The sequence below is a fragment of the Geothrix sp. SG200 genome (genome assembly GCF_022808935.1).
Lineage (GTDB): Bacteria > Acidobacteriota > Holophagae > Holophagales > Holophagaceae > Geothrix > Geothrix alkalitolerans.
In genome coordinates, this window is sequence record NZ_JAKZFR010000002.1 from 392,939 (window position 1) to 506,153 (window position 113,215).

At 68.0% G+C, this 113,215-nt stretch carries 97 protein-coding genes, 3 tRNA genes and 1 pseudogene (1 of these 101 only partly in view); 59 read left to right on the top strand and 42 right to left on the bottom strand.

Going from position 1 to position 113,215, the window contains the following annotated elements; genetic code table 11:
- Positions 1-33 precede the first annotated feature (33 nt).
- The 9 genes from ML539_RS07200 to ML539_RS07240 all read left to right on the top strand — a co-directional run bounded on the left by ML539_RS07200 (position 34) and on the right by ML539_RS07240 (position 11,559).
- Positions 34-978, top strand: a complete 945-nt coding sequence (locus ML539_RS07200) for an ABC transporter ATP-binding protein (protein ID WP_243322039.1) — start codon at positions 34-36, stop codon at positions 976-978.
- Positions 979-980: 2 nt separating this feature from the next.
- Positions 981-2,039 carry an ABC transporter permease gene (locus ML539_RS07205; protein ID WP_243322042.1) on the top strand — a complete coding sequence of 353 codons (1,059 nt, stop codon included), beginning with the start codon at positions 981-983 and terminating at the stop codon, positions 2,037-2,039.
- Positions 2,040-2,087: 48 nt separating this feature from the next.
- The gene (locus ML539_RS07210) at positions 2,088-4,529 is read left to right on the top strand and encodes a PAS domain S-box protein (RefSeq protein ID WP_243322045.1); all 2,442 of its coding nucleotides are present in this window, start codon (positions 2,088-2,090) and stop codon (positions 4,527-4,529) included.
- Between the two features lie 38 nt (positions 4,530-4,567).
- The gene (locus ML539_RS07215) at positions 4,568-5,830 is read left to right on the top strand and encodes an MFS transporter (RefSeq protein ID WP_243322046.1); all 1,263 of its coding nucleotides are present in this window, start codon (positions 4,568-4,570) and stop codon (positions 5,828-5,830) included.
- Positions 5,827-7,317, top strand: a complete 1,491-nt coding sequence (gene hutH / locus ML539_RS07220) for a histidine ammonia-lyase (protein ID WP_243322048.1) — start codon at positions 5,827-5,829, stop codon at positions 7,315-7,317. The genes ML539_RS07215 and hutH overlap by 4 nt, the downstream gene beginning before the upstream one ends.
- Entirely contained in the window at positions 7,314-7,988 is a 675-nt protein-coding gene (locus ML539_RS07225) for an HD domain-containing protein (RefSeq protein WP_243322051.1), read from the top strand. Before hutH ends, ML539_RS07225 begins: the two co-directional genes overlap by 4 nt.
- 7 nt (positions 7,989-7,995) lie before the next feature.
- Entirely contained in the window at positions 7,996-10,245 is a 2,250-nt protein-coding gene (locus ML539_RS15430; protein WP_279341538.1) for a HEAT repeat domain-containing protein, read from the top strand.
- Between the two features lie 74 nt (positions 10,246-10,319).
- The gene (locus ML539_RS07235) at positions 10,320-10,844 is read left to right on the top strand and encodes an inorganic diphosphatase (protein WP_243293292.1); all 525 of its coding nucleotides are present in this window, start codon (positions 10,320-10,322) and stop codon (positions 10,842-10,844) included.
- A 7-nt stretch (positions 10,845-10,851) separates the two neighbouring features.
- Positions 10,852-11,559, top strand: a complete 708-nt coding sequence (locus tag ML539_RS07240; protein WP_243322053.1) for an HAD hydrolase-like protein — start codon at positions 10,852-10,854, stop codon at positions 11,557-11,559.
- Here ML539_RS07240 and ML539_RS07245 read toward each other — a convergent pair.
- From ML539_RS07245 to ML539_RS07255, 3 genes and pseudogenes are all read right to left on the bottom strand, one after another.
- A complete protein-coding gene (locus ML539_RS07245) occupies positions 11,543-12,136 on the bottom strand; it encodes an outer membrane lipoprotein carrier protein LolA (protein WP_243322055.1) in 594 nt (197 codons plus the stop codon). The two genes, ML539_RS07240 and ML539_RS07245, sit on opposite strands and share 17 nt — an antisense overlap.
- Before the next feature lie 709 nt (positions 12,137-12,845).
- Positions 12,846-13,421, bottom strand: a pseudogene (locus tag ML539_RS15665) (GTPase domain-containing protein); the annotation flags it as partial.
- A gap of 75 nt (positions 13,422-13,496) precedes the next feature.
- A complete protein-coding gene (locus ML539_RS07255; protein WP_243322059.1) occupies positions 13,497-13,985 on the bottom strand; it encodes a peroxiredoxin in 489 nt (162 codons plus the stop codon).
- Between the two features lie 94 nt (positions 13,986-14,079).
- Between ML539_RS07255 and ML539_RS07260 the strand changes: the two genes are divergently transcribed.
- Positions 14,080-15,108, top strand: a complete 1,029-nt coding sequence (locus tag ML539_RS07260) for an isocitrate/isopropylmalate family dehydrogenase (protein ID WP_243322061.1) — start codon at positions 14,080-14,082, stop codon at positions 15,106-15,108.
- A 155-nt stretch (positions 15,109-15,263) separates the two neighbouring features.
- Here ML539_RS07260 and lexA read toward each other — a convergent pair whose 3' ends face one another.
- Positions 15,264-15,917, bottom strand: a complete 654-nt coding sequence (gene lexA / locus ML539_RS07265; protein ID WP_243322064.1) for a transcriptional repressor LexA — start codon at positions 15,915-15,917, stop codon at positions 15,264-15,266.
- Positions 15,918-16,109: 192 nt separating this feature from the next.
- On the opposite strand from lexA, the gene ML539_RS07270 reads away from it, so the two are divergent.
- The 3 genes from ML539_RS07270 (at position 16,110) to ML539_RS07280 (ending at position 19,176) form a co-directional block, all read left to right on the top strand.
- Positions 16,110-17,933 (top strand): 2-oxoacid:acceptor oxidoreductase subunit alpha, encoded by a 1,824-nt coding sequence (locus ML539_RS07270; protein WP_279341539.1) that lies wholly within the window; start codon positions 16,110-16,112, stop codon positions 17,931-17,933.
- Positions 17,934-17,947: 14 nt separating this feature from the next.
- Positions 17,948-19,000, top strand: coding sequence for a 2-oxoacid:ferredoxin oxidoreductase subunit beta (locus ML539_RS07275; protein WP_243322069.1), 1,053 nt, complete (start codon positions 17,948-17,950; stop codon positions 18,998-19,000).
- A gap of 100 nt (positions 19,001-19,100) precedes the next feature.
- Positions 19,101-19,176: transfer RNA gene (locus ML539_RS07280), tRNA-Ala, on the top strand.
- A gap of 214 nt (positions 19,177-19,390) precedes the next feature.
- Here the strand turns inward: ML539_RS07280 and ML539_RS07285 are convergent.
- Together ML539_RS07285 and ML539_RS07290 are read right to left on the bottom strand one after the other, a co-directional pair.
- Positions 19,391-21,226 carry an acyl-CoA dehydrogenase gene (locus ML539_RS07285; protein ID WP_243322071.1) on the bottom strand — a complete coding sequence of 612 codons (1,836 nt, stop codon included), beginning with the start codon at positions 21,224-21,226 and terminating at the stop codon, positions 19,391-19,393.
- Positions 21,227-21,361: 135 nt separating this feature from the next.
- Complete coding sequence (locus ML539_RS07290) at positions 21,362-23,038, bottom strand: AMP-binding protein (protein WP_243322074.1); 1,677 nt, start codon at positions 23,036-23,038, stop codon at positions 21,362-21,364.
- Positions 23,039-23,205: 167 nt separating this feature from the next.
- On the opposite strand from ML539_RS07290, the gene ML539_RS07295 reads away from it, so the two are divergent.
- The 6 genes from ML539_RS07295 to ML539_RS07320 are packed head-to-tail and all read left to right on the top strand — an operon-like array spanning position 23,206 to position 30,576.
- Positions 23,206-25,644, top strand: a complete 2,439-nt coding sequence (locus ML539_RS07295) for a GNAT family N-acetyltransferase (protein WP_243322076.1) — start codon at positions 23,206-23,208, stop codon at positions 25,642-25,644.
- 43 nt (positions 25,645-25,687) lie between these two features.
- On the top strand, positions 25,688-26,314 hold the full coding sequence (locus tag ML539_RS07300; RefSeq protein ID WP_243322078.1) for a CBS and ACT domain-containing protein: 627 nt from the start codon (positions 25,688-25,690) through the stop codon (positions 26,312-26,314).
- Positions 26,302-27,435 (top strand): acetoin utilization protein AcuC, encoded by a 1,134-nt coding sequence (locus ML539_RS07305; RefSeq protein WP_243322080.1) that lies wholly within the window; start codon positions 26,302-26,304, stop codon positions 27,433-27,435. The genes ML539_RS07300 and ML539_RS07305 overlap by 13 nt, the downstream gene beginning before the upstream one ends.
- A 51-nt stretch (positions 27,436-27,486) precedes the next feature.
- Entirely contained in the window at positions 27,487-28,074 is a 588-nt protein-coding gene (gene ruvA / locus ML539_RS07310; protein ID WP_243322082.1) for a Holliday junction branch migration protein RuvA, read from the top strand.
- The gene (locus tag ML539_RS07315) at positions 28,071-29,006 is read left to right on the top strand and encodes a D-glycerate dehydrogenase (protein ID WP_243322084.1); all 936 of its coding nucleotides are present in this window, start codon (positions 28,071-28,073) and stop codon (positions 29,004-29,006) included. Before ruvA ends, ML539_RS07315 begins: the two co-directional genes overlap by 4 nt.
- A gap of 28 nt (positions 29,007-29,034) precedes the next feature.
- Positions 29,035-30,576 (top strand): tetratricopeptide repeat protein, encoded by a 1,542-nt coding sequence (locus ML539_RS07320; protein ID WP_243322086.1) that lies wholly within the window; start codon positions 29,035-29,037, stop codon positions 30,574-30,576.
- Positions 30,577-30,901: 325 nt separating this feature from the next.
- Here the strand turns inward: ML539_RS07320 and smc are convergent, their stop codons facing one another.
- Positions 30,902-34,459, bottom strand: a complete 3,558-nt coding sequence (smc, locus tag ML539_RS07325) for a chromosome segregation protein SMC (RefSeq protein ID WP_347710742.1) — start codon at positions 34,457-34,459, stop codon at positions 30,902-30,904.
- A 186-nt stretch (positions 34,460-34,645) separates the two neighbouring features.
- Between smc and ML539_RS07330 the strand changes: the two genes are divergently transcribed.
- The 10 genes from ML539_RS07330 to ML539_RS07375 all read left to right on the top strand — a co-directional run bounded on the left by ML539_RS07330 (position 34,646) and on the right by ML539_RS07375 (position 42,263).
- Positions 34,646-35,377 carry a hypothetical protein gene (locus tag ML539_RS07330; protein WP_243322089.1) on the top strand — a complete coding sequence of 244 codons (732 nt, stop codon included), beginning with the start codon at positions 34,646-34,648 and terminating at the stop codon, positions 35,375-35,377.
- Entirely contained in the window at positions 35,377-36,213 is an 837-nt protein-coding gene (locus ML539_RS07335) for a hypothetical protein (RefSeq protein WP_243322091.1), read from the top strand. The genes ML539_RS07330 and ML539_RS07335 overlap by 1 nt, the downstream gene beginning before the upstream one ends.
- The gene (locus ML539_RS07340) at positions 36,210-36,788 is read left to right on the top strand and encodes a hypothetical protein (RefSeq protein WP_243322093.1); all 579 of its coding nucleotides are present in this window, start codon (positions 36,210-36,212) and stop codon (positions 36,786-36,788) included. Before ML539_RS07335 ends, ML539_RS07340 begins: the two co-directional genes overlap by 4 nt.
- Complete coding sequence (locus tag ML539_RS07345; RefSeq protein ID WP_243322094.1) at positions 36,785-37,432, top strand: hypothetical protein; 648 nt, start codon at positions 36,785-36,787, stop codon at positions 37,430-37,432. The genes ML539_RS07340 and ML539_RS07345 overlap by 4 nt, the downstream gene beginning before the upstream one ends.
- Before the next feature lie 17 nt (positions 37,433-37,449).
- Entirely contained in the window at positions 37,450-39,738 is a 2,289-nt protein-coding gene (locus tag ML539_RS07350; RefSeq protein ID WP_243322097.1) for a secretin N-terminal domain-containing protein, read from the top strand.
- Positions 39,735-40,193, top strand: coding sequence for a type II secretion system protein (locus ML539_RS07355; protein WP_243322100.1), 459 nt, complete (start codon positions 39,735-39,737; stop codon positions 40,191-40,193). Before ML539_RS07350 ends, ML539_RS07355 begins: the two co-directional genes overlap by 4 nt.
- A gap of 98 nt (positions 40,194-40,291) precedes the next feature.
- Positions 40,292-40,377 (top strand) — tRNA-Leu (locus ML539_RS07360).
- Positions 40,378-40,663: 286 nt separating this feature from the next.
- Positions 40,664-40,933: a 30S ribosomal protein S15 gene (gene rpsO, locus ML539_RS07365; protein WP_243285910.1), complete on the top strand. Its 270-nt coding sequence runs from the start codon at positions 40,664-40,666 to the stop codon at positions 40,931-40,933.
- 56 nt (positions 40,934-40,989) lie between these two features.
- The gene (locus ML539_RS07370) at positions 40,990-41,664 is read left to right on the top strand and encodes an NUDIX hydrolase (RefSeq protein ID WP_243322101.1); all 675 of its coding nucleotides are present in this window, start codon (positions 40,990-40,992) and stop codon (positions 41,662-41,664) included.
- Positions 41,661-42,263: an L-threonylcarbamoyladenylate synthase gene (locus ML539_RS07375; protein WP_243322103.1), complete on the top strand. Its 603-nt coding sequence runs from the start codon at positions 41,661-41,663 to the stop codon at positions 42,261-42,263. The genes ML539_RS07370 and ML539_RS07375 overlap by 4 nt, the downstream gene beginning before the upstream one ends.
- Here the strand turns inward: ML539_RS07375 and ML539_RS07380 are convergent.
- The 7 genes from ML539_RS07380 to ML539_RS07410 are packed head-to-tail and all read right to left on the bottom strand — an operon-like array spanning position 42,256 to position 49,046.
- Positions 42,256-43,047 (bottom strand): hypothetical protein, encoded by a 792-nt coding sequence (locus ML539_RS07380; protein ID WP_243322105.1) that lies wholly within the window; start codon positions 43,045-43,047, stop codon positions 42,256-42,258. The genes ML539_RS07375 and ML539_RS07380 overlap by 8 nt on opposite strands.
- On the bottom strand, positions 43,047-44,447 hold the full coding sequence (locus ML539_RS07385; protein WP_243322107.1) for an L-serine ammonia-lyase: 1,401 nt from the start codon (positions 44,445-44,447) through the stop codon (positions 43,047-43,049). The genes ML539_RS07380 and ML539_RS07385 overlap by 1 nt, the downstream gene beginning before the upstream one ends.
- Before the next feature lie 25 nt (positions 44,448-44,472).
- Positions 44,473-46,047 (bottom strand): L-aspartate oxidase, encoded by a 1,575-nt coding sequence (gene nadB / locus ML539_RS07390; RefSeq protein ID WP_243322109.1) that lies wholly within the window; start codon positions 46,045-46,047, stop codon positions 44,473-44,475.
- Entirely contained in the window at positions 46,044-46,820 is a 777-nt protein-coding gene (locus ML539_RS07395; RefSeq protein WP_243322110.1) for a DUF309 domain-containing protein, read from the bottom strand. Before ML539_RS07395 ends, nadB begins: the two co-directional genes overlap by 4 nt.
- Positions 46,817-47,539, bottom strand: a complete 723-nt coding sequence (yaaA, locus tag ML539_RS07400) for a peroxide stress protein YaaA (RefSeq protein ID WP_243322112.1) — start codon at positions 47,537-47,539, stop codon at positions 46,817-46,819. Before yaaA ends, ML539_RS07395 begins: the two co-directional genes overlap by 4 nt.
- Positions 47,536-48,354, bottom strand: a complete 819-nt coding sequence (locus ML539_RS07405; protein WP_347710748.1) for a DUF3473 domain-containing protein — start codon at positions 48,352-48,354, stop codon at positions 47,536-47,538. The genes yaaA and ML539_RS07405 overlap by 4 nt, the downstream gene beginning before the upstream one ends.
- Positions 48,351-49,046: a MotA/TolQ/ExbB proton channel family protein gene (locus tag ML539_RS07410; protein ID WP_243322114.1), complete on the bottom strand. Its 696-nt coding sequence runs from the start codon at positions 49,044-49,046 to the stop codon at positions 48,351-48,353. The genes ML539_RS07405 and ML539_RS07410 overlap by 4 nt, the downstream gene beginning before the upstream one ends.
- A 71-nt stretch (positions 49,047-49,117) precedes the next feature.
- Here ML539_RS07410 and ML539_RS07415 point away from each other — a divergent pair, with 71 nt between their 5' ends.
- The 4 genes from ML539_RS07415 (at position 49,118) to tatC (ending at position 51,887) form a co-directional block, all read left to right on the top strand.
- Positions 49,118-50,473, top strand: coding sequence for a UDP-glucose/GDP-mannose dehydrogenase family protein (locus ML539_RS07415; protein WP_243322116.1), 1,356 nt, complete (start codon positions 49,118-49,120; stop codon positions 50,471-50,473).
- Complete coding sequence (locus ML539_RS07420; RefSeq protein ID WP_243322119.1) at positions 50,470-50,817, top strand: hypothetical protein; 348 nt, start codon at positions 50,470-50,472, stop codon at positions 50,815-50,817. The genes ML539_RS07415 and ML539_RS07420 overlap by 4 nt, the downstream gene beginning before the upstream one ends.
- Positions 50,818-50,849: 32 nt before the next feature.
- Complete coding sequence (locus ML539_RS07425; RefSeq protein WP_243322120.1) at positions 50,850-51,056, top strand: twin-arginine translocase TatA/TatE family subunit; 207 nt, start codon at positions 50,850-50,852, stop codon at positions 51,054-51,056.
- Positions 51,057-51,119: 63 nt separating this feature from the next.
- Complete coding sequence (tatC, locus tag ML539_RS07430; protein WP_243322122.1) at positions 51,120-51,887, top strand: twin-arginine translocase subunit TatC; 768 nt, start codon at positions 51,120-51,122, stop codon at positions 51,885-51,887.
- Here tatC and ML539_RS07435 read toward each other — a convergent pair.
- Positions 51,836-52,957, bottom strand: coding sequence for a UDP-N-acetylglucosamine--N-acetylmuramyl-(pentapeptide) pyrophosphoryl-undecaprenol N-acetylglucosamine transferase (locus ML539_RS07435; protein ID WP_243322123.1), 1,122 nt, complete (start codon positions 52,955-52,957; stop codon positions 51,836-51,838). The two genes, tatC and ML539_RS07435, sit on opposite strands and share 52 nt — an antisense overlap.
- A 187-nt stretch (positions 52,958-53,144) precedes the next feature.
- Between ML539_RS07435 and ML539_RS07440 the strand changes: the two genes are divergently transcribed.
- A complete protein-coding gene (locus ML539_RS07440) occupies positions 53,145-53,894 on the top strand; it encodes an electron transfer flavoprotein subunit beta/FixA family protein (protein WP_243322125.1) in 750 nt (249 codons plus the stop codon).
- A 47-nt stretch (positions 53,895-53,941) separates the two neighbouring features.
- Complete coding sequence (locus ML539_RS07445) at positions 53,942-54,913, top strand: electron transfer flavoprotein subunit alpha/FixB family protein (protein WP_243322127.1); 972 nt, start codon at positions 53,942-53,944, stop codon at positions 54,911-54,913.
- Positions 54,914-55,055: 142 nt separating this feature from the next.
- Here ML539_RS07445 and ML539_RS07450 read toward each other — a convergent pair whose 3' ends face one another.
- The 4 genes from ML539_RS07450 to ML539_RS07465 all read right to left on the bottom strand — a co-directional run bounded on the left by ML539_RS07450 (position 55,056) and on the right by ML539_RS07465 (position 57,132).
- Entirely contained in the window at positions 55,056-55,505 is a 450-nt protein-coding gene (locus tag ML539_RS07450) for a DUF1569 domain-containing protein (protein WP_243322129.1), read from the bottom strand.
- Between the two features lie 84 nt (positions 55,506-55,589).
- Positions 55,590-55,817: a hypothetical protein gene (locus tag ML539_RS07455; RefSeq protein WP_243322130.1), complete on the bottom strand. Its 228-nt coding sequence runs from the start codon at positions 55,815-55,817 to the stop codon at positions 55,590-55,592.
- Between the two features lie 31 nt (positions 55,818-55,848).
- Entirely contained in the window at positions 55,849-56,571 is a 723-nt protein-coding gene (locus ML539_RS07460; protein ID WP_243285893.1) for a cyclic nucleotide-binding domain-containing protein, read from the bottom strand.
- 24 nt (positions 56,572-56,595) lie between these two features.
- Positions 56,596-57,132 (bottom strand): GAF domain-containing protein, encoded by a 537-nt coding sequence (locus ML539_RS07465; RefSeq protein WP_243322131.1) that lies wholly within the window; start codon positions 57,130-57,132, stop codon positions 56,596-56,598.
- Between the two features lie 24 nt (positions 57,133-57,156).
- Between ML539_RS07465 and lpxK the strand changes: the two genes are divergently transcribed.
- Positions 57,157-58,272, top strand: coding sequence for a tetraacyldisaccharide 4'-kinase (lpxK, locus tag ML539_RS07470; protein ID WP_243322133.1), 1,116 nt, complete (start codon positions 57,157-57,159; stop codon positions 58,270-58,272).
- Here the strand turns inward: lpxK and btsR are convergent.
- Positions 58,204-58,917, bottom strand: coding sequence for a two-component system response regulator BtsR (btsR, locus tag ML539_RS07475; RefSeq protein ID WP_243322135.1), 714 nt, complete (start codon positions 58,915-58,917; stop codon positions 58,204-58,206). The genes lpxK and btsR overlap by 69 nt on opposite strands.
- Positions 58,914-60,596 carry a sensor histidine kinase gene (locus ML539_RS07480; protein ID WP_243322137.1) on the bottom strand — a complete coding sequence of 561 codons (1,683 nt, stop codon included), beginning with the start codon at positions 60,594-60,596 and terminating at the stop codon, positions 58,914-58,916. The genes btsR and ML539_RS07480 overlap by 4 nt, the downstream gene beginning before the upstream one ends.
- A 333-nt stretch (positions 60,597-60,929) precedes the next feature.
- Here ML539_RS07480 and ML539_RS07485 point away from each other — a divergent pair, with 333 nt between their 5' ends.
- The 6 genes from ML539_RS07485 (at position 60,930) to ML539_RS07510 (ending at position 66,641) form a co-directional block, all read left to right on the top strand.
- Positions 60,930-62,210: an ABC transporter substrate-binding protein gene (locus tag ML539_RS07485; RefSeq protein WP_243322140.1), complete on the top strand. Its 1,281-nt coding sequence runs from the start codon at positions 60,930-60,932 to the stop codon at positions 62,208-62,210.
- 72 nt (positions 62,211-62,282) lie between these two features.
- Entirely contained in the window at positions 62,283-63,161 is an 879-nt protein-coding gene (locus ML539_RS07490) for a branched-chain amino acid ABC transporter permease (protein WP_243383785.1), read from the top strand.
- A 1-nt stretch (position 63,162) separates the two neighbouring features.
- Positions 63,163-65,118 (top strand): branched-chain amino acid ABC transporter ATP-binding protein/permease, encoded by a 1,956-nt coding sequence (locus ML539_RS07495; protein WP_243322144.1) that lies wholly within the window; start codon positions 63,163-63,165, stop codon positions 65,116-65,118.
- Between the two features lie 11 nt (positions 65,119-65,129).
- The gene (locus ML539_RS07500) at positions 65,130-65,846 is read left to right on the top strand and encodes an ABC transporter ATP-binding protein (protein WP_243322146.1); all 717 of its coding nucleotides are present in this window, start codon (positions 65,130-65,132) and stop codon (positions 65,844-65,846) included.
- A 47-nt stretch (positions 65,847-65,893) separates the two neighbouring features.
- Positions 65,894-65,968: transfer RNA gene (locus ML539_RS07505), tRNA-Gly, on the top strand.
- Between the two features lie 127 nt (positions 65,969-66,095).
- A complete protein-coding gene (locus ML539_RS07510; protein ID WP_243322147.1) occupies positions 66,096-66,641 on the top strand; it encodes a peroxiredoxin in 546 nt (181 codons plus the stop codon).
- 280 nt (positions 66,642-66,921) lie between these two features.
- Here the strand turns inward: ML539_RS07510 and ML539_RS07515 are convergent, their stop codons facing one another.
- Genes ML539_RS07515 through ML539_RS07535 form a run of 5 tightly spaced genes read right to left on the bottom strand, consistent with a single transcriptional unit; the run spans position 66,922 to position 72,481 of the window.
- Complete coding sequence (locus ML539_RS07515) at positions 66,922-68,031, bottom strand: hypothetical protein (protein WP_243322149.1); 1,110 nt, start codon at positions 68,029-68,031, stop codon at positions 66,922-66,924.
- A complete protein-coding gene (locus tag ML539_RS07520; protein ID WP_243322152.1) occupies positions 68,028-68,846 on the bottom strand; it encodes a helix-turn-helix domain-containing protein in 819 nt (272 codons plus the stop codon). Before ML539_RS07520 ends, ML539_RS07515 begins: the two co-directional genes overlap by 4 nt.
- Positions 68,843-69,826: an AAA family ATPase gene (locus ML539_RS07525; RefSeq protein ID WP_243322154.1), complete on the bottom strand. Its 984-nt coding sequence runs from the start codon at positions 69,824-69,826 to the stop codon at positions 68,843-68,845. The genes ML539_RS07520 and ML539_RS07525 overlap by 4 nt, the downstream gene beginning before the upstream one ends.
- Entirely contained in the window at positions 69,823-71,076 is a 1,254-nt protein-coding gene (locus tag ML539_RS07530) for a response regulator (protein ID WP_243322156.1), read from the bottom strand. Before ML539_RS07530 ends, ML539_RS07525 begins: the two co-directional genes overlap by 4 nt.
- A gap of 40 nt (positions 71,077-71,116) precedes the next feature.
- On the bottom strand, positions 71,117-72,481 hold the full coding sequence (locus tag ML539_RS07535; RefSeq protein ID WP_243322158.1) for a bifunctional type I 3-dehydroquinate dehydratase/shikimate dehydrogenase: 1,365 nt from the start codon (positions 72,479-72,481) through the stop codon (positions 71,117-71,119).
- A 197-nt stretch (positions 72,482-72,678) separates the two neighbouring features.
- Here ML539_RS07535 and ML539_RS07540 point away from each other — a divergent pair, with 197 nt between their 5' ends.
- The gene (locus tag ML539_RS07540; protein ID WP_243322161.1) at positions 72,679-74,016 is read left to right on the top strand and encodes an anaerobic C4-dicarboxylate transporter; all 1,338 of its coding nucleotides are present in this window, start codon (positions 72,679-72,681) and stop codon (positions 74,014-74,016) included.
- A 59-nt stretch (positions 74,017-74,075) separates the two neighbouring features.
- Here ML539_RS07540 and ML539_RS07545 read toward each other — a convergent pair whose 3' ends face one another.
- On the bottom strand, positions 74,076-75,851 hold the full coding sequence (locus tag ML539_RS07545) for an anion permease (protein ID WP_243322163.1): 1,776 nt from the start codon (positions 75,849-75,851) through the stop codon (positions 74,076-74,078).
- Positions 75,852-76,000: 149 nt separating this feature from the next.
- Between ML539_RS07545 and ML539_RS07550 the strand changes: the two genes are divergently transcribed.
- Together ML539_RS07550 and ML539_RS07555 are read left to right on the top strand one after the other, a co-directional pair.
- Positions 76,001-77,056, top strand: a complete 1,056-nt coding sequence (locus ML539_RS07550; protein ID WP_243322165.1) for a tartrate dehydrogenase — start codon at positions 76,001-76,003, stop codon at positions 77,054-77,056.
- Positions 77,057-77,506: 450 nt separating this feature from the next.
- Positions 77,507-80,551, top strand: a complete 3,045-nt coding sequence (locus tag ML539_RS07555; RefSeq protein ID WP_243322167.1) for a cytochrome c3 family protein — start codon at positions 77,507-77,509, stop codon at positions 80,549-80,551.
- 131 nt (positions 80,552-80,682) lie between these two features.
- Here the strand turns inward: ML539_RS07555 and ML539_RS07560 are convergent, their stop codons facing one another.
- The 5 genes from ML539_RS07560 to ML539_RS07580 all read right to left on the bottom strand — a co-directional run bounded on the left by ML539_RS07560 (position 80,683) and on the right by ML539_RS07580 (position 87,176).
- Positions 80,683-82,251, bottom strand: coding sequence for a peptidyl-prolyl cis-trans isomerase (locus ML539_RS07560; protein ID WP_243322169.1), 1,569 nt, complete (start codon positions 82,249-82,251; stop codon positions 80,683-80,685).
- A 43-nt stretch (positions 82,252-82,294) separates the two neighbouring features.
- Positions 82,295-83,452: a cytochrome c3 family protein gene (locus ML539_RS07565; protein WP_243322171.1), complete on the bottom strand. Its 1,158-nt coding sequence runs from the start codon at positions 83,450-83,452 to the stop codon at positions 82,295-82,297.
- Positions 83,453-83,514: 62 nt separating this feature from the next.
- Positions 83,515-85,296, bottom strand: a complete 1,782-nt coding sequence (locus tag ML539_RS07570; RefSeq protein ID WP_243322174.1) for a hypothetical protein — start codon at positions 85,294-85,296, stop codon at positions 83,515-83,517.
- Positions 85,297-85,388: 92 nt separating this feature from the next.
- A complete protein-coding gene (locus ML539_RS07575; RefSeq protein ID WP_243322176.1) occupies positions 85,389-86,054 on the bottom strand; it encodes a cytochrome c3 family protein in 666 nt (221 codons plus the stop codon).
- Positions 86,055-86,114: 60 nt separating this feature from the next.
- Positions 86,115-87,176, bottom strand: a complete 1,062-nt coding sequence (locus ML539_RS07580) for a hypothetical protein (protein WP_243322178.1) — start codon at positions 87,174-87,176, stop codon at positions 86,115-86,117.
- Between the two features lie 307 nt (positions 87,177-87,483).
- Between ML539_RS07580 and ML539_RS07585 the strand changes: the two genes are divergently transcribed.
- The 7 genes from ML539_RS07585 (at position 87,484) to ML539_RS07615 (ending at position 96,463) form a co-directional block, all read left to right on the top strand.
- A complete protein-coding gene (locus ML539_RS07585; RefSeq protein ID WP_243322180.1) occupies positions 87,484-88,845 on the top strand; it encodes an NHL repeat-containing protein in 1,362 nt (453 codons plus the stop codon).
- Complete coding sequence (locus ML539_RS07590; protein WP_243322182.1) at positions 88,842-91,436, top strand: cytochrome c3 family protein; 2,595 nt, start codon at positions 88,842-88,844, stop codon at positions 91,434-91,436. Before ML539_RS07585 ends, ML539_RS07590 begins: the two co-directional genes overlap by 4 nt.
- A 19-nt stretch (positions 91,437-91,455) precedes the next feature.
- Positions 91,456-92,733 (top strand): cytochrome c biogenesis protein ResB, encoded by a 1,278-nt coding sequence (locus tag ML539_RS15435; RefSeq protein WP_347710743.1) that lies wholly within the window; start codon positions 91,456-91,458, stop codon positions 92,731-92,733.
- A 2-nt stretch (positions 92,734-92,735) separates the two neighbouring features.
- Entirely contained in the window at positions 92,736-93,275 is a 540-nt protein-coding gene (locus tag ML539_RS07600; protein WP_243322184.1) for a hypothetical protein, read from the top strand.
- Positions 93,272-94,099 (top strand): cytochrome c biogenesis protein CcsA, encoded by an 828-nt coding sequence (gene ccsA / locus ML539_RS07605; RefSeq protein ID WP_243322186.1) that lies wholly within the window; start codon positions 93,272-93,274, stop codon positions 94,097-94,099. Before ML539_RS07600 ends, ccsA begins: the two co-directional genes overlap by 4 nt.
- A gap of 71 nt (positions 94,100-94,170) precedes the next feature.
- A complete protein-coding gene (locus tag ML539_RS15670; protein ID WP_243322187.1) occupies positions 94,171-95,631 on the top strand; it encodes a radical SAM protein in 1,461 nt (486 codons plus the stop codon).
- 82 nt (positions 95,632-95,713) lie between these two features.
- The gene (locus ML539_RS07615) at positions 95,714-96,463 is read left to right on the top strand and encodes a hypothetical protein (protein WP_243322189.1); all 750 of its coding nucleotides are present in this window, start codon (positions 95,714-95,716) and stop codon (positions 96,461-96,463) included.
- A 26-nt stretch (positions 96,464-96,489) separates the two neighbouring features.
- Here the strand turns inward: ML539_RS07615 and ML539_RS07620 are convergent, their stop codons facing one another.
- From ML539_RS07620 to ML539_RS07635, 4 genes are read right to left on the bottom strand one after another with little or no spacing between them, the layout of a single operon-like run.
- On the bottom strand, positions 96,490-97,017 hold the full coding sequence (locus ML539_RS07620) for a hypothetical protein (protein WP_243322192.1): 528 nt from the start codon (positions 97,015-97,017) through the stop codon (positions 96,490-96,492).
- Entirely contained in the window at positions 97,014-97,802 is a 789-nt protein-coding gene (gene mazG, locus ML539_RS07625) for a nucleoside triphosphate pyrophosphohydrolase (protein ID WP_243322193.1), read from the bottom strand. The genes ML539_RS07620 and mazG overlap by 4 nt, the downstream gene beginning before the upstream one ends.
- 26 nt (positions 97,803-97,828) lie before the next feature.
- Positions 97,829-99,763 (bottom strand): L,D-transpeptidase family protein, encoded by a 1,935-nt coding sequence (locus ML539_RS07630; protein WP_243322196.1) that lies wholly within the window; start codon positions 99,761-99,763, stop codon positions 97,829-97,831.
- Positions 99,760-101,712: an aconitase family protein gene (locus ML539_RS07635; RefSeq protein WP_243322198.1), complete on the bottom strand. Its 1,953-nt coding sequence runs from the start codon at positions 101,710-101,712 to the stop codon at positions 99,760-99,762. Before ML539_RS07635 ends, ML539_RS07630 begins: the two co-directional genes overlap by 4 nt.
- A 132-nt stretch (positions 101,713-101,844) precedes the next feature.
- On the opposite strand from ML539_RS07635, the gene ML539_RS07640 reads away from it, so the two are divergent.
- On the top strand, positions 101,845-102,114 hold the full coding sequence (locus ML539_RS07640) for a hypothetical protein (RefSeq protein ID WP_243322200.1): 270 nt from the start codon (positions 101,845-101,847) through the stop codon (positions 102,112-102,114).
- An 81-nt stretch (positions 102,115-102,195) separates the two neighbouring features.
- Here the strand turns inward: ML539_RS07640 and ML539_RS07645 are convergent, their stop codons facing one another.
- From ML539_RS07645 to ML539_RS07660, 4 genes are all read right to left on the bottom strand, one after another.
- On the bottom strand, positions 102,196-102,543 hold the full coding sequence (locus ML539_RS07645; protein WP_243285858.1) for a DUF1292 domain-containing protein: 348 nt from the start codon (positions 102,541-102,543) through the stop codon (positions 102,196-102,198).
- Positions 102,544-102,683: 140 nt separating this feature from the next.
- The gene (locus ML539_RS07650) at positions 102,684-102,887 is read right to left on the bottom strand and encodes a cold-shock protein (RefSeq protein ID WP_243285857.1); all 204 of its coding nucleotides are present in this window, start codon (positions 102,885-102,887) and stop codon (positions 102,684-102,686) included.
- Between the two features lie 182 nt (positions 102,888-103,069).
- On the bottom strand, positions 103,070-103,852 hold the full coding sequence (locus ML539_RS07655) for an NlpC/P60 family protein (protein WP_243322202.1): 783 nt from the start codon (positions 103,850-103,852) through the stop codon (positions 103,070-103,072).
- Between the two features lie 42 nt (positions 103,853-103,894).
- Positions 103,895-104,194 (bottom strand): PilZ domain-containing protein, encoded by a 300-nt coding sequence (locus ML539_RS07660; RefSeq protein ID WP_243322204.1) that lies wholly within the window; start codon positions 104,192-104,194, stop codon positions 103,895-103,897.
- 179 nt (positions 104,195-104,373) lie between these two features.
- On the opposite strand from ML539_RS07660, the gene ML539_RS07665 reads away from it, so the two are divergent.
- Positions 104,374-104,646, top strand: a complete 273-nt coding sequence (locus tag ML539_RS07665) for an Ada metal-binding domain-containing protein (protein ID WP_243322206.1) — start codon at positions 104,374-104,376, stop codon at positions 104,644-104,646.
- Positions 104,647-104,694: 48 nt separating this feature from the next.
- Here the strand turns inward: ML539_RS07665 and ML539_RS07670 are convergent, their stop codons facing one another.
- Complete coding sequence (locus ML539_RS07670) at positions 104,695-105,684, bottom strand: DUF2911 domain-containing protein (protein WP_243322208.1); 990 nt, start codon at positions 105,682-105,684, stop codon at positions 104,695-104,697.
- 859 nt (positions 105,685-106,543) lie between these two features.
- Between ML539_RS07670 and ML539_RS07675 the strand changes: the two genes are divergently transcribed.
- The 5 genes from ML539_RS07675 to ML539_RS07695 all read left to right on the top strand — a co-directional run bounded on the left by ML539_RS07675 (position 106,544) and on the right by ML539_RS07695 (position 110,886).
- A complete protein-coding gene (locus ML539_RS07675) occupies positions 106,544-107,617 on the top strand; it encodes a DUF4062 domain-containing protein (RefSeq protein WP_243322210.1) in 1,074 nt (357 codons plus the stop codon).
- A gap of 136 nt (positions 107,618-107,753) precedes the next feature.
- Positions 107,754-108,860, top strand: coding sequence for a hypothetical protein (locus ML539_RS07680; protein ID WP_243322213.1), 1,107 nt, complete (start codon positions 107,754-107,756; stop codon positions 108,858-108,860).
- Between the two features lie 152 nt (positions 108,861-109,012).
- Entirely contained in the window at positions 109,013-109,303 is a 291-nt protein-coding gene (locus tag ML539_RS07685) for a hypothetical protein (RefSeq protein WP_243322215.1), read from the top strand.
- Between the two features lie 578 nt (positions 109,304-109,881).
- Positions 109,882-110,241, top strand: coding sequence for a hypothetical protein (locus ML539_RS07690; protein WP_243322217.1), 360 nt, complete (start codon positions 109,882-109,884; stop codon positions 110,239-110,241).
- A gap of 168 nt (positions 110,242-110,409) precedes the next feature.
- A complete protein-coding gene (locus tag ML539_RS07695) occupies positions 110,410-110,886 on the top strand; it encodes an RDD family protein (protein WP_243322219.1) in 477 nt (158 codons plus the stop codon).
- 95 nt (positions 110,887-110,981) lie between these two features.
- Here the strand turns inward: ML539_RS07695 and ML539_RS07700 are convergent, their stop codons facing one another.
- Positions 110,982-113,215 carry the 3' portion of a hypothetical protein gene (locus ML539_RS07700; protein ID WP_243322220.1) on the bottom strand. The gene runs 826 nt beyond the window's last position, so 2,234 of the gene's 3,060 nt are visible here — the last part of the coding sequence; the start codon falls outside the window, past its right edge; it ends in the stop codon at positions 110,982-110,984.

Sequence of the window (113,215 nt, forward strand, 5' to 3'; positions counted from 1 at the left end):
CCTTCCTGTGCGCACATCGAATCGAACCCGGGCATGATGGTGGGTTCCGAGGTGTCCATGTCCGGCTCCGCATTGCGAATCCGCGGCCTCCGCAAGGCCTTTCCCAAGGTGGTGGCCGTGGACGGCGTCGACCTGGAGGTGGCCCGGGGCGAGGTCTTCGGCTTGCTTGGTCCCAACGGCGCGGGCAAGACCACCACGCTGGAGATCATCGAGGGCCTCACCAGCGCGGATGCCGGTGACATCGAGATCCTCGGCCTCACCTGGGCGAAGCAGGGACAGGAGATCCGCGCCCGAATCGGCGTCCAGCTCCAGAGCACCAGCCTCTTCAACAAGATCACGCCCCGGGAGGCCCTGGACCTCTACGGCAGCTACTACCCGAAGCGCCGGGGCACCGGCGAGCTGCTGGAGCTGGTGCAGCTCCAGGAGAAGGCCGACGCCTACCACATCACCCTCAGCGGCGGCCAGCAGCAGCGATTGGCCCTGGCCCTGGCCCTGGTGAACGACCCGGAGCTGGTCTTCCTGGACGAGCCCACCACGGGCCTCGATCCCCAGGCCCGGCGCAGCCTGTGGGACGTGGTGCGCCGCATGAAGGCCGAGGGTCGGACGGTGATGCTCACCACCCACTACATGGACGAGGCCGAGGCGCTCTGCGACCGGCTGGCCATCATGGATCACGGCAAGGTCATCGCCACGGGCACGCCGGCCTCGCTGATCTCGGACCTGGCCATTCCCAGCGTGGTGGAGCTGACCTTCGAGGGCGACGCGCCCGAGCCGGCGGCCTTCGCGGCGCGACTGGACCAGGCCGTGGAGCGGCGCGCGGACCTCTGGGAGATCCCCACGCCGGATCCCAAGGCCCTGCTGCCGCGCCTGCTGGAGGCTGCTGAGTCTGCCGCCGTTCCCTTCCAGCAGGTCCACATCCGGCGGGCCACGCTGGAGGACGTCTTCCTGCACCGCACCGGCCGCAGCCTGAGGGAGTAGTGATGATGCTCTGGCGCCAGTTCGCGATGGAATGGCGGCTCTACCGCCGGGACCGCGTGGCCATGTTCTGGACCTTCGCCTTCCCGGTGGTGTTGCTGCTGGGCTTCGGCGTCATCTTCCGGGACGGCGGCGGGCCGAAGCTCTCCGTGGTCCGCGTACAGGCCCCGGCTCCGGGCCCACAGGACTCGGCCCTGGACCAGGCCCTGGCCGATGTCCAGCTCAAGGTCCAGACCCTCCCGAAGGCCGAGGCCGAGGCCCGCTGGGCGCGGGGCGAGACCGCCGCCCAGCTCGAGACCGATGGCGCGGGCTACCGCCTGCGCCTGAACAGCTACCTCATGGCCCAGGCCGGCGCCACGGCGGGACTGGTGAACCAGGCCTGGCTCATGGCCCAGGCGCGATTGAGCGGGTCGCCCGAGCCCCAGCGGATCCCCGTCTCGGTGGAGAGCCCCGGCCACAAGCACTCCGCCAACTACGCCGCCTTCCTGCTGCCGGGCCTGCTGGGACTGAACCTCGTCAGCATGGGGCTCTTCAGCGTGGGCATGGTGAACGTGTCCTACCGGGAGAAGGGCAAGTTCCGCCGCCTGGCCGTCACGCCGCTGCCCAAGTGGATCTTCCTCCTGGGCCAGGTGCTGCACCGCCTGACGGTGACGGTGATCCAGGCCGCCATCCTGCTGCTGGTGGGCCGCCTGGTCTTCGGCATCGAGAACCAGGGCTCGTTCATCGACCTGTTCCTCATCATGACCCTGGGCACGGGCTGCTTCATGGCCTTCGGCTTCGCCCTCAGCGGCTTTGCGGACACCTCCGAGGGCTACGCGGCCATCTCGAACCTGGTGTTCTTCCCTCTCATGCTGCTGAGCGGCGTCTACTTCACGCTGGATTCCGCCCCGGCCTGGCTCCAGCACGCCGTGGCCATGGCGCCCCTGGCCCCCTTCCTGCGGGCCCTGCGGGCGGTGTTCAACGATGGGGGTTCCCTGGCCGGGCACGGGGCCGGCCTGGCCATCGTGGCCGTCTGGGGCCTGGCGGCCTTCGCCCTGGCGGTGCGGCGGTTCCGATGGGCCTGAACCCGTCCAGTTCTACAGCTGGGTGGCAGATGACCCGATAACGGCCCCATGCATCCGCCAGGGGAACCCCAGGATCCCGCCGAGGCCCTGGCCTTGGTACGCCGCTACCTGAACGCCACCTACCGCATCGCAGAGGCGGCGCTTCGCGCCACCGACCTCCAGGAGATCTACGCACGGGTCCACACCATCGTGCGGGACCTCATGCCGGCCGAGAACCTGTACTTCGCCCTGTGGGACAAGCCCTCCGACACCGTCTCCTTCCCCTATTTCGTGGACGCGCAGGACCCCAAACCCGAGCCGAGGCGGCTTCGGCGAGGGCTCACGGAGTACGTACTCCGCACGGAGCAGCCCCTGCTTCTGGACACGGAAGTCCTCCGGGGACTGGAGGCCTCCATGGCGGTGGAGCCGTTCGGGACAGATTTCCTGGATTGGCTGGGGGTGCCTCTGGTGGGCAGCGAGGGTGTGTTCGGCGTCCTGGCCATCCAGATCTACGAAGGCGACCGGAGGTACACCCCGGAAGAGCGGGATCTGCTGGTCTATGTGTCCGGCCAGGTGGCCATGGCCATCGAGCGGAGGTCCGCCGAGGACGCCCTCCGCGTCAGCGGCGAGAAATTCACCAAGGTCTTCCAGGCCAGCCCGGACGCCATCAACCTGACCAGCCTGGACGATGGCACTTACCTGGACATCAGCGACGGCTTCACGCGCCTCACGGGGTGGACGCGGGAGGAGACCCTGGGCCGGACCGCCCTGGACCTGATGGTCTGGGCCCAGCCCGAGGACCGGAAACGGGCCGTACGCCTCATCCGCGACCACGGGGAGTTCACGGGCCTCGAGGCCCCCTTCCGCCGCAAGGACGGCAGCCTCCTCACGGGCCTCATGTCCGGAAAGATCATGGAGGTGGATGGCACGCCCTGCCTGCTCTCCATCACCCGGGACATCTCGGATCGCAAGGCCGTCGAGCAGGCGCTCCAGGCGGAGCGCGGACTCTTCGTGGGCGGACCCGTGATGGTGGTGCGCTGGCGCGCCGCCGAGGGGTGGCCGGTGGACTACGTGTCCCCCAACGTCCAGGCCATCCTGGGGTACACCCCGGAGGACCTCGTCAGCGGCCGGGTTCCCTACAACAGCCTGGTGCATCCCGATGAGGTGGAGGCCATCCACCTGGCCGCGGCGGCCTTCAGGGCCCGGGGCCAGACCCACTACGAGCAGCAATACCAGCTGCGGACGGCTGCCGGGGAATACCGGTGGTTCTACGACTTCAGCACCTCGGTGGCCGGGCAGGGGTCGGACCCCGGCTACCACCTGGGTTACCTCCTCGACATCACGGACCGCCGGCGCGCCGAGGAGGCGCTGCGCCAGAGCCAGAAGCTGGAGAGCCTGGGCGTGCTGGCGGGAGGCATCGCGCATGACTTCAACAACCTGCTCACCGTGGTGTTGGGCAACCTGAACCTCGCCCAGCTCAAGCTCCCCGAAACCGCCCCGGCCCGGCCCTACCTCGCCAACATGGAGGCGGCCATTCTGCGCGCCACCGAACTCACGAAGCAGATGCTGGCCTACTCGGGACGGGGCCACTTCGAGGTCCGGCCCCACGACCTCAACGCCGTCGTCCAGGACCTCACCCACCTGCTCGAAGTATCCATCTCCAAGAAGGTCCGCCTCCACCTGGAGCTGGCCGCCGACCTCCCGGCCATCCAAGCCGACGCGGCCCAGTTCCAGCAGGTGATCATGAACCTGGTCACCAACGCCTCCGACGCCATAGGCGACCAGGAAGGCACCATCCACATCACCACCTCGGCCCGGGATCTCGACGCCTCGACCCTCCGGAACGAGTTCAGGCTCGAGGCTCCCCGACCAGGGCGCCACGTGCTTCTCGAAGTCGAGGACACGGGCTGCGGCATGACGCCCGAGGTGATGGACCGCATCTTCGATCCCTTCTTCACCACCAAGGCCGCGGGCCGGGGACTCGGTCTCTCCGCCATGCTCGGGATCCTCCGCGGCCACGGCGCCGGCCTGAACATCACCAGTCAGGTCGGCCGGGGCAGCCGGTTCAGGCTCTGTTTCCCCGCCGCGGACGAAGCCCCCGCTTCCAGGTCCAGGCAGGCCTCGCATCCCGAGCCGGCGCCCTTCCGGGGGCTCGTGCTCCTCGTGGACGACGAGGAGCAGATCCTCCGGAGCACGGGAACGGCCCTCGATTCACTCGGGTTCCAGGTGCTGGTCGCCCAGGATGGCCTCGAGGCCCTGGAGCGATTCCGTGAGCACGGGAAGAACCTTGATCTGGTGATCATGGACCTCACCATGCCCCGCCTGGATGGCCGGGAGGCCTTCCGGACCATGCGGAACCTGGATCCGACCATCCCCGTGGTCCTCAGCAGTGGGTATTCAGAGCAGGACTCCCTCCAGACGTTCCCCGAAGGCGGACCGACGGGTTTCCTCCAGAAGCCCTACCAGCTCAAGGACCTGAAGGCCGTCATCCAGAGAGCCCTGGGAAGCTGAGACGCATCCCAAGCTAAACTGGTCGGCTGGAGATCCTCATGCCGTCTTCCAAGCGCGCCAGGCTGGCCATCTTTCTCACCGTGTTCACCGACCTCCTGGGTTTCGGCATCGTCATCCCGATCCTGCCCCTCTATGCCAAGGAGATCGCGGACCACCCCAGCGCCTGGATGGAGGGCGTCAACCATTTCCTCGGCCTCGGCGGCACGGGCACGACACCGGGAGCCTTCTGGGCTGGTGTAGGCTTCCTCAGCTTCAGCCTCATGCAATTCATCGCTTCGCCCATCCTGGGCCGCACCTCGGACAAGGTGGGGCGAAAGCCCGTGCTGTGGATGAGCCTGGTGGGGTCGGCCATCGGCTACCTGATGCTGGCCCTCACCAGCCGCTTCGAGTGGATGCTGGCGGCGCGCATCCTGGATGGCATCACCGGCGGCAACATCTCAGTGGCCCAGGCGGCCATGGCGGACAGTTCGGCCCCGGAGGAGCGCTCCAAGGCCATGGGCATGATCGGCGCCGCGTTCGGCTTGGGCTTCGTGCTGGGCCCCGCCATGGCCGGCATCCTCAGCGGCAGCGCCTTCGGGCATCACCTGCTCGCGACCCGCGGCTGGCACCTGCCCTTCTTCGTGGCGGCGGGTCTGTCCCTGACCGCCTCTCTCCTGGTGGCCCTGTGGGTTCCCGAGACCCTCGACCATGCTGCGCGGGCACGCTCCCGCGAGACCCGCGGCCATGCCCTGGTGAAGGCCTTCAAGCGCCCGGGCATGCCCCAGCTGCTGATCGTGTCCCTGCTCGCGATGGCGGGTTTCTCCATGATGGAGGGGACCTTCGCCCTGCTCGTGCATGCCCGGTTCGACTTCCACCAGCGGGAGGTGGGCTTCCTCTTCGCCGGCATCGGCATCCTCATGGTGATCTACCAGGGCGGCCTCGTGCGAATGGTCTCCAAGCGCATCCCCGAGCGGATGGCCCTCATCGCCGGCCTGCTCATCCTGGGCATCACCCTGCCCCTCATGCCCAAGGCCGCCTGGATGTGGCCCTTCGTGCTGCTGTTCATCCCCCTCTCCTGGGGCAGCGGCATGAGCAACACCGCCGGTTCGGCCCTCGCCAGCCGGCTGACCCCGCCGGAGGACCAGGGCAGCCTCTTCGGCGTGCTGAACGCCATGACGGGCCTGGGCCGCATCATCGGCCCAGCCGTCGGCACCTTCGCCTTCGCCCGCTGGGGCGGCCAGGCCTCGTACACGGTGGCCGGCCTCACCATGGGCCTCGCCCTCCTCCTCGCCCTCACCCTCTCCCGCAAGGTGCCCGCATGATCCGCCTCGATGGACGCTCTCTCACCGCCACGCTGCTGACGCGCATCGCCGCCGGCGAGGGCGTCGCCCTCGACGAAGGCGCCTTGGCCCTCGTGACGGAGAACCGGGCCGTGGTGGACCGCATCGTGGCCGAGGGCCGCACGGTCTATGGCATCAACACGGGCTTCGGCCAGTTCGCCACGGTGGTGATTCCCCCGGACCAGCTCCAGCAGCTCCAGCTCAACCTCGTGCGCAGCCACGCCGCCGGCGTGGGCGAGCCCCTGCCCAAGGACCAGACCCGGGCCCTCATGGCCGCGCGCATCAACTGCCTGCTGAAGGCCCACAGCGGCATCCGTCCCGAGCCCATCCGGCTGCTGGCGGAATGCCTCAACCGCGACATCGTGCCCGTGGTGCCCAGCCAGGGCAGCGTGGGCGCCAGCGGCGACCTGGCCCCCCTGGCCCACATGGCCCTGCTCCTCGTGGGCGAAGGGCTGGCGTGGTCCGGAACAGGGCACATCCCCGGCGGCGAGGCCCTGGCGAAGGCAGGCCTGAAGCCCGTGACCCTCCAGGCCAAGGAGGGACTCGCCCTCATCAACGGCACCCAGCTCATCACGTCACTGGGCAACCTGGCCGCGGAGAAGTTCGCGCGCCTGGCGGACCTCGCCGACGAGATCGCGGGCCTCAGCCTGGAGGCCTTGCGCGGCACCCGTGCCGCCTTCGATCCCCGCATCCACGCCGCACGGCCCCACCCGGGCCAGATCGAGGTGGCCGAGCGCATGAGAGGCATCCTGGGCGCCTCCAGCGAGATCTCGGAAAGCCACAAGGATTGCCACCGCGTGCAGGACGCCTACAGCCTGCGCTGCATCCCCCAGGTTCACGGCGTGACGCGGGACGCCCTCCAGTTCGCCGGGGCCATCCTCGAGCGAGAACTCAACAGCGCCACGGACAATCCGATGATCTTTACAGACACTCAGGAGTCCCGCTCCGGTGGCAACTTCCACGGCCAGTATCCCGCCTTCGCCTGCGATGTCCTCGCCATCGCGGCGGCGGACCTCGCCAGCATCTCCGAGCGCCGGCAGGAGCGCCTCGTGAACCCGGCCTATTCGGACCTTCCGGCCTTCCTCACCCAGAACGGCGGCCTCGAATCCGGCTTCATGATGGCCCATGTCACCTCGGCCGCCCTGGTGAGCGAGATGAAGGGCCTGGCGCATCCGGCCTGCGTGGACACCATCCCCACCAGCGCCGGGAAGGAGGACCATGTCAGCATGGGCCCCATCGCCGCCCGCAAGCTGCTGCGCGCCGTGGACGCCCTCGAGCAGGTGCTGGCCATCGAGGCCCGCATGGCCCTCGAGGGGCTGCGCATCCTCGGGCTCGCCCCGGCCGCGGGCCTCCAGCCCCTGGTTGCCCGCCTGGCGGAGGCCTGCGCCCCCTGGACCGACCGGGTGATGTTCCAGGAGATCGACGCCACCCTCGGCGCCCTCCGCGCCCACCAGGACGTCTGCCCATGACCACCCCCTGGCGGCCTGCCTGCGAACTGGCGCTCCGGCGTTTCTCCGATGCCGACGCCATCCGGTTCTGGGGCATCGGCCACCAGGTGAACGGCGAATACCAGCCCATCTTCAACTACCGCTTCGAGCACACCTACGCGGCGGTGCTCCTGGCCCGGTGGCTGGCGCCCCTGGTGGGCGCGGACCTCGAAGTGGTGGAGTGCGCAGCCTGGCTGCATGACGTGGCCAAGCGGCTCAAGGATCCGCACGCCAAGGACACCCACGCCCAGGACGCCTCGACCCAAGTGGAGGAGATCCTTTCGGCCACGGACTTCCCGCCGGGGAAGATCCCCGCCGTGCGCCACGCCATCGAACACCACGTGGGTTTGAAGCTCACGAAGCGGCTGGAGCCCGTGGAGACCGCCTGCCTCTGGGACTGCGACAAGCTGAGCAAGATCGGCGCCGCGAGCCTCATCCACTTCGGCTGCATCAGCGGCGCCTTCCAGCCCATCACCACGGCGGAGATCCTCCGCCGCGGCGAGGCCTGGCTGGAGCTGGCCCGGGGCATCACTGCGAGCTTCAACACGGAGCCGGCCCGCGAAGAGGGCCGGCGCCGCCTGGCCTTCCTGGAGGCCCACTACGCCCAGTTGCGCCGGGAATGGTCCGATCCCATGGAGGCGACTCCCCCATGAGCCCGATATGAGCGATGTCCTCCAGCTGGCCCAGAGCCTGGCCGTGGCCTTCCGGTCCCTGCAGATGTACACCGCGGCCCACCCCCGTTCCAGGGACGCCGTGACCGCTGCCTATGCCACCCTGCAGCAGCAGCTGGAGGAACGCTCGCGGATCCAGTTCGTGGTCTCGGGAACGCGGCCCTTCTTCAATGGCGAGGCCCAGGACGACCGCAGCCCGCACCTCGCCGCCCTCGTCCGGCAGGTCACCGAGCGAGGCGTGAGCGGCTTCATCGTCGAGCGCGGGGTGACGCTGGACGAGTTCGGGGCCTTGGTGGAGGCCCTGGGGACCCGGCCTACCCGGGTCCAGGAGCTGGGCGGGCTCGAGAGCATGCTGCTGGCTGCGGGCGTGAAGCGCGTCCAGATCACCCAGGTCCGCTACCAGGTGGTGCTGGAGGGCGACGAGGGGGAGGAGCCCGACCGGGAGCTGAACCGCGCCCCCTCGGTCCAGGCCCCGCCCGTCGAGGATCCGCTGGTGAAGGCCATCCGGGAGGCCCTCCTGTTCTCCCTGCCGATGGGCGCAGGGCCCGGTGCCGCCGAGGCCGACGAGCTGGCCTTCCTCCAGGACTTCCAGCCCCTCCACCTGGGAGGCCTCGGCGCCCTGGGCACCGAGCTGGGCTTTGGACCGGACCACCCCTCCGCCGATCAGTTGGACACGCTGCGGGAGGTGCTCTCGGGCCTCGGCCCGGGAACCCTCCTCCGCCTGCTGGCCGGTCTGGGCACCCTCCCCCAGGACCCCGCCGGGCTCGCCGCCGGGGTTCAGGGCCTGGCAGGGGGCCTCCTGCAGCAGGCGGTGGCCGGGCTGCTCGGCCAGGGGGCCGAGTGGGGGCAGCTGGCGGGCCCGGTCCAGGGCATCCTGGCCCTGCTGCCGGACAAGGATCAGGTCCGGGGCGGCCTCGGGGACTTCCTTCGGGGCCAGAGGCACGACGCGAACAAGATCGGCCTCCTCCTGCGGCGCGTGAACTGGGAGGACCTCAGCCTCGAAGCGAGGCTCGTGAAGGTCCTCGAGGAGGGCTGCCTCTTCGACCTCACCCTGGAAGAGCGGCTGGCCTTCCTGCGGGAGCTGCTCGACCTCGGCCGGATCGACGACTTCGTCCGCGTGCAGGAGCTGCTCCTGGACGCCCTCCGCCAGGAGCGCCTGCTGCGCCTGCAGTCCGCCCAGACCCTGGCGGGGATCGCCCGGTGGGCCCACGCTCCGGGCCTGCCCCCGGACATCGAGGCTCCCCTGGCCGAGGGTCTCAAGGCCAACTTCCCCTGGGAGCCCGATCCTCCGGTCCACCGCTGGACCACCGAGGCCCTGGAGACCCTGCTCCGGGCCCACGTCACCCGGGGCGACCTCAACCGGGTCCTCTCCGACGTCCGGGAGCTCGAAGGGGCCTGCGCCTTCCTCGACCACCCCCAGCCCTGGCGCCAGGAGGCCTACGACCGGCTGCTGGAGGCCCTCCGCCGCCCGGGCGTCCTCGACGACGTGGTGGCCCACCTCCACGGCATGGACCGGGCCCACCTCGCCTCGGAGGTCTTCCCCTACCTCGAGTTCATCGGCGTCCCCATGGTCCACCACCTGATGACCTACCTGGGCCAGGAGGAGGACCGCGTGAAGCGGGGCCGGCTGGTGGAGGCCATCCGCCAGATGGGCCCGGCGGCCCTTCCTCCCATCCTCCAGGCGCTGGAATCGCCCACCTGGTACTTGGTGCGGAACGCCCTCACCCTCCTCACGGACGTCGGCGATGCCGGCCTCCTCCCCGCCATCGCGCCCCTGCTCCGACATCCGGAGCCGCGGGTCCGCCGGGTGGCCATCCGCTCCCTGTGGCGCCTCTGCGGCCCGGCCTCCGAACCGTATCTCATCTCCCGCGTGAAGGAGACCGATCCGGGCGCGCTCGAAGAGGTGCTCTTCGCCCTGGGCCAGCTCAAGTCCGTGGCCGGTCTGCCCGCCATCGCCGAGTTCGCCCAGGACCGCCGCGCCATGGAGAAGCTGCGGATCAAGGCCATCGAGACCCTCGGGGCCATCGGCTCGCCTGAGGCCCAGCCCTCCCTGGCGGAGCTGGTCCGGCGCCGGGGCTTCTTCACTGGCACGGAATCGGCTCCCGTCCGGCTGGCGGCCGCCCGGGCCCTCGCGGACCTGGGGACACCCGCCGCCGCAGCGCTCCTGAGAGGCGTCCTCGAATCGGAACCGCGGGGCGAGCTCCGCGAGGCCCTGATAGGGCTGACGGAACAGGTCTGAGGGGCGTTCTCGGGCCCCACGGGCGTGACGGACATCACAGGACATGCGAAAATCGAGGCCTTCGTGGAGCTTCCATGTCCCTGGTCCACCTTGATCCCGGCAAGCAGGCGCCTGAGATCGTCAACGCCATCATCGAGATCCCCACGGGCTCCCGGATCAAGTACGAGATCGATCACCACACGGGCCTGGTCCACGTGGACCGGGTGCTGTTCTCGCCCTTCCACTATCCGGCCGAGTACGGATTCATCCCCGGCACCTTGGCCGAAGACGGCGATCCCGCGGACATCCTCGTGCTCATCAACGGCGCCACCTATCCCGGCGTGGTGATGCGCGCCCGGCCCATCGGCCTGCTGCGCATGAGGGACGACAAGGGTCTGGATTCGAAGGTCCTGGCCGTGGCGACGGACGACCCCACTTATGCCCATGTGACGTCCCGCAGCGACCTGCCCCCGCATTTCCTGCTCGAGGTGGAGCACTTCTTCCTCACCTACAAGGATCTCGAGCGCAAGAGCGTCTCCAGCGACGGCTGGGGCGGCAAGGACGAGGCCCACGCCTTCGTGCGGGCCGCCATCGAGGCCTTCGACAAGAAGAAGAAGTAGGGCGCCGATGACCGCTTCGGAGGAGGCGCCCGGCCTCGTCTGCTTCGACCTGGACGGAACCCTGGTGGACCCCCTGCTGGGCGTCCGCAACTGCCTGCGGAAGACCTGCGACGCGTTCGGCCTGGTCCTTCCGGACGAGCCCACGGTCCGCGGCTGGATCGGCTTTGGCATGCGCGAGTCCCTGGCCACATTGGAGGGCCTGCAGGATCCGGAGCGGCTGGAGGAGGCCCTGGACTTCTACTGGGACCGCTACCGGGAGGATGGTGTCTTCGAGCACGAGCTCTACCCCGGCGTCTTCCACCTGCTGCACCGCCTGAAGCGCCAGGGCCACCGCATCTACATCGTGTCCGCCAAGCCGGCCCTCTTCGCCCGGCGCATCGCCTACCAGTTCGACCTGAACCTCATCTTCGACGACATCTTCGGCAGCACCCTGAAGGGGCGCTGGCAGCCCAAGACCGACGTGGTGGCGGGTCTGGTGCGCCAGGGCACCCTCTGGCCCGGTGGCGTATTCATCGGCGACCGGGGCGTGGACATGATCGCGGCCCGGGACCACGGCCTCGAGGCCATCGGGGTGGGCTGGGGCTACGGCAGCCGGCGGGAGCTGGAGGACGCGGGGGCCGAGCGCATCTTCGACACGGTGCCGGGACTCGACGCCTGGCTGCGGGAGCGGTTCCCGCAGGCGGAAGTCTTCGACGCCTTCAGCCGTTCGGAGTAGCCCAGCGGGTACCGGGGGGTACCTGGGCCTTGAAGGCGGCCGGACCCGGGGACGGCGGCGTCTTCGGGTCCAGCAGCTCCAGCCGCTGGCGGGCTCCCGTGGGATCGGTCCACTCGAGGGTGTGCAGCAGGCCCTTCCGGCCCGTGGCGGTCAGCGCGGGGATGTCCGGCGCCCGGGGAACCAGTTTGACGGCCTCCCCGCCGGCGGATTCGGCCCGGTAGAGGGTCCCGATCCGGGCGGGATCCAGCAGGATCCCCAGCAGGGGGAAGTCGCGCACGGCCCGGGCCAGTTCCACCCGCTGGGCTGTCCGCGTATCGGGATCGTACTGCACCAGATGGCGGCCGTCGGAGGTCACGGTCAGGCCCGTGTCGTAGGTCACCTTGAGCTTCCCGCCTCGGGCCAGCAGCAGGTTCCCCTCCCGGGCCATCTTCCCGAACACCGCACTGTCGCTCTCCTGGCGGAAGCGGCTGGCCAGGACCGGCACCTTCGGGAAGGCGGTCCACCATCCGGGCAGGGCCGCGGCCAGGGGCCCCGCGAGCAGGGTCGCGAGGCAGAAGGCATGCGGACGGAAGCTCATCTCAGCTCCGCTTCAGTTCGACGCTGAGCTTGGCCGTGCTGCCCTTGGCCGGGGCCGGCCGCTGGACCTGTCCCTCGGCCAGGACGGTCCCCTGATGGCGCAGCTGGACGACCACCTCGATCTCCTGGCCCTCCAGGTCCGAGGGAACCTCGATCCGCAGCACCGACGGGGCGCCTTGTCGGCCCACCTGGGTCAGTTCCTCGAGCAGCGAGGAGATGGCGTCCTTGGGATCCGGGTTCCTGGAGTGCGGGGCCGGCCGCCGGGCCTCGACTTTCAGAGAGGCCAGGGCCGCCAGCGGATCGGCCTTCACGACGGGCTTGGGCGCGGGCGGGAGGACTGTGGGCGCGGGTTCCCAAGGCGTCACGGCCTCCGGAGCCGGTTCCTGGGCCTCTGCGATCGGGGCTTCCTCCTGGAGGCCTGAGAAGGCCTCGGCATCGAGCCCGGGCTCGCCCTCCTCCATGAGGAAAGCCAGACCGTCGTCTCCCGCGGGAGGTTCCGGCAGATGGGGCGCCTCGATGAAGATGCCGGTATCGTCGTCCAGATCCGGCAGCGGGCCGACCCCGGACGGCTGGACGGGCCCATCCATGTCGAGGAGATCCGTGACGGAAGGCAGGTCCGACAAGGTGAGGGCCTCGATCTCGGACGATTCCGGAGGCACCTGGGAAGCCATGGGGGCGGGAGCCGCCTGGGGCTCTTCGAGCACGTGGGTCTTGATGTGGGACAGGGCCAGCTTGGTGATGCCGCGCAGGGTCTCGAAGACGCCCGTCCCGTCCGACGCCACGGACTGGAAGCTGGGCACGCCCCGGGGATTGAAGACCGCTTCCAGCTCATCCACGGAGACCACGTTCTTCAGGTCCCGCTTGTTCCACTGGAAGACCACGGGGATGTCCTGGAGGTTGAGCCCCAGCTCCCGCATGTTCTCCTCCAGGTTCATCCAGCTCTCGCGGCAGGCGTCCAGCATGGGCACCTGGCTGTCCACCACGAAGACGATGCCGTCCACACCCTTGAGCACGAGCTTGCGGGTGCTGTTGTAGAACACCTGGCCAGGCACGGTGTAGAGCTGGAGCTTGGTCCTGAAACCGGCCACCACGCCCACATCCATGGGCAGCAGGTCGAAGAAGAGGGTGCGGTCGGTCTCGGTGTTGAGGCTGACCATCTCGCCGCGGGCCCTCTGGCTCGTCTTACTGTAGATGGTGTTGAGGTTGGTAGTCTTTCCGCACAGGCCGGGCCCGTAGTAGACGATCTTCGCCGTCATCTGCCGGGTGGCGTGGTTGAAGAAGACCATTCCTGAACCTCTTGGGAGAAAGAAGTTTAGCCCGGAAAACCCGCCGGGCTCAACGCAAATGCGGGTTTTCCGCCTTCAGGACAGGTTCTTGAGGAGGGCCAGCACCTGCTGATCGTGGTCCTTCGTGCGGACCTCGGTGATGACCTTCCGGACGATGCCCTGCCGGTCGATGAGGACCGTGATTCGCTTGGCCATGCCGAGGAGGGGCATCTTCACCCCGTAGCTCTCGATGATCCGCCGGTCGGGATCAGCCAGGATGCTGAAGGGCAGGCGGAACTTCTCGGCAAAGGCCCTGTGGCTCTGCGTGGTGTCCGCGCTCACCCCGAGGATGACCGCCCCCGCGGCCTGGATGGCCGCGAACCCGTCTCTCAGGCTGCAGGCCTCGGCCGTGCAGCCGGGCGTGTCGTCCTTGGGATAGAAATAGAGCACCACGGCCGACTTGCCCTGGAAATCCGCCAGGCGGACGAGGGCTTCATGCTGGTCCAGGGCCTCGAAGGCCGGGGCCTTCATCCCCTCCTTGACCCCCCCTGCGCTGGCCGCGCCGAAGATCGCCAGAATTCCCATCGCCGTCCTCCATCCACGACCCATGGCCGCCTCCCGAGGGGTGGGAGTGTGGCACCATCGGCTTGGCACGGGAACAGAAAACGGAGCAGCCACCTTGGATGTCGCGATACGCATGGCCCTCATCCCCGGCGACGGAGCCGGTCTGGAGGTCATGGCCGAGGCCAGACCTCTGCTGGATTGGGCCAGATCGCGGGGACGCCATCTGGAAGCCATCCCGATGCCTTTCGGGGCGGAGCACTTCCTCGCGACCGGCGAGACCCTGCCCGAGGCCGCCTATGCCGATCTCCGCGATGGATTCGACGCCATCCTGTTCGGGGCCGTGGGCGATCCGCGGGTCCCGGACGGACGCCATGCCGAGGCGATCCTCCTGCGCCTCCGGCAGGGGCTGGAGCTCACCGTCAACTTCCGCCCATGCCGGCCCCTTCCCGGCACCGGACCCGAAGGGCTCCATCTCGAGGTCTTCCGGGAGAACACGGAGGGAGCCTACTGCCTGCAGGGATCCACGGAGCCTGGGCGGGCCGTGGATTTGGCCGTCCACACGGAGGCGGCTGTGGGCCGCCTGCTGGAGGCGGCCTTCGTCAGAGCCGCGCACCGCGGCTGCACCCTCACCCTGGCGCACAAGGCAAACGTGCTGAAGCATGGCCACGGACTCTGGGTGCGGCTGTTCCAGGTACTCCAGGCAAAGCATCCCGAGGTGTCCTCCCGCGCCATGCACGCGGATGCCCTGCTCTGCGCCCTGGTGCAGGATCCCGGCTCCTTCGGCGTCATCGCCGCTGACAACTACCTGGGGGACCTCATCAGCGACCTCACCGCAGCCTTCGCCGGCGGCATGGGCACGGCTCCCTCCTTGAGCTGGGCACCGCACCGCCCCTTCCGCTGCGCGGTCCTGGCGGAACCGGTGCATGGCTCCGCGCCGGACATTGCGGGCAAGAACCTGGCCAACCCCGTGGGCATGATCCTCAGCACCGCCCTGCTCTTCCGGCACCTGGGCTGGGAAGCCGAGGCCGAAGCGGTGGAAACCGCCGTGTCAGGCGCTCTGGCGGACGGCGCGAAGACACGGGATCTCGGCGGCACCCTCGGCACCTCCGCGATGGGCCGGGCCATCCGCGATCGGCTGTCCTGACCCTGCATTCCGCTGTTCGCGGAAAAGGCTCAGGTAAACGGAGGTCTGCAGGGAGCGGAGGGAAGCAGAGGACGAAACGAATTCTTTTCTCCGCTTTCCTCGGCCCCTCAGCGATCCTCCGCTTATCTCATCTTTCCCAAGAGGGCACTCGGCGCTCAGCAGCTGCGCATGACGCCGACGAGCACGCCCTGGATGTCGATGCTCTCGGGGGCGTAGCAGCGGGGCTGGAGCTCGGGATTGTGCGGGATGAGCCACACGCCCCGATTGTCCCGGCGAAACTCCTTGAGGGTGACCTCTTCCTGGTCGATGAGCGCCACCACGCGGTCGCCGTTGCGGTACTCGCCCTTGCGCTGCAACACCACCAGATCTCCGTCGAGGATGGCGTCGTCCACCATGGAGTCGCCCCGCACCCGAAGCACGAAGAGCTCCTCCTTCTGGCGGTGGATGCTGTTCGGTACTTCGATGGGGAGGGCCCTGCTCTCGGGCAGAATGGGGGAACCGGCGGCCACATCCCCACAGAACGGGAAGATCCGCACGGGGCTCAGGGGCTCGGCGCGCTCCGTCCGCGTGGACACCTCATCCATCGCCGGCCCTGCCGCCACCACCAGGTTGTTCCCCTTGCCGTGGCTGCGGACAAGGAACCCCTTGTCCATCAGGTGCTGGACGTGTTTGTGGATGGTGGACACGGCGCTCGACCCCACCCCTTTCGCGATTTCCGCCAGGGTCGGGCTTCGCCCCTCCTCCTGCACGAAGGTGCGGATGAACATCAGGACGGCCTGCTGGCGTTTGGTGAGATCGCTGGCTTTCATGCTCTTCAAAGTAAGAGTCGATCCCCGGGTCGTCAATCCCTTTTTTTTCGCTTTATTTAAGACCTCTGCCAGGACCCGTCCCGACACCTTGCCTGGATGCCCTCCGTGGCCTCTGCCATACTCGAGGATGCTTTGGTGAACCTAGTATTTACGCCCTCTTCGTCGCCATTGCCCCGCTGAGAAAGGAGTCCTATGACTGCCGCCCTTGCCGCCCCCTCGCCTGTCGGTGGAGCGAAAACCCGGATCAATGATTTTTCCATCCAGGTGGCCACGGTCAACGGATCGGGTTCCCAAACGGCGAACACGGTTCTCCTGCGCGCCATCTTCCAGATGGGCGTGTTCGTCAGCGGCAAGAATCTCTTCCCCTCGAACATCGCGGGCCTGCCCACCTGGTTCACCATCCGCGCCAGCGCCAAGGGCTACGTGGCGCGCAAGGCCAGCAACGAGATGCTGATCCTCATGAACCCCGAGACGGCGAAGGAGGACATCGCCAAGGCCGACCCCGGCGCGCTCGTGATCTACGACGAGCCGCTGCAGCTCGACAAGCTGCGCAGCGATCTGGCCTACACGCCCGTGCCCTTCCAGAAGCTCGTGACGGCCTCCTGCCCCGAGCCCAAGCTGCACAAGCTCGTGAAGAACATGATCTACGTGGGCGTGGCCGCCCGCCTGCTCGGCATCGACATGGAAGAGGTCAAGAAGGCCATCGCCAAGCAGCTCAAGGGCAAGACCAAGGCCATCGAGCTGAACCAGACCGCCTGCATGGCCGGATACGACTGGGCCATGGAGAACCTGGAAGACCAGGACCACATCAAGGTCGTGCGCGACAACAAGACCCAGGGCCTCATCATCATCGACGGCAACGAGGCCTGCGCCCTGGGCGCCCTCTTCGCCGGCGTCACCGTGGTGGGCTGGTACCCCATCACCCCGGCCTCCAGCCTGGTTGAGACGTTCATCGAGTACGCCGAGGAGTACCGCAAGGATCCCAAGACCGGCAAGTCCACCGTCGCCATCGTGCAGATGGAGGACGAGCTGGCCTCCGCGGGCGTGGTGCTGTCCGCCGGCTGGGCCGGTGCCCGCTCCATGACCTCCACCGCCGGCCCCGGCGTCTCGCTGATGAGCGAGTTCATCGGCCTGGGCTACTACGTGGAGGCGCCCGGTGTGTTCTTCAACGTCGCCCGCACCGGCCCCAGCACGGGCCTTCCCACCCGCACCCAGCAGTCCGACGTCGAGCTCTGCGCCAAGTGCAGCCACGGCGACACCCTGCACGTGAACCTCTATCCCGGCAACATGGAGGAGTGCTTCCAGTTCGCCTACGACGCCTTCGACCTGGCCGAGCGCTTCCAGACCCCGATCTTCGTGGTGACCGACCTCGACCTGGGCATGCAGAACTGGGCCTCCAAGCCCTTCGCCTATCCCGCCAAGGCCTACGATCGCGGCAAGGTGCTCAACCAGCAGCAGCTGGCGGAAGTGAAGGACTGGGGCCGCTACAAGGACGTGGATGGCGACGGCATCCCCTACCGCAGCCTGCCCGGCACCCCCGGCGGCAAGGGCGCCTATCTGACGCGCGGTTCGGGCCACAACGCCTACGCCCAGTACTCCGAAAAGCCCGAGGACTACATCGAGGTGATGGACCGCCTGAAGCGGAAGTACGAGACCGCCAAGGATCACGTGCCGGGCCCCGTGTTCCGCAACCAGGGCTCGGACAAGGGCGTGCTGGCCTTCGGTTCCAGCGATCCCGCCGTGATCGAAGCCCAGGACATCCTGGCCGAGGGTGGACTCAAGACCGACTACCTGCGCCTGCGCGCCCTGCCCTTCACCGCCGAAGTCGACGCCTACGTGAAGGAGAAGAAGGTGGTCTACGTGGTCGAGCAGAACCGCGACGGCCAGATGGCGAACCTCTTCCGCGAGACCTATCCGGAGCACGCCACCAAGTTCAAGAGCGTCCTGCACTACGACGGCCACGCCATCGACGCCAAGAGCATCGTGGACCAGATCACCGCCTTCGAGCAGAAGTAGCTGAGGAACCGACCATGACCACCACGACTTCTGCCACCCCCACGCCCGCCGCCCCCACCAACAAGCTCGGCTTCACCAAGCAGGACTACGTGGGCTCCAAGTCCACCCTCTGCGCCGGCTGCGGCCACGATTCCATCACGGCCCAGATCATCAACGCCGCCTTCGAGTCCAGCATCGAGGGTCACCGGGTCACCAAGTACTCCGGCATCGGCTGCTCGTCCAAGACGCCCGCCTACTTCATCAACCAGGGCTGGGGCTTCAACAGCGTCCACGGCCGCATGCCCTCCATCGCCACCGGCGCCTCCCTCGCCAACCGGACGCTGATCAATATCGGCGTCTCCGGCGACGGCGATTCCATGTCCATCGGCATGGGCCAGTTCGTCCACGCCGTGCGGCGCAACATCCCGATGATCTACATCATCGAGGACAACGGCGTCTATGGCCTCACCAAGGGCCAGTTCTCCGCCACCGCCGACAAGGGCTCCCACCTGAAGACCGGCGCGGTGAACGACTTCCCCTCCATCGATCCCTGCACCCTCGCCATCGAGCTGGGCTGCGGCTTCGTGGCCCGCAGCTTCTCAGGCAATCCCAAGCAGCTGAACGCCATCCTGAAGGCCGCCTTCGCCTACCAGGGAACGGTGGTGCTCGACGTCATCAGCCCCTGCGTCACCTTCAACAACCACGACGCCTCGACCCGCTCCTACAAGCACGTGAAGGACCACGACTTCCCCCTCCATGACCTGGGCTTCATCCAATATTCCGAAGTGGAGGAAGTGGACATCCCCGCGGGCGAGACCGAGATCGTCACCTTCCCGGACGGCTCCAAGGTCGCCATCAAGGCCCTCCACGAGGGCTACGAACCGACGGACCGCTTCGGCGCCATGAAGGCCATCCACGAGTCCATGGCCAAGGGCGAGTTCCTCACGGGCCTGCTCTACATCAACCCCACCCAGCCCCCCCTCCCGGAGGTGCTGAACCTGGTGGACGAGCCCCTGGCCACCCTCGGCGAGGATCTGCTCAAGCCCAGCCCCGCCGAGCTGGACAAGATCATGCAGAGCCTCATGTAAGGAGCCATCGCCCGATCAGGCGGCCGCCCTTGCGGGCGGCCGTAGGGGCGCGGGCCTGAGGATTGACGAGGATCCTTGGGCGGGTAGACTGGAGGTTCATGGGCCTGTAGCTCAGCTGGGAGAGCGCTGCGTTCGCAATGCAGAGGTCGTCAGTTCGATCCTGATCAGGTCCACCAGTCCCATGTGAACGGCGGTCTCCGGGCCGCCGTTCTCTTTCTTGAGACGACCTCGCCAGTTCTGAGTGCAGAGGTCGTCATCCCGCCGATCGCTGGCTCCCCCGGAGCCTGCTCCCACTCGCTGCGCTCGCGGAGGCGGGCCCCTTGGTCCTGATCAGGTCCACCAAAGAAAAAGCCCCCTGTCGCCAGGAGGCTTTTCGTCGGTGATCCGAGCCTAGAACACCGCCTCCATGGGCGCAGTCTCGCCGGCGCGCAGGGCCACGGCCTGGGCGGCCACCAGGGGCAGGCCGCGGTGGGCGAAGTGGATCGCGGCCTGGACCTTGTTCTGGTAGAAGGCGGCCTCGGAGCTGCCGGCCAGGAGATCCCGTACGGCCTTGGCGTCGGCGGCGTCCACACCCCGCTCCTGCATCAGGTTGGCCAGCTTGCCCTTGGCCAGGACCGCCTGCTGGAGCAGCAGGTGACCCGCCACCACGTGGCCGACCATATCCAGGATGGGCACGGCGTTCAGGCCCGTCAGCAGGGCGGCGTTCTCGTGGGCGGGGATCTCCTGGAGCACTGTCCCCAGCGCCTTCGCGGCCTCGCCCAGCTGGCGAGCGGAGGGGCCCAGGAGCGGGTCCGCGGCCAGAGCCTGGACCGCGGTCCCCACCTGACCCATCAGGGCCTTCACGGGCTTGCCCTCCTGCATGCGGAACTTCCGGCCCACCAGGTCCAGGGCCTGGATGCCGTTGGTGCCTTCGTAGATGGAGGCGATCTTGCAGTCGCGGAGGTACTGCTCCGCGGGGTATTCCATGGTGTAGCCGTAGCCGCCGAAGGTCTGGAGGGCCCATTCGGTCACGCGGAAGCCCCAGTCGGAGCACCAGGCCTTGCAGACGGGGGTGAACAGCTCCACCAGCCCTTGCCAGCGGTTCTTCTCTTCCCCCTCAGAGACGTGGGCCATGTCCATGCACCAGGCCGTGTAGGTCACGAGGGCGCGCATGGCCTGGACGTAGGCGGACTGCATGAGGAGCATCCGTCGCACATCGGGGTGCTCGACGATGAGCGACTGCCCGACGCCCTTGGCGGCCCCGGGAGCGCGGCCCTGCAGGCGCTCCTTGGCATAGGCCAGGGCCGCCTGGTGGGCGGCGGAGGCGTTGCCCAGGCCCTGGACGCCCACCTCGTACCGGGCGGCATTCATCATCACGAACATGTGGGCGAGGCCCTGCCCTTCCTGTCCCAGCAGGAAGCCCTGGGTGCCGCCGTTGGTGCCGAACACCAGGCTGCAGGTGGGCGAGCCGTGAATGCCCAGCTTGTGCTCGATGCCCGCGCAGGCCACATCGTTGGGGGCGCCGAGGCTTCCGTCGGCGTTCACACGGACTTTGGGCACCACGAAGAGGCTGATGCCCTTGGGGCCGGCCGGCGCGTCCGGCGTGCGGGCCAGCACAGCGTGGATGATGTTCGGCACGAGCTCGTGGTCGCCGCTGGTGATGAAGATCTTCTCGCCGGTGATGAGGTAGGAGCCGTCCGCCTGCTTCACGGCCTTCGTGGTGAGGGCGCCCAGGTCGCTGCCGGCGCCGGCCTCGGTGAGGCACATGGTGCCGGTCCACTCGCCGGTGTACATCTTTTCGCAGTAGGCCGCCTTCAGGTCGTCGCTCCCGAAGGTCTCGATGAGGTGGGCGGCGCCGCGGGTGAGGAGCACCTTGAGGCCCAGGGCCGTGTTCGCGCCCATGAGGTACTCGCTGATGCCGGTGCCCACCGCCTCAGGCAGGCCCATGCCGCCGAACTCGGGGTTCATGGTGGCGCTGATCCAGCCGCCGGAGGCGAGGTCCTGGAAGGCTTCGGCAAACCCGTCCGGCAGCCGCACCTTCCCGTTCTCCCACTGGGCGCCGACCCGGTCGCCGACCTCGTTGCAGTCGGCCACGCTGCCCTTGGCCACCTTGAGGGCCTCGTCCAGCACCATGGCCAGCTGGTCGCGGTCGACCTCCTGGTAGGGCTCGGCCTTCAGGACCGCATCCAGATCCAGCCATTCGAGGAGGTTGAACTTGATGTCGCGGGCGTCGTCCAGGTACTTCATGGGAACCTCCGGAAAGCATGGCTGAGTGAGTGGATGGATGGCGGGAACGGGGACGGATCTCCATTCTTCGATGGGGAGCCCGCCCTTCCAATACCTGTCCTCAGGTAAGTTGGGGCGGGCCTCCCAGGACGATGGCTACTTCAGTTCAGGGAACTGCTCCTCGCGGAACTCCAGGGCGGAAGGCGTGGGATCCGCGGCCCGCTTGCGCAGCTCCACGCGCCGGATCTTGCCGGAGATGGTCTTGGGAAGATCGCCGAACTCGATGATGCGGATGCGCTTGTAGGGGGAGATGCGCTCGCGGATGAAGCGGAAGAGCGCCAGAGCCGTGGCCCGGTCCGGCTCGTAGCCCGCCCGCAGGATGATGTAGGCCTTGGGCACGGAGAGCTTGAGGGGATCGGGACTCGGCACCACCGCCGCCTCGGCGACGGACTCGTGCTCGATGAGGAAGGACTCCAGCTCGAAGGGGCTGATCCGGTAGTCGGAGCTCTTGAAGACATCGTCGGCCCGGCCCACGAAGCAGAGGTAGCCATCCTCGTCGCGGGTAGCCACGTCGCCGGTGCGGTACCAGCCTTCGGCCTCGGCCTTGCGCATCTTCTCGGGATCGTCCTTGTAGCCGGCCATGAGACTCGTGGGCCGGGGGTTCAGCTTGACGGCGATCTCACCCTCCTCCGCTTCCTTCCCCTCCGAATCCAGCAGCGCCACCTCGAAGCCCGGCAGCGGCCGCCCCATGGACCCGGACTTCACCGCCTGCCCGGGCGAGTTGCCCACGATGGCCGTGGTCTCCGTCTGGCCGTAGCCGTCGCGGATGGTGAGGCCCCAGGCCCTTTCCACCTGGCTGATGACCTCGGGATTCAGGGGCTCGCCGGCGCCCACCAGGGCCCGGAGCTTCACCTGGTAGGCCGCCAGGTCCTCCTGGATGAAGAGGCGCCATACGGTTGGGGGGGCGCAGAGGGTGGTCACGCCCTTGTCGACAATGGTCTTGAGGGTGGCGGACGCGCTGAAGCGGGCCGCCCGGTAGACGAAGATGCAGGCCCCGGCGTTCCAGGGCGCGAAGAAGCTGCTCCAGGCGTGCTTGGCCCACCCCGGCGAGCTGATGTTGTAGTGGACGTCGCCTTCCCGCAGGCCCACCCAGTACATCGTGGACAGGTGGCCCACGGGATAGGACTGGTGGGTGTGGACCACCAGCTTGGGCTTGGCCGTGGTGCCGGAGGTGAAGTAGAGCAGCATGGAGTCCGCAGCGCGGGTGGGCGCATCCGGCGTGAAGACGGTCGAACCCGCGTAGAGCTCGGACACGTCGTGCCAGCCAGACACCGCCGCGCCCACGCAGATTCGGGTGAGGCTGGCGTCCAGGCCGTCGAACTTGGCCGTCTGGGCCGAGTCCACGACCAGGTGGCGAATCCCGCCGCGCTCGATGCGGTCCTGGAGGTCGGCCTGGGAGAGCAAGAGGGTGGAGGGGACCATCACCGCGCCGAGCTTGATGCAGGCCAGCATCACCTCCCAGAGGGGGAGGACGTTGTCCAGCATGATCAGCAGGCCGTCGCCGCGCTTCACGCCCATGGCCCGCAGGGTGTTGGCCACCTGGTTGCTGCGCCGGGAGAGCTCCTGGAAGCTCACCTTCGTCTCCGTCCCGTTCTCCTCGACGATCCACAGCGCGGGCCGGTCGTTACCCGCGGCGTAGGCGTCGAAGTAGTCCAGGGCCCAGTTGAAGGTGTCGAGGACGGGCCAGCGGAAGTCGCGGCGGGCACCCTCGTAGTCGTCCCGGTGCTGGACGAGGAAGTCCCTGGCCTGGAGAAACGCTTCGCGACCATTCATCTGGTCCTCCTGATTCGCTTGGGGGGTATAGAGCAATCTAGGATGGCCATGACCGGCCGTCCAGGATGAAAAACGACATGCAGGGGGAGAAAGGATCTCAAGTAGGGCCCGGCCCCGGGAGCGCATGATAGGGTGGTCGCATTGCACCCCGATCCGCGAGGCACCCTGTGTTCAGCATCATCCCTGACGGCGCAGGCTACCGGGAATTCGTCCTCCTGAAGGACGGCCAGGGCGTTCTCCTGCGGATCGCCTCTCCGGAGGATGCGGACCGCGTGGAGGCCTTCATCAGCGGCCTCTCCCGGGAGAGCATGGCCATGCGCTTCATGGGCGGCGTGTCGAGCGTATCCCGCAAGTTCGTGGAGGATCTCTGCGACGAGAACCCCCGACAGCGCGCCTGCCTCCTGGCCATCGAGGGCGAGGGGGCGGAGCAGCAGGTGCTCGGTCTGGGGAACTACGTGGGCGATGGCGGGGCCGTCGCGGAAGTCGCGTTCATGATCGCGGACGCCCACCAGGGCCGGGGCATCGGCACGCTGATCCTCGAGCGGCTCGCGGGCCTGGCGGCGGGCGCGGGCTACGTCGGCTTCGAAGCCGAGGTGCTCCACGAGAACCAGAAGATGGTCAACGTCTTCCGTGATTCCGGGTTCGAGACCACCCGGGCCATGGAGGGCGGCATCATCCATGTGCGCTTCCCCCTGAGCGCCCCCGAGGCCCAGCGCGAGCGGGCCGAGATCCGCGAGCGGGTGGCCACCGCCAACTCCCTGGTGCCGCTCCTTCGGCCGGGCAGTGTGGCCGTGGTGGGCGCCTCCCGGGATCCCGGCTCCGTGGGGAGCACCATCTTCCGCAACATCCTCCGGGGCGGCTTCCAGGGCGCGGTCTACCCGGTCAATCCCAGGGCCAAGGCCATCGAAGGCGTCCAGGCCTATCCCTCCCTGGCCTCCCTGCCGGAACCCCCGGATCTGGTGGTCCTGGCGGTGCCGGCGGCCAAGGTGTCCGCCCTTGCCCGGCGTGCCCTGGACAAGGGCGCGCGCGGCCTCCTGGTCCTCACGGCCGGATTCGCCGAGACCGGTCCGGAGGGCGCCCGGCGGCAGGAGCGGCTGGTGCGCCTCGCCCGCAGCCGGGGCGCGCGCCTGGTGGGGCCCAACTGCCTGGGGCTGCTGAACACCCATGCGGCGGTCCAGCTCAATGCCAGCCTGGCCACCGTGATGCCCCCCCGCGGGCGGGTCGGATTCTTCAGCCACTCCGCGGCCCTGGGCGTGGTGATCCTGCAGTACGCCGCGGAGCGCGGGCTGGGGTTCTCCTCCTTCGTCTCCGCCGGGAACCGCGCTGACGTCTCGGGCAACGACCTGCTCCAGTACTGGGAGGAGGATCCGGACACGGACCTGGCCCTTCTTTATCTGGAGACCTTCGGGAATCCGCGCCGCTTCGCCCGGCTGGCGCGCCGGATCTCCCACCGCAAGCCGGTGCTCTGCGTGAAGAGCGCCCGGAGCCATGCCGGGCGGCGTGTCGCCCAGGCCCACATCGCGGCGAGCCCCCAGAATGACGCGGAGGTGGAGGCCCTCTTCCACCAGGCCGGCGTGATCCGCGCCGACACCCTGGAAGACCTGTTCGACATCGCGCTGCTGCTGTCGCACCAGCCCCTGCCCCGGGGCGACCGGGTGGCCATCGTCAGCAACTCCGGCGGCGTGGCCACCATCTGCGCGGATGCCTGCGAATCCCACGGCATGCGGATCGCCGGCCCCGGGGTGGTGGACCTCCATGCCATGGCCACGGCGGAGCACTACGAGCGGGCCTGCCGGGAGGCCCTGGAGCATCCCGAAGTGGATGCCCTCATCGCCTCCTTCGCCTGCCTGGGGGACTGCGACCCGGCCCTGGTGGCCCGGGCCATCCGGCGGGCCGCCGTGCGGGCCGAGCAGACCACGGGCATCGCCAAGCCGACCTTGCTCTCCCTCATGGGCGTGAGCGGGGCCATCCCCGTGGGATCGGCCGCCCTGGGCGAGGGGGGCGCCATGCACCGCACCTTCCCCTCCTACCGCTTCCCGGAGTCGGCGGCCCTGGCCCTGTCCAAGGTGGTCCAGTACGCCCAATTCCGCCGGCAGCCCCCGGGCCGCTTCCAGGGCTTCGCGGACATCAACGCCGGCGAGGCCCGGCGGCGCGTGGAGCAGCTGGTGGAGAAGCTGCCCGATTCCGCCCAGGCGATCCTCTCCGTGACCCAGGCGCGGGAGCTCATGGGGCTCTTCGGCGTTCCCGTCACGAACCTCCCGGAACCCGCCGATCGGCGGGGCCCCAGGGTGGGGCTCAACCTCTCCACGGACCCCGACTTCGGGCCCATCTGGCGGTTCCACCGCCAGGGCATCGGCTCCATCCTGCGCATCACCCCGCTCACGGACCTGGACATCGCCGATGTCCTCGAGCGGATGCACCTGCCGCCCGGCAACGGCCTGGGCGAAACGCTGGGCCGTCTGACCCAGCTCGTGGAGGAACTGCCCTGGCTCCACACCCTGGAGGCCCAGGTCGCCGTCCACGGCGAGACCGGCGCCCTCAGCCCCCTGCCCCTGCAGCCGGACCTGCGCCTGACCTTCACCCAGGTCGGCTTCCGCAAGCCCTGAACCCCGAGCCTGAACCCACGACCGAACCCCGAGGAGGACCGCCATGCTCGTGAAGGAGATGATGCGCCGGCCGGTGACGGTGGTCTCCGCGGAGGCCACCATCGGAGAGGCCTACCAGCTGCTCCAGGACCGCGGCTTCCGGCACCTGCCCGTGGTGGACCGGGGACGCCTGGTGGGCGTCCTCACGGACCGCGACCTCCGCCTGGCCACCAGCAGCCTCTGCCAGAATCCCCGCCCCGCCGGGGATCCCGTCTCTGCCGTCATGAGCAGCCCGCCCCTGACAGCGGATCCCCTGGACCCCGTGGAGGACGCCGCGCGGATCATGCGGGAGCACAAGATCGGCTGCCTGCCCGTAGTGGACGGCGGAGAGCTGGTCGGCATCCTCACGGGCATGGACCTGCTGGACGCCCTGATGATCCTCACCGGAGTGACCAAGCCCTCCTCCCGGCTGGAAGTGGCCCTCGCGGACCGGCCCGGCGAGCTGGCGCGGCTCACGGCCTTCCTCGCGGAGCGCCACGTCAACATCCACTCCATCCTCACCTACCCCTCGCCCGAGGCTGTCCGCACGGTGCTTCGGGTGGATTCCAACCAGATCCGCCCCCTGGCGGACGAGCTCCGGCGGGCGCAGTTCGAGGTCCTGTGGCCCATCCAGAAGCCATGGCAGCACTGATCTACCGCCCGGAGTACGCCGGGTACGACTTCGGGCCGGAGCATCCCTTCACGCCGGCGCGGCTCGCCATGCTCCTGGACCTGATCCACACCCTGGGCCACGCCACCTCGCCCATCGCGGCGCCCGCGGCCACCCGGGAGGAGATCCTCGCGGTCCACGATGAGGCCTACGTGGCCATGGTCGAGGCCCTGGACCGCGGCGAGTCCAGGCCCGAGGCGGAGCAGTTCGGGCTGGGGACGCCGGACAACCCCATCTTCCCGGGCATGGACCTCGCGGCCCGCTGGCTGGTGGGGGGCACCCTCCACGGGGCGCGGCTCCTGATGGAGGGAGCCGAGACCCGGGTGCTCCAGCTGGGTGGAGGCTTGCACCACGCCCAGAAGAACCGGGCGGCGGGGTTCTGCATGTACAACGACCTGGCCGTGGCCATCCGGGCCATGGTGCGCCACGGCTGGCGCGTGGCCTACCTCGACATCGACCTCCACCACGGCGATGGGGTCCAGAGCCTCTTCTACGACAGCGACCAGGTGCTGACCATCAGCCTGCACGAGACGGGGCACTACCTCTATCCCGGCACCGGCCACATCCAGGAGCTGGGCGCCGGCACCGCGCGGGGGCTCAGCGTCAACATCCCCCTGGAGCCCTTCACGGAATCCGAGAGCTACCTCGAGGCCTTTGACGCCGTGGTACCCCGGGCCCTGGAGTGGTTCTCGCCCCACGTCCTGGTGGTGCAGGCCGGCGCGGATGCCCATTTCGCCGATCCCCTGGGGGACCTGGCCCTGACCACCCAGACCTTCCAGGCCCTCTACCGCCGGATTCTCGACCTGGCCGCCGAGCGCACCCAGGGACGGGCGCTCTTCACCCTGGGCGGCGGCTACGAGGCCCAGGTCGTGGCCCGCGTCTGGACGATCCTCTACCTCACCCTGATGGACCTTCCCATCCCGGAACAGCTTCCCGATGCGTGGCTGGACCGCTGGCGCGAGCTGCTGGGGCCGGAAGTCGGACGGACCCTGCACGATCCCGTGCCGGCCTATCCGGAGCTCCCCGGCCGCGAGGAACGCAACCGGCGCAACGGCGACGTGGTCGCGCGGCTGATGGACTCGCTCTTCCGCTACTGGATGTAGCGGCAGGAAACGCCGCGGGCCCCGGGGTTTTCCTTCCGGTATCCTCGAAGCATGATCGGACGCCTGCGCGGGGAACTCATCCAGAAGCTGCCGAACCTGGCCCTCGTCGAGTGCGGGGGCGTGGGCTACGCCGCGGCCATCAGCCTCTCCACCTACGGCCTGCTGCCGGAGGCGGGTACCCAGGTGGTGCTGCACACGGAGCTGCTGGTGCGCGAGAACGAGATCGCCCTGCTGGGCTTCTCCTCCACCCAGGAGCGCGAGCTCTACCGGCTGCTGGTGAAGGTGGACGGCGTGGGGCCCAAGCTGGCCCTGGCGGCCCTGGGCGCCCTCAGCCCCGAAGACCTGGTGCGGGCCATCCGGGGCCGCGACGTGAAGGCCCTCACGCGCATCCCCGGCGTGGGGAAGAAGACCGCCGAGAAGATGTGCTTCGAGCTGTCGGAGAAGCTGGGCGGCCTGTCGGGCCTGGACGGCCTGGCGGGCGGGCCCGCGGGCGACCCCTGGGAGGAGAACCTGCGCTCCGCCCTGACGAATCTTGGCTTCAAGGAGGACGTGGTGCTGCCGGTGGTGGCGGACCTCCGCGCCTCCAAGCCGCCCCTGGCGGAGGCCATCCGCCATGCTTTGAAGGCCCTGCAGCGATGAGCACGCGAATCCTCTCCACCTCCCCTCTCGTCGGTCCCGCTCTGGCCGAGCTCGGCGCCCGCTTCCCCGACCTCCGCCTGGCGGCCTTCCGCTCGCCGGAATGGAATGCCGCCCTGCCTGAGGTCGAGGCCCTGGTGGTGATGCTCTCCGAGCCCGTCACCGAGGCGGATCTCGACGCCGCGCCGAAGCTGAAGGCCATCGGAACCTACTCCGTGGGCGTGAACCACCTGCCCGTGAAGGCCTGCCAGGCCCGCGGCATCGCCGTGGTGAACACGCCTGGCGTTCTGACGGACGCCACCGCCGACATCGCCCTGGCCCTGCTCATGGCCGTGACCCGCCGCGTGGCGGAAGGCGAGACGCTCGTGCGGTCCGGCGCGTGGAAGGGCTGGGCCCCCGACCAGCTTCTGGGCCTGGGTCTCTCGGGCAAGGGCTGCGGCATCCTCGGCAGCGGCCCCATCGGCCAGGCCTTCGCCCGCCGTGCCCAGGCCCTGGGCATGACGCCCTTGTTCTGGGATCGCGAGGGCCGCGGCGGCGAAGTGGATTTCGGCGCCGGCAAGGCCGCCCGCCTGCCCCTGGCGGACCTGCTCCCGAGGAGCCTCGTGCTGTCCCTCCACTGCCCGCTGACGGACCAGACCCGCGGCATGCTTGACCGCGCCGCGTTGGAGAAGCTGCCCCAGGGCGCGGTGATCATCAACACCGCGCGCGGCGGCATCATGGATGAGAACGCCGTCATCGACCTGCTGGAATCGGGCCGCCTCGGCGGGGCGGGCCTGGACGTCTACGAAGGTGAACCGCGCCTCAATCCGCGTTGGCTGAAGGCGCCCCGCGCCGTGCTGCTGCCCCACCTCGGTTCCGCCACGGTCGAGACCCGCGGCGCCATGGCGCAGCTGCTTTGCGACGGACTCGCGGCGGCGCTGGCTCCATCGCGGTGATACCCTGGACTCCCTCACGAGGCATCCCATGGCACGCCCCTGGATCAAGCTGCTCGACCCGGACCTGACGGCCCTCAAGGCCGCGGCGGGAACCTCTTTTGCTGACCGCCTCAAGCTGGCTCGCGCCCTCAACGGCCGCGCCCGGCACTCGGAGGCCCAGGAGATCCTGGACCAGCTTCTGGTCGAGGACCGCTCCCACGCGGAGGCCTGGTTCGAACGCCTGCTCTGCTTCAGCGACACCGCCGAGGAGGAAGAGGGCCAGGAGCTGCTGGCCCAGCTCGAGTCCCTCCGGGATGAGCACCCCGAGTCCGGCGGGCACCTGCGCAACCTGGGGTACCTGCGCCTTCTCCTCCAGGACATCGACGGGGCTGAACTCGCCCTCCACCAGGCTCTCGCCCTCGACGGCCAGGATCCCAAGGCCCTCGAGCTCACGGGCCTCGTGCACCTGCATCGCGGCCAGGCGGCGGAGGCCAAAGCCTGGCTGCTGAAGTCCCTCAGCCTGCGGCCCACGGACCCACGCACCCTTCGCCTGCTCGCCATCGCCATGGACCAGCTCTCCGACTGGAGCGGCGCCGAGGCGCAACTGGTGGCCGCGCTCCAGACGGACGGGTCCTACTACTGGGGCTGGCACGCCCTCGGCGAGATGCTGCTGAAGCGCGGCGAGCTCGCGGAAGGCCTGCGCTGCATCCAGCGGGCCCGCAGCCTGCACGTGTGTGATCCCGCCAGCTACTTCATCCTCGCGGAGATCTTCAGCGAGCAGGGGCATCTGGAGCTCGCCCAGGGCCAGCTCCACACGCTGATGCTCCTCGCCCCCCCCGCGCCGGTGCTGGCGGAGGCCCAGGCCCTTCTGGGCGAGCTGAAGCGCGACATGGGGGACCGCGAAGGCGCCGTCTCCTACTTCAGCCTCGCCACGGAGACCGACCCGGAAGCCGCGAACCCCTGGGCCGCCCTGGGCGACATGGCCCGCGAGGAATCCCGCTGGGAGGACGCGCTCCGCTGCTACCGCGAGGCCATGATGCGGGAGCCCGATGCGGCGGATCTCCAGGTCCAGCTGGGCTACGCCCTCGTCGAGACCCGGCAGGGGCCTGCCGCCGAGCAGGCGTTCCTGAAGGCCCTGGAGACGGATCCCGGCGAGTACAGCGCCTACCTCGGCCTGTCCGAGGTCTACCGTTTCGCCAACCGCCCCGAAGACCAGATGGGCATGGTGGACCAGGCCATGGCCCTCGCCCCCGACGACTCGGATGTGTGGAACGCACGGGGCGTGGCCCTGGAGGTCGCGGGGCGCCTGACAGAGGCCACAGAGGCCTATGAGAAGGCCCTGACGCTGGAGCCCAGCCACCGCAAGGCGGCCAACAACCTCGGCTTCGTGCTGGAGAAGCGCATGGACCAGGGCGAGCCCGAGCTGCGGCTTCGCGCCCTCGAAGCCTGGAAGCAGCGGCTGCTCATCTGCCGGGACGCGGGCCAGAGCATGAAGATGGCCACCGAGCATCTCACCAAGCTGGGGGTGGGCGAAGAGACCCTCCGCGAGTGGCTGCGACCCGAGTTCCTCGCCGCCGAGCTGGAAAGCTGACACACCGAAGTCACCCCAGCATTACCAGATAGTTACAAACCGACGGGGCACGTCTGTGGAAAAGCCTGTGGATTGATCCTTTCCGGGAGGGCTAAACCCTGTTCCTGGATGGACTTCGAGGGTGTTTTAATGTCGATTCGCATCTATTCAAACCGAATTAAATCAATTCTTAAATTAAATACGCCTGAAGAATCTGCCGGACATTTCCGATCCGGGGTTTTCCACAATTTACGCTTTCTTTCGCATTGACAGGCCGATCGCCCTTGCAGGGCATGGACCGGAGGGCGAAAAGGGTGTTCACCACCCATTCCGTCACACCGGATGCTCAGACCAGGGCCTCGGCCTCCCGTAGCTGGACGCTCACCAGCCGCGAGCAGCCCGCCTCTTCCATGGTGACGCCGTAGAGCGTGTCCGCGGCCACCATGGTGGGCTTCTGGTGGGTGATGACGATGAACTGGGTGTCGACCTTCATCTTCTGGACCATGGCGGCGAAGCGGCCCACGTTCGCTTCGTCCAGCGGGGCGTCCACCTCGTCCAGCACGCAAAAGGGGCTGGGCTTGAAGTGGAAGATGGCGAAGAGGAGCGAGATGGCCGTCAGCGCCTTCTCGCCGCCGCTCAGCAGGGTGAGGGCCTTGGCGCTCTTGCCCGGGGGCTGGGCGGTGATCTCGATGCCGCACTCCAGCAGGTTCTTGGGGTCCTCCAGGCTCAGCTGAGCCTGGCCGCCGCCGAAGGCCTCCCGGAACACCTCCTGGAACCGCGTGTTCACGAAGTCGAAGGCTTCCCGGAAGCGCTCCTCGCTGGTGGCGTTGATCTCCTGGATGGTGGACTCCAGGTTCCCGATGGCCGCGGTGACGTCCGCCCGCTGCTCGTTCATGAAGGCCAGCCGAGTCTCCGCCTCCTCCAGTTCCTGGATGGCCAGGGGATTCACGCCACCCAGATCCATGCGCCGCCCCTGGAGCTCGTTGAGCCGGGTCTGGTGCACCAGCCCGCCCTCGGCCCACGCCTCCCGCTCGGCCTCGGTGATGCCGGCCAGGAAGGCGGGGATCTCCAGCCCCAGCGCCAGCTCGACCTCCTTGGCCAGCGCCTCCTGGCTGCCCTGCACCTGGGCCCCATGGATGAGCACTTCCTGGTGCTGGGCGCGGGCATTCTCCAGGGCCTCCTGAAGCTCGCGGGCCGCCCGCTCCTGCACCCGGAGGGTCTCCTGGTCCAGCTCGAGGTGGGGCTGCGCCTCCTGGGCCAGAGCCTGCACCTCCTCCCGGTCCCTCAGCAGACCCTGGGATTCCGCTTCCAGCTCAGTGAGCCGCTGGACGCAGGCTTCCATGCGGCTGCCCTGCTCGGAGGCCTCCACCTCCAGACGCTGCCGTTCAGCCTCCAGATCGAAGCGGCCCCGCTGGGCCAGCTGAAGGTGCCGCTCGTGGCCGTCCCGCTCCGCCCAGGCCGCGTCCCGGGCGCGCGCAACCTCGCCGCGCTGGTCCCGGCGTTCATCCAGCCGATGCCGCGCCTCGCGGACCAGATCCTCGGCCTGACGGATGGCCTCTTCCAGGGCCGTGTCGTTGGCCTCCTCCGGGTGGGCTTCCAGGTCCCGAAGCTGACCCTGAAGCCCTTTGATCTCGCTTTCGATCTGTTCCCACAGGGCGTCCGCGCGCTCGCTGGCCGCCCGGATCTCCGACAGCTGGTTCAGCAGCGAGGTCCGTTGCGCCTTCAGCGTGTCCGCTCGCCGCCGGAGGGCCCGCAGGTCCTCGTCGATCTCGACGGATCGCTCCCGGGCGGCTCGGCTGTCGTCGCCGCCCTTGCCCCGCCGGGTCTCCAGATCCTCGATGCGGTCCAACAGGGCCTCGCGGGTGGCCTTGGCCTCCTCCTGCTCCGCCCGCAGCTTCAGGGGAGAAGCGGCGGGGGCAGACACGCCGAGCTGCACGGGACCGAAGGGCAGGCGAACGAAGGCGGGCGAGACGAAGGCCAGGTCCGGATGGGCCACCGCCAGGGCGGGCAGGTCCGCGTCGGCGCATCGGAAGGCCCGGCCCAGCAAGGCGCCAAGCGGACGGTTCGCCCCCGTCCACCTGAGGTGGTCCCGCAGGGCCTCGCACCCCTCTGGGACAGGCGGCAGGTCCCCCTTGTCTTCCAGGGCCAGCAGCAGATGGCCCGGAGCCTCGGCGGCGCGGCCCGCCAGGGACGCCTCGACGGCCAGGACCTGGAGCCAGTTGCCCAGGAGCCGTTCCAGATCCGGCCGCAGGGCCTCGTCCACCGTGAGCAGATCCACCAGCGTCTGAGGGCGGACGCCCTGTTCCCGCAGCCAGGCGAGTCCCTTCTGCAACTCCGCCTCGCCGAAGCTCTTGGCCAGCAGGTCGGAGATCTGGCGCAGGCGCCGTTCGGCGGCGTCCAGCTCCGCCTCGGCCCTGTGGTGATCCTGGGCCAGGACGCGCTGGGCCTCCTCCAGCTGCTCGGCCCGGCGGCGCTGATCCAGCGAGGCTTCCTCGGCCTGCTCGAGCTGGGACAGGAGTCCTTCCAGCGCCCGTTCCACCTGGCCCGACTCGGCCTCGAGGCTTTCCAGGCGCGGCGCGCGAACGGATTCCTCGTGGTTGAGCGTGTCCAGGCGACCCTCCAGCTGGGCGATCTGTGTCTGGAGTCCCAGCCGCTCTTTCTGGCGGGCCAGGGCTTCCTTCTGGGAGTCGGCCTTCCGCTCACGGTGGGCATGAAGCTCCGCCTCCGCGTGGCGGAGGGCGCCCTGGGCGAGGGCCACGGCCTCCTCGGCCTTGGCCAGCTCTGCCTCCTGAAGGGCGAGGCGCTCGCCGGCCTCCTTCAGCTGGGCTTCCAGCGCGGTGAAGGAATCGCCGGATTCCGCCAGCCGCGCCACCAGCATCTGGATGTGCTCTTCCAGGCGGGCCCGCTGGTCCCGCGCCTCGGTCCTCCGGTCCTCCTGGAAGCTGCGCTCCTGGTCCGCCAGCTGGAGTCGCTGATCCAGGCCGAGGATGGCACTCGCCCGCTTGGCCTGGGCCTGCTGCCGCTCGTCCACGGACAAGCGCAGGGCCTCCACTTCGGAGGCCTTCTCGGAGACCTGCGCCGTGAGCTCGGCCACCCGCCGCTCGACTTCGTCCAGGTGGTCCAGGATCCGCTGCTTGGCCTCCTCCAGTTCCACAGCTTTCCCGGCCAGCAGCACCCGCTGCGTGGCCTTGATCTCCGCGTCCAGTTCCTTCGCCTTCCGGGCGCGGGCCGCCTGCCTGCGGAGCGAATCCATCTGCTTGGTCAGCTCGTAGAGGATGTCGTCCAGCCGCTGGAGGTTGCCGCGGGTCTCGTCCAGCCGCTTTTCCGCGTCGGCCCGGCGCAGCTTGTAGCGTGTGATGCCGGCGGCCTCCTCCAGCAGCAGGCGCCGGTCCTTGGGCTTGCTGCTGAGGATCAGGTCGATCTGGCCCTGCTGGATGAAGCTGTAGGCCCGGGTGCCCATGCCCGTGTCCAGCAGCAGATCCTGCACGTCCTTGAGCCGCGCCTCCCGGCCGTTGATGCGGTATTCGCTGCCGGTGTCCCGGTAGAGGCGGCGCGAGATGGTCACCTCCCGCGTGGAGCCCGGCAGGGCGGGGTCGGGCATCTCCAGGGCCAGCTTCACCTCCGCCAGGCCGGTGGGCCGGCGCTGGGCCGTGCCCGCGAAGATCACGTCGGCCATCTCCGCGCCGCGCAGCATCGAGGCCCGCTGTTCGCCCAGCACCCAGGCCAGGCTGTCGGAGATGTTCGATTTGCCGCAGCCGTTGGGCCCCACGACCGCGGTCATGCCTCCTGGGAAACTGAGCTTCTGGGCGTCTGCGAAGGACTTGAAGCCATGGAGTTCAAGGGAGATCAGGCGCACGCGGTCAGCGCTCCAGGGAAAAGGGTGGGGAACATCTGCCTCCATCATTCCATATCAGACGTGCTGTCCGTCCCTTGGGAATCCGGAGCAGGCCCGTTAGACTCGATTCCTTCCCCTGTCCTATCAGGAGCCGTCTGTGCATCCCCTCCGTTTTCTCCTGTGCGACTCGGCCACGGACGCCCGGTCGGGAGCGCCGTGCCCGAAACGCAGGGCCGGAAACGCGGGGGCAAGGCCATGAGGTTGCCCTTCCTCCAGGCCCCTGCGGCGACCCTGGTGTGGCTGGAAGCCCATCGGATCCACGCCGGCACCCACCGGCGCGCTCTTTCGGGCGCCCCCACGGAGGATCAGCTGGCCCAGGCCCTGTCCTCCCTGCCCCAGGGCCCCACCCGCTGGGTGCTGGACGACCTCTGGACCCCATCGGTCCTGATGAGGGACCTGGCCGAGCTCCCCAAGGGCGCCGAGGCCCAGGAGGCCTTCTTCCGGTGGCGGTTCAACCAGACCCTCGCCCTGGAAGAGCCCCACTTCGTCCAGGCCCTGGAGATCGAGCCGGGCATCTGGCTGGCCTCGGGGATCCGCGAGGAATTCCGGGAGACCCTCCTCCAGCTGGGCCTCCGCCTCGACCGGACCCTGCACGGGCTCACGCCTCGCTGGCTGCACCTCTACAACCTGCTGGCCCCGTCGCTGGAGCTCCCGGGCATGCTCCTCTCCCTGAGCCCCGCCGGCCAGGGCCGCTACGCCGGCACTCTGGTGGCCTGGGGACGCACCCTCTGCCTGCTCCGCCAGTGGACGGAACCCCTGGATCCCCAGGCCTGGAACGAGGAGCGCATCACCCCCAGCGCCGCCTTCCTCCAGCGGGAATCCCGGACACCGCAGAGCCTGGCGATCTGGGGCGCTCCGGCCTGGCCTGACACGGGCCTCCCCACGCGCATCCTGGATGACCGGTTCGCCTTGGTGGAGACGCCCTGATGGCCGTTCCCGTCCTCCACCTCAACCTGGCGCCCCGGCCAACCCTGTGGCGGCAGCACCATCGCGTCCTAGGCTGGGCCGCCCTCGGCCTCGGCGGCGCGTTCCTCCTCGGCTCACTGGGGCTCACCTGGCGGGTCTACCACCAGGCCAGCCGCGCGGGCCGCGACGCCGTGAGCCTGACCGAGGAGACCCGGCGGGCGGCGCGTTCCGAAGCCCAGATCCAGGCGGCCCTCCAGGGCATGGACGCCACCCGAGAGCAGGCCCGGTGGAAGCTGGCCGAGCGCATCCTCCAGGAGCGGAGCCTGCCCTGGTCACGCGTCACCGCGGAACTGGAGCAGTGCATGGCCCCGGGCATGCGGCTGAAGAGCCTTCAGCGGACCCGAGGCAACGGCCAGCAGGTGGTGATGAAGCTCAAGGCCGAGGCCCAGAGCCGCGTGGCGGAGGCCGCGTTCGTGGATGCGCTCAGGACGGCTCCCGTCTTCTCCGAAGTGATCCTGGAGCGTGAGTCCGAGCGGCAGGGCGGCGGCTGGGACTTCGAGCTGAGCGTCCCCGCCGCGGCCGTGCCCCCACCCTTCGAGCTTCGCCCCGTGAAGACCGGCCCTGCCGCCACCGCCCCGGCCGCCTCGCCCAAGCCGGCAGCCGCCCCGCCACACCCGGCGCCCGCGCCTGCGGCGCCGGGGGCCGCACGCCTCACGCCCCCGCCGATCGCGCCCGCCACCCCCCTGGCGCCCGGTGACAAGGCCGGAGCCCAGACTCGCCCCATGCCGGCGCCAACCGACGATGAGGAATCCCGTCCGCGCCGAGGCTCGCGCCTGTCGAGGAGGCCCCCCCGATGAACAGCCCCCTCCGCGCAAGCCGCCTTCGTATGGGGCTGGGCATCCTGGGGCTGGCCCTGGGCCTCGGTGTGGCGATCTTCCTGCTCCCGGACGCCTCCCAGCAGCGGTCCCAGAAGCTCAAGGCCAAGCAGGAGGCCGAGCGCAACCGGAACCAGCAGGTGCAGCAGCTCCAGGAACTCCAGCAACTGGCCGACCGGATCCGCCGGGGACAGGAGACCCTCGAGAACCTGGAGGCCCGCCTGCCGCGCGGTTCCGCTGGCGAGCTTCAGTGGAACCTCAGCAAGACCCTGCACGAACTGGCCAAGAAGCATGAGCTGCGCCTCCAGATGGTGAAGTACGGTCTGCCCAGCCGGGAGGGGGCTCGCGGATCGGACCTGGAGGCGGTGGATGTGGAATTCGTCGCCGTCGGCATCTACGCCAACCACAAAGCCTTCATGCTCGACCTCGAGGGGTCCGGGCTTCCCTTCGCCGTGAGGGACGGCCGCCTGGAGGAAAGCCCCGAAGGCGCCCGCATCGACATCGTGCTGCGGGCGTTCCGCAAGGCCGGCGCCTCGGATCGCGAGGAGGAGGCATGACCACCCCGGCCCGCGCCTTCGACTTCCAGGCCATGATCCAGGAGCTCCGGGCCAACCGCCGGACCCAGGCCGCCCTCGTGGCTTTCGCCCTGGTCCTCGCCTTCGCCCTCTACACCATCCTCGCCCCCGAGGCCCCGCGGACCCGGCGCGCGACGCCCGCGGGAACGGGCCCGAACCTGGACCCGCGCCAGCTGGCGGGGCTGAGGAAACTCCCGGACCTGGCCGCCCTCGACCGGGCGGGAGAACTTCCTCCCGGGGCCAAGGTGCAAAGGGATCTCTTCCTTTTCGAGGCCCCCCCGCCCCCGCCCAAGCCCGTCAAGCCGCCCCCGCCCCCGCCGCCTCCCACGCCCGAGGAGCTGGAGCGCCAGCGGCTGGCCCAGGAGAAGGCCGCGGAGTTCGCCGGCAGGCCTCAGAACCTCCGCTACCTCGGCTTCTTCAAGGGCAACCCCGCCGGCCTGGTGGGCGCCTTCATGAAGGGCGAGGAACCCGTGACCCTGGTCCAGGGAACCCTCGTCGGGGACCGCTGGAAGCTCGTCTCCATCCTCGAGACCCGGGCGGAATTCCAGAACACCAAGTATCCAGACCTGCGGATGGTCCTGGAGGCCCGCGACGCCTCCGGCGGCGCACCCGTCAATCAATTCTGATCCGAAGGATGCCACCGATGCCGCTCTCCTCCTTCGCACCCGCCCGCAAGATCATCGCCGCCGCGGCGATGCTGCTCCTGGTCCTCGGCTGCAGCCTCCACAAGGCCAACCAGGCCTATGACGAAGGCCGCTACGACGATGCCGTGGCCTCCTACCGCGAGGTGCTGCGCCGGGACCCCTCGAACACCAAGGCCCGAATCGGCATCAAGCGGGCCTCCCAGCGGGCGGCGGAAGGGCACATCGCGCTCGCCCGCCAGGCGGAGCAGAGGGGCCTGACCGATACCGTGCTGACGGAAGTCAAGAAGGCGCTGGTGCTGGACCCCGACAACCAGATCGCCCAGGACTGGCTCATCCGGCTGGAGCAGAAGGCCGCCCAGGACAGGGCCGAGGCTGATGCCGCCGATGACCTCGAGCTTCTGAAGGCCAAGGCCGACACCGTGAACGCCGTGCAGCTGAACCCGCGATCCCTGGAAGGCCTCGATCTCAACTTCAGCCGCCGGACCAGCCTGCGCGAAATCTTCGCCACCCTCAGCCGCGCCTCGGGCGTGAACATCATCGCCCACTCGTCCTTCCAGGATCAGAACATCTCCATCGACCTGCGGGGCCTGCCCTTCCAGCGCATCCTGGACACCCTGATGCTGCAGAACGACCTGTTCTACAAGGTGATCGACAAGAACACCATCATGGTCTTCAAGTCCACCCCGCAGAACCGCGACCTGTACGAGAACCAGCTCCTCAAGACCTACTACCTGTCCAACGCCGACCCCACGGAGCTGCGCTCGACCCTCACCACGCTCAACCCCCAGCTCCGGGTTTTCACCGACAAGCGCATCAACGCCATCATCGTGAAGGCCAAGCCGCTGGAGCTGGCCGTCGTGGACCAGGTGATCCGCAGCCTCGACAAGGCCAAGGCCGAGGTCATGGTCTACATGGAGCTGATGGAGGTCACGGAGAACAGCCTGGAGCAGGTGGGCCTGCTGCCGGTGATCAACGCCTCGGACACCTCCGGCACCTTCCGGATGGGCGCCACCACCGTGAACAACACGTCGGGCCTGAACACGAACTCGGGCTTCACCAAGATCCATACCGCCGACATCCGCGTGCTCTTCCCGAACCTGGCCCTGGACTTCCTGAAGGGCAACGGTGACGCCCGCCTGGTGGCGAGTCCGAACGTCCGGGTGCTCTCGGGCGAGACCGGCGAGGTGAACATCGGCGAGAAGATCTCCACCACCCAGAGCCAGCTGTCCCTGCCCACCACGGGCACCACCAGCACCGCCTCCGCCTCCTCGCTCCTGGGCGGCGTGGGCCAGACGTCGTTCTCCTACGAGGACGTGGGCGTGAAGATCAAGGTGGAGCCCCGCGTCCACCACAACGGTGAGATCACCCTCAAGATCAACAGCCTCGTCACCACGCTGAAATCCGGCTCCACGCCGGGCCGGCCGGACCTCGGGAAGCGGGAGATCATCACCTCCGCCCGACTGCGCGACGGCGAGACCGCCATCTTCGGGGGCCTGCTGAAGGACGAGGAGCAGAAGAGCCTCCAGGGCATCTGGGGCCTCGCCGACATCCCCCTCATCGGCCGCCTGACCGGGAACACCCGCAACAGCAAGGCGAAGACCGACGTGATCCTCACCATCCGGGCCGTGCTGGTGCGGAAGCCGGTGCTCACAGAGCAGGATCTCGCCGCGTTCAACCCCGATGACGCCGCGTCCAAGACGAGTCTGTTCGCCCCCAGACCCACCAAGCCCGCCCCGGCTGGAGCCGCGGCTCCTGCACCTGCCCAGCCTGCCCCCGCGCAGCCCGGTTCCACCGCCGCGCCCGCAGCGCCTGTGCCGGTCCCCCCCGCGCCTTCCACCGCGATCCAGGAGAAGAAGCCCGATACGCCTCCCGTCGACCAGGCCGCTCCCGCCGCCTCTGATCTGGTGATCTTCATGACGCCGGTGGCCTCCGAGATCAAGGTCGGGGAGCGCGTCCAGATCGGCCTCACGGTCAGCGGCGGCAAGGGCCTCAGCTCGGGCCAGGTGGAGCTCCGCCTGCCCGCGGGCCTGAAGCTCGGCTCGGTGTCCCCTGGTGATTTCATCACCACGGAAGGCGGCAGCCTGGAACAGGTTCCGGGGAAGGACGGCACGCTCAAGCTCGTCTTCAAGCGCAACAGCCCCGAGGTGGACAGCGGGCAGCTCGCCACCCTCGAGCTGACAGGCCTCACCCCCGGGAACGCACCCGTGCTCATCCAGAGCGGCCAGTTCCTGGCGGGCACCAACCCCATCTCCGGGCGCTGGTCCAACGCCCTCGTGACGGTGCAGTGAGCCGCCAGGGGGGATTCACCCTGCTGGAGCTGGTGGTCACGGCCACCGTGCTGCTGATCCTCGCCTCTGTGACTGTTCCGCTGGCCCGCAACGGCCTCAAGCGCGAGAAGGAACTGGAGTTGCACAGGGACCTCCGGGAGATGCGGCTGGCCATCGACGAGTACAAGAAGCAGGCGGACCAGCAGAAGATCAAGGCCCCGCCGGCGGAAGCCAACGGCTACCCGGAGAGCCTGGAAGTCCTGGTGGAAGGCGTCCCCGCGGCCGGCTCCCTCAGCCGCAAGGTGCGGTTCCTCCGCCGCATCCCCGTGGACCCCTTCACAGGGAAGGCGGAATGGGGCCTCCGGAACACCAACGACGACGCCAACAGCTCCAGCTGGGGCGGCGGTCACGTCTACGACGTCTACAGCCTCGCCCCGGGGACCGGCATGAATGGCATCCCGTATCGCGAGTGGTAGAGGCTCTGCCGAGAATCACTGTTGCCTCGAAGCGTGGACCGCGCTAGGCTTGGTGTTCGGCACATCCGGAACCCGCGGGCCCCGGATCGTTCTTTCAAGCGGATATGGCGGAATTGGTAGACGCGCTAGTTTCAGGTACTAGTGTTCACAAGACGTGGGGGTTCGAGTCCCTCTATCCGCACCACCATTCTCCACGCGCCCCGAAGGGGCGTGTGGAGAATAGGGCCGAACGCGACCGAAGGGCGCGTTGCGGTCCGCAGGCGGCGCGAAAGCGACGCCAAGGACGGCGGCCAGCGGCCGCCGCCACAATGAAGCCCAATCCACCTGGGCCTTCGTTTTGACAAAGGCATCTGGCCTCCTCCAGATTCGACCCACCTTCGGTACGGGACTGAAGGTTTCGCCGCAGGCGATATCGTCAACGCGCAGCGTTGACGCCAGGGTGACGGGCGATCCCCCGAAAAGGAGCCGACATGGCCCTGAACGTGGAACAGAAGAAGATCATCATCGACGACTACAAGCAGCACGAGTCGGACACCGGTTCACCCGAAGTGCAGGTGGCGATCCTGACCAAGCGGATCAACGACCTGACCGAGCACTTCAAGACCCACACCAAGGACTACCACAGCCGCCGCGGCCTCATGATCATGGTCGGCCAGCGCCGCCGCCTGCTCGACTACCTCAAGAAGAAGAGCAAGGAGCGCTACGCCACGCTGATCGACCGCCTCGGCCTCCGTCGGTAGGAAGCTGTCCTTTCCCAAAACGCCCGCGCAAGCGGGCGTTTTGCTATGTTCAGAGGATGGACCTGAAGCCCCTGCCCCGGCCCGAGCACCCGGACCCCTACACGGTCACCGGTCGCCGCTTCGTCTACGACTCGCCCTGGATCCGGATCCGCGAGGACCGCTTCCGCCACCGCCGGGGCGCCGAGGGGCGCTACGCCGTCTGCGGTTTCCATCGCACTGCCTGCGGCGTGCTGGCCCTGGACGATCAGGACCGCGTGGTGCTCGTAGGCCAGTGGCGCTATCCGCTGGAGGCCTATTCCTGGGAGATCCCCGAGGGCGGCGGCGACATCTCCGAGAGCCCCTTCGAGGCCATGCGACGCGAACTGGCGGAGGAGGCCGGGCTCGCGGCCCAGGTGTGGGAACCCCTGGCCTTCTTCCACACCAGCAATTCCTCCACGGAGGAGGAGGCCTTCCTCTTCCTGGCCACGGGTCTCAGTCCTGCGGAGGGTCACCACCCCGAGGACGACGAAGAGCTGATGCTCCACCGCGAGCCCTTCCAGGACTGCCTCCTGCGCGTGCTGGCCGGCGAGATCACGGACAGCCTCACGGTGGTGGCGCTGCTGGCCCTGCAGGGGCGGCGGACCGGCGTGGCCGCGACCTTGGATCCCGCGCTGGCGGACCGCTTCTTCCAGCGGCCCCAGGAGCATCCTTCGGCCGGTCGCGCCCGCTGGCGGGAGCTGGACACGCCATGATCCTCACCCTGCACCCCGAGACACCCCAGGTGCGCCATCTCGAGCGCCTCGCGGAGCTGCTGAGGAAGGACGGTGTCATCGCCTACCCCACGGACACGCTGTTCGGGCTGGGCTGCCTGGTATCCCACAAGAAGGCCGTGGACCGGATCCACCAGCTCAAGGGCCGCGACCCGAAGAAGCCCATGTCGATCATGTGCTCGGACATGGAGATGCTCTGCCGCTACGCCCGTCACCTGGACACGCCCACCTTCCGCATTCTCAAGCAGCTGCTGCCCGGGCCCTACACCGTGCTCCTGCCCGCCAGCCGCGAAGTGCCGCGCTACCTCCAGAACAAGCAGGTGGTGGGTCTCCGCATCCCGGACCAACCCTTCTGCCAGGCGCTGGTGGCGATGCTCGGCGAGCCCATCATCACCACCAGCGTCGCGCTGCCGGACCAGCCCATCCTGAACACGGCCTGGGAGATCGAGGAGGAGCTGGGTCACGCCCTGGACATGGTGGTGGACTGCGGCCAGCCCCTGGGCATCCCCAGCACCATCCTGGACCTCAGCGGCGAGGAGCCCGTCCTCCTGCGCGAAGGCGCGGGGGCCTGGCCTATCTAAGCGATCCGGCCTTCTCCTCCGCCTTCTTGCGCAGGGCCTGATATTCCTCGTCGCTGAGAAGGCCGTCGCGCCGGAGACCCTCGATGCGGCTGAGGGCGTCCTTCAGGTCGAAGGCGGGGTTTGCGGCTGGTACAGGCTTGGCGGTGGCGGGTGCGGGCAGGGCGGGAGGGGCGGGTGCGGGAGCGGGCCCCTGAACGCGTTTGGCCCCTTCCTTCGGTGCCGCGGGGACGGCGAGCAACCGGCCCAGATCCTCGCTCCAAAGCTCGAAGCGGCCCGGGATGTAATCGGGGGCTCCGCTTTCGAGCGTGTCGTGGAAGGCGCCCAGCAGCTCGCCTGTCTTTCCGTCCACGAGCTTGAGGTCGAAGGACAGGGCGACCCGGCCCGCGGCCATGTAGTCATCCGCCTGGCCGATGGCGTCCACGATCCGCCCCACCAGGTGGACGTCGCCGCTGGCGGTCGAGACGGGCACGCTTCCCTTCAGGCCCCGGCGGAGGCCGCGGTCCAGGGCTGCGGGAAAGGCTCCTTCGACGCGGGTCAGGAAGGTCTGGTCCTTGAGGTCCCGCTTGCCCAGAACCCATGCGGGCGCCTCCCAGGATCCCAGCTGGACCGCCCTGCCCCGCAAGTCGAGGCCGGGCTTCAGCCACTGGAAGCCCAGGGCTTTCGACGGCTGGAACGCGGCTCCAGGGCCGAACCAGGCGGGATCGAGCCGCCCCGCGTCCAGACCCCCGGCCTGGGCCGAGAGAAGGGCGGGGACCAGCAACAGCAGGGCGGCGGACGGTCGCATCAGCACTCCGGCAGGTTCACCGTGAAGTCTAGCGGCATTTCGAGCACGTTCACGGCGAGGCCGCCCCGGGCGGTCTCCTTGTACTTGCTCTTCATGTCGGCGCCGGTGTCGCGCATGGTCTTGATGACCTTGTCCAGGCTCACGAAGTGGTGGCCGTCGCCATGCAGGGACATGCGGGCGGCGTTGATGGCCTTCACGCTGGCCATGGCGTTGCGCTCGATGCAGGGCACCTGCACCAGGCCACCGATGGGATCGCAGGTGAGGCCCAGGTTGTGCTCCATGCCGATCTCCGCGGCGTTCTCCACCTGGTCCGGCGTGCCGCCCATCACCTCGGCCAGGGCCCCGGCGGCCATGGAGCAGGCCACGCCCACCTCGCCCTGGCAGCCCACCTCGGCGCCGCTGATGGAGGCGTTCTCCTTGTAGAGGGCACCGATGGCCCCGGCCGTCAGGAGGAACCGCGCCACCCCCTCGTCCGTGGCCCCGGGCACGAAGCGCCGGTAGTAGTGCAGGACGGCGGGGATGATGCCCGCGGCGCCGTTGGTCGGGGCCGTCACCACGCGGCCCCCGGCCGCGTTCTCCTCGTTCACCGCCAGGGCGTAGAGGCTCACGAAATCCAGGGCCGTGAGGGGATCCTTGAGGCCCGCCTCCGGGGATTCGGTCAGGCGGCGGTAAAGCGCCGGGGCGCGGCGGGGCACCTTCAATCCGCCGGGCAGCAATCCCTCGGTGGCGCAGCCCCGCCGCACGCAGGCCTGCATGACCGACCAGAGCTCCTGGAGGCCCGACCGGATGGCCGCCTCGGAGCGCCAGGTCCGCTCATTCGCCAGCATGATCTGGCTGACGGGCAGGCCCTGCGCCCGGCAGTGGCCCAGCAGGTCTTTGGCCGTGTGGAAGGGGAAAGCCGGCTCGGGGCCGGTGGCCACCTGCGCCGGGACGCCCTCCTCCACCACGAATCCTCCGCCCACGGAGTAGTAGACCTGGGCGCGGAGCAGCCCACCGGTGCTGTCCAGGGCCGTGAAGCGCATGCCGTTCGGATGGAAGGGCAGGCTCTTGTGGAGCAGGTGCAGATGTTCCGCCTCGCGGAACGGGACGTCGCGCTTCCCGAGGAGGGCCAGCCGCCCGGAATCGCGGACCCTCGCCACCAGGCCCTCTGCGGCCTCAACATCCACGCCTTCCGGCGTCTCTCCCAGCAGGCCGAGAATCACCGCCTTGTCACTGCCGTGGCCCCTCCCCGTGGCGCCCAGGCTGCCGAACAGCTCCACCTTCACCGCCCCCGTGGCTCCCAGCAGACCCGCGGCCTCCAGCCCGAGGATGAAGCCGCGGGCCGCCCGCATGGGCCCCACCGTGTGCGAGGAACTGGGCCCGATGCCGATGCGGAAGAGGTCGAAGACGGACAGCACCATGACCCCATTGTCCTGCAGAATGGGATCAATCCACTCGGTAATGGCAGCCGCGGCTTTCGGGGTTCTGGAGGGCGGCGTTGAGGATCAGTCTGGCGCAGAGGATGCCGCTGCGCAGCTCCAGCAGCTCCCGGCTGAGAAACGTCTGGTGGTAGAAGCGCTCGATGCGATGGGCCAGGTAGTGCAGATCCGACCGCGCCCGCTCCAGGCGGGCGCTGCTGCGGACGATGCCTGCGTAGTTCCAGAGGGTGCTGCGGATGAGGCGCCAGTCCTGGTCGATGAGGAGGGGGTCGGTCTCCTCAGGTTCCTCCGGCATGCGCCAGGCGGCCAGCTCACCGGGATCCGGATCCGCGGTCTCCCGCAGCTCCCGCACGGCGGTGTCGGCGCTGTGGAAGCCCCACACCAGACCCTCCAGCAGGCTGGTGGAGGCCAGGCGGTTGGCGCCGTGGAGCCCCGTGCAGGCCACCTCTCCGGCGGCGAAGAGGCCCGGCAGGCTGGTGCGGCCCTCCAGGTCCACCAGTACGCCGCCGCAGAAATAGTGGGCGGCAGGCACCACGGGAATGGGGTGGCGATGAGGGTTGATGTCCTCGGCCCGGCAGGCCGCCATGATCGTGGGGAAATGCTCGTCCAGGTCCAGCTTCGCCGCCACTGGGGCCAGATCGAGGTAGGCGCAGGGTTCCCCACTGACCGCCATCTCCTGGAAGATCGCCCGGCTCACCACATCGCGAGGCGCCAGTTCCATCTGATCCGGCGCGTACTTGGACATGAACCGCTCGCCCTTGCGGTTGAGCAGCTGCGCCCCCTCGCCCCGGAGGGCCTCGGTCAGCAGCGTCCGCGGCTTGCCGGGGACGTAGAGGGTGGTGGGATGGAACTGGAGGTACTCGCAGTTCACGATGCGCGCGCTGGCCCGATAGGCGGCCGCCAGGCCGTCTCCCGTGGCGCCCGGCGGGTTCGTGGTGTGCAGGTAGAGGTAGCCCAGACCGCCGGTGGCCAGGACCGTGCGGCGGGCCAGGAGGCCTTCGACCCCGCCCGTGGTGGGGTCGAAGAGGTAGGCGCCGTGGACGCGGATGGGCTCGTAGACCTGCACCGGACTGACGCAGTGGTGGGGGCTGGTGATGAGGTCCACCAGACAGAGCCCCTCCCGCAGGCGGATGTTCGGATGCTTCCGGACGGCCTCGCTGAGCGCCGTCTGGATGGCCAGCCCGGTGGCGTCCTTGGCGTGGTAGATGCGCCGGGCGCTGTGGGCCGCCTCGGCCGTGGGATCGGGAGTCCCGCCGGTCCCGAGGTCGAAGGGCACGCCCAGCCGCTCCCAGAGGAAGCTCCGGCAGAGTTTCGGACCCTCCTCGGCCAGCTGGCGCACAGCCTCGGGCCGGCAGAGGCCCGCGCCTGCGGCCTCGATATCCGCGGCCAGCAGGTCCGCGGAGTCGCCTTCCTCCGGCGGCGGCTGGCCGATGATGCCGCCCTGGGCCCAGGCGGTGTTGCTGCCGCCCAGCTCGTCCTTGGCCACCAGCACCACGGAGATGCCCTGATCCGCCGCGCGCAGGGCCGCGGAACAGCCCGCGATTCCCGCGCCCAGCACCAGCAGATCGACCCCATCCTTCATGCCAGCTCCCAGGTAGGGCGATCCAGGGCCCACAAGGCCGACAAGTCCCCGCCATCCTTCATGCGCCTCCCATGGTCCAGCCGCCGCATCGTCAGGTCCAGCGCAACCTCGGACCGCACCTCTCCCCAGGGTGTGGGAACGCGCCCCCCGCAGGCCTCCAGGCGCCCGACGGCCTCCTCCCACAGGGCCACCATGCCCGGCAGGTTGTGCTGCTGGAGGTGGTGGTACCCGCCCGTCAGCAGGATGAGCCCCTGGAGCTGGCCCTTCAGGTCGCCCTCCGCCGCGTCCCACAGCGGTTCCAGGGCGTCGTGGCACTCATGGTAGAGACCATGGTTGAAGAGGGACACGCCGCAGGCCAGCGGGTACCGGGCGCCCAGAGGCAATGGCGTCAGGGCGGCCAGCTGCCAGCCGCTGCGCAGGCTCACCAGCGGACCCCAGGCGCCCCAGGCGGCGGCCGGACGCCAGCCGGTGGGCCCGGCTTCCGCTGTGTCCGGCCAGGCTGCCAGGTGAGCCTGCCAGGCGGCCACTGGGTCGTGATGGCCCAGGGCGCTCAGCATGCGGGCGGCATGAGGCAGCAGCTCGGCCTCGGGGAGCCCGTCGGGATGAGCCTTCCGCAGGCCCGGCGCACCGAGGATCGTGGGCCAGACCAGCACCTGGCGGGCCTCCGGGTCGCCCAGGGCCGCCTCCATGCGGGCCTGGAAGAAGCGCTGGATCGCCAGGGGAAGCTGGGGCTGACGCTGCCAGAAGGGGGTGCGGTTGCAATCGTCGCTCATGGTTCCACCAGAAGCCGGAGGGCCAGCCCGCCCCGGTCGTTCTCATCCACTCCGGCCCACTGGCACCCGGGGATGCGTCCCCTCAGCACCTTCCGGGGATCGCCCTGCTGGTGCACCAGGAGCCACCGCGCCACCAGTCCCCGGTACTTCTTCGAGAAATGGCTGACGGCCTTTCCCCGGGCATCGAAAATCTCCACCGTATGCCGCGGGCGGGTCCAGCCCTTGAGCAGGTCGGCCGAATCGCCCGGGAGCAGCTCCCACACGGGGCCGTCGGGTAGCGCCTCCAACAGTGCCGGCAGCGTTTTCCGCCAGTGGGTCTTCAACCCGGGGATGCCCGCCATCTTGAGCTTGTAGGGCGGCACAGGTTCGTCACCACGCACCAGGCCCCGGAGGTTGGACAGGATGAACACCTGCCGCCAAGCCTCTGGCGGCAGCGAGCCCGCGTCCAGGGCCTGGAAGGCCACACCGGTGTACCGGGACAGGGCGGGCAGCAAGGGCACGGGCCGGGCCAGCGCCAGCGCTTCCGTCCGGGCCTTGTCCAAGGCAAGGTCCTTCACGTCGAAGGCCTTCTTGATGGCCTCCGGCGATCCGGTCCGGGCAAGGGTCACCAATCGCTCCCGCACCCAGCGCTGAGCGGACGTTTCCGGCAGCTTGCCGCGGACTCCGCCAGAAGCCTTGTCCTCGGAAGGCGCGAGGAGGATGAGCGGCGCAAGACTCATCGCTCCGCCACCCAGGCCTCGAGGGTTGTCAGGCGGAATCCCGCGAACAGATCGCGAAGGTGCGTCCCGTGCCCCTTCAGGCCCGCGCTATGGGCGAATCGGTGGCCGAAGGGAGCTCCCGGCAGCTCCGGCTGCCCCTCGTCCAGCTCCCATGGGTGCAGGGTCAGCGGGGTGCCGGCGTCCTCCGAGGCCAGGGCCTCGAGCTCCCGGCGGACCAGGCTGAAGGGCAGCACCCTGAGGCCCCAACCCCAGAGGGGCGAACGTGGCGGGCCGGACCAGAGGACAGGCGGCGGCAACTCCCAGAGACCCTCCGTCAGCAGATGGGGTCGCCGGGGCCAGCCGGGATCGCCGATGACGGCGAGGGGCGCACGGCTGGAGTCGTAGCGGAAGCCCAGCTCCGGCAGGTCCCGCCACCAGCCCGCGGCAGGGCCGCGGAGGCTCCATTCCGGGGCTCGATAGCCCACCACGGGCTGCCCGGTGAGATCCTCGAGCAGGGCCTTGCCGTCGCGCACCGAGGCGCGCCACTCCGCCCGATCCATCTCGAAAGCCCGGCGGTGCGCGAGCCCATGCAGGCCGACCGCGTGGCCTTCCGCCGCGATGCGCCGCAGCAGCGCCGGGTGCCGGCGGGCCTGGTCACCCAGGCAGAACCAGGTGGCCTTGGCGCCCAGATCCGCGCAGAGGACCAGCGACAGCTCCGTGGCCCGCGGCAGGCGGCACTCGAAGCGGTCCAGGGCCTCGGGCTGGTCGTAGGGCGGGCAGCAGAGCTGGAACCAGTCCTCCCAGTCGAGGGAGAGAGGAAGCCGGGGCTCGATCAGGTGAAGTTCCGCTCGGAAAGGCTGATGAACTCGAGGGAGAAGTCATCCAGTTCGGTCTGGAACTGCTTCAGCTGGCCCTGGAAGAAGTTGTAGGCCATGAGCGCCGGGATGGCAGCCACCAGACCGATGGCCGTGGCCACCAGGGCCTCGGAGATGCCGGGAGCCACGGTGGCCAGATTCGCGTTCCCCGTTGCGCCGATGCCGCGGAAGGCGTCGATGATGCCCCACACGGTGCCGAAGAGGCCGATGAAGGGGCTCACCGCGGCCACGGTGGCCAGGCCGCCCAGGGACCGCTCCAGCCGTCCCATCTCCACCACGCTGGCCCGCTGGAGGCTGCGCTCCACGGCCTCCATGCTGCGGAGCTGGGGACGTCCGTCCGGGCCCACTTGGCGGAGCTGGTAGGTGACTTCGCCGTAGCCCGCCACGAAGAGGCCCACGAGGGGGCTCATGGCGAACCGCTCCACTTGCTGTTTCAGGTCGCGCCAGTCCGTGGCCCGCTTGAAGGCGCCGCGGAATCGCTCGGACACCTCGCGGCTGCGGCGGTAGAGCAGCGCCTTCCGGATGATCACCACCCAGCTCAGGAGCGAGAAGGTGAAGAGGATCGCCAGCACCGACTTGGAGACGGGACCCGCATGGAGCATCACCTCCAGCAGGTTGACCTCATTGCCCGTGGGTGCCGCCAGGATCGCCATGCTGCTGCCTCCGTCCCGAAATGATAGCAAGCGGGGATGCGGCTACACTGGATGCTTTGCGCGGAGACGCCATGCAGGTGCTGGTCATTGGATCGGGGTACGTGGGATTGGTGGCTGCCGCCTGTTTCGCCGAGGCGGGACACCGCGTCCTCGGCGTGGATGTGGATGCCGCCAAGGTCGCCGCCCTCAGCCGAGGCGAATCCCCCATCTTCGAGCCGGGCCTGGATGACCTGCTGCGGAAGCATCTCGCCTCGGGCGCCCTGCAATTCACCACGGACCTCAAGGAGGGAATCGCGGAGGCAGCCGCGGCCTTCATCTGCGTGGGCACCCCCCAAAGCGAGGACGGCAGCGCGGACATGAAGTACGTGCTGGCCGTAGCGGGCCAGATCGGCGGGGCCATGGCCTTGCGCGCCAAGGATGCCGCTCCGCTCATCGTGGTGGACAAGAGCACGGTGCCGGTGGGAACGGCGGCGCGTGTTCACGCGGAAATCGCCTCCCACACGGATCGCGCCTTCGAAGTCGTGAGCAATCCCGAGTTCCTCCGCGAAGGCTCGGCCATCGGCGACTTCCTGGAGCCGGACCGCGTGGTGGTGGGTTGCCGCACGGACCACGCCGAGAAGGTGATGAAGGGGCTCTACCAGTCCTTCCTGGATCGCAGCGGCGGCAAGTGGTTCCGCATGGATCCTCCCAGCGCGGAGCTCACCAAGTACGCCGCCAACGCCATGCTGGCCCTGCGAATCAGCTTCATCAACGAGATCGCCAACCTGGCCGAGTGCGTGGGCGCGGACATCGACCACGTGAAGACCGCCATCGGCGCGGACCACCGCATCGGCCCCGCCTTCCTCAACCCGGGCCCCGGCTTCGGAGGTTCCTGCTTCCCCAAGGACCTGCAGGCGCTCCTGAAGGTGGGACGTGAGCACGGGCATCCCATGATGACTCTGGCCACCACGGTGGAGGCCAACCGGCATCAGAAGCAGGTCCTCCTCCGGAAGGTGAAGGACCACTTCGGCGTGAAGCCGGGGGTGCCCGCCCCCCTGAAGGGCCGGCGCTTCGCCCTGTGGGGCCTGGCCTTCAAGGCCAACACCGATGACATCCGGGAGAGCATGGCCCTGGAACTGATCGATGGCCTGGTGAACCTGGGCGCGGACGTGGTGGTGCACGACTTCGCCGCCATGGAGGTCGTGAAGGCGAAGGTCGGCGACAAGGTCCGCTACGCCGAGACCCCGTTGGCCGCCTGCGAGGGCGCGGACGCCCTGCTCATCGCCACCGAGTGGGCGGACTACAAGGCGGTCGACCTCGAGGCTGTGGCCAAGGCCCTCAAGACCCGCTGCATGTTCGATGGCCGCAACCTCTTCCGGCCGGAGGCCATGGAGGCCAAGGGCTGGACGTACCATTCCCTGGGACGCCGTTCCGTGGAGGTCAAATGACCCGCATCCGACTGGAGGACATCGCCCACGCCCGCAGCGGCGACAAGGGGGACGGATCCAACGTGGGTATCATCGCCTACACGGAGGCCGGCTATCGCCTGTTGCAACAGGAGCTTACGCCCGAGTGTGTCAAGCATCACTTTTCAACCATATGCAAAGGTAGTGTTGAACGGTTCGAGGTTCCTAACCTCAAGGCTCTCAACTTTATCCTGCACGACTCCCTGGGCGGGGGCGGCAGCGAAAGTGTGAAAACTGATGCCCAGGGCAAGACCCATGGGCAGGCCCTGCTTAGAATGGAACTTGACCTTCCGGCCGGCCTGAGGCTGGCGGATCTCAAACCCTGAAGAGCATTCCCACCCCGCCAAGGAGCACCAACATGGGCAATCTCGGAATGATGGAAATCCTGCTGATCGGCATCGCGCTGCTGATTTTCTTCGGGCCCTCCCGCCTGCCGGAACTGGGCAAGAGCCTCGGCAAGGGCATCCAGGAATTCAAGAAGGCCAGCCGCGAGCTGACGGATTCCGTGAAGGAAGACGTCACCACCCCGCCGGCCGCCTCTTCCTCCGACAAGGACAAGCAGTAGGCCCCAGGCCCTCCACCGGCCGGTCTCCGCAGGGGGGCCGGCCTTTTCTCCCCGTTGAGGACCATGGCGCTTCCGGCCACGCCGCCCGACAAGATGAGCTTCTGGGAGCACCTGCAGGAGCTGCGGGTGCGGATCGTCCGATCTCTCGGCATCGTGGCCGTGGGCTTCACCATCACCTATGCCTACCGCTTCAAGCTCTGGGCCTGGGCGCAGAAGCCCTTCCTCGAGGCCATGGCGCGCCAGACGGGCAAGCCTGTCGGAAGCCTGGACCCCTTCGCCTTCACGGACCTCACCGAGCCTTTCTTCAGCATGATGAGGCTCTCGCTGTGGGCCGCGGCCGTGTTCTGCGCCCCCTTCCTCTTCTACCAGCTCTGGGCCTTCATCCGGCCGGGCCTGCTGCCCAAGGAACGCCGCCTCGTCATCCCCTTCGTCTTCGTCACCTCGGCCTGCTTCCTGGCCGGCTCCGCCTTCGCCTACTTCCAGGCTTTCAAGTTCCTGGGTGACATCCTCTTCCAGGAGGCCTCCCAGGCGGGGCTGCGCGCCAACCTGCACGCCTCGGACTACCTCGACCTGTTCATCTCCACCACGCTCATCACCGGGGTGATGTTCGAGCTGCCGGTCCTGTTCTTCTTCCTGGCGAAGTTCCGCATCGTGACCGCGCGTCTCATGCTGAAGTACTGGCGCCACGCCACCATCGCCATCCTCATCTTCAGCGCGTTCTTCACCCCGGGCGACGTGGTGGTGACCACCGTCTTCTTCAGCGTGGTCCTGCTGGGCCTCTACTTCATCTCCGTGCTGGTGGCCTGGGCCGCGGAACCCCGCGCGAAATAGGCCCCCAGGTCATCCAGACTGAGCCTCACGGCTAGGTTGGGCTCAGGTGGGACGAACATCCGCGCGTCCACGCCGGTCATGTGGAGCGCGAGGGACGCGCCGAGCCGGGCCGGAAACTCCGGGCCCTGCTCGACCACGGCGGCGCGGCCCTCCGAGGCCAGGGCCAGGGCATTCATGCGCTGGTGGTCATTGGCACTGGTCGGCAGGGGCACCAGGATCGCTCCCCGCCCTGCGGCCTTCAGCTCGGCGCAGGTGCTGGCTCCGGACCGGCTCAGGACGAGGCTGGCCGCCTCCATGGCCTCATCCATGCGGTGGATGAAGGGGACCAGCTCATGGCGGGGGTGGCGCGGCCGGTCCTTCAGCCGCTCGAACTCCGCGGGGCCGGCCTGGTGGAGCAGTTCCCACTCCGGGGCCTCCTCCAGCAGCGAAGGCGCGAGCTCCAACAGCGCTTCGTTGAGGGCCCGCGCACCGCCGCTCCCCCCCAAGATCAGCAGGCGGAAAGGCGGCTCCAGCGCCGATGCCGCCCGAAAGTCCCGCAGGAAGGCCTCTCTCACCGGCGTGCCTACCACCAGGCAGTCCGCCCCGGGAAGCAGGGAGCGCACGCCTTCGAGGCCGCACCAGACCCGCCTGGCCTTCGGAGCGAGGAGCTTCACCAGGGCGCCCGGCGCGGCATTGCTCTCATGCAGGAAGTAGGGGATGTCCAGGGCGCGGGCGGCGAGCAGGGCCGGAGCCGCGCCGTAGCCGCCGGTGCCGATCACGGCCCAGGGCCGGGCGGAGCGCCACAGGGTCTTCAGGTGAGCCGTGGCGCGCCAGAGCTTCCAGGCGGATCTCGCGGCCCGCAGGGGCGACCGACCCAGGAAACCCTCCACATCGAGCAGCACGTGCGGCCAGGGGCTGGCCGGCAGCTCCCGGGCCTCGATGCCCCGGCGGGCCCCCACGAAGGCGACGGGCCGCTGCGGCCACCGGCGGTGCGCGCCTTCCGCCAAGGCCATGGCCGGGAAGAAATGCCCCCCGGTTCCACCACCGGTGAGGACGAGGGCTCCTTCGAAGCTCGGCGTGCGATCGCTCATGATCCGACCACCATACCGGAAGGCGCCCTCTTCCTACCCAAAGGCAAGTGCAACTTACCTGAAGACAGATACGTGATTCCAGGCACAAAGATCCTCAAAGGCCGGTAAAGTGGAAGGTCACGCCGCGCTAGAATCCATTTTTCCGCCGGTTCCCACCGGCCTGTCCATGACGCATCAGGGAGCGCCCATGAAGATCCTCGTCGCCCTCAAACAGGTCCCCGATACTGAGACCAAGATCAAAGTCGCTGCGGATGGCAAGTCCCTCGATCCCGCGGACGTCAAGTGGATCACCAGCCCCTACGACGAGTACGCGCTGGAGGAGGCCATTCGTCTCAAGGAGGGCAAGGGCGCCGAGGTGGTGGCGCTTTCCGTGGGCGGCGACACCGCCAAGGATGTGCTGAAGAACGCCCTGGCGCTCGGCGCCGACAGTGCCGTGCTGCTGAAGGGTGACGGCCAGGGCGATGCCTTCGCCGTGGCCCAGATGATCGCGGCCTACGCCAAGGACAAGGGCTTCGACCTGATCCTCTGCGGCAACAAGGGCCTGGGAGGCGACAACGCCGCCATGGGCCCCATGCTGGCGGAGCTGCTTGGCATCGCCCAGGCCAACGTCATCGTGAAGCTTGAGCTCGGCGAAGGCACCTTCAAGGCCGAGCGCGAGATCGAAGGCGGCTCGGAAATCGTGGAAGGCGCCCTGCCCGCCGTGATCACTGCCCAGAAGGGCCTCAACGAGCCCCGCTATGCCAGCCTCAAGGGCATCATGGCGGCCAAGAAGAAGACCATCGAGGAACTGGATGCCGCCGCCGTCACCGCCGGCGCGCAGGTGAGCGCCCTGGCCCTGCCCCCCGAGCGCCCCGCCGGCCGCCTGCTGCAGGGCGACGCCTCCCAGCAGGCCCAGGCTCTGCTCCAGGCCCTCAAGGATGAAGCCAAGGTCTTCTAGCCGGTCCTCCTCCGCTGACTGATCCGATATTCGAAAGGACGACATCCATGATTCTCGTGTTCTGTGAACTGAAGGACGGCCAGATCCGCAAGCCCAGCGCCGAGGCTCTCAGCGAAGGCCGCCGCCTGGCTGACGCCTCCGGCAAGAAGGTCGGCGCCCTGTTCGCCGGCGCCTCCTGCGCCGGCGCCGCGGAAGCCGCCAAGTTCGGCGCGGACGTGATCCTCACCGCCGAGGGCGCCACCCTGGCCTCCTATTCCAGCGATGCCTTCGCGCAGCTGCTGGCGGACGCCGTGAAGGCCAAGGGCGCCACGGTGCTGCTTGCCGCCGCCACCGCGGTGGGCAAGGACGTGCTGCCCCGCGCCGCCGCGCGCCTGGGCGCCGGCTATGCCTCCGACGTCACCGGCCTCTCCATGGCGGATGGCAAGCTCCAGGCCGTGCGCCCGGTCTACGCCGGCAAGGCCTTCGCCACCACCACCTTCGCCAGCGCCGTGCAGACGGCCACCACCCGTCCCAACGTGTTCCCCGCCGCCGAGAAGGCTGGCGCCGGGGCCGTGGAAACGCTGGCCGCCCCCGCCGGCGACTTCAAGTCCGTGGTGAAGGAGATCCTCGCCAAGGCCGGCGGCAAGGTGGACCTCAGCGAGGCCAACGTGATCGTCAGCGGCGGCCGCGGCATGAAGGACGGCGCCAACTTCAAGATCCTGGAAGAGCTGGCGGACGCCCTCGGGGGCGTGGTCGGCGCCTCCCGCGCGGCCGTGGACGCGGGCTGGGGCCTGCCCCACAGCATGCAGGTGGGCCAGACCGGCAAGGTCGTGAGCCCCACCCTCTACATCGCCTGCGGCATCAGCGGCGCCATCCAGCACATCGCCGGCATGAGCGGCTCGAAGTTCATCGTCGCCATCAACAAGGACCCCGAGGCGCCCATCTTCAAGCTGGCGAACTACGGCATTGTCGGGGACCTGTTCGAGGTGGTTCCCGAGCTCACCAAGGCCGCGAAGGCCATGGGAATCGGCTCCAATTGATTCTCCGCGGGGATCCTGCGCCTGCGCGCACACCCCCCACCCCCTCGCGAAGGCCGGGCCGAGCCCGGCCTTCGCTCTGCCTTCCCCCATCTGCAAAATCGCCCGGCGGATGCCGGGCGATTTTGCAGATCGAAGAAGGGATTCAGACCCCGAACTGCCTCAGATGGTGGTCGAAGTGCTTGTAGATGAGGCGGCCCCACTGGTCGCCGCTGAGCCGGCCGAAGAAGGGGTGGATCCTGCCTTCGGTCTTCGCGGCGCCGCGCTGGACGACGCGGTCGATGAGGGTGGCCAGCCGGGTGCGCTCGGTCTCGAAGTCCTGGGCGCTCGACACCACGTAGATGGGATCGGTGGGGGAGTTGCGGCGGAAGGGCTTCTCCCCGAAGACCTGGCTCCGGATGAAGGGCGTGATCAGCTTCCCGAGGAGGAGCTGCTTCACCTGACGGTCGCCGAGGGGATCGCCCAGGGCGAGGGCGCAGTGCTTCATCATCTGGGCGGGATCCATCTTCCCCCACTGGCGCGCGGCGCCCGGCTCCAGTTCCGCGAACCGCCGGGCCAGGGCATCCCGGTCGGCCGGGTTGAACAGGGAATTCATCGTCGTTTTCCTCCACCAGAGAGCCGTTCGCGGCTCCAGAATGCCGCCCGGTTGCGCCGGACGGCATTCTGGAGATAGGAAGAGCTAAACAGGCTCGAACCCCTCATCGCGCAGGAAGTCCCGCGCGTCCTCGGGATCCCCGAACCGGGCGACGACCATGTCCCCCTCGTTCACATCCCCATCCATGGCATCCAGGCTGTTCCGCTCCCGGATGACGCATGCGCCGCCGATCTCGTCCAGGCCGAACTGCACCAGCTCCCGGATGACGCCGTGCTCATCCCGCCACAATTCGACGTGCAGGTCCGTACCCATGTCCACCTCCCGCGCTCCGTCCGGTGGAAAGTTAGCTCTTTTCGAAGAAGAGCACCACCATGCCGAAGCCCACGCGGTCCCCGTGCTTGAGCTCCCGGGGCTCGCCGGGCTGGATGCGCTCGCCCCGGACGAAGGTGCCGTTCGCCACGCCCGGCTCTTCCAGCAGGAAGTAGCGGCCATGTTCGCAGAGGATGCGGGCATGGCGCCGCGACACGCTGAGGTTGTGGTCCTCCTCGGTCAGGTCGATGTCGGGATGCACGCCCGTGGTCGGGTCGAAACGGCCGATGAGCGAGCCGTGGGCCAGGATGGGATGGGGCTTGCCGCTGAGCACGGACACCAGGTTCGCCACAGGCGTGCCCGCGGCCTTGGCCGGACGGCTGGCATCCAGCTCTTCCACCCGCTCGCCTAGCTCGCGATGCCGCTGCGCGAGGCGCTGCATCATCTTCACGGACACTTCGGGGTTCTGACGGATCATGCGCATGAAGGTGCCGCGGTTGATGGCGATGAGATCGGAATCCTCAAGCGCCAGGGCCGTGTGCTGGCGCGGCAGGGCCTCCAGCAGGCTTCCCTCTCCGAAGAAGTCTCCCTTGGACAGCTCTTCGGTCCACTCCCCCTTCGGCTCCTCTGAGACGTAGAGCCGGACGCGGCCCGCGAGGATGATGTACATCTGCTGGGCCATCTCCCCCTTGCGGAAGATGACTTCGCCTTCGCGGAAGCGCAGCTTGCTTTGATCGATGAAGCTGGGTTCAGCCATGCAGATCCCGGGGAGTGCCTTAGGTTAACCCAGCCCAGGCGATGGGTGAACCGCATCCGAGAAGACCCGGGCCATCAGATCTTCGAGAATCCTGGCTTCGTCCTCCGAAAACCCCCCGATGTGGGGTGAATCCAGGTCCAGAACCGCCCGGAGGCGGCCGCTGACCGTGATGGGTATCACGAGCTCGGAGCGGGTCGCATCGTCGCAGGCGATGTGGCCCGGGAATGCGTGGACGTCAGGCACGAGCTGGGTGGTGCCGGTCCGCGCGCAGGCCCCGCACACACCCCGCTCAAATGAAATGCGGAGGCAACCCATGCCGCCCTGGTAGGGACCGACCGCCAGCATCCGGTCGGCCACGCGGCGGTAGAACCCGCACCAGTTGGCCTGGGGCATCGTCTCCCAGAGGAGGCAGGCCAGGGTCGCCTGGAGGGCCACCTCGTCCGTCTCGCCCTCCAGGGCCGCCAGGATCTGCGGTACGGCCGTCCGGAGGCGCTCCACCCGCGCCGATTCAGGCAGCAGCGTGCCCCGCACCACCGGCTCCAGCAGGATCCCCTCGCTCATCACCACCTCCGCTACCCTGATGCCATGTCCATTCTGCGCTACATGGCCGCTCCGCTGTCCCCCTTGTACGGGATGGTCGTGCGCGCCCGTAACCGCAGCTTCGATGCTCATCCCGAGCGGATCTCCCGTGTCTCCGTTCCGGTGGTGTCCATCGGCAACCTCAGCGCCGGGGGTACCGGGAAGACGCCCCTCACCCTGCTCCTGGCCGAAGGGCTGGAGGCCGCCGGGTGGACCAATGCCGTGCTGTCCCGGGGCTACGGCGGGCGGCGGGACGTCGATCCCATGAGCGTGGAGGCGGATTCCGATCCCCGCCAGACCGGCGACGAGCCTCTGCTCATGGCCCGGCGCCTGGGCCCGGAACGGATGGTGGTGGGGCGGAAGCGGCACGCGGCCGCCCTCCGCGCCCTGGCCCAGCGCCCGAACTTGAGCTGCCTGCTGCTGGACGACGGTTTCCAGCACCGCGCCCTCCACCGGGACCTGGACCTGCTGGTGCTCGATGGCGTGAGGCTCTGGGGAAACGGACGGATGCTGCCCCTGGGCGACCTGCGCGAACCTGCGGACAGCGCCCGCCGGGCCCATGCGCTGGTGATCACGAGGGCCGCCCGGGTGAAGGATCGCGCGAGGGTCGAAGCCTGGTGGGCCCGCCATGGCAGCGGCGGACCTCTCTTCTGGGTGGATTTCAGCCTGGGGGCGCTGCGCCGGTGGGGCACGGGCGACCACAGCCCCCTGCCCCTTCCCGGGATGGGATCTGCCTTCGCCTGGTGCGGCCTCGGCCACCCGGAAGCGTTCTACGCCGACCTGCTGGTGGCCGGCCAGGCGTGGGCCGGCACCCACAGCTACCCGGACCACCAGGGCCCCTCGCCCGCCGGCCTGGCCTGGCTCCAGGCCAAGGCGCGGGATGCGGGCGCGGCCTGGCTCGTCTGCACCGAGAAGGACGCGGTCAAGCTGGGTCCGGGGCACCTCTCCGCGCTGGAGCTTCCCCTGTACGTGGCGGAGCAGCACGTGGTCGGTGGAGAGCCCCTGCTGGCCTGGGTGCTGACTGGCCTGGCCCGCCTGGCCGCCCGATCAGCCTCAGCGGATCAGCAGCCGCTCCTTGAGCTGGGGCAGGAACCGGCGGCTGACGGGCACAAGCTTCCCTGACCGGGTCCGGATGAGGGACGACGCGTCCTGGCGGAGGATCTCGTCGATCTGGCGGAGGTTCACCAGCACCTGCTTGTGGCACCGGGCCAGGGACGGCACCTTGGCCTCCAGGACCGTCAGGGTGAGTTCCGTGAGGAATTCGCCCTTCTCGGTCACCAGGTGGACGCCGCTTTCGCTGGACCGCACGAACTCGATCTCCGCCACATCCACGAGCTTGATGCCGTGCCCTGAAATACACGGGATCCGCTCGATGGACGGGCTGTCGTAGGTCGGCTTGCTCCCCTCCCGGAGGAACCGCTTCAGCTTCTCGGTGGTGCGGGCGAGCCGGTCCGCCTGGACGGGCTTGAGCAGGTAGTCCAGGGCGCTCTCCTCGAAGGCCTTGAGGGCGTACTCGTCGTAGGCCGTCACGAACACGACCAGGGGCATCACGTCCGGGTCGAGCATTCCCAGGAACTGGAAGCCGTCGATCTTGGGCATGTGGATGTCCAGGAACATCACCTCGGGCCGCATGGACTTCACCGCGCGCAGGGCCTGGATCGCGTTGGAGCAGGTGCCCAGCACCAGGTATTCCCCGGTCTCGGAGAGCAGCGTCTCCAGCTCCTCCCGCACGTGCATCTCGTCATCGACGATCAGGGTCCGCATCATGATGCCCTGGCCTCCTCCGCGGGGATGCGGATCGACACGCAGGTCCGCACATGGGGTTCGCAGGTCACGGTCAGGCCGGATCCCCCTTTCAGGAGGTTCCGGATGCGCTTCTCCACGATTCCGAGCCCGAGCCCATCCTTCCCGCGCTCCTTGCGCTCGAAGTAGGTTCCCGCGTCGTCCTCCACGTCGATCCGCGCGGCACCGTCCTCCCAGAACGCGTGGATGCGCGCCGATCCGGGCTCCAGCTTGTCGGCGATGCCGTGCTTGATGGCGTTCTCCAGGAGGGGCTGGAGGGTGAAGGTGGGCAGCTTCACCTGGAGGAGGGTGGGATCCACGTCGATCTCCACCGTCAGCCGCTCCTGGAAACGGGCCTTCTCGATCTCCAGGTAGGCGTTCACGTGCGTGAGCTCCTCCTCCAGGGTGGAGAACTCGGGGCTGCGCTTGAGGTTCATCCGGAAGAAGGTGGAGAGGTGGTTCAGCAGCTCCCGGGCCCGGTTCGCGTCGCGGCGCATGATGGCCTGGATGGTGGTGAGCGAGTTGAACAGGAAGTGGGGATTGATCTGGGCGTGGGCCAGCTTCAGCTCCGCCAGCACCAGCAGGTTCTTCTGCTCCTCGTAGCGCGCCCGGAGCAGCTGCGTAGCCAGGAGCTGCGCGAGCCCTTCGCCCAGGGTGCGGTTGATGCTCAGGAAGCGCTTGCTGGCGGGCTCGAAGAGCTTGATGGTCCCGATCACCTCGCCGTCCACCTGCAGCGGGATCACCAGCACCGAACCCAGCGGGCACTGGTCCGAGTACCCGCAGTGATAGGCCTCGTGCGCGCCGTCCATGAACTGGACATCCCGATGGAGGATGGCGCGGTGGCACTCGGGCGCGAGGGTCATGCCCGGCTTGTGGTGGTCCGATCCGAGGCCGACAAAGGCCAGCACCATCCGGGTGTCCGTGATGGCCACGGCCCCGACTCCCGTCTCCTCCAGGATGATCTTCGCGAGCTCCGGGGCCACGTCGGGCGTGAAGCCCTTGGCCAGGGGGCCCAGGGTCCGTCCGGCGATGCGGAGGGCCCGGGCCGTCGACGCGGCCCCCACCTGGTCATAGAGATCCCGACGGTCCCGCAGGATGCTCATGAAGATCGCGGCCCCCAGAGAATTGGCCGCGATCATGGGAAAGGCAATGGCCTGCACGAGCTGGAGGGCATCCGGGAAGGGCCGGGCCACCAGCAGGATGATGATCATCTGCAGGGCCTCCGCCACCATCATCGTGACCAGGGCCGTGAGGGGGCTGAGAGGACGTTCGGCCCCGTACCGCCGAGCCAGATAGAGGTGGACGACGCCGCCCAGCGCACCCTCCACCGTGGTGGACAGGCCGCAGGCGAGGGCCGTGAACCCCCCATAGAAGTACCGGTGCAGCCCTCCGGTGAGCCCCACCGCCAGCCCCAGGTACGGCCCCCCCACGAGCCCGGCCAGGACAGGCCCGATGGCGCGGGTGTTGGCCAGGGCCCCATGCACCGGGAGGCCGAGGTAGGTCCCCCCGATGGAGATCACCGAGAAGAAGAGGTACATGACGGCCTGGTCCCGGCGGGAGGTGGCCTCCAGGCGACGCATCCGGAACATGGGGGAGTTGCAGTAGGCGTAGGCCACGAACAAGAAAAAAGACGCCACCTGGATGAGGGAGAACAGCAGCTTCATGGTCCCTCCTTTCCTGTGGGTGCCCCCTACGATACCGGGTTCCCACCTCCCCCGAGCCAGGCGCGAACCACGGTCGGCAGGCCATTCCGACCGCTCCCGGCCGGATTCCGGCCGGACGGGAAGTCCCAGGAGCCGGTGGGCCACCTTTCCATCCCTCGCCCCCTCGGGCCCGTACGAACATGGGTGGCAGATCACCCCCTCCATCCCCACCTGACCGGCGCCCGGCCCTGTGGAAACCAAGGCGCCACCGCAGGCCGTCCGAGGTCCCACCCCCTGGCGCAACCTGCCATAATCCGTCCCAATTCCCCACAACCTGCTTCCAAGGAGACTCCCATGCTCAGGCAGACCCTCTATGGATCCCTACTCTTGGCCGCCTTCGGCCTCCACGCCGGGGACACCGTCAAGCTCGCCATCACGGGCCCCTTCACCGGCGGCTCCGCGCCCATGGGCGCCTCCACGCGGGATGGTGCCAAGCTGGCCATCGCGGAGATCAACGCCGCCGGCGGCATCCAGGTCGGCGGCAGGAAGATGAAGATCGAGATCATCGAGCGCGATGACGAAGCCAAGAACGAGCGTGGCGCCCTCATCGCCCAGGAGCTGGCCGCCATGGGCGACCTCTCCGGCGTCATCGGCACCGTGAACACCGGCGTATGCATGGCCGGCGACAAGCACCTCCAGGAGAAGGGCGTCACCAAGATCATCTGCCCCGCCGCGGGTTCCGCCTCCATGACCCAGTGGAGCAAGGCCGGCGTGAAGGACAACTCGATCTTCCGCTTCGCCGCCCATGACGGCATCCAGGCCGCCATGGTGGTCGAGGAGGCCATCAACCGCCACTTCACCAAGGTGGCCGTGATCTTCGACTCCACCAACTACGGCGTGTCCGGCCGCGACGACATGCTGAACCAGATCAAGCTCCAGGGGAACAAGCTCCAGGTCGTGGCCCAGGAGAAGTTCAACATCGGCGACAAGGACATGACCGCCCAGCTGCTCCGCGCCAAGGCCGCCGGGGCCCAGGCCGTCCTCATCTGGGCCATCGGCCCCGAGCTGGCCGCCGTGTCCAACGGCATGGCCAAGATCGGCATGAAGGCGCCGCTCATCGGCGGGTGGACGCTCTCCATGTCCAACTACATCGACAACGCCGGCAAGAACGGCAACGGCACCCTGATGCCCCAGACCTTCATCGAAGAGCCCATCACGCCCAAGGCGAAGGCCTTCATCGACGGCTACCACAAAGCCTACAAGGTGGACCGCATCCCCTCTGCCGTGGCCGCCGCCCAGGGCTACGACGCCGTGCTCATCTTCGCCGCCGCGGTGAAGCAGGCGGGCAGCACGGACACCCACAAGATCAAGGAGGCCCTGGAGGACCTGAAAGAGCCCGTGAAGGGCGTCATCGCCACCTGGAACCACCCCTACACCAAGTGGAATCCCGCGGACGTCACCACCCACGAGGCCTTCCGCCGCGAGCAGGTCGTGATGGGCATGGTGCAGGACGGCCGCGTGGTCTTCGGCAATGCCGCGGACAAGGCCCGCCTCATCAAGGAGGCCGCCGGCACCCCGGCCAAGGCCCCCGCCAAGCCGGCCCCCAAGGCCAAGGTCAAGGGCAAGACCAAGTAGACCAGCCATCACCGCACATCCCGGGGGGCTTCGGCCCCCCGCCTTTTCCGCCCCGCCCCGAGGGCCCCCGACATGAATCCTTCGATCATTGGACAGATGGCCGTCAGCGGTGCCCTCATGGGCCTCGTCTACGCTCTCATCGCCTACGGCTTCCAGCTCACCTACGCCACCAGCAAGAGCATCAACTTCGGCCAGGGCGAGCTGGTGATGGTGTCCGCCTTCTTCAGCCTCACCCTCACCAACCTGGGCCTGCCCTACTGGCTGATGGTGCCGGGGGGCCTGCTCTTCGGCGCCCTGCTGGGCCTGGTCGTGGAACGGGCCGGCGTGCGGCTGGCCCTGGAGCAGAAGAGCGAGGGCTGGATCCTGCTCTCCATCATCCTGGGCCTCTTCTTCTTCTCCGCCGCCGAGAACATCTGGGGACGCGACGACCGCCCCTTCCCCACCCCCATCTCCGCCGATCCCATCCATGTGTTCGGGGTGGATGTCACGCGGCTGGAGCTCTCCGTGGCCGTGGGCGTGCTCGCCATCATGGGCCTCATCGAGCTGTTCAAGCGCCGCACCCTGCTGGGAAAGGCCTTCGAGGCCGTGTCCGCGGACCGGGATGCGGCCGAGCTCATGGGCATCAGCGCCACGCGGACGGTGATGCTGTCCTACGCCTTGTCTGGCGTCGTCGCGGCCCTGGCGGGCATCCTCGTCTCCCCCATCACCACCGTGGGTCCCACCATGGCCTCCGCCCTCATCCTCAAGGCCTTCTCCGTGGCCGTGGTGGCGGGCCTGGACTCGGGCTTCGGCGTGGTTCTCATCGGCATGGCCCTGGGCGCGCTGGAGAGCCTGGCCAGCTTCTACCTCGGCAGCGGCTGGCGCGAGGCGCCCGGCCTCACGCTGCTGATCCTCGCGCTGGCCGTGCGCCCCACCGGCGTCTTCGGCAAGGCCGTCATCCGGAAGGTATGAGATGAAGCGCATCCTCTTCCTCCGCGGCGCGGAGCTCCTCGTCTTCGCCTTCCTCGCCACCATCCCCCTGATGGTGGTCAACCCCTACGCCCTGGGCCTGCTGACGCTGTTGGCCATCTACGGCATCCTGCTCATCGGCCTCGATGTCACCGTCGGCTACCTGGGCCAGGTGAACCTCGCACACGTGGCCTTCCTGGGCCTGGGCGCCTACACCGCCGGCCTGGTCGTCACCAAGCTGGGCCTTGGCCTGGTGCCGGCCCTTGGCGCAGCCACAGCCGTGGGCCTGGCCCTGGGCGGCATCCTCGCGCTGCCCGCCCTGCGCCTCGAAGGCCCCCAGTTCGCCCTGGCCACCCTCAGCTTCGCGGCCCTCAGCACCACGGCCCTCAACGAGCTGGAGAGTCTCACAGGCGGCGCCCAGGGCCTGAGCCTCACGCGCCCGGCCCTCTTTGGATTCGCGCTCACGCCGCCCATCTTCTTCTGGCTCTGCCTGATCCTGCTGGCCATGGTCTGGATGGTGATGCGGAACCTGCTGGCCTCCCAGTGGGGCCGGGCCTTCGAGGCGCTGCGCGACAGCCCCATCGCCACGGACGCCATGGGCGTGGGCACCTACTACCACAAGGTCGCCGCGTTCTCGCTGGGCTCCGGCCTCGGCGGGCTCGCGGGCGGGCTGTACGCCTTCAACTTCCAGTACCTCCAGCCCCAGAGCTTCGTCTACGAGCTGATGATCATCCTCCTGCTGGGCGTGGTGCTGGGCGGCCGCAAGAGCCTCTGGGGCGCCTTCGTGGGAGCCACCGTGGTGGTCCTGCTGCCGAACCTGCTCTCCAATGCCCTGCTGTTCCACATCTTCAGCGGAGCCGGGTTCGCCCTGGCCCTGGCGGCGGGTCTGCGGGGCCTCCTCAAGAAGACCACGCGGCCCTTCCAGGCGCTCGCGCCCGTGGTCGCCATGGGCCTCCTGGCCATCGGCGGCTTCTTCGTGGAGAACACGGAAGATTGGCGCAAGGGCATCTTCGCCCTGATGCTCTTCTCCGTGGTCGTGGGCCTGCCCGAGGGCCTGATGGGCTTCCTGGCCATCTTCCTCGCCAAGCTGTTCCGCGTGCCCCCCTCGCCCCTGCCGGAGCCTTCGGACCTGGAGACGGTCCTCCCGCAGCGCACCCAGGGCGACGGCTCCCTGCTCGTCCTGGAGGACCTCAAGCGACACTTCGGCGGAGTGAAGGCCGTGGACGGGCTGTCCATGCAGGTGCGCGCCGGCACGATCCACGGCCTCATCGGGCCGAACGGCTCGGGCAAGAGCACCGTGGTGAACGTGATCTCGGGCCTCTACACGCCCTCCTCGGGCAGCGTGGCCCTCCGCGGCGTCCCGCTGCCCCAGGGGAGCCTCACCCGGGTGGCCCGGGCAGGCGTGGCCCGCACCTTCCAGAACCTCCAGCTCTTCAGCGAGCTGACGGCGGTCGAGAATGTGATGGTCGCGCTGAAGGACGTTTACAAGATGCCCCTCCCCCTTGTGCTGCTGGGCTTCGCCCGCGCGCAGGAGCGGCGTGCGCAGGCCGACGCCCTCGCCCTGCTGGACCTCATCGGCCTCAAGGACCAGGCGCGCACCCGGGCGAAGGATCTCACCTACGGCGCCCAGCGGTTCCTGGAGATCGCCCGGGCCCTGGCCCGAAAGCCCGACCTGCTGATCCTCGACGAGCCCGCGGCGGGGCTCTCCCATCCGGACGTCCTCCAGCAGATCGAGATCATCAAGCGGGTCCACGCCCGGGGCGTCACCATCATCCTCATCGAGCACCACATGGATGTCGTGAGCGAGCTCTGCGACCAGGTGACGGTGCTGGACGGCGGCAAGGTCATCGCCGAAGGAGCCCCGGAGGACGTCAAGCGCCATCCCAAAGTCATCGAGGCCTACCTGGGCCAGGCCAGCGATTCCGCGCCTTCCGGCGGCGCCGAACCCCTGCCCGCGTGAAGGAGACCGGCATGCTCATCGTGGATGACCTTCATGCAGGCTACGGCGCCAGCGAGGTGCTCGTGGGCACCGCCCTCACCGTGAAGCCCGGCGCCGTGGTGGCGCTCATCGGCGCCAACGGCGCGGGCAAGACCACGACCATGCGCGCCGTCTCCGGCATGCTCCGCCCCTCCCGCGGGCGCGTCGTGCTGGACGGCAAGGACGTGCAGGGACTCGACGCCTCCCGCATCGCTCGGCTGGGCCTCGCCCACTCCCCGGAAGGCCGCAAGGTCTTCGGCCCCCTCTCGGTGGAGGACAACCTGCTGCTGGGCGCCTACGGCCGGCTGCCCAAGTTCCTTGGGTTCAAGTCGGGCGCCCAGGCCGATCTGGACCGTGTCTATGGGCTCTTCCCCCGCCTGAAGGACCGGGCCCGCCAGGCCGCCGGCACCCTCTCGGGCGGCGAGCAGCAGATGCTCGCCATCGGCCGCGCCCTCATGGCCCGGCCCAAGGTGATGCTGCTGGACGAGCCCTCCATGGGCCTCGCCCCGGTCATCGTGCAGGAGGTCTTCCGCACCATCCGCCGCCTGAAGGAGGAGGGCATCACGCTCCTCCTCGTCGAGCAGTTCGCGAAGAGCGCCCTCGAGGTGGCCGACTACGCCTACGTCATGGAGCGCGGCCGCATCGCCGTCGAAGGCACGCCCGAGGAGCTGGGGCGGAACGAGCGCGTCATCGCGGCCTACCTGGGCTGAGCAGGGCTGGCCTCCGGCCCGTCACTAGGCTAGGATGAATCCCTGCCGCGGGCGTAGTTCAGTGGTAGAACGTCAGCTTCCCAAGCTGAATGTCGTCGGTTCAATCCCGATCGCCCGCTCCAAAACAGAAGGCCCGCCGGATGGCGGGCCTTCTGGTTTGGAGATGGAGAAAGGCGGGAATTGATTTCCTGTCACGACATGTGAATCAGGGAATCCAAGGGACCGCAAGTTTCCACATGGGAGGTTTCGATGGCCGGTAGGAAACTGTCCACCCTGGCCCTGGTCTCGCTGGTCTCAGCCATCCCGGCCTTCGCGGCCCTGAAGGTCGGGGACAAGGCGCCCGATTTCCAGGCCCAGGCCTCGCTCGGAGGCCAGGTGTCCTCGTTCTCACTGGCCGCGGCCCTCCAGAAGGGGCCCGTGGTCCTCTATTTCTATCCGGCGGCCTTCACCCCCGGCTGCACCACCGAGGCCCACCTGTTCGCCGAAGCGGTGGGCACGTTCCACCAGCTCGGCGCCACCGTCGTCGGCGTGTCCCACGATGACATCGACAAGCTCAACAAGTTCTCCGTGAGCGAGTGCCGGGGCAAGTTCGCGGTGCTGTCGGATTCCGACCAGGCCATCATGAAGGCCTACGACGCGGTCCTGGCCGCCAAGCCGCAGCTCGCCAACCGCACCTCCTACGTCATCGCCCCGGATGGCCGGATCCTCCACGCCTTCACGGACCTCAAGCCCGACCAGCACGTGGCCAAGGCCCTGGCCGCCCTGCGACAGTGGAAGGGCCAGGCCGGCAGGTAGCCCGCGCCCTAGGGCCTGTTTTCAAAGTGGGGCGTGGCCGCGCAAGGGGCGCCGCCCAAGCGAGGCAAGGAAAGCGACGAAGGCGATGGTGGACCCATCGTCGAGGAGCTTGACGCAGCATCGCGCCGGGCGCCGCCCCTTGCCCTCCGGGACGCTGCCCAGCCGCACCCCTGGCTGCGTTGCCGGCCTCGAACGATGTCCCGCATCGCCCTTCGGTCGCCGCCTTGCCATGAGCGCGGCTGGGCAGCGTCGCGGCGGCGTCCCACTTTGAAAACAGTCCCTAGCCCTTCCCCTGCGACTTCATCTCCAGGAACCGCTTGGCTTCGCGGCGGAGGAGCTCGGCCACGTTGCGGTCCTTCATGAGCAGCTTCATGTCGCTCTCGAGCAGGCGCTTGAAGTGGGTCATGGCCAGGGGGAGCGGCGTGCGCGGGTTCAGGACCAGGGCCTTGGTGATGGTGTACTTCTTCATCCACTCACGGTTGCCCGCGATGATCCGGAGCACCTCGTCGTTCACGGTGCGCATCTGGGCGATGTAGGCCACCTCTCCTTCCGTGATGCGGCCGTTCCGCATGACGTTCACCTGGATGAGGCGGTTGGCCTCGCGGATGAGGATGGTGCGCTCCTCCTTGCCACCCTTGATGGCGAGCATGATCTTCTGGTTGGTCCGGAGCCTCGCCACCCGCTGGGAGAGGGTGAGGACGATCTCCTGGCCCTGGTCGTCCACCAGGGGCTTCTGCGCCAGCAGGCGCCGCTCGGCGGCCATCTCCTCGGATTCGAGCTCTGCCTCTGCCTCCTCCTTGGAGGTCTCCTTCGGCAGGGGCAGCTCCGCCCAGGCCTTGTCCAGGTGCCCGGCCTCCACCTCGTCGAGGATCTCCAGGCGCTCCTTCTTGACCTCCTCCGGAACCAGGCGCAGCACGTCGAAGCGGTACTCGTTCACGCGGCGCTTGATGACGTACTCGCCCTCGGGGTGCTCCTCCAGCAGGTCGAGGATCCCCGGCCGCTCCATCCACAGCACCTGGTTGTTCAGCACGATCTCCAATACCGAGCCCGGCAGGCTGGGCACCGAAGCTTCCACGATGGCCGCGGTCAGAGAGGGGTTCAGCAGGGCCTCTTCCAGAAGGGTCGGCTCTTTCCGGTGGCAGAGCACCAGCTGCAGGGGCCCAGGCGGCTCGACAGGCCCCAGCAGGACGCCCGCGAGCATGGATTCCGGCATGGAGGCGAGGCATTCGAGGGCCTTGGCCGTGTAGGGGGATTCCTGAAGCGCGGCATGGGCCAGGGCCTGGAGGAGGTCCTTCGTGGGCACAGGCAGGCTTCCGCCCACCAGGGTCATGGCCATGGGCTCGGGCAGGGTGCCCTGGAGGAAGCGTTCAACGATGGGATTCAGGCTCATGGCTCGGTTCCGTCTTCTTCGTCATCGGCCGGCTGGGGTTCCACCGGCGGGGGGGCGGGCGCTGCAGGCGGGCGCAGCCAGCGGCCCTGGGCATCGAACCGGCCGGACCAGGCCTCGCCCACATTCTGGCCGTGGGCGATCCGCACCCCGGCCACCTCCACGTTCACCACGCCCGCATTGTCGAGGCTGAGGGTGAAGGGGCCCTTCGCCCGCAGCCGCCAGGGTTCGGAGACCCGCAGCGTGTGGATCTGGACCTGCCCGCCGGTCTCCGGCGCGGGTTCCAGGCGCACCTCGCAGGTGTCCATGGCGCGCAGGCTGATCAGGATCCCCTGATCGTTGAGGGGGGCCTCCGGCAGGAGTTCGCCCAGCACCGGATAGGGGGAGTTGGACGGGGGCGGCGGCGGCGGCAGGGTGGCCTTGGGCAGGGTGGTCAGGTAGCTGGGGGCCAGCTTCCGGCCGAGGCTGGGACCGGGCACCACCAGCCAGGCCGCCACCAGGATCGAGGCGACGGTGAGGAGGCCCATGACGACGCGCTCCAGCCGCTCCTGCCGGGGGTCCGGCGCCGGCAGTTCCTGGGCCCCCGGTACGATCTGGAAGGCGCTCGTATGGAACTCCAGATCCACCCCCAGGCGCTCGGCCAGCTGGCGGGCCAGAGGCCGGGGACGTCCCGGCGGCAGGGAGGCCCAGTCGTCGGATTCGATGGCCTCAATGTGGCGCAGGGGCAGCTTCAGCTCCACCGCCAGGATCTCGCGGGACAGCCCCTTGGCCACACGTGCGTCCCGCAGGATCTGGCCTACGGTCTCGTCCTCTCTCATCCCGCCCATCCCACGGGCAGTTCCTTCAGCAGGCGGCCCAACTGCTCCCGGCGCTCGGCGCGATTGAGGCGCCGGTCGTCCAGGCTGCCCCGATGGGCCATGGTGTCCGCCAGGGTGGCCTGCAGGTCATCCGGCGTGATGAAATCGCGCCCCTCAAGCCAGGCTTCGGCCTGGGCCAGGCCAATCCAGTGCTTGACCGCACGGGTCGAGCAGAAGCCGCCGCCCGTCCGGATGCGCTCCACCATGCGCTCCGCGTAGTCCATCACTGCGTCGGACACCCGCACGGTCCGCACGGCGGCGCGGGCCTGGCGCCAGCCGTCCAGGTCCAGGGCCGGGCGCAGGGCGTCCAGGCGATCCGAGCCCGCCTCGCCCTTGAGGATCCGGCGTTCGGCCTCCCGGTCGGGGTAGCCCAGGTGAAGGGAGCAGGAGAATCGGTCCAGCTGGCTTTCCGGCAGGGGGAAGGTGCCGGCGTGATCCATGGGGTTCTGCGTGGCGATGACGAAGAAGGGGTCCGGCAGGCGATGGGTGCTGCGGTCCAGCGTCACCTGCCCTTCCACCATGGCCTCGAGCATGGCGCTCTGGGTCTTGGGTCCGATGCGGTTCAGCTCGTCCAGGAGCAGCACCTGGCAGAAGATCGGGCCGGGCTGGAACCGGAAGGTCTGGTCCTTGGCATCCCACAGGTGCACGCCCAGCAGGTCCGAGGGCAGCAGATCATTGGTTCCCTGCACCCGCTGGAAGCTGCCGCCCAGGATGCGCGAGAGACCCTTGGCCAGCGTGGTCTTCCCCACTCCCGGCAGGTCCTCCAGCAGCACGTGGCCGCCCGCCAGCAGGGCCGCGAAGGCGCGCCGGACCTGGGCATCCTTCCCCACCACCACGGCCTGGAGCGCGGCCAAGCCGGCCCTCACCGCCGGACGGACAGCCTCCGGCGACCGCGCGGGAGGGGCGACGACGGGAGGGGCCTGGGCTGGATCCTGGATCATGGGGCCTTCCGGGGCACAGAGCTGTCTCTATCTTCCAGAGGGATGCCATGGTCCCGCAAGCGCTGAGCCAGGCCGCGTAGGGTGAGTCCGAGTCCCTCCGCCGCCCGCGGCAGGTCGCCGTGGGCCTCGGCCAGGGCGCGCCGCAGCAGCTGGCCCTCGGCGGCGCGCGAGGCGGCCCGCAGCATGGACTCGAGCGGCCCCGGCTCGGGCCAGGGCAGGCTGAGGATGTTCGAGCAGCCCAGTTCCAGGTCCGGAAAGGCCCGGATGGCAGGTCCGTCCGAGAGGCCCAGGGCCCGGGCCAGCAGCGCCTCCAGCTCTCGCACGTTCCCCGGCCAGGCATGTCCGAGCAGCTGGCGCTCCGCCGTCCGCTCGAGCCAGGGCGCCGTCCGCCCTTCCAGGCGGGCGGTCCGCTCGAGCAGCGCCCGGGCCAGGGCCAGGAGGTCCTCGCGGCGCTCCCTCAGCGGGGGCACCCGGAGCTCGAGGGAGCCCAGGCGCTGGGCCAGCTCCGGTGGGAGCCGCGCGCCCTCATCCAGCCCGGCCATCCAGCGGAACCCCGCGCCGCCGGCATCGATGGCCCGGACCAGGGGCGCCACGGCCTCCGGCGCCAGATGCTCCAGCCCCGCCAGGTAGAGGCTCCCGCCCCGGACCAGCTCGAGAAGGCTGGGATCCGGGCCCTCCGATCCGAGGGTGGCGGCGGACAGGCTCAGGTAGGGGGCTCCGGGATGGCGGAGGGCGTGCAGGCGGCGGGCGCAGCGACCCTTCCCCGCCCCGTGCTCCCCCACGAAGAGCACTGGCAACGCCGTGCCAGCGGTCCGTCGCAGGGCCTGGTCCAGGGCCTGCATGGCCGCGCTGTGGGCGACCCAGGGTTCCGCGGGGTCTGGCGGGGGCGCACCCACCAGGGCCCGGAGGCGGTCCAGAAGAGCCAGGAAGGCATCCAGGTCGAAGGGCTTGGGCAGGAAGTCCTCCGCCCCCAGGCGCATGGCCTCCACGATGTCCCGGGGTTCCCCGAAAGCGGACATCAGCACCACCCGCAGGGCGGGATGCAGCTGCCGGGCACGCCGGATCAGCTCCAGTCCACTCATGCCCGGCAGCCGCAGGTCCGTCACCAGGACATGGGACGGCGCGGTCTCCAGGGCCCGCAGGGCCTCCTGCGGATCCGCCACCGCCCGCACCGACCAGGCCGAGCCCTCCAGGGCCTGGATGAGCAGGCGCCGGAAGCTGTCCTTGTCCTCGACCAGCAGAAGGTCCATGGGTAGAAGCTATCAGCTGTCGGCTATCAGCTGTCAGCTATCAGTCAGCTCGGCCGCAGTCCGCGATGAAGCGGCGGCTCTGGGCCTCGGCTTGGGCCTCGAAGAGGGAGGCGCCGGGCACCAGTGCCAGGCCGGCGTTCCGGGCCCAGGCCACGAACGCGGTGTCCTCCTTGTAGATCCACTCCACTGCCCAGCGTGCCGACGGCAGCGCGGCCTCCAGCAGATCGGGGAACGGCACGGGATCCTCGGCCTTCATGCCCAGGCTCGTGGCCTGCACCACGCCCACGGGCGCGAAAGCGGCCACCGCAGCGGGGCTGGCCGGCGCCTGGCGGGAGGCCTGCAGCACGGGCCGGCCCGCGGCCTCCAGCACCTGGCGGCTCGATCGCCCCACTCCGCCTCCGCCGAGCAGGAGCACAGGCCCGGAGGGGAGGTGCGACAGCGCCTGTCCAATCGCCTCCGCGTCCGTGTTGGCCCCGTTCCAGGGGTCGTCCGGTCCTCGCCGCCACAGCGTGTTCAGCGGGCCCTCCAGGCCGAGGGCCTCGGGCAGGGACAGCTTGAGGGGAGCGGTGATGCTGAGGCCGAGGACGCCGAGAGCCTCCAGGGCCTCCACGGCCTCGGCGGCCTCCCCGCACAGGAGCGGGACATACAGCAGGTTCCGGCCCGCCGCCTGGAACCGGGGATTGTGGAAGGCCGGGCCCCGGGAGTGGAGCACTGGATCCCCGATGACGCCGCAGATGCCGCAGTTGCGGGGCAGGTCCGCGCAGCGCCAGGCGCGGAGGGTGGCGAGTGGGAGCTGGCCCGGGGCCGCCGCGGGGCCGTCGTCCGGGGCCGCATACGTGAAGGCGCCGCCCCAGGCGGCCTGCAGGGTCCGGGTGGCGAGGCCCTTGGGGCCCATGAGGAAGGCCGAGAGGACGATGCCGAGCTCCCGGGCCCTGGCGAGGGCAGGCCTGAGCCGGCCGCCATCCCCGAGGCACCCCGCCCAGCCCACCCACTTGAAGGCATCGCCTTCGGGGAGGGCCGCCAGCCGCTGGTCCAGGTCGAAGACGCCGGGCGCCACATGCACCGAGCGCAGCAGGCCCACCCCAGGCCGCGCGGCCTGGAGCTCCGCGGGAACCGGCAGGTCCCACTCCAGGTCCACCCAGGCCGGTCCGGCCGCCACAGCCTCCAGCAGGCGGGCCATCCGTCCCGCCTCGTCCTCGTCCGCCCAGCGGCCGCCCTCGGATCGCCGTCGGCAGGTCGCGAGGCAGCGGCCCCCGAGCGCCCGGACCAGCTCTCCAGGATCAGCCTCGGGAAAGAGGTCCAGCCTCAGCTCTGGCAGGGCATTCGGACCCAGGCTGCGGGCGCAGGCAAGGGCCTGGTCCCAGGTGGCGTGGGTCAAAGTCACCAGATGGAAGGGGAGGGGCATCACCGGGAGGCGCTCACAGCTCATCGTAGCCTGCCCCGGAGCCGGCGCGGGACGGGCCTGGCGCCCTGCTTCCAGCCCGGGGGAAGGTTTACCAACTAAAGAAAGTGATGACAGCGACCATTCATTACCGATCGGTCTGCTACGCTCGCCGGGCGAGGGGTTGAAAAACCCAACCCCCTCGATCTCAAGGAGAATGCATGTTGTCCCCCGCGTTGATGTTCTGGATCCAATTCATCCTGGTCCTGGGCGCCATCCTGATCGGCATCCGCAAGGGCGGCGTCGCCCTGGGCCTCATCGGCGGCCTGGGCGTGGCCGTGCTGGTGCTGCTGTTCCGCGTGGCCCCCGGCACCCCGCCCGTCGACGTGATGCTCATCATCCTGGCGGTGGTGACGGCCTCGGCCACCCTCCAGGTGGCCGGCGGCCTCGACTACCTGGTGCAGCTGACGGAACGGCTGCTCAGGGCCCACCCCAAGTACGTGACCATCCTGGCTCCGCTCTCCACCTTCTTCCTCACGGTCTGCGTGGGCACGGGCCACGCGGTCTACGCGCTGCTGCCGGTCATCTCCGACGTGGCCCTGAAGACCCGCATCCGGCCCGAGCGTCCCATGGCCATCTCCAGCGTGGCCTCCCAGATGGGCATCACCGCCAGTCCCGTGGCCGCCGCCGTCACCACCTTCCTGGCCATGGCCGCCAAGAACGGCCACCCCGTGGGCCTCTTCGACATCGTGCGCATCACCCTGCCCGCGGGCGTCATCGGCGTGCTGGCCGCCGCGGCCTGGAGCTTCAACCGGGGCAAGGAGCTGGACCAGGACCCCGAGTTCCTCGAGCGCATGAAAGATCCCGAGTTCGCCAAGGGCCTGGAGGGCGACGTCACCACCCTGGACAAGGTGATCCCCTTCAAGGCCAAGCTCTCCGTGGGGCTCTTCTTCGCCGGCGTGCTCACCATCGTGCTCATCGCCCTCAAGCCCGGCCTGCTCCCCGTGGCGAACGGCAAGCCCATCCCCATGACCACGGTCGTGCAGGTCATCATGCTGGCCTTCGGCGCCTTCATCCTCTTCGCCACGGAAGTGAAGGCCCCCGAGATCGCTCGCTCCAGCGTGTTCATCGCGGGCATGATCGCCGTCGTTTCCATCTTCGGCATCGCCTGGATGAGCGAGACCTTCATCAAGGCCAACGAGGGCTACCTGGTGGCCCACATCAAGGCCATGGTGCAGATGGCCCCCTGGACCTTCGCCATCGCCATGTTCGCCGTGTCCGCCTTCGTGAAGAGCCAGGCCGCCACGCTCACGATCATGCTGCCCTTCGGCTACGCCCTGGGCCTGCCCACGCCCCTGCTGCTGGGCCTCATCCCCGCCAGCTACGCCTACTTCTTCTTCGCCTTCTACCCCAGCGACCTCGCCGCCATCAACATGGACCGCACCGGCACCACGCAGATCGGCAAGTACCTCCTCAACCACAGCTTCATGATCCCCGGCCTCATCGGCGTCAGCGTCTCCACCTGCGTCGCCTTCGGGTTGTCGAAACTCTTCGCCTGAACACCGTTCCCCTACGAAAAAAGCCCCGCCGTGGCGGGGCTTTTTCGCAGGTGGAACAGCTACCAGAGGCCCAGGACCTTCCACCACAGGCCGCCGAGGCCCACCCAGATGATGATGTTCACGACGCTCACGATGAGACCCGTCCGCCACCAGGTGCCGAGCTCCACATAGCCGGTGCCGAAGAGCACCGGCGCCGGACCCGTCCCGTAGTGGGTCATCCCCGCGAAGAGGTTGCTGAAGAAGGCGAGCACCAGGGCCGCCAGCACGGGCGGCGCGCCGGCCACGATGGACACGCCCAGGAAGGCGGCGTACATCGAGGCAACGTGGGCCGTGTTGCTGGCGAAGAAGTAGTGGCTGTAGAAGTAGACCAGCGCCAGAACGAGGAAGGCGAGGATCCAGCCCTTGCCCGCCACCATGCCGCCCATGGTCTTGCTGAACCAGGGCACCATGCCCAGCTTGTTGAGGAAGCTGGCCATCATCACCAGCGCCGCGAACCACACGAGCGTGTCCCAGGCGCCGGTTTCGGCCTTGATGTCGTCCCAGCTGAGGATGCCGGTGATCAGGAGCACGGCGAGGCCCGCCAGGGCGGAGGTGGTGGCGTTGAGGTCACCCAGCTGCTTGGCGAAGATCCAGAGGACCAGCAGCATCACGAAGACGCCCAGCATCATCCACTCCTGGCGCTTGACGGGTCCGAGCTCCCGCAGGTGGCTCTTGGCCATCTCCACGGCCTCCGGCGTCTCGGTGATCTCGGGCCGATGGAGGCGGTAGATGATGAACGGGATCAGCAGCAGCGCCACCACGCCCGGAACCACCGCCGCGAGGGCCCAGCCCACCCAGGTGAGGTTCACCTTGAGGTCGCCCGCCAGCTTCTGGGCCAGGGGGTTGGCGGCCATGGCCGTGAGGAACATGGCGCTGGTGATGCAGTTCACCTGGTAGGCCGTGAGTGTTAGGAAGGAGCCCATCTTGCGGGCAGTGCCGTCGCCGGGGTTACTGCCGTAGGCGCGGGCCAGCGAGGCCATGACGGGCATGACGATGCCGCCTCCCCGGGCGGTGTTGCTGGGGATGGCCGGCGCGAGCACCAGGTCGGTGGCCGCCAGGCCGTAGCTCAGGCCCAGGGTGCGCTTGCCCAGCAGGGCCATGAAGGTGTAGGCGATGCGGGCGCCGAGGCCCGTCTTGATGAAGCCCCGCGAGATGAAGAAGGCGAGGACGATGAGCCAGATCACCACATCCGAGAAGCCGCTCATGGACTCAGCGATGCTCAGTGTGCCCGTCAGGGCGGTGGCGGCGATGCCGATCATGGCCACGGCGCCCATGGGCAGGGACTTGAGGATGATGCCCACGATGGTCGTCACGAAGATGGCGAAGAGGTGCAGCCCCTTCACCCAGTCGGCCTTCCGCTTGGCCTCGGCGTCGGCCTTGGCCTTCGCGTCGGCCGCGGCCTTCACCTGCGCATCGGCTTCCGCCTTGGCTTTGGCCTCGGCTTCGACCTTCGCCTTGGCCTCCGCTTCCGCCTTGACCTTGGCTTCCTGCTGGGCCTTGGTCAGCGGTTTGGCGGGCGTCGTCGCGACGGCCGTGACCAGCGCGGCGGCCGTGACCGGCGCGACGGCCGGCGCGGCGGGCTTGGCCGCAGGCTTGGGTGTCGCAGCAGCCGCGGGCTTGGGCGCGGCGGGCTGGCCCGTGAAGACCTTGGCGTCCGGCACCGGCACAAGGGCCGGCAGGCCGAGGTAGAGGATGAGACCGAGGGCGAGCGTGGCGACGGCTTGGACAGGCTTGGCGCCCTGCCACCCGGACGGGCCGGCGGCCGGGGCTGTTCCGGAATCGGAAGCGTGGCTCATGAGGAGCCTCCATGGCTTGGGATGAGGGTGGAATTTCCGGTGCGTAGTCTACCCCCAAGTCGCATAGTTAAAAGAGGTATCTGCCTGGACTTCGGGCCCATTGATCCGCACGATTGATACATTTGCATCTTTCTTCACAGGAGGACCCCATGCGAGACCTGAAGATCGCGGTCATTCCCGGCGATGGCATCGGCAAGGAAGTGGTGCCGGAGGGCATCCGGGTGCTGGAGGCCGCCGGGCGGAAGCACGGGCTCCGTTTCGCCTGGGACACCTTCCCGTGGAGCTGCGAGTACTTCCTCCAGACCGGCCGCATGATGCCCGAGGACGGCCTCGACCGGATCCGCCATCACGACGCCATCTTCCTCGGGGCCGTGGGCTTCCCCGGCGTGCCCGACCATGTCTCGCTCTGGGGCCTGCTCATCCCCATCCGCCGCGGGTTCAAGCAGTACGCCAACGTGCGCCCCGTGAAGCTCATGCCCGGCGTGCCCTGCCCCCTGGCGGGCCGGCAGGTGGGCGACATCGACTTCATCGTGGTGCGCGAGAACAACGAAGGCGAGTACTCCAGCATCGGCGGTCGGCTCTACGAGGGCACGGACCAGGAGATGGCCACGCAGCAGACCGTGTTCACCCGGCAGGGCGTCGACCGCATCCTGAAGTACGCCTTCGACCTGGCCCAGAAGCGGTCGAAGAAGCACCTCACCTCGGCGACGAAATCCAACGGCATCGCCATCACCATGCCCTACTGGGACGAGCGGGTGAAGGCCATGGGCGCGAAGTACCCCGAGGTGAAGGTGGACCAGTTCCACATCGACATCCTCTGCGCCCACTTCGTGCGCAACCCGCACTGGTTCGACGTAGTGGTGGGCTCCAACCTCTTCGGCGACATCCTCTCGGACCTGGGCCCCGGCTGCACCGGCACCATCGCCATCGCCCCCAGCGCCAACCTGAACCCCGAGCGCGAGTTCCCCTCCATGTTCGAGCCCGTCCACGGCTCGGCCCCGGACATCTACGGCAAGGGCATCGCCAACCCCGTGGGCCAGATCTGGGCCGGCGCCATGATGCTGGACCACCTGGGCTTCCCCGAAGCCGCCGCCTCCGTGGTGGCCGCCATCGAAAAGGTGCTGGCCACGGGCCCCCGCACGCCCGACATGGGCGGCACAGCAAGCACCTCCGACATGGGCAAGGCCATCGCCGACGCGGTGTGACTCCGATTCGCCTTCCATGATGAAAGCTTCACCACAGGAACCCGGAGCCTGGGCGCTCGGGAGGTGCTGTGTCCCAGCGAGAAGCCTGGGCGATTCGTGACCCGCATCACCTGACGCAGAACGTGGAGCACCGGTCCAGGCCGCAGGAGTAGACCGCACCCCGCTGAGGCCGAGAGAGGTCTGCGGGAATGTTGTCTACGAAAACCTGATGCATCGAGATCTGGGCTCGGACAATCCCGTGACCAACTCATGATCGATCCGAGCCGATCCTCCAGCAGATCCTGACCATCCCTCGACCACTCACGCCGGAAATAACCTAATCCAGACACCTTTTCATGCGCGATACCGCTGCAGAAGGCCACCAGGAAATCTTGGACAGCACAAAGATGACACTAAGATGAGATATGCCCATCCCCCCCACTGGGCTCCACATCTGAGACCGCCGACGCCATGACCCCCCCACGCCGGACCCTCGCTTTCCTTCTGTTCGCCTTGCTGGTGGGCCTCGTGCCCTGCAGCGCCGCGGACGCGCCCCGAACCTGCCAGGACTGCCACCCCAAGGTCCGCCAGGCCGCCGCTCCGGCGACAGCTCACAAGCCCCTGCTCGACGGAAAGTGCCAGTGGTGCCACAAGCCCCACGGCGCGGCGAACGTCAACCTCCTCCACGAGGGCGGCGGCCGGGCCCTCTGCGCCATCTGCCACAAGGGGTTCAAGCAGGCCGCCAGTGAGCGCCCGGCGCACCGCTTCGAGTCCAAGGGCGAGTGCGGGGCCTGCCACGGCGCCCACGACACGGGACGCAAGCGCCTGCTCCGGAAGGACGCGCAGGAGCTGTGCCTCTCCTGCCACGCGGACATCAAGGCCCGCACCACCTCGGCCCATCCCCATCCCGCGACGGACGACTGCCTGGCCTGCCACCAACCCCATCCCTCGGCCACGCGCAATCTGCTGAAAGCGGGCGTCCCGGGCCAGTGCGGCACCTGCCACGACCTGGCCGGTCTCTCGAAGACCCACGGCGGCTTCCCGCTGAAGGCCGAAGCCTGCGCCACCTGCCACAACCCCCACGGTGGCGCGGCCAAGGGCCTCCTCCGCGACCGCGTGCACGCACCTTTCGCCCCGGGCTCCTGCGCCGACTGCCACGCGCCCGCCGCCGGCGGCGCCGTGAAGCTGGCGAAGGCCGTACCCGAACTTTGCCTGGACTGCCACGGCCCCCTGCCCGGCCCCGGCGTTCAGCACCAGCCGGCGAAGGACGGCGACTGCCTCACCTGCCACCGGCCCCATGCCGGGGACGCCAAGGGCCTCCTCACCGCCCCTCCCCAGGAGCTGTGCGCCAGCTGCCACACGGACCTCGCCAAGGGGAAGTCCATGCATCCGCCCTTCCGCGATGGCGCCTGCATGGACTGCCACCGCCCCCACGATTCGAAAGAGAAGGCCCTCCTCACCGCGCCCGCGAAGCAGCTCTGCCTCACCTGCCACGAGGATCTCGTCAAGGGCAAGAGCCAGCACGCGCCGGCCGCCCAGGGCGACTGCCTCGCCTGCCATGAGGCCCACGCCAGCGCCACGGCTCCCGTCCTGAAGCAGCCCGGAGAGACGCTCTGCGCCACCTGCCACACGGGCGTGGCGAAGGGCGAGGTGGCCCATGCTCCGGCGAAGAAGGGCCAGTGCCTCGCCTGCCACACGCCCCACGCCTCCGATTCCGCCAAGCTCATCAAGGGCGGCGAGCTGGCCGCCTGCGGCGCCTGCCACGAGAAGATCGTGAAGCGCAAGGTTCTCCATGCCCCGGTGAAGAACGGCCAGTGCAGCGCCTGCCACACGCCCCACGGCGGCGCGCTCGCGAAGCTCCTGAAGGACGACACGGAGAAGCTCTGCACCACCTGCCACGGCGACCTGATGAAGGGCGACGCCAAGCACCAGCCCGCCACCGGCAAGCGCGGCTGCCTCGCCTGCCACGATCCCCACGGCGGCGACCAGGCCAAATTCCTCAAGCGCGACCAGCCCGAGGGCTGCTACGCCTGCCACACCCGCAAGGACAGGTTCCAGGTCGTGCACTCCCCCGTGAACGATGGCCAGTGCAGCAGCTGCCACAGCCCCCACTCCGGCAGCGGGCCGGCCCTGCTGGCCTCCCCGAAGATCCAGGAGACCTGCGCCACCTGCCACGACCTCGCGGACGAGGCCCTGGGCCGCAAGCACCTCACCAGCTCGCTGGCGAAGGTGGACTGCCTGGGCTGCCACGAGCCCCACACCTCGACGAAGAAGGGCCTGATCCTCAAGGGCGCCCATCCCCCCTTCCTGGAGAGCTGCGGCAACTGCCACACGACGCCCGATCCCAGCGCCAAGCTCCCCGCCGGCACGCCCCGCCTGGACCAGCCCGTGCCCCAGCTCTGCCAGGGCTGCCACGCGGACCTGGAGCCCAAGGCCGGCGCCACCCAGCACCAGCCCTTCAAGGGCGGCGAGTGCCTGTCCTGCCACCGGCCCCACGCCTCGAAGAGCGAGTCCCTGCTGGAGAAGCCCGGCAGCCAGGTCTGCCTCACCTGCCACGAGAAGGCCGAGGCGCCCAAGGGCGGCTGGGCGCACAAACCCTACCTGGACGGCAGCTGCCGCGACTGCCATGCGCCCCACCAGACCGAGACCCCCCATCTCCTGCGCCAGAAGACCCTCGACCTCTGCCTCACCTGCCACACGGCCATCGCAGCGGCGGTGAAGTCCAAGCACGCCCACCAGCCCGCTGCCTCCGGCGAGTGCCTCAGCTGCCACGGGGCCCACACGGGCAAGCTGGCCAAGGGCCTCCTCCAGCCCGTGGAGGAACTCTGCGTCAGCTGCCACGACGCCGGGGATCTGAGGAAGGCCCACAAGGGCTACCCCGTGTCCGCCAAGGACTGCGCCACCTGCCACGATCCCCACGGCTCCAACAACGACGGCATGCTCAAAGCCACGGCCCACCCGCCGGTGGCGGAGGGCGGCTGTTCGACCTGCCATGCAGAACCCACCTCGGCCAAGCCCTTCGGGACCAGCGAGGCCCTGCCCGGTCTCTGCTTCAACTGCCACGACGGCGTCGCCGCGGCCGCCAAGAAGGCTTTCCCCCACCCCCCGGTGGCCAACGGCGAGTGCACCGCCTGCCACACGCCCCACGCCTCCACCCGGCCTTCGCTCCTGGCGGGCAACCCCCGTGACCTCTGCCTCCAGTGCCACGACGGGCTGCGGGACGAGGCCAACAAGGCGGTCTCCCGTCACAAGCCCGTGATGGACGGCCAGTGCGCCACGTGCCACACGGCCCACGGCGGCGACGCCAAGGGCTTCCCCCGCGGCGAGGTCCAGACCCTCTGCCTGAGCTGCCACAAGGACAAGAAGGCCGGCCACCCCGTGGCCAACCATCCCACCTCAGGCCGCACCATCAAGGCCACGGGCAAGCCCCTCTCCTGCCTGTCCTGCCACCAGCCCCACTTCTCCAAGAGCCCCAAGCTCCTGGCCGTCAGCGGCTGCGACGCCTGCCACGGGTAGGATCCCTTCCCACATGGAAGCCCTCGTCATCGGGCACCTGGCAAGACCGTTTCTACGCAAAGAAAGGCCCACGGTGTTGCTCCCGTGGGCCTTTCTTTGCGCTCCGTGCTTCTGTGAGGATCCCGAAATGGTCAGCGCTTGTCCAGTTCCTGCGCCACCAGCTCCGCGCCGTGGACCTTCAGGTAGTCCACCCGCACGGCGTCCCGGCACTCGGCAAGGGGCATCACGGGGCCCTGACGCCGCTCCAACACGTTGAAGATCATGTAGCCATCAGGGCCCAGCATGGGGCCCAGCGGCTGGTCCACCGGCCCCTCGAGCATGGGCTGAAGCAACGTGGGGGGCACCAGCTTCCGGAGCGAGGCCACCTCGATCCACTCCGGTTCGGGGCGGTTGACAACCTCGGCATCCCCGTAGCGCTGCACGGTTTCCCGCCAGCTCAAGCCCGATCGGACCCGAGCCAGGGCCTCATTCACGCGGTCCTCCGAATCCGTCACGAGAACCTGGAGCCGCAGGGCCCCCACCTGGCGGAAGCGGTCGGGATAGGCCTCGTGGTGGGCCTTCAGATCCGAATCCGCCACCTTCGCCGTGGCCAGATAGGCCTCGGAGAACAGGGCATAGGCCTGCTGACGCTGGCTGGCCCACAGGGCACCGCGGACGGCGGGTCGGCGGTCCAGCCCCTTCGCTTTGGCTGCCGCGGCAAGGCGGATCGAATCCGCGAGGCCTTCCATGAAGGAGGCCTTGGTGGCCGCCCCCAGGGAATGGCTCTGGCCCACGGTCTTCAGGGCTTCCGCGAGGTACTGCTTCGTGTCCCGCAAGGAGATCATGGCCCCCGCCACTCGGCCCGCGACGGCCTTCTCGTCACCAGGCTTGGGTTCCGTGGTCCGGTCCGACCCCAGGATCTTCAGATCGGCCTTGAGGGGATAACGCTTCCTCAGGTCCGTCAGGGTGGATTCCCGCTTCTGGGCGGCCAGGGCCTCGGCCATCTGCCGCATCCAGGTGTCCTTCACCGCCGGGAAGTCCTCGGCCTTGGGAGTCCGCACGGCGAACACCTTGGCCACGTGCCAGCCATACTCGGTCTTCAGCGGGCCGACCAGCGCGTCCACCGGAGCCGCAAACACTGGATCCCCGAAGGCCTCCACCAGCTGGTTTCGGCGAATCCAGCCCAGGTCGCCACGGTTCTTGGCCGCGCTGGGGTCGATGGAACATTCCGCGGCCACGGCGTCGAAGGCTTCGCCAGCCTGGATGCGCTTCTTGGCGCCGGCAGCTTCCTCCTCAGTCCGGCAGAGGACGTGCGAAATCTTGCGCTCTTCGCCCTGGTTCAGGAAGGCCGCACGGACCTGGTCCTCGGTCATGGTGTGGCCCGGCATGGAATCCAACCACGCCTTCCCGAGGACCTCCCTCCGGCTGCGCTCCAATCTCTCCCGGGCATCGGCCGTTCTCAGTAATCCCATGGCCTGGGCGCGCGACCAGGCCTTCTCCCAGCGGGCGGCCAGGGCCAGGACCTCCTTGGAGGCCATCGTGGGATTGGCGGCCTGAACGGCCTGCAGCTTTTCAGCCTCGGTCAGATCCTGGCCCGGTGTGGACTTCGGGGCCTTCGTCCTCTGGGGTCCCGCCTGGGCTACGGACACGAGCAGTAGGGCCGAGAGGCAGGCCGCCGTCCGGTTCGCCGGGCTGGGACACGGGGTGGATTCGGCTATCACGGGAACTCCTTGGGATGGAGGGCTGGATCCTTCGAGCTCTGGATCAGTAACGGGCCTGGACATGGTCGTAGCCATGACAGGTGAGGGTGCAGGTCCCGTGGCCCATTCCCAACCGCTGGAAGTTGGCGCCCCCGACGGAGGAGGCCGTGACCACCGATCGGTCGAACTCTATGAGGGAAGCCTGCCTGGGTGATCCGTGGGAGGCATGGCAGGTGGCGCAGGCGGTGGGCTCCCCGTAGCCGGGCTGGAGAGCCCCGCTCCGCCCGGGACGGAGATCGCGCGAGGAGCGGATTCCCAACACCGCAGCAGCTTCAGAAAGACCCGGTACCCGCCTCGGCGCCGCGGGACCGCCGCCCGTGAACCCGTTCAGATGCTGGCTGTGGTAGGGGAAGGACTGGTTCGTCAGGATGGACGGCTTGTCGTGGCATAGGAAGCAGAGGTCGTTGACACGGTCCCCCAGCCGTCCGAGATCCTTTTCGTGTCCGAAGGGGGCCTTGAGGATGGCGGGATTGGCGGACACGTGGGGGCCCCGGGAACCCGAGGCATCGGGATTGTCGTGGCAGGAGGTGCAGTCGAGCCGGCCCTGGAAGACCGAGGAACGCAGGCTCGGCAGATCGGGGCGGTCCGCCATCGTGGCCCCGATCCGGTGCGAGGAGACGGCCCCCTTGTCGAACTGAGAACCCAGGTCACGGGTCCCGGAGGGGAGCTGGGCCGCGTCCTGGCCGGCGTGGCAACCAAAGCAGATCTCGGCCACGGCCTGCGGCCGCCGGTCCAGCAGCTGGCCTCGGGCATCGAAGGCGGTGGTTCTCAGCTTGCCGCGCTCCTTCCCGTGGGCCTCGTGGCAGCCCAGGCAATCCTGGGCCAGGCGTACGGTCCTGGATTGGCCGTCCCGCGCCGTACGGAGGTAGGACTCGGCCCGCCTTGAGCTGAACCGCCCCTTCACATGCCCCGAGCCCTGGCCGCTCCAGGGAGACAGTTTGGGTGCGGCCTCCAGGCCAGGAAGGGTGGCCGAGCCCTCGTGGCAGGACAGGCACAGGGGCTCCGTGGCTGCCCGGACCAGCTTCGACTTGCCCGGCAGCGCACCCTTGCGATGGCTCATGTGGCAGGAGGCGCAGAGGCCATGAGACGTGGAAGCCCCGCTGCGGGAGGGCGCCTGGCCCGCGGCAGGGGCGGGCCGCCCCTGGGCCGCGAGGAGGCCCATAGCCCACCCCACGATCAATCCTGTCTGGATGGCACGCGACCACTGGATGGAGAACGCCTGCCTCATCGCCAGTTCCTCACGCAGATGGTATCGAACAACCGCAGCAACTCTAGGTTGAGGTTGTCATTGCGGAACCCTCCTTCCGTGCGGGCCGTCTGGTAGCGGACGCGGAGGGATATCTGGCGGAAGATCAGGTCGGTCCACGCCGACAGGGTGGTCATCGCCGGACTCCCCGAGGCCTGGGACCGCAGGGCGAGGGCCCCAATGGGGATTTTCCACAGCCGGCTGGTCACGCCCACGGAGTAGTAGCGGCTCTGGGTTCCGGTGCCCTCAAACCCCGGCGCGACGGCGTTCCCGGTCGGCGTCAGGGCAGGATCGCGGTGGCTGGTGTTGGCGCCCAGAGAGGCCGTCAGGGTGGTAGCACCCAGGCGGTAGGACCCCCTCGCGAGGACATCCGTGCTGCGCAGGTCCAGCCCCGGCTGGGCCAACCCCCGGTCGTGCCTCACGTCGCCCATCAGAAACAGCGTCAGATTGCCGCGGGTCTGGACCTGACCCGTCACCCGGGCCCAGTCCAGCACGCCATTCGTGCTGCTGTCGCTCATGCGCCAGAGGTCGGCCGTGAAGTCGAAGGTGCCGGACTGGCGCATCCGGCGCTGCAGCATCTCCTGAGCCAGCTCAGAAGGGATATAGTCCGGGGGATACTCGTCGCGCACCCGGCGGTCGTAGCTCCAATCACTGAGGAAGAACAGGCTGTTCCGGATCAGCTCGGGCACGCTGCCGCCCCGGGCGAAACCCAGGTTCAGTGAGGTCAGGTTCTTCGACGTGGCCAGGAGCGGGCTGTCCTGGCGGAGGGAGGAGAGCCCCACATCCCCATGGACCCGCCACTCAGGCGTAAGGCGGTAGGAGGCGCCTGTCAGGAAGGAGCCGATGCGGTTGCTCCACCCCTCGGAGGGCGTGTCGGCCTTGCTGTAGCTGCCCGTGGTGTGGGTGTGCCACTGCTCCCGCTCGTAAACCAGCGTTTCCGACGCGAAGGCGCTGTTGGTGCGCGTCGTGTCCGAGATGTTGGCGCCGGCGGACACCTCGGTCAGGGAATGCCATGCGCCTCTGATGGGGCCGTAGAAGGAGGCATTGACGTTCGACCACTGGTTGAGGCCTGAATCCTGGAACTGGGATCGTGTGCGGAGCTTCCAATCATTCGCCAGGAACGTGTCCGTATCCAGGGTCGCGGTGATGAACCTCCAGGCCTTCAGATCGAGAGGCACGTATTCCTGGCGGATGGCCTGGAAATCCACCTGCGTCGTCCTCGAACGGTGGTGGTTCTCGAGCTTCCACTCCGACCAACCCTCGCGGTAGGCATTGGGAGCATCACCCCCCTCCAGGTGGGTGTCCCCCTTCCGGTAGGAGAGGGCCGTGCTCCCCAGGATGCGGCTGCTGCCTTGCAGCCCGGCGCCCCAGGCCTCACCCTTCATGGAGCCCGAACCGAAGAGATCCGGCGACTGAGTGCGCTGGTAGTCGACGAAGAGCTTGATGGGCCGGTAGGGGAACAGGCTGATCCGGGCGCCGTAGCTCTGGATCCCGGTGATGGTATCCGACTCACTGCCGTAGGCCAGGCGGTTGTATTCCACGGCGCCGTTCAGGGCCAGGGCGCCTAGGCGGTAGGTGAAGACCGGCAGGCCCGCTTCCACCTCGTAGGTGGCCTGGGTGGCGGAGGACGAACCCAGCTGGCTGACCTGCCACTGGTCGTACCGCAGCCGGAACCGCTGGTTCAGCACCAGCGGGCAGTCCTCGGACCACGCGGCCACCGCCGCGCTCGCGAGCATCAAGGTGAGAAGGCGAAACTTCACAAAGGCCCCTCAGGAGAGCGCGTCCAGAAAAAGGCGGGGGGCGGGTGGAACCCACCCCCCGCGGGCCGAGCATGGTGAATCCTGGTGTGAGCCTACTTGACGTGGCAGGTCGTGCAGAGCTGCGAGTTGGTCATGGTCATGCGCAGGAAGGGCGCGATCGTGTTGTCATGCACGCTGTGGCAGCTGGCGCACTCGACCTTGCCGCTGAACAGGGGCAGGCCGCCCACGTTGGCCGTGGTGCCAGTCCCCGTCACGGCATTCAGCTTGCTCGGCACCATCGCCGCCGAGGTGTCATAGGTGATGGTCACGGGGTGGTCGTTGCTCAGGTCGACGCCGAGGGCCGGAGCATTCAGGAGATGGCCAGTAGTCGCGTCCACGTTGGTGCTGCCGGTCAGGGTGCCGAGGCCGCCGGTGGGCATGTTGATGAGCTGGCCCACGGAGGAGGTGCCGTCGTGGCAGGTGAAGCAGGCCAGGCTGGCGCCCGTGGGCTGGCCAGCCACCTGGACCAGGGTGGCGCTGGTGTAGGGGATGAAGGTGGGGGCGGTGGTCGTGTAAGCGTTCCGGTTCCACAGGGGCTGGTTGGCCAGGACGTTGGTCCCGGTCGCGGCATTGTGCGGAGCGTGGCAGAACACGCAGACCTGGGTGGTCGTGTACTTGGCGCCGGCACCGGAGGCACTCAGGTCATGCTTGGTGCCCTTGATGCCCGCGGACAGGCTCAGCGAGCCGGCGGCCAGGAGGACGACGAGAAGGGACTTCATGGTTCACCTCGTAGGTGGGTTGGGGGGGGGTGGGGGAAAGAGCGGGCGGCGAGAGCCGCCCTATTGCGGGGTTGGAGAGGGGGATGCCTTCTCCTCGCGCAAATACTGGAACTTCTGGATGCGGCGGTTGATCTGGTCGGCCACGTAGATGCCGTCCGAGGCGTCGATGGCGATGCCGTTCGGCACCTGGAACTGGCCCTTGCGGGCCCCGCCCGCGCCGACGGGCAGGAGGATCTGGCCCGACTGGTCGAAGATCTGGAAGTTGCCGAAGGCGCCGTCCACCACGTAGAGGTGGCCCTCCGAATCCACGGCGATGCCCTTGGGGCGGGCGAACTGACCGGCCATGTCGCCCACCTTGCCGAAGGTGCGGATGAACCGGCCCTTGTAGTCGAAGAGCTGGACGCGGAAGTTGCCCGAGTCCACCACCGCGAAGCCCAGGCCCGGAACCATGCAGGCGTAGGTCGGGTAGTTGAACTGGCCGTCGTCGGTGCCGCGGCCGCCTAGGGTCTTGATGAGTCTGAGGTTGCGGTTATAGAGGCGCACGGCATGCTCATCGCCGTTCACCACCACCAGGAGGTCCCGGGATTCGTCCACGGCCAGGCCCACGGGGCGCTGGATGCCATCCGGCCTGCCCACGGAGCTGAGCTGGTGCCCCTCCTTGTCGAAGACCACCACCTGGCTCGCGTTGGCGCTAGCGGCGTAGACGAACTTGGAGTCCGCCGCGAGGCCCGTGGGCGAGGGCAGCACGGCACCAGCGATATCCGAGAACTTCCAGATCTTCTTGTTGGCGGGGTCCATGGCGATGACGCCCAGGTTGTAGTCGCCGACGAACATCACGCCCTTGTCATCCACGGCCACGCTGAGCGGCCGCTGGAGCCAGATCACGTCCTCGGACTTGCCGGCCAGGCGGTCGAGGAAGCTGCGCTTCTTCTTGGCGCCCACATCGAAGGCGTTGCGGTACTCGGCCACCCACTTGATGCGGGCGGGAGCGGGCGGCGGGGGCCAGGCCAGCACCTCGTCCTGCGCCACGGGAGGTGCGGCGGGTTTCTGCGCGGACAGAGGCGCCATCGCGCTCGCGACACACGCGAAGGCAACGGACAGCAGGGTGGAATGCTTGAACATGGCTTGTTTGCCTCGTGGATGGCTTGCATCGGACAACGTCACAGGAACCTGTCAGCCGACCCTCGAACCATAGGGCCCATAAGCGAACTACGGGTCATCTATTTTTGTGATTTTGATCATCTGGTTTTTTTTTCTTAGGGGCCTTTAAGAAACGATTGCTTTGTTGCAGCTCGCAACTGTTGCGTGTTACACGGCATAGATCATCTGCTTATCCTTAAACCTCATTCCGCCTTATGCTCCTGGTGTCCCGGACCTTCTTCCGAGGACTCCCCCCCCTCTGCACAGCCAGTTCCCTGGAGGTCATCCCATGACCGGCCGGTCCATCCTTCGCCGACGCTGGGCCCTGTCCACGGCCCTCGCCTTCCTGTCCGGCCTCGGCCTGGCGGCCCAGGCCACGCTTCCCGTCGCCACCCCATTGCGCTCCTATGACAAAGGCTTCCGCGCGCCGGTACGCCTGGCCACGGATTCCGCCGGACGCCTCTTCGTGGCCGATCCCCGGCTGGGAGTGATCACGGTCCGCGACGAGGCGGGCCGGTTCCTCGGGGCCAAGTGGGGCTTCGCCCAGCCTCTCGGCATCGCCGTGGATCCCTCGGGCCGCATCTTCGTCTGCGAGGCGGGCAAGGGGCGAGTTTCCATCTTCACGCCCGGCTGGGTGCCCGCGGGATACCTCGGCCAGGGCGACGGCGAGTTCCAGATGCCCAACCACCTCCAGATCACGCCGAACGGCCTGGTCTACGTGGTGGACAGCCAGGCCAACCAGGTGAAGGTCTACGGCCCTGGCAACCAGCTGGTACGCCAGATTGGGACGACCGGGGCCCTGGCTGGCCAGTTCAACTTCCCCACGGGCGTCGCAGTCGCGCCCTCGGGCGAGATCTTCGTCTCCGACCAGGGCAACGAGCGCATCCAGGTCTTCGACGCCAACGGCACCTTCCTCCGGAAGTTCGGCGGCCTCCTCGGCATGATCGGAACCAACACCACCTTCGGCCGCGTGCAGGGGCTGCTCGCGGATGCCCAAGGGCGCATCTACCTGGCGGACTCCTTCCGCGGCGTGGTGGTGGTGGTCACTGCCACAGGCACCGTCCTGGGGAACCTGGGCAGCTTCGGATCAGATCCTGGCCAGCTTCAGGGCCCCGCCAGCTTGGCCATCGACCGGAACAACCGCCTCCTCGTGGCTGCGCCGGGCAACACCCGGGTGGAGGTCTATGGACTGGATGCCTACACCGATCCCCACATCCTCTCCGCAAGCCTCTCCGTGAAGCCCACCCAGCTGGTGCGGGAGAATCCCGAGGGCCGAGCCCACGCTCGTCAGTCCACCACCCGAGCCGTCCGCAACTGGCGGGAGCAGGATGACGGGATTCCCGGCGCCACCATGCGCCCCCCCCTGGTCTCTGTCCTCATCCGGATCCCCGGCGTGGATCCATCCACCATCCAGGGCGGCACCCTCACTGCCAACGGGGTGGCCGCCACCCGCGTCCCCGGAGCCTTCATCGGGGACTTCGACCACGACGGATTCCTGGAATACCGGGCCTGGTTCGACCAGAACCGTATGCTGGCCACCCTGCCCGACGGGGACGCCTTCCTGGCGCTGTCGGGCAGGCTGAACGACGGGCGTACGTTCGAAAGCCTCGCTTTCGTGACCGTAATCAATCCGACCGGGAGCGCCCAATGATCCGCCGCCTCGTCCTCCCCGTTCTCGCCCTTGGGCTCCTGCTCAGGGGTGAAGCTAGGCTCCTCGCCAGCGACCCGCCACACAACTCTGCAAACAACATCCAGTGCGTGAGTTGCCACAAACTGCACAAGGCACCCGGCGGTACGCTCACCACCGTGAGCGGCAACGTGAACCTCTGCCTCAGCTGCCATAGCGACGGCGCCAAGGTTTCCAAGGCTCTTTACAACTCGGACCAATCCGTGCCCGCAAGCGCCAGCCTGGTGGGCTCCGCCGCCGGCGGCACGTCCCACCGCTGGGATTCCAGCGCCGCGGGGCGCCTCATCAAGACCACCAACAACTCCACCGCGACCATCACGCCTTCCGGCGACTACACCGGCGCCTACCCCGCCACCATCATGATCAAGGTCGATACCACCTTGGGCGCCACCACGGGCAAGGCGACGGTCACCTGTACGCAGACCATCGATGGCACCACCTGGACAGCCATCGGCACCTCCTTCACCACCAGCACTACTCCCCAGCTCCTGACGGGGACCGGCGTGTCCCTGGCCTTCTCCAGCACCGGCACCTTCGCGGCCAACGATGTCTTCTACCTCTACGTCCGACCCGACCTAGTGAACCCCACCTCGATCATGGCCACCCGCCTCGAGGGCGGGAAGATGATGTGCTCCACCTGCCACGACCAGCACCTGCAAGCGAACGCGCCCTTCGACCCGACCGCCCCGGGCATCACCAGCGGCACCGGCAGCGCCGGCCGCCACTTCCAGCGGGTGAGGAACGACGACGGCTCCATGTGCGGCGACTGCCACGCCCCCCGCAACGTGGGCAAGGGTGGCACCTCCCATCCGGTGAACCTGCCCGTGGCAGGTGCGGCGAATACCAAGGCCCCCACCACCGTGCCCCTAACATCCAGCGGCAACGTCCACTGCCTCAGCTGCCACGACTTCCATGGGGCGCCCACTACCACCACACCCGCGGGCATGCTGCTGCGCGTGAGCAATTCCACGGCCCTCTGCACCGATTGCCACACCCTGGCGGACACCACCACCGCCAATACCCACACCAACTCCACCAGCGGCATCCTCTGGCCCGGCGACGGGTACGGCGGGAGCACCTACTATCCCTCCCCTGGCATTACGGACACCACGAAGCGTGGTGCATGCATGAACTGCCACACTCCCCACGGTTGGCCCGACGCCAACAACCCCGGTGGCAAGTACGCGAACGCCCTGGGAGCGGAGCAGGACAACCTCTGCGAGACCTGCCATGACGGCACCCCCGCCAAGGACGTCCGCACCCAGATCATCAAGACCTACCGCCACCCTGTGGACCGCAACAGCGGCCGCACCGTGGGTTGCGCCGACTGCCACAACCCCCACATGGCCGTCGCCGGCGTTCACGCCTATGGTGTGACCACTCCGGCGATGACTGTGGATCGCAACCGCATCCGCACCGCGCCCGTGGCGGGGACGGCACCGACCGTGTACAGCGGAGCCATGAAAGGCGTGGATGGGGTCAAATTCAACTACTCAACAATCGCCAGCAACTGGGCGGTCCCCGTCGCCACCACCTTTTCTAAGCTTAATAGCGGAAATCCCAAAGGCTTCCTTGGCGCAGGAGGCACTGGAGAGACTGACCGTGGCGCCGAGTTCGAATACCAGGTCTGCTTCAAGTGCCACACCAGCTATGACTCGATGAATTCCACCACGAGCAGCACCATCCTAAGGACGGTGGCCTGGGGCGGAGTCACCGCGCACTACAACGCCGGCACCGCCAAGTTCACCAACGGGAGCACCGCCGTCGTCGGCACCAGCACCACCTGGACCACGTTCATGGCCGGCATGTACATCCAGAAGAACATCACCTCCCCGGCTTACCGGATCGCCTCCGCCACGGCCACCTCCATCACCCTGGCCACCCCCTACGCGGGCACCACCGATGCTTCCGCGGCTGGTTACACCATCACCAAACAAGAGACCGATCTGGCTCAGGAGTTCAATCCGAAGAACGCCTCCTTCCACCCAGTGGTTGCGGGGGCGGCCGCCGCGGGAAGCGGCTCCAGCGCCTTGACCGCCGCCCAGATGAAGGCTCCCTGGGCTACCAACCTCGGCACCCAGACCATGCTCTGCTCGGACTGCCACAACACGGAAGCCGCCTCACCGGCGGCCCAAGGGCCCCATGGATCGGCAAACAGGTTCATGCTCAGGGGCACCAACGTTCTTTGGCCGGCGACGACGGCGTTCAATGGCTCAACCCTCTACAACACCACCTTCTGTTCCAATTGCCACACCTATGCCTCAACCAATGTCGTCCACGCTGAACACACTGGCCGTTCCGCTTCGGGTAAAACCTTCACCTGCACCAGCTGCCACCTGTTGGTGCCGCATGGTGGCAAGCTGGGCCGCCTGATCGCCACGAATACTGCTGGCCTACCCAAACGGTACGCTGTGGATGGGGACTCGACGAACGTCTTGATTCGCGCTTTCGTTAAGGCGTCAACCCCAGGAGGGTACTCGAAATCCAATTGCGGATCCGCACAGAGCGGCTGTACCACCCATTCCCTGACTTCGAGCGCCTCGAACTCCTGGTAGTACGAGGCCATCCTTGAGCGTGACCTGGCTTCAGCGGCTGAAGCACTTCCTCATCTCCCCGGCGACCATCGTCGGGGATTTGGCCGTTATCACGCTCCTGGGAAGCCTCGGAGCCGCCTTGCCCCAGGCCGGCGTGGCTGCCGCCGCCGAGGTGGGGTGGCTGCGCCAGCACGGGCCCTTCCTCTCTTTCCTGGCGGATCACCTGGCCCTGGACCATGTATTCACCAGCCCGCCCTTCCTGGTCGCGCTGGGCTTCGCCACCGTGTCCCTGTCCATCGTGGTGGTCGAGCAGATCCGCCGCCTGGCCGCCCAGTGGAAACTCACCCCCACGGAGGGTGCCTTCCGCGGCGCCCCCTTCCGCGCGGAATTCACGCGGCCCGCCTCGGGGGCTGCCACGACGCTGCGGACCCGCGGTCGCCTGGGCTTGGCGGGCTCGCCCCTGTTCCACCTGGGCCTGCTCTGCGTAATCCTCGCCGGCGCCCTCCAGGCTCTCTTCGGCGTGAGCGCGGTGGTGGACCTCTACGAAGGGGAGGTGCTCCCGCCCGCCGTCGAGGCCTGGGGGGCCCAGTGGCCCGGGCCCCTGGGCTCGCCCTTCCGCCTGGAGACGCCCCTGCGCCTGGTGTCCGTGGAGAGCACACGCTACGGCGGTGGCGATCTGCGGACCCTCCGCCTGCGGTTGGCGGAGGTGACGTCGAACGGAGACCAGATGCGCGAGATGGGCATCAACCAGGACCTGCCCGTGCCGCGGGGTCGCCTCTACGCGGACAACCAGCACGGCCCTGCGGCCCTGGTGGAATGGAGTCTCCCCGCCAAGCCGCCCCAGCGGACCGCCATCCTGCTGGAGAAGAAGGAGGCCGCCGCCTTCGGAGCCTACTCTCAGGGGCCGGGTCACCTGCGCGCCCGCATCCGGGTGCCCATGCCCGGGGATGGCAGCCGCCCCGGCCTGGCGGAGGTGCGCGTCCTCGACGGCCCCGCCACCCTGGCGGAGGGCCCCCTGCGGCCCGGCGAGAGCCTGCCCCTGCCCGGGGGTGGCGCGCTGAAGCTGCACGGCCTCCCCTACTGGGCCCGGCTCCACGGCAATCACGACCCTGCCATCGGGCTGGCCTACCTGGGCTTCGCCCTGGCCCTGACGGGAGCCGCCCTCACCTACGGGATCACGCGAGTGGACGAGCTGGTGGCCGTCACGCCTGAAGGCGAGTTCGAGAGGGTGGTAGTGGCCCTGCGGCCCCACCGCTTCGCCCCCCTGTTCCGGGAGCGGTTCGAGCGCCTGGTACGGGACCATGGAGGTGAGGTGTGATCATGCGAATGTTCCTTGCCCTGGCAGTCCTGGCCCTTCCCCTGGGCCTCGGATGCTCGCGGGTGTCCTCCAGCGAGGCCAGGATGCTGGTGGCCCGCTACAACCAGGTGGTGAGCGAGGCCTACCGGAAGAACGATGTCCGTCTCATCGACGAGGTGGTGGGACCGGACGCGCCGGATGGCAAGCGCCTCCTCGGCCTCATCGGCGTGCGCATGGACATGGGCCTGACCCTGGATGCCCGCCTGGAAGACCTGGAGGTGACGAAGGTCGAGCAGGCCGCCGACAGTCTCCAGGTCCACACCCGGGAGCAGTGGCGCTACCGGGATGTGCAGACCGCCACGGGCCGGCAGGTGGGCGAAGCCTCCGTGGACCACTACGAGATGCTCTACCGGTTCAGCTACCACAAGGGCACCTGGCTGGTGGAGGAGACCAAGTTCACGGCACCACCCCAGGTGGGACGCAAGGAAGTCCCCTGGAACATCGACGCCAAGGATGCCCACGGCATGATCACCGCGCCCGCCACCCAGGGAGCAAAGCCATGAGCCCCTTCTTCCAGGAGACTCTCCTCCACTGGACGGCCGTGGGCGTCTACGCCCTGGCCGCCATCCTCTTCGCCCACGCCCTGCTCTGGGACCACCCCGCGCGGGTCCGCTGGGCTCGCGGGCTCGCGGCCCTGGGCCTCCTGCCCCACGGGGCGGCCCTCGTCATCCGCTGGATCGAAACGGGCCACGGCCCCTACATGCTGAAGTACGAAGTGCTGTCCTCCAACGCCTGGATCGCCATCCTCATGCTGCTCATCGTGCTGTGGCGGCGACCCCGCTGGGCGGGGCTAGCCCTAGTGGTCCTGCCCGCCGCGATCCTGATGATGGGCCTGGGCCTGCTGGCGAGCCCGGAAGCCAAGGAGCTGCCCCCCACGCTGCGGTCCATCTGGCTCGTCTTCCACATCTTCTTCACCAAGCTGGCGGTGGGGGCGTTCCTCCTCGCCTTCGCGGCCGCGGTGCTCGTGCTCCGCAAGCTCAAGGGCGCCACCAGCCCCTTCCTCGCCCGGTTCCCGTCGGCGGAGGTCCTGGATGCCTCGATGATCCGCTTCGTGGGCTTCGGCTTCGTGTTCTGGTCCACCACCATCATCGCCGGCGCCATCTGGGCTCATCAGTCCTGGGGCCGCTACTGGGGCTGGGATCCCATCGAGACCTGGTCGCTCGTGACCTGGCTCTGCTTCGGCACCTTGCTGCACCTGCGGCTGTTCTACCGCCTGGGCCCGCGGGCCACGGCCTGGTTCACCATCGGCTGTTTCGGGGTTTCCATCCTCACGGCCTTCATCTTCCCCTTCCTCCTGCCCTCGCTTCACGCCGCCTACTTCCAGTGACCGGGGATTGTGACTATTTCCGCCACCTTTGACCCCAGAATGATGTTGCGAAAGGCAATGAGGGTGACGTCGTGAGCAAGGTTCTCTTCGTGGTGCCACCCTACTCCAGCTGGGGGGTGGAGGTCATCGGCACCTGGCCGCCGCTCCAGATCGCCTACCTGGCGGGGGCCGTCGAGGGGGCGGGGCATGAGGCCCGCATCTACGACGCCATGAACCGGGAGGGCGCCAGCTTCGAGAGCATCCGCGCGGAGGTCGAAGAGTACCGCCCGGATATCGTCGTGGCCTACGACTACCTGCCCGTCACCGGCGCCATCAGCACGGCGGTGGTGCCCGCGGCCATGAAGGCCCTGGGACTGGCCAAGGCGGTGGATCCCGCCATCACCACGCTCATCGGCGGCCCCTTCCCCACCTTCAAATACGCCGAGCTTCTGCGGGATCCCTCCGGGGCCGTGGACATCGTCCTGCGCGGCGAAGCGGAAGCCACCTTCCCCGAGCTTTTGGCCGCCCTTCCGGGCGGCGCGCTGGACGGGGTCCGCGGCCTCGCCTTCCTGCGCGACGACGAGATCATCGTCACCGAGACCCGCCCCCACATCACGGACCTCGACGCAGTCAAGCCCGCCTGGCACCTGCTGGACTGGGACGCCTACCGCTACCGCATCGATCCGCCGGGCCGCATGGCTTCCATCCTCACCTCCCGCGGCTGCATGATGGGCTGCTCGTTCTGCAGCCACCGGGCCTTCTGGCGGGGCGACTGGCGCGCGCGGACGCCTGAGGACGTCATCGAGGAGATCCGCCTGCTCGTGGACCGCTACGCCGTCGAATCCATCACGATGATCGACCCGTACCCCACCCACGACCGGGAGCGCTGGGAGCGGCTCCTCGACCTCATCATCGACGCCAGGCTCGGCATCCGGCTGCTGATGGAGACCCGCGCGGAGGATGTGGTGCGCGACGCGGACCTGCTGCCCAAGTACCGGGAGGCGGGCGTGGTGCACCTTTACATCGGGGCCGAGGCCGGCACGGACGAGCTGCTGGCCTCCCTCAACAAGGGCAACGACGTGGACGCCATCGTCCAGGCCATCCGACTCGCCCGCGAGCACGACATCGTCACCGAAGCCTCCTTCATGATCGGCCACCCCACGGAGACCCAGGCCTCCATCGACCGCACCATCGAGGTCGCCATCCGGATGAACCCCGATATCGCGGTGTTCCCCGTCCTGACGCCCATGCCCTTCACGCCCCTCTACGACCAGATGCAGGACCGGGTGCGCGTCCACGACTACTCCAAATACAACCTGTCCACCCCGATCATCGAGCCGTACGACATGACGATCGAGGAGGTCGCCATCGCTCTGGGGCGCTGCTACATGACCTTCTACGCCCAGAAGATCCCCCAGATCCGGGCCCTGCCGGACGGCTTCAAGCGCCGCTACCTCCTGAGCGCCTGCAAGGAGATGATGGCCGCCTACGGCAAGCACTTCAGCCACCTGGGGGCGAAGATGCCGAAGATGCACCCCCATCCGGCCGCCTGATCACCCAGACGCCACGACCCCTCGGGATCACTCCGCTCAAGCCCGATAGGTCCTTGCACCTCATCCACCAAAGGAACTCCCCATGTCCAGCGCCCTCTCCCTTCTTCTCTCCGCTTTCGTGATGGCAGGTTTCAGCCCAGCCGCCACGGCGGCCAACCCGCCTCAGGCTACCTCGCCCGCGCCCCACCCCACGGGAGCCCAGATCCCCAAGGGCGAGGACCTGACAGGCAAGGTGCTCGAGCGCCTCGAGGCTTCGCCCTACTGCTACCTCCGTCTAAAGACGGCCAAGGGCGAGGTGTGGACCGCCGTCCCCGAGGCCAAGGCCGAGAAGGGCGCCAACGTCACGGTCGCCAATGCCGTGCTGATGACGAATTTCGAATCCAAGACCTTGAAGCGGACCTTTGCTGAGGTCTACTTCGGCACCCTGGCCACCCCGGGCACGGCTCCGGCAACCGGGGCCAATCCCCACGGCCAGGCCGGACGCCCCGCCAAGCCCGTGAAGGTCGGGAAGGTGGCCAAAGCCGCCGGCGCAGACGCCCGCACTGTGGCCGAGATCTGGGCCCAGAAACAGAACCTGAAGGGGAAGGGCGTCACGCTGCGCGCCAAGGTCGTGAAATACACCAAGGGCATCATGGGCAAGAACTGGCTGCATCTCCAGGACGGCAGCGGCGACCCGAAGAAGGGCACGAACGACCTCACCGCCACCAGCCAGGCCGAAGTGGCCGTGGGCGATACCGTGACCATCCAAGGCGTGGTCCAGACCGACAAGGACTTCGGCGCCGGCTACACCTACGCGGTGATCATCGAGGATGCCAAGCTGACCGGAAAATAGCCGCCAGCCCGTCGTTCACCTGGGGTTCACCTGGGCCGGATCGCCCCCTGCCCCGGCGGCAGGCCTGTGGCGAAGGCCTGGCCGCCGGCGCCCTGTTTCTCGAGCACGAGCGCCTGCAGGGTCCGGGCGGCCCTGCCGCGCAGGCGGATCATCCGCCCCTCGGCGCCCAGACGGAACTCGGCGGCGCTCATGAAGGCCCAGGAGGATCCGCTGGCTTCCTTCTCGAGCCGGATCTGACTCCAAGGGATGCTGGCCGGCCCCTGCCACCAGGCGGGCTGGAAAGGGAAGGGCTGTTTCATGTGCAGGCAGCGACGGCCCACTTTCAGGGACATGGGCGAGTGGCCGCGCAGGGCGCCGAACTCCACCTGCTGCCAGCCGAGATTCTTCTCGATGGGGTCGGTGGGATCGGCGGGGAAGGCCGCATAGAGCGCGGGAATGCCCATGAGCCGGTTGGTGAGCCAGGAGCCCGCCAGGAAGACCACCGGGATCAGCAGCAGAATTGCGGGCGGGGGCGGGGATCCGCCGCGTGACGCGAGCAGCGCGAGGACCATCATGGCTTCTGCCTCCGCTTCGCGGCCTGCCAGGCGGCTTCCATCTCGTCGAGGGTGCGTCGGTCCCATCCGCCCGCGGCCCGGGCATCATCCTCCACGGACGTGAACCGGCCCTTGAACCGCGTCATCTGGCGGCGCAGGGCCCGGTCCGGGTCCACCCCCTTCTTCCGTGCCCACTGCATGAGGCTGAACAGCACGTCGCCGAACTCCTCTTCCACGCGCACAGGGTCGGACTCGGCTTGGAGCTCCGCCACCTCCTCCTTCACCTTGTCGAGGACGCCCTCCAGATCGGGCCACTCGAAGCCCACCTTCGCGCAGCGGCGGCCGATCTCCAGGGCCTCCTCCATGGGCGACAGCGAGGCCGGGATGCCCTCGAGCAGGCGCGGATCCCGGCCGTGGAGCCCCTTCTCCTCACGCTTGATGGCGGCCCAGTTGGTGAGCACCTCGTCCGCGCCCTCCACCTCGACCTCCGCGAACACGTGCGGATGCCGGCGCACGAGCTTCTCCACCACCGTCCGCTCCACGTCATGGAGATCCCAGGCGCCCCGGTCCGCCGCCAGCTGGGCGTGGAAGGCGATCTGCAGCCAGAGGTCGCCCAACTCTTCGCAGAGGTGCGCTTCCGTGACGGGATCGCCGGGTGTGTGCGCCGCCAGGGCGTCCAGCACCTCCGCCGCCTCCTCGCGAAGGTAGCGGGCCAGCGACACGTGGGTCTGCTTCAGATCCCAGGGGCAGCCCGTCTCCGGCTTGCGGAGGGCGGCCATGACAGCGCGGAGGGTCGTGGGTTCCATGCCCCAGGGTACCCGGAGCGCCCGGTTCAGAGGGCGACGAGGATGGCCTTGGCCAGGTCCGTGAGCGAGGGATCCCGCGCCCCCATCACGAGGATGAGGTCACCCGCCTTCGCTTCGCCAGTCAGACGATCCACGAGCCATTCCCGCGAAGGTGCGGCTTCGGCGGCGGTACCTTTCGTGGCGATCTCGGCCACCACCTCGGCGCTGGTGATGTCCCGGGCAGCCGTCCCGCCCGCGTAGAACACGTCCAGGAACCAGAGGCGGTCCTGCGGCCCGAGCTCCGCGGCGAAGGCGTCCACGAACTCCGCCCGCAGGAACTTCAGGGGCCCGAAGCCGTGGGGCTGGAACACCGCCAGCACCCGTCCGCCAGAGGCCGCCGTGCGCAGGTGGGCAGCCCGGAGGGAGGCCGCCACCTTGGCGGGATTATGCGCAAAGTCGTCCACCACCGTCACGCCGCGGCATTCGCCCAGCACCTGGAAGCGCCGGGCCACGCCCTGGAAGACAGCCAGCGGCCCCGCCATGGCTTCAAGCGGCACGCCCACCGCCTGGCAAGCCGCCATGGCCGCCAAGGCATTCTCGACATTGTGGAGGCCTGGCACGGGCAGCCTGAAATCCTTTCCCCCTGCGCGGAAGGCGGTGCTTTCCGCGCCAAGCACCAGGCCCTCGGCCCGCAATCCGGCCCCATCCGCAAACCCGAAGGTGGTGGCGCCCATGGCGAACTCGCGCAGATTCTCCGCCTCGCCCACCACGGCGGCCTCCCGCACCTGGGCGCGGAAGGCGCGGAACATCTCCGCCACCACGGCCATGTCCTTGTGGTCTTTCTGGAGGTTGAGGATCACGCCCACGGCGGCGTGGTAGCGCACCACGGACCCGTCGCTCTCGTCGGCCTCGATGACCAGCAGGTCCGACGCACCGGCCCAGGCATTGCCCCAGCGTCCCTCCCGCTGGAGGGCCACCAGCTCGCCGCCGGTGATGACGGAGGGGTCGCGCCCCGCGCCCCGCAGGATCTCGAAAACCATGGCCGTGGTGGTGGACTTGCCGCTGGTGCCCGTCACCGCCACCGTCCGGTACTTCGCCACCACATGCGCCAGCAGCTCCGAGCGATGCAGCACGGGTACCCCCAGGCGCCGGGCCGCGGCCACGTCCGGCACCTCGTCCTCCACGGCGGTGGACACCACCAGGGCCGCGCAGTCGCCGGTCAGGCCCGAGCCGTCCTGGGGATGGATCGCCACGCCCAGGTCCTCCAGCTGCGCCCGGGCATCGGGCCGTTGGCCCCGGTCGAAGCTGCGGTCGCTGCCGCTGGCCCGGCCGCCCTTCATGCACGCGAACTGGGCCAGGGCGCTCATGCCGCTGCCCGCCACGCCCGCGAAGTGGAGCCGTCCCAGGCCGAAGCCGTCACCGGGCAGGTCCTCGGCGATGAGCAGGAGATCCCCCTCGGCCATGCGGTCGAAGAGCGCCACCACGTCGGTGTTGGACAGGCGCACGCAGCCATGGGACACCGGCGTGCCCAGCTCGTGCTCCTGGTTGGTGCCGTGGAGGTAGATCCAGCGCAGCCGGGAGTCCCGCCCCGGCCCGCGGTTCCAGCCCTCCTCCAGGCCCTCGAGGGTGAGCACGCGGGTGAGGATGAGGTCCTCGTCGCGCGGCTCGCCGCGCCACACCTCGCCGGTGGGCTGCTGGGCCCTGAACACCGCGCCGGGCTCGGCCTCCTCGCCGATGCGCGCGAGGATGCGGTGCCAGCCCGTGGGCGTGCGGTACGAGTTCTCTTCGCAACCCAGGCCGTTCTTCGCCGTGGAGACCACCGCCTCGAAGACCAGCCGTCCGTCCTCCAGCAGGCCCAGGCGCTGGCGGGCCGCGTCCACCACCGCCACGCGCGCGCGGGGATCCCAGGCGGGCGCCCCCGGCCGGGCGAGGTTCGCCAGCAGGAGGGCGCGGTAGCGGGCGGCCAGGACCGGATCGATCACGCCTCCACCCCCGCGATGCGCCCCGCCAGGGCGCTGGCGGCGACGGTGGCGGGGCTGGCCAGCCACATCTGGCCCGGCCCGCTGCGGCCGGGGAAGTTGCGGTTAATGGCGCTGATGGTCACCTCGTCGGGTCGCGTGGAGACGCCGGGCCCGGCGTTGATGCAGGCGCCGCAGGAGCTGCCCAGCACCACGGCCCCCACGGCCTCGAAGGCCGCGATCCAGCCCTGCGCCTCGGCGTGGCGGCGCACGTCCTCGCTGCCGCACTGCACGAAGAACCGCACGCCCTCGGGGATACGCCGTCCCTCCGCCGCCGCAGCCCTCACCACCTCGTAGGCCCGGCGCAGGTCCTCGCGCTTGCCGCCGGTGCAGCTGCCCAGGTAGGCGATGTGGATGGGCACCGTCTCGCCCAGGCCCGACAGGGCCAGGCCGTTCCCCGGATCGCCGGGGCGGGCCAGCATGGGCCCCAGGGCCGCGCAGTCCACGTCGAGGGTCTTGGCGTACTCGGCGTCCTCGTCGCCGCGCATCCAGGGCTCCAGCGTGATTTCCGCGCCCCGGCGCTCCTTCACGAAGCGCACGGTCTCGGCATCCGGCGCGATGAGGCCCGTGAAGCCGCCGATCTCCGCCGCCATGTTGGTGAGCGTGGCCCGCTCGTCCGTGTCCAGGTCGCGCAGGGCCTCGCCCTGGTACTCGACCACGTGGCCGATGGCGCCGCCCTCGCGGATGAGGGGCTGGGCCAGCAGGTGCAGCACCAGGTCCTTGGCGGACACGCCGGGGCGCAGGCGCCCATTCAGGCGCACCCGCAGCGTGGGGGGCACGGTGACGCGCGCGTCGCCCGTCACCCAGGCGCAGGCGATGTCCGTGGTGCCGACGCCGAAGGCCAGACAGCCCAGCGCGCCGGCGTGGGGCGTGTGCGAGTCCGTGCCCACCACCACCTGGCCCGGCAGGGCGTAGCGCTCCGCCATGATGGCGTGGCAGATGCCCTCGCTGCCCGATCCGTCGGGCAGCTCGCCGTGGAGCCGGATGCCGTGCTTCGCGCAGAAGGCCTCCTGGGCGGGCTTCAGGCCCTCGGCCACCGCCAGTAGGCCCATGGCCCGGTGCTCAGCCTTCATGCTGTGGCGCAGGAAGGTGAGGTGGTCGCGGAAGGCCAGGATGGAGGACGGATCGCGCAGCTGGACGTCCGGCCCCAGCGCCTTCTCCAGGAAGCTGGCGGCCATGGGCGTCACGTACTCGTGGCTGAAGCGCCAGTCGGCCTGCACGAAGAGGCCGTCACCGGGCTTCACGACCCGCAGGCCCACCTGCCCGGCCGCGGCGTCCACCACCGTGTGGCGCGCCAGCAGCTTCTCGGCGTAGGTCATGGGACGCGGCTTGTGGGCGGGCAGCGGCGGTGCCACCTCGCCCGCTAGGCGCGCAGCGTTGTAGGCAAAGAGACCCCCGCGCCGCACGATCTCCGCCGTGACGGGATCCAGGCCCTCGGTGAATTCGGCCAGGGGGATGCCCTCGCCGCGCCGCAGCCGGGCGATCAGGCCGAAGTCCGTGCTGGTGAGCAGGCCCAGGTTCTGGCAGTTCTGCCGGTAGATGCGCTCGAAGCTCTCCGCGATCACCAGCCGGAGGCCCGCGCACCACTCGGCATAGGGGCTGGCCTCGCGGCTGCTGCCCTTGCCGCGGCGTTTCCCCGCCACGCTCACCGCGAAGCCGCCGGCCTTCACGGCACCTTCCTTCACCGGGAAGCGATCCCCGCACTTCAGGCCCAGGTAGGGGAAGTCACCCAGCTTCTCGTCGTAGTGGTAGCAGATGAAGGCCGGCGTGATCTCGTCGGTGCTGATCTGGTCGCGCAGGGGACCGATTGCCGAGGGATCCAGGTCATCGCCCGCGAGTTGGCGATGGATCGGTTCCGGATCCTCCGTGAGGAACAGGATTCGGCCATCGAAGAAGATCGAGTCGGGCAACATCCTTCCAGAGTACGGCAAGGGCAGGCACTCGGGTTTTGAGAGAAGAATGACCCCCAGCCTGGGCCCATCGCTTGATCAGACGCCAGGGGCTTCTATATTGAGCCAAGCCAAAAGGCTTAAAAGGAGCTGCGCATGAACAAGGTGGGCATGTTTGCCCTAACGATGATCTTGGCCGGATCGACGGCCCTTTCCGCCCAGAGCAAGGAGGACAAGAGCCGGGCGAAAGCCAAGGATACGGTGGACAGGGTCCGGCAAGCCGATCCGCCCCAGGCGAAGGAACGCAAGAAGGACGACACGGCGGAAAAGCGTTCCAAGGAGGCCAATGCCCAGGAGCAGGCCCACCAGAAGGAAGTCGCCAAGAAATACCCCGCGAAAGGCAAGGACGTACCCTCACCCAAGTAGCATTGCATCCAAGCTCGATCTACGGATTCACGCAGGAAGGCCCCCAACCGGGGGCCTTCCTGCGAATGACGGAGATTCCGCTCAGTCCTTCTCTTCCTCGGCCTTGAGCTTGGCTTCCTGCTCGTCGAGGTGCTTCATGAGGCGCTCGGCCAGCTCCTCGTCCTCGAGGGGCGTGAACATGTCGTCCTTCACCTCGAAGATCTCCAGGCTCAGGCCCTCTTCGGGGTCCGCGGTGCCGTCCTCCTGGGCCTGCAGCTCGGCCAGGGGGGCCAGAATGGCGAAGTCGCGGCCTTCGAACTCGAGCTCTTCCAGAATCGCGAACTCTTCCTTCTCGCCATTCTCGTCTTCGAGTTCAACGACTTCGATCTCGAAGGAATCGTCGTGATCGTGATTGCAGTCCGGTCCGTGCTCGTGACCTTCGTGAGCCATGGGCTCCTCCTTGCGCAAGTGACCAGAATACGGTCGGAGGCCTTTCGGGCCAAGGAAATAAGCTGAGCGGGACCGGCCGCGGCGAAATCCGAAAAAGAATCGGCCCCCCGAAGGAGGCCGATTCCGTGTGAACGGTACGGTTAGATCTTGGTGACGTTGGTGGCCTGGGGGCCCTTCTGGCCCTGACCCACGTTGAAGCTCACGCGCTGATTCTCGTCCAGGGTGCGGAAACCCGTGGTCTCGATGGCGGAGTGATGAACGAACAGATCCGCACCACCGTCATCGGGGGTGATGAATCCGAAACCCTTTTCGGCGTTGAACCACTTCACGGTTCCCTGAGCCATGTAACTACCTGCTTTCTTCGTCCTGGATGTAGATGCATTGTTCCTTCCAGGCGAGGCAGCAACGCTTTTTGATACCCGCACGACCGGCGGGCGATTTCCAGTCTAAGGCCATTCCGCATCCAATTTTCAAAAAATCGACGAATTTATTTGCGGGCGCATCTTAGGGGTCGCGGCAAAACCCCCTAGAGGTAGCTCCGCGCCCCCATGAAGGCGCGCTGGTAGTAGCGGTCCGAGAGCCGGTCCCGGCGGATGCCCTGCCCCGGCCGCGGCGCGTGGATGAAGGCCCCATCCCCCAGGTACAGCGCCACATGGCTCACCCGGCCACCCCCGTTCGTCGCGAAGAAGAGCAGGTCCCCCGCCCGGGCGTCATCCAGGTCCACAGCCCTGCCCACCTCGAACTGGGCCTGGGAGGAGCGCGGCAGCTTCAATCCGTTCAGCCGGTACACGGCGCCCGTGAGGCCGCTGCAGTCGAAGCCCTTCTCCGTGGTGCCCCCGAACAGGTAGGGCACGCCCAGGTAGCCCGTGGCGGTCTCCACCAGGCTGGCCCGCAGGCCCTTCTCGTCCTCGGGGTGGACCTGGAAACGCCCGCCGGCCCCCGGGGCCGATCCGTTCGGAGCCACCACCCAGAATGTCTCGATCACCCCGGCGGCCTTCAGGGCCTCGCCGCGGGCCCGGGCCTTCTCCTTGGTGGCGAAGTCTCCGAACCGCACCCGGTAGAGGCCGTCCTCCGAGCCGTAATAGGCCGCCTCCAGACCCTGCACCTGCAGCGCCTGGGCGAAGCGCGCCGCGTTCTCCACCTTGGCGAAGGCTCCGGCCTGCAGGGTGTAGCCCAGCCGGGGAATGACCCGCGCCCCGACCAGGCTGGAGGGGGGCCGCTCCACGGTTCGGCGCGGCGCACGCGTGCAGGCCGCCAGCGCCAGCAGGGCCGCCGCCACGGATGCGCCCCTCCTGTGCCTGCTGAGCATGGGACCCCGCCTGAAGGATGCAGGGATCCTAGCAGGTGCCCGTCAGGCGATGAACTTCAGACCGACCCGGATCCCATGCCGCGTGGGCTGGATCCACTTCACCTCGGAGAGAACCGACCGGGCGGCGTCCTCCACGCCGGTGGGCACGTGGACAGTCAGCACCTCGCCCCGGTGCAGGAGGCAGTTGGTGAGCAGGCTCACGCCCGCGTCGCTGATGTCGCGGCCAATGCCCGTGGCTCGGATCTCCGCCGGCGGCCCGAGCACCGTGTCCACGCATTCGAATTCCACGATCTGGTTCAGGATCGCCCGGGGGCAGGACCGCTTTTCCATGGGGTGGCTCATGGGGATTCACGATAGGGAGAATTTCCAGTCTAGACAATATGAATCCTGCTGCTTTTTCCCTTTTGGCTCGAGACCCCACAGGCCCCTCTCGATGGCCGTCATCCGTCCCTAGGGTCTGGCGCCGGGCGCGAATCGACCGAAATTGAGTCTCGCAATTCGCCTTCCGGAGGAGGTGCCCGATGCGAACGCTCCAGCTCCTGACCATGGCGGCCCTGATGGCGAGCCAGCTGGCCGCTCACCCCTATGACAAGCCGAAGGCCGAAGTCGAAGCCAAGGCCAAGGCCAAGGCCGAGGTCATCGTGGGCTGCAAGGAGACAAAGGTGTACCACAAGGCCAACTGCAAGTGGGTGAAGGAGATCGACAAGGCCCACACCCGCGTGGACTTCACGTCCGTGGCCGAGGCCAAGAAGGCCGGGATGAAGCCCTGCGAGGACTGCAAGCCCGGCGACTAAGGCGGGTCCGATCCGCCTGCTTCAGGATGTGGAATCCTCCGATCCCCGCTACTTGAGCTTGTCGAGCTCGCGGTGGATGCGGGTGCGCTGGTCCTCCTGCTTCACCTTGTCGAGGGCCTTCTGGTAGTTCGCGGCGGCCCGGGCCTTGTCGCCCTTGAGGGTGTAGGCCTCGGCGAGGCTGTCGTAGACGTTCCAGGAGTCGGGGTGATCCTTCACGTTCCGCTGGAAGAGGGCGATGGCCTCGTCCACCTTCTTCTGGCCCAGCAGCGTGTAGCCCAGCTGGTTGACCTCCGCCTCGGTGGCCCTCGCCAGGGCCTTCGCCCGCAGGGCCTCGGCGCCCGCGGCGTCGCCCTTCTTGTCCAGCAGCGCGGCCTTGGTGCGCAGGGCCGTGAAGGATTCCCGCATGGCGAGGGAGCGGTCCACCCAGGTCATGGCCTCGTCCAGGTTCACGTCGTGGCGGACGCACCAGCCCGCGGCGCCGCTCCAGGCCTCCGGGTAGAACTGGTGGAGGCCGCGCAGCTGCTCCCGCAGGCTCTGCACCACCACCGCCTTGGAATCCACCGCAATCGGGATGGGCACCCGCAGCTTCTCCCAGCGCAGCGACAGGGTGACCCCCTGCTCGCCGGGATCGTCGAAGGTGTAGGCGAGGCGCTCGGTCGGCTCCGCCGGCACGGGCGTCACCGGCACCCGGGCCACGTCCTCCTTGGCGTCGTAGCTGTAGCTGCCCCAGCCGTGGGACTGGCTGCTGAAGATCACGGTCCAGGCCGTGGCCGTGGGCAGCATGTGGAGGCCGTAGCGCCCCGCCGGCAGCGGCGTCCCGCCCACCCGGACGGGGCTGGAGAAGGTCACCACGGTGTTCTCGTTGGCCCCGGCTCGCCAGACCTCGCCGTAGGGCACCAGCCCGCCCCAGACCTTGCGGCCATTCACCGCCGGCCGATGGTAGCTCACCTCGATGTCCGTCAGCCCCACCGTCTGGCTGAGCGTGGCCCGGGGACTGGCCTCGGGCAGCCTGAGGGGGGGCGCCTGGGCAACGAGCACGGGCGCAACCGAGAGCAAGGCAACAGCGAACCGATGCATGGGACACCTCCGCGAAGCATCCTGCCCCCAAGCCTGAAGAACCGGAAGGGACCTGGGGCGAGTGGTGGGATTCCGGGGGTGACCGGGATGGGAAGGACGATGTGAGCCACGGATGAACGCGGATGGACACGGATTGAAAAGCAAAAGCATTCAGCCGGTGATGAACGGGGATGGGCGGGGATGGAAAAGCCAGTCCGGTTATCGGCCTGGCTCAGCCAGAAAAGGAGGCAACCGCGAATGGTGCGAATCGCCCTGCGGGCGCGCGAATGGCGGATGACCGTGCTCCCGCCGCCGCACGCGGGGCCTGTCGCGCATCGCGCGGCAGGGGGCCAGAGGCCCAGGCGGCCCGTCCCGGCCGCATTCGCGCTCATTGGCGTCATTCGCGGTTCGAGCTTTCAGGCTGGCGCTTCCCGATCCTCAGGAAAGCCAAAAGGCCATTCAGCCGGTGATCCCAGTGATTGTACGGATGGGGCCTTGGCCGCACGCAGCATGGGCTCATCCAGGGGCGGACCCAGGCAGGGACCTGCCCTGCCTTATCCCCGTCCATCCCCGTTCATCACCGGCTGAAAAAGCCTTTCCCAGGAGAACCCCGGGCTGAAGGGTTCATCGCCCCTCACGCGCCATCCGGACCCCCGGCCAGACCCTCCGGACCGTTCAGCGGCCATTTCGCACCGTTCAGCCGGTTGTGATGAGGATCAAACCGGCCAAGTGGGAACATGATCGCGAAATAGCCCAGCCTCAACTTCCACCCAAAAAGCGTTCATTGGCTTCTGCCATTCAGTTCGCCTAATACTAAAGTTAGACTCAGCACAGGTGCCTCATGGAAAAACGATTTCAAGTCTTCGTGAGTTCCACCTTTCTCGATTTGCAGAAAGAAAGACAAGCCGCGCAGAAAGCAATTCTTGGGTTAAATCACATGCCTGCAGGCATGGAGTTATTTCCTGCAACGGATGACAGTGCATGGCAATTAATATGCGATGTCATTAACATTTCTGATTATTATGTAATTATAATAGGCGGGAAATACGGAAGCATTGATGAAGCTGGTATCAGCTACACAGAACGAGAATATGAATATGCACTCAGTCGAGAGATTCCTGTTATTCCCTTGCTACATAAAGATCCAAAGGAACTTCCGAGAAACAAGACCGAGGAATCGGCCAAGCTTTGGAAAAAGGTAGACGCCTTCAGGAAGCGTATAGAAAAACGCCATCATTGCTCGTACTGGCAGACCGAAGATGATCTACAAGCAAAACTAATTGTAGCTTTAATCGATTCAACCAAGCGAAACCCAAGAACCGGCTGGATCAAATCCGATGCAATTGCTTCTTCCGAGGCGACCAAGGAAATTCTAGATCTTCGAAAAACAATCGACTCTCTTCAGAAAGAACTTGCCGATCTAAAGGGCCTTACCGATCGGAGCATTGAAGACTTGGCGCAAGGCAAAGATACACATGATATTGATATAAATTTTACACTATCGAAACATGGAGCGCCATGGGGATCCCCAGAAAGAATGTTTAGAGGCAAGGACAGACTTCGATTCAACTGGGACGAAATCTTTTCATTGATCGGTCCTTTGGTTATCGAGGTGTGCCCTGATACACAGGTGAAGGCCGCAATCACTAAACACTTTAAGGATAGATACAAATCGGTAGCGCAATCTAAATACCCTGACCGCGAAATCACATCCCTTTCCATCACGGAATCTGAGTTCCAAAAAATTAAAGTTCAGTTTCTTGCACTCGGATTGATCACTTTTTGCCAAATATCCCCTTCTCCGGAAAGCCCTGGCCGAATGGTGAGGGCCTGTCAGATAACACAACGAGGCCAGCTATACCTCATCAACTCAACTGCAATCAGAAGGCCGAAAGGCCGCACCAAATCTGTCTAACCCTGCGCTCAACTCGGACCCCGCCTGCATTGTCTTCCGTTCTCTCTCAACATTCTGCTTTCTTGGCTCCGCTCATCGCCTCGGTACAGGCGGGGCCGGTTAGCGCCATTCGTTAGATTTCCTGAAAGGGTCTGCCATGAATGTTGAACGCCTTCACGCTATAGCTGCGGCTCTCCAAGCGGACCTATCAACGACATCTACCCTTCCGCTTCTCCAGCAGCTCATATCCTCACTTTCCAATCAGATAAATCAACCAAACCAGCCACAATTTCAGCAGCAGACAAGCCAGTTTTTAGAGCAGCTCACCAGTGCACTCAGGAATGCGAAGGTAAATAAATTCAGCCCGACTTGGATTCAGGTCATGCAGGAAATTGGTGCCGCGAACATCGTTGGCTTAAGGTTGGAACAAGAAATATCGAATATTTTTAATCGTAACCAAATTACGCCTTCTGTTGCACAACAAGAGCTACAGGAGCTGTTCAATCAACTGCAGGCAGTATCAAGCGGTGTTGATCAATTTCTATCTGGTGTAAAGACACTTAAGATTGGATCGGAAACACTAGAACCAGGCGACTGCGAGCTTGGCGTGCTCATACCGCGTTCCTTTGTGGATAACCGCCTTGATCACTTCGCGGAAGAGTTGGAAGAACTGAATAGGATCTTTGGTGTATTTTCGGAACTTTCTACTGGTAGTCGGCCAGGTTTTGAAATCAAAACAATCTCATCCACTGATTTGACTGTGTACCTCGAAGCTACTGCTGTAGTAGGGGCCTGTGTCGCAACTGCAATCGAAAGAATTATCGCACTATATAAGTCACTTCTAGAGATACGAAAACTTCAAAGTGAGTTGGTCAAACAAGGTTTGGAAAAAGAAAACCTGAAAGGCATAGAGAAGCATGCAAATGGAATGATGGCCAATGGGATCGACGAACTTATAAAGGACTTACTTGCTGAGTACATGCCAAACGGTGATCAGGGAAGGGCAAACGAACTTTCCATAGAGCTTAAACTCGTACTAAACAAAATGGCTGATCGTATTGATCGAGGGTTCAATGTAGAGGTTCGAATGGAGAAGCCTAAAAAACCAAAAGATTCAGATGATGAGGATCAGAATCACCAGGCATTGTTGGCCGCTAGCTATGCCAAGATCGCCTCGGCGTCTGATCAGCTTCAATTCCTAAAACTTGAAGGCGAGCCTCTCCTCAAGCTGTCTGCAAAAACAGGAACAAAGCCCAAAGAGTGATGCACGGAAATCTAACCCTCCGCTCAAGTCGGCCCCGGCCTGCATTGCCTTCCGCTCTTTCTTAACATTTCGCTATCCCGGATCCGTCCATCGCCTCGGTGCAGGCGCGGCCGCTTAGCTTCATTCGTTAGACCTTTCCCAAGGAGCCCGAGTTGAACAATCTTCATTCAACCTTCAAGGATCTCCCTCCAGCTTCTAAGGAAGCAGTGCTTGATGCAGTCGAAGCGACGCTCACCAGCCTCATGAATCACCTAAAAACTCGCTTCGAGACACATCGAGTCACAGGTGAGGCCATGAAATTAATTATGGATACAATTGAAGTAAACGATCTTCAATCAGCCCTAACTGATGCCAAACATGAACTGCACGACAATCCTAATTCATCCCTAGGTTCATTTTGGGAACAATTTTGTTCATTCTCCAAATGCGCCGACCAGGCATAACCCTCCGCTCAAGTCGGATCCCGCCTGCATTGTCTTCCGCTCTCTCTCAGCTTCCCGCTTCCACGGCTTCGCTCATTACCTCGGTACAGGTGGGGCCGGTTAGCTTTGTTCGTTAGGGCCTGCTCGGAGCAAACCAATGAACCGCCCTAAAATACCAGCCGAAAATCAACATCCACGGCCCCCTTCTGCCGAAGAGGCAAAACCCATCGAGATCAAAGCCGATAGGGTTGACTTGCCGCCTTCAATCGCTGGGAATGCCTTCCATAATCTTCTGTATGGGCCCATGGCAGGCCAGCCGTCGAAGGCGGCCGCAAACGGAGGGCCCCGCAAATCGAGCCTCGTGTTTTGGGCGTTACTCGTCATGGCCGTCTTCTGCATCTATTACTTCCGCAACACGGACCAGGGCTCTTCCAAAAATATTCCACCACCTCAGTCAAGGCCAACCTGGCCCTGACCCTGCGCTCATCCCAGGCTCCGCCTGCCTTGTCTTCCGCTCTCTCTCAATTGCTCGCTTCCTCGGCTCCGCGCCTCGCCTCAGTGCAGGCGGGGCCGGTTGGTCTCCTTCGTCAGGACGCCAGATGAACAGTGCACCCAATCAACAAGCGCCTCATTCCTCCGCCCTGAAGTTGGTCGGCTGGACCTTTGGACCAATCATCTTCTTTATTCTCATGGCTTTAATTTTCGGTAAAACGCACCAAACTCTCACATTCCAAAAATGGTCTTTCCCATTGATTCTTGTTGCAGCGGGTGCGGGTCAGTGCCGTGCTTTTGTGATGAGCAATAATATTGATAAAAATCGTCCCATATTGATAAAAGCATTTGCTTTTATGCTCACTCTATTTTCACTCATGTTGCTCCTTTTTTGGGTCGGTCTTTTCGTTATGTCTGCCTACCATCTGCTGAACCCGACAGCTTCCCCACTATTTGGGGGCAGATGATGCGGAGCGGTTCGCTCGTCAGCCTTCCCTTCCGCGCAGCACGGACCTCGCCTACATGGCCTCCCGGCCTCTCTCAACATCCCGCTTCCTCGACTCCGCTCGTCGCCTCGGGGCAGGCGGGGCCAGCCAGCTTTATTCGACGAGCATCACCACCCACCAGAGGCACCCATGGATCAGCCCCGCAACCCCTACCTGCCACCCGCCAGCGTGCTGACCGAGGAAGGCGAACTGGCGCCTCTTCCCATCGAGATGGTGGGAGCAGGCACGAGGTTCGCCAATTTCATGATTGATAACATCATTTGTTATGCACTTCAGTTTTCCCTTGGTGTGGCCATCGTTCTGATCTTCAAAGCCGCTGGGGCCGCTCACCTGAAGACAGGCTGCATGGCGAACCTCTACGGAATCCTCGTCACCGTCATCTATTACTCGTTCATGGAATACAAGTTCGGCTTCACGCTGGGCAAGCTCGTGACCAAGACCCGTGTGGTGGACGAGTCGGGCGGGCCCATTTCGCTTGGCAAGGCGATCGGACGGTCCTTCTCGCGGTACATCCCCTTCGAGCCGTTCTCCTGCTTCGGGGCTGAGTCCCGTGGTTGGCATGACTCCATCTCGAAGACCTACGTGGTGAAACGCTCGGAGGCCTGACCCCCCCTCTCTCTTCCTGCGCACGCGCCCCTTGGGACAGGCGAGACTCATCCGTGCCTTCCTCGTCGGCGCTCATCTGTGGCTGCCCCTCCTTTTCACTGAACCTCGAACACATCCAGTCCGTCCTGCAGGGTCGTCCTCCCGCTGATGGAGACGACCTCGCCCACGCGGAAGGGGCGCTGGCGGCGGCGGAGGACGGGGGGAAAGGCCACGGCTTCGCAGAGGCCGGTCTCGTCCTCGAAGGTGACGAACTGCATGCGGTCGCCTTTCTCGGTGGCCACTTCCTTGTCGGCCACGACCAAGGCCCAGAAGCGCAGATATCGTCCGGGGGTTCCACGCTCCGCTGCGCTGCGCGCCTCCATGGATCGCACGGTGCCTTGCACCGCGCTCCCGCTCGCGGCGCTCGCGGACATGGAGCCTCCCGCCCGGGCCCCCGCGCCCGGGTCCGGCCAAGCCGTACCCGGGCTTCCCCCCCTCCCCACATCCGCCACGCGGTCGGGCCCGCCGCCCTTCCGCACGCGGGCGAGGGCGGCGGGGTGGATCTCCAGGGTGAGGGCCATGGTCGCCATCTCCAGGTCGGCGCGGTCGAAGGCGTCCGTGGGGCGCGGGCGCACGCCGGGGGGCACGCCGCCCAGCCGCGCCCACATGAGGCGCGTGCGGTCACCGTCCGGCGCCCAGCGGTCGAAGGCCCCGGCGGCGCAGAGGGCCTCGGCGGTGGTGACGGAGGGCTTCACCCGGCCCAGCAGGTCATCCAGGTCCGCGAAGGGGCCGTGGCGCTCGCGCTCCTCCAGCAGCCCGCGCACCTCCTTCTCGAGGGCGCCCTGCACCTGCATGAGGCCCACGCGCAGGGCCTGGCCGCCCTCGGCGGTGAAGGCCCAGGCGGAGGCGTTGGCGTCGGGCCCGCGCACCACCAGCCGGTGGCGTCGGGCGTCGCCCAGGTAGGCGATGGCGGGGTAGTAGCCGCCCTGGTTGGTGACGACGGAGGCGAAGAACTCGGCCGGATGGTGGGCCTTGATCCACGCGCTCTCGAAGCTCACCTGGGCGTAGCTGGCCGAGTGCGGCTTGCAGAAGGAGTAGCCCGTGAAGGTGCGGATCATGTCCCAGGCCTCGTCCACCGTGGCCTGGCGCGCGCCCCGTTCTGCGCATCCGCGCCGGAACCGGGCCTCGAAGTAGGGGAGCTTCGCCTCGCAGTCGGGCTTGCCCAGGAGCTTGCGGAGCCGGTCGGCCTCGAAGTGGCTCCAGCCCGCCAGCGCCACGCAGACCTTGAGGACATCCTCCTGGTAGACCAGCACGCCGAAGCTCTCGGAGAGCAGGTCGCTGAACACGGGATCGCTGGGCTCCCAGGCCTCCTCGCCGCGGCTGCGCTTCACGTAGCGGTCCACCCAGCGGTAGGCCGCCGGCCGGATGAGGCTGGAGTGGATCACCAGGGTCTCGAAGTCGCCCTTCCGCACCCGCTGCTGGAGCTGGCGCGTGGCGGGGCTCTCGACGTAGAAGACGCCGATGCTGTCGCCCCGGGCCAGGAGGGACTGGGTGGCGGGATCCTCGCGTGCATGCGTACCGGGGTCGGCGGCCACGGCTTCGCCCAGCACCGCGTAGGCATCGCGGATGACGGCCAGGCTGCGGTTCCCCAGCAGGTCGATCTTCACCAGGCCGTAGCCCTCCACGCCGTCCTTGTCCCAGGTGGTGGTGGAGACGCCCTCCTTGGCCGGCGCGGGCTGGAAGGCGGCGTGCTCCCAGAAGGGGCCGGGGGTGACGACGGTGCCGCCGGGGTGCACGGAGAACTGGTGGAAGTGGCCCTGGAGCGCCGCGGCCTGGCGGAGGATGACCTCCCAGGCGGGGTTCTCGGCGGCGCGGGGGAGGCCCCCTTCCCAGCCGCGGACGAAGCGGGCCAGCTGCTTGAGCTCGCTGTCGGGCCGGCCGTGGGCCTGGGCCACGGCGCGCAGGGCGCCCTTGGCCTTGAAGAAGGCGTGGTTGGCCACCATGGCCACGCGGTCGCGGCCGTAGCGCTCGAAGACGGACTGGATGACGGCGTCCCGCTCGTCCCAGGCGAAGTCGAGGTCCATGTCCGGCGGGTCCTTGCGCTCCTTCGTGAGGAAGCGCTCGAACATGAGGTTCGTGGCCACGGGATCCACGTTGCTGAGGCCCAGGGCGTAGCTCACCAGGGACGCGGCCCCGCTGCCCCGGCCGCAGATGCGCGGGGCGGCGCCCCGGGCGGCCCGCACGATGTCCTCCACCAGCAGGAAGTAGCGGGCGAATCCCTTGAAGGCGATGAGGTCCAGCTCCTGCTCCATGCGGGCCAGCACCTCGCCGCCCGGGCTCCGGAAGCGTG

Bases quoted from the DNA above. Each gene is read 5' to 3' on its own strand.
- ML539_RS07515 (WP_243322149.1), bottom strand. From the start codon at position 68,031: ATGAGCCTGAATCCCATCGTTGAACGCTTCCTCCAGGGCACCCTGCCC.
- ML539_RS07480 (WP_243322137.1), bottom strand. From the start codon at position 60,596: ATGAAGCTGCTGTTCTCCCTCATCCAGGTGGCGTCTTTTTTCTTGTTC.
- ML539_RS07285 (WP_243322071.1), bottom strand. From the start codon at position 21,226: ATGAAGTACCTGGACGACGCCCGCGACATCAAGTTCAACCTCCTCGAA.
- ML539_RS07460 (WP_243285893.1), bottom strand. From the start codon at position 56,571: ATGGCTGAACCCAGCTTCATCGATCAAAGCAAGCTGCGCTTCCGCGAA.
- ML539_RS07675 (WP_243322210.1), top strand. From the start codon at position 106,544: ATGGAAAAACGATTTCAAGTCTTCGTGAGTTCCACCTTTCTCGATTTG.
- ML539_RS07330 (WP_243322089.1), top strand. From the start codon at position 34,646: ATGAGGTTGCCCTTCCTCCAGGCCCCTGCGGCGACCCTGGTGTGGCTG.
- ML539_RS07385 (WP_243322107.1), bottom strand. From the start codon at position 44,447: ATGGTGCTGTCCGTCTTCGACCTCTTCCGCATCGGCATCGGGCCCAGT.
- ML539_RS07315 (WP_243322084.1), top strand. From the start codon at position 28,071: ATGAGCACGCGAATCCTCTCCACCTCCCCTCTCGTCGGTCCCGCTCTG.
- ML539_RS07600 (WP_243322184.1), top strand. From the start codon at position 92,736: ATGCGAATGTTCCTTGCCCTGGCAGTCCTGGCCCTTCCCCTGGGCCTC.
- ML539_RS07580 (WP_243322178.1), bottom strand. From the start codon at position 87,176: ATGTTCAAGCATTCCACCCTGCTGTCCGTTGCCTTCGCGTGTGTCGCG.
- ML539_RS07540 (WP_243322161.1), top strand. From the start codon at position 72,679: ATGTTGTCCCCCGCGTTGATGTTCTGGATCCAATTCATCCTGGTCCTG.
- ML539_RS07555 (WP_243322167.1), top strand. From the start codon at position 77,507: ATGACCCCCCCACGCCGGACCCTCGCTTTCCTTCTGTTCGCCTTGCTG.
- ML539_RS07695 (WP_243322219.1), top strand. From the start codon at position 110,410: ATGGATCAGCCCCGCAACCCCTACCTGCCACCCGCCAGCGTGCTGACC.
- ML539_RS07370 (WP_243322101.1), top strand. From the start codon at position 40,990: ATGGACCTGAAGCCCCTGCCCCGGCCCGAGCACCCGGACCCCTACACG.
- ML539_RS07495 (WP_243322144.1), top strand. From the start codon at position 63,163: ATGAAGCGCATCCTCTTCCTCCGCGGCGCGGAGCTCCTCGTCTTCGCC.
- ML539_RS07210 (WP_243322045.1), top strand. From the start codon at position 2,088: ATGCATCCGCCAGGGGAACCCCAGGATCCCGCCGAGGCCCTGGCCTTG.
- ML539_RS07245 (WP_243322055.1), bottom strand. From the start codon at position 12,136: ATGAGCTTCCGTCCGCATGCCTTCTGCCTCGCGACCCTGCTCGCGGGG.
- btsR (WP_243322135.1), bottom strand. From the start codon at position 58,917: ATGATGCGGACCCTGATCGTCGATGACGAGATGCACGTGCGGGAGGAG.
- ML539_RS07380 (WP_243322105.1), bottom strand. From the start codon at position 43,047: ATGCGACCGTCCGCCGCCCTGCTGTTGCTGGTCCCCGCCCTTCTCTCG.
- ML539_RS07490 (WP_243383785.1), top strand. From the start codon at position 62,283: ATGAATCCTTCGATCATTGGACAGATGGCCGTCAGCGGTGCCCTCATG.
- ML539_RS07510 (WP_243322147.1), top strand. From the start codon at position 66,096: ATGGCCGGTAGGAAACTGTCCACCCTGGCCCTGGTCTCGCTGGTCTCA.
- lpxK (WP_243322133.1), top strand. From the start codon at position 57,157: ATGTCCATTCTGCGCTACATGGCCGCTCCGCTGTCCCCCTTGTACGGG.
- ruvA (WP_243322082.1), top strand. From the start codon at position 27,487: ATGATCGGACGCCTGCGCGGGGAACTCATCCAGAAGCTGCCGAACCTG.
- ML539_RS07435 (WP_243322123.1), bottom strand. From the start codon at position 52,957: ATGAGCGATCGCACGCCGAGCTTCGAAGGAGCCCTCGTCCTCACCGGT.
- ML539_RS07205 (WP_243322042.1), top strand. From the start codon at position 981: ATGATGCTCTGGCGCCAGTTCGCGATGGAATGGCGGCTCTACCGCCGG.
- ML539_RS07620 (WP_243322192.1), bottom strand. From the start codon at position 97,017: ATGATGGTCCTCGCGCTGCTCGCGTCACGCGGCGGATCCCCGCCCCCG.
- ML539_RS07585 (WP_243322180.1), top strand. From the start codon at position 87,484: ATGACCGGCCGGTCCATCCTTCGCCGACGCTGGGCCCTGTCCACGGCC.
- ML539_RS07530 (WP_243322156.1), bottom strand. From the start codon at position 71,076: ATGGACCTTCTGCTGGTCGAGGACAAGGACAGCTTCCGGCGCCTGCTC.
- ML539_RS07320 (WP_243322086.1), top strand. From the start codon at position 29,035: ATGGCACGCCCCTGGATCAAGCTGCTCGACCCGGACCTGACGGCCCTC.
- ML539_RS07345 (WP_243322094.1), top strand. From the start codon at position 36,785: ATGACCACCCCGGCCCGCGCCTTCGACTTCCAGGCCATGATCCAGGAG.
- ML539_RS07615 (WP_243322189.1), top strand. From the start codon at position 95,714: ATGTCCAGCGCCCTCTCCCTTCTTCTCTCCGCTTTCGTGATGGCAGGT.
- ML539_RS07395 (WP_243322110.1), bottom strand. From the start codon at position 46,820: ATGAGCGACGATTGCAACCGCACCCCCTTCTGGCAGCGTCAGCCCCAG.
- ML539_RS07340 (WP_243322093.1), top strand. From the start codon at position 36,210: ATGAACAGCCCCCTCCGCGCAAGCCGCCTTCGTATGGGGCTGGGCATC.
- ML539_RS07500 (WP_243322146.1), top strand. From the start codon at position 65,130: ATGCTCATCGTGGATGACCTTCATGCAGGCTACGGCGCCAGCGAGGTG.
- ML539_RS07465 (WP_243322131.1), bottom strand. From the start codon at position 57,132: ATGAGCGAGGGGATCCTGCTGGAGCCGGTGGTGCGGGGCACGCTGCTG.
- ML539_RS07665 (WP_243322206.1), top strand. From the start codon at position 104,374: ATGCGAACGCTCCAGCTCCTGACCATGGCGGCCCTGATGGCGAGCCAG.
- ML539_RS07680 (WP_243322213.1), top strand. From the start codon at position 107,754: ATGAATGTTGAACGCCTTCACGCTATAGCTGCGGCTCTCCAAGCGGAC.
- ML539_RS07590 (WP_243322182.1), top strand. From the start codon at position 88,842: ATGATCCGCCGCCTCGTCCTCCCCGTTCTCGCCCTTGGGCTCCTGCTC.
- ML539_RS07660 (WP_243322204.1), bottom strand. From the start codon at position 104,194: ATGAGCCACCCCATGGAAAAGCGGTCCTGCCCCCGGGCGATCCTGAAC.
- ML539_RS07300 (WP_243322078.1), top strand. From the start codon at position 25,688: ATGCTCGTGAAGGAGATGATGCGCCGGCCGGTGACGGTGGTCTCCGCG.
- ML539_RS15430 (WP_279341538.1), top strand. From the start codon at position 7,996: ATGAGCGATGTCCTCCAGCTGGCCCAGAGCCTGGCCGTGGCCTTCCGG.
- tatC (WP_243322122.1), top strand. From the start codon at position 51,120: ATGGCGCTTCCGGCCACGCCGCCCGACAAGATGAGCTTCTGGGAGCAC.
- ML539_RS07645 (WP_243285858.1), bottom strand. From the start codon at position 102,543: ATGGCTCACGAAGGTCACGAGCACGGACCGGACTGCAATCACGATCAC.
- lexA (WP_243322064.1), bottom strand. From the start codon at position 15,917: ATGAAAGCCAGCGATCTCACCAAACGCCAGCAGGCCGTCCTGATGTTC.
- ML539_RS07410 (WP_243322114.1), bottom strand. From the start codon at position 49,046: ATGGCGATCCTGGCGGCACCCACGGGCAATGAGGTCAACCTGCTGGAG.
- ML539_RS07635 (WP_243322198.1), bottom strand. From the start codon at position 101,712: ATGTTGCCCGACTCGATCTTCTTCGATGGCCGAATCCTGTTCCTCACG.
- yaaA (WP_243322112.1), bottom strand. From the start codon at position 47,539: ATGAGTCTTGCGCCGCTCATCCTCCTCGCGCCTTCCGAGGACAAGGCT.
- ML539_RS07215 (WP_243322046.1), top strand. From the start codon at position 4,568: ATGCCGTCTTCCAAGCGCGCCAGGCTGGCCATCTTTCTCACCGTGTTC.
- ML539_RS07550 (WP_243322165.1), top strand. From the start codon at position 76,001: ATGCGAGACCTGAAGATCGCGGTCATTCCCGGCGATGGCATCGGCAAG.
- ML539_RS07690 (WP_243322217.1), top strand. From the start codon at position 109,882: ATGAACAGTGCACCCAATCAACAAGCGCCTCATTCCTCCGCCCTGAAG.
- ML539_RS07520 (WP_243322152.1), bottom strand. From the start codon at position 68,846: ATGAGAGAGGACGAGACCGTAGGCCAGATCCTGCGGGACGCACGTGTG.
- ML539_RS07235 (WP_243293292.1), top strand. From the start codon at position 10,320: ATGTCCCTGGTCCACCTTGATCCCGGCAAGCAGGCGCCTGAGATCGTC.
- ML539_RS07440 (WP_243322125.1), top strand. From the start codon at position 53,145: ATGAAGATCCTCGTCGCCCTCAAACAGGTCCCCGATACTGAGACCAAG.
- ML539_RS07485 (WP_243322140.1), top strand. From the start codon at position 60,930: ATGCTCAGGCAGACCCTCTATGGATCCCTACTCTTGGCCGCCTTCGGC.
- ML539_RS07290 (WP_243322074.1), bottom strand. From the start codon at position 23,038: ATGAATGGTCGCGAAGCGTTTCTCCAGGCCAGGGACTTCCTCGTCCAG.
- mazG (WP_243322193.1), bottom strand. From the start codon at position 97,802: ATGGAACCCACGACCCTCCGCGCTGTCATGGCCGCCCTCCGCAAGCCG.
- ML539_RS07535 (WP_243322158.1), bottom strand. From the start codon at position 72,481: ATGCCCCTCCCCTTCCATCTGGTGACTTTGACCCACGCCACCTGGGAC.
- ML539_RS07655 (WP_243322202.1), bottom strand. From the start codon at position 103,852: ATGCTCAGCAGGCACAGGAGGGGCGCATCCGTGGCGGCGGCCCTGCTG.
- ML539_RS07415 (WP_243322116.1), top strand. From the start codon at position 49,118: ATGCAGGTGCTGGTCATTGGATCGGGGTACGTGGGATTGGTGGCTGCC.
- ML539_RS07525 (WP_243322154.1), bottom strand. From the start codon at position 69,826: ATGATCCAGGATCCAGCCCAGGCCCCTCCCGTCGTCGCCCCTCCCGCG.
- ML539_RS07575 (WP_243322176.1), bottom strand. From the start codon at position 86,054: ATGAAGTCCCTTCTCGTCGTCCTCCTGGCCGCCGGCTCGCTGAGCCTG.
- ML539_RS07335 (WP_243322091.1), top strand. From the start codon at position 35,377: ATGGCCGTTCCCGTCCTCCACCTCAACCTGGCGCCCCGGCCAACCCTG.
- ML539_RS07545 (WP_243322163.1), bottom strand. From the start codon at position 75,851: ATGAGCCACGCTTCCGATTCCGGAACAGCCCCGGCCGCCGGCCCGTCC.
- ccsA (WP_243322186.1), top strand. From the start codon at position 93,272: ATGAGCCCCTTCTTCCAGGAGACTCTCCTCCACTGGACGGCCGTGGGC.
- ML539_RS07650 (WP_243285857.1), bottom strand. From the start codon at position 102,887: ATGGCTCAGGGAACCGTGAAGTGGTTCAACGCCGAAAAGGGTTTCGGA.
- ML539_RS07375 (WP_243322103.1), top strand. From the start codon at position 41,661: ATGATCCTCACCCTGCACCCCGAGACACCCCAGGTGCGCCATCTCGAG.
- ML539_RS07200 (WP_243322039.1), top strand. From the start codon at position 34: ATGATGGTGGGTTCCGAGGTGTCCATGTCCGGCTCCGCATTGCGAATC.
- ML539_RS07455 (WP_243322130.1), bottom strand. From the start codon at position 55,817: ATGGGTACGGACCTGCACGTCGAATTGTGGCGGGATGAGCACGGCGTC.
- ML539_RS07425 (WP_243322120.1), top strand. From the start codon at position 50,850: ATGGGCAATCTCGGAATGATGGAAATCCTGCTGATCGGCATCGCGCTG.
- ML539_RS07305 (WP_243322080.1), top strand. From the start codon at position 26,302: ATGGCAGCACTGATCTACCGCCCGGAGTACGCCGGGTACGACTTCGGG.
- ML539_RS07420 (WP_243322119.1), top strand. From the start codon at position 50,470: ATGACCCGCATCCGACTGGAGGACATCGCCCACGCCCGCAGCGGCGAC.
- ML539_RS07255 (WP_243322059.1), bottom strand. From the start codon at position 13,985: ATGGGAATTCTGGCGATCTTCGGCGCGGCCAGCGCAGGGGGGGTCAAG.
- smc (WP_347710742.1), bottom strand. From the start codon at position 34,459: ATGATGGAGGCAGATGTTCCCCACCCTTTTCCCTGGAGCGCTGACCGC.
- ML539_RS07240 (WP_243322053.1), top strand. From the start codon at position 10,852: ATGACCGCTTCGGAGGAGGCGCCCGGCCTCGTCTGCTTCGACCTGGAC.
- ML539_RS07275 (WP_243322069.1), top strand. From the start codon at position 17,948: ATGACCACCACGACTTCTGCCACCCCCACGCCCGCCGCCCCCACCAAC.
- ML539_RS07640 (WP_243322200.1), top strand. From the start codon at position 101,845: ATGAACAAGGTGGGCATGTTTGCCCTAACGATGATCTTGGCCGGATCG.
- rpsO (WP_243285910.1), top strand. From the start codon at position 40,664: ATGGCCCTGAACGTGGAACAGAAGAAGATCATCATCGACGACTACAAG.
- ML539_RS07450 (WP_243322129.1), bottom strand. From the start codon at position 55,505: ATGAATTCCCTGTTCAACCCGGCCGACCGGGATGCCCTGGCCCGGCGG.
- nadB (WP_243322109.1), bottom strand. From the start codon at position 46,047: ATGAAGGATGGGGTCGATCTGCTGGTGCTGGGCGCGGGAATCGCGGGC.
- ML539_RS07445 (WP_243322127.1), top strand. From the start codon at position 53,942: ATGATTCTCGTGTTCTGTGAACTGAAGGACGGCCAGATCCGCAAGCCC.
- ML539_RS07270 (WP_279341539.1), top strand. From the start codon at position 16,110: ATGACTGCCGCCCTTGCCGCCCCCTCGCCTGTCGGTGGAGCGAAAACC.
- hutH (WP_243322048.1), top strand. From the start codon at position 5,827: ATGATCCGCCTCGATGGACGCTCTCTCACCGCCACGCTGCTGACGCGC.
- ML539_RS07225 (WP_243322051.1), top strand. From the start codon at position 7,314: ATGACCACCCCCTGGCGGCCTGCCTGCGAACTGGCGCTCCGGCGTTTC.
- ML539_RS07565 (WP_243322171.1), bottom strand. From the start codon at position 83,452: ATGGGCCTCCTCGCGGCCCAGGGGCGGCCCGCCCCTGCCGCGGGCCAG.
- ML539_RS07350 (WP_243322097.1), top strand. From the start codon at position 37,450: ATGCCGCTCTCCTCCTTCGCACCCGCCCGCAAGATCATCGCCGCCGCG.